Genomic DNA, 115,343 nt, shown 5'->3' with positions numbered 1-115,343 from the left:
CCCGCCCCGGGAGAGCTCGGCGTCGGACTCGGCAAAACCGCCGCCGAACCGCTGACGGGCCGCCGCCGGACCTATGTTGTCGATGATCTCTCCGTAGTTGTCGTACAGGTCCACGGTGTAGCGTCGGGCACCGAAAAAGTAGCCTTCCGCGTCCGGGGTGGCGTAGCGGGTGATGTTCAGAATCCCCACGTCCACCAGGGCCACCACCACGCGGGTGTTGGCGGGAACGGGACCGTCTTCGGCCGAAACGGAGATGGATGCCTTCACGGTCTTGTTGGGCTGGGTGCGCTCAGGCGCGTCAATGGACACATCCAGGTGGGCCCCCTTGCGCTTGAGGGGCAGGTGAACCATGCCGAAGGCACGGGAGGGCACAGGGGTGGCGGTCATGTCCCCCGGACGGATGACCATCACCGAGGCGTAGAGATCGTGGCGATTCCAGGAGGCATTGGTGGGAATGGAGACCACCGTGCCCTCGGACTTCACGGGAACGTAGGTGGTGTACAGGGACTTTTCAGAGCTCTCCACGGTGACCAGGGCCAGGCCGTCCTGGGGCGGGGTGATGCGCAGCTCTGCCGTCTCCCCGGGGACATAAGAAGCCTTGCCGAAGCCCAGGCTCACCTGGTCCGGCTTCTGGGCGCTGCCGGTGTCCGCGTTGCCCCACCACGACCAGGAGGTCTTGAACCCATAGGCGGTGCGGGTGGTGCCGTCGGTGATCTCCACACGATAGCGGCCCCAGCTCAGGGGCAGGCTCACGGTGGTGGTCTCCCCCTTGCGGGTGGTAAGGGACTTGGTGAACACCGTCACCGGGCTCTCGTCCCAGTCCCAGTGCCAGCCCCGGCTGTCGGAGTGACGCCAGTACCAGTTGCGATCCTGCCGGATCAGGGAGAGTTGGATATCCCTGGCCTCCTGCCACTCCCCGGCGGAGTCCGCGACCCCGACCTTGATGTCCACGGTGGTGTCGGAATCCGGGTTGCCGCTGAACTGGGGCTCAATGCCCAGAAAACGCTTTCCGTTGAGAATGGTCAGCCGGGTGGAGCGGGTCACGGGGCGTCCACCGGTCTCGTACACACTGACGTTGGCGTGGACCTCCACCGGAGACGTCTGTTTGGTCCACAGATTGCCCACGCTCAGCCACGTTTTGCCCTTCTCATCCAGGCTGTGGGTGCGAAAATCACGGCGGCGTACCATCAGTTTCTCGGATTTGTCCCCGAAAAAGAAGGTGGGCAGGTGATCAAAGGGGTGGCGATCCACCTTGGCCGTCATAAAGCCGTCCACCTTGTTGCCGGAGGCAGGGGCACCGTAGAGGTACTTGGAGGCCACGGGCAGCTTGACGTACGAAGGCGAGGCATAGAGCCGCTTGCCCTCCTGGGGCCCGTCAAACAGGGTGAGGTCCAGGCGCTCGGGGAGGAACTCCTCCACCTTGACCTGGTACCGGCAGGCGTTGCCCCCGGCATAGGCCAGCTTGAGCGTGTAGGTACCGGTCTGGCTTGAATCCGAGGTCTGGTAATCAAAACCATAGAGCCCGGTCTCCTTAGGCTGAAGCTTGCCCGAGGTGAGCCGGCTGCCGTCGGGCTTGTAAAAAGCATAGCTCAGGGGCAGCCCTTCCGGGAGCTTGCCGTCAAAGTCCCGCACCAGCACCTTGACCTCAATGTTGTCGCCGGGGCGGTAGAGGTCCCGGGGACCCCAGGGGTAAATCTGGTATTCGCTGTGGACGGTCACGGCGTTTTTGAGCCCCGAGAGGTCCAGGGCATTTCGGCCGAGGCGAAGGACCGAAAACTGGTCCCCCAAGGTGGCCAGAAGCTGATGCTGACTGGACTTGGCGCGAAACGAGACACGCCCGAGCTCGTCGGACTCACCGGCGTCGACGACCTTGCCCTCCCGGTTGATGATCTTCACCTGCACGTTTGCCATGGGATTGCCCGTGGCAATGTTCTGGGTATAGACATCAAACCGGCCCTTGTACTCGCGGATATGGAGCCCGATGTCGGTCTGCATGAAAAGGGCGTGCTCGTACTGATAGTTGTACTCACCCGGCTGGGACATCACCGCCACGTAGGCCCCGGGGGCGCTCAGGGCATCGATGCCGCTCAGATCGATGTTGTAGTCGGTGCGCTGGTTCTTTCGGGGGTTCAAGGCAAACCGGCCGGTATGCACCAGGGAGCCGTACGTCTTGAGCTTCTTGAGGTTGTAATAGTCGGCCCAGCCGTTTTTGCCGAAACGCTCCATCATCTTCGGCAGGCTCTTGGCGTTGATGCGGAAAAAATCGATGGTCACCTCATCCACGTTCAGGGTGGTGACCGGAAGCTGTCTGGGGCTGGAGCTGCTGATGATGTGGGCGCTGGAGGTGAAGTTCACCCCAGGGGTCAGGGCCTTGGTGGTGACCGTCTTGTACTCGGAAAATTCCAGCTTCTGACCGTTGATGTCCTTTATCCTGTTGGAGACATTGACGATGTACCTGGCCTTCGGGGTCACAAAGGGAAAAATCACCTTGGTGCGGTCCTCATTCACCACCCAGTGGTCGGACCTCCCCCCTTTCAGGTAGATCTGTTTGTCTTCCAGGAGGTCCCGGTCCACCGGTGCCGTGAAACTCACCGCAATGGCCGGTGCGTTTTCGTAAAGGATCTCCTTGATGGACGCCACGGCAAAACCGGCTCCGTTGTAGTCTTTTTTGGCCTTCTCAAGATCAAAGGCCGAAGCGGTCTGGACCAGCAGCATGAGACTGATCAGCAGGGTCAGGGTTGCTCGGAGTATGGGAACGCTCCTGTCAAAAAAATTCCGTCTCACGGTAGGCTCACCTCATGTCACATTTTATCGTATAGTTACCTAAAAATTTCATTTCAATATTATTTTCAGCGCAAAATAACCACCCCTTGATCACCTTGTCAATCATTTTTCTACATCTCAATAACAAGGTAATTCCACGGGTTCTTCCTTTACTCTATTTGCATCAAACGACAGTTTCGGAGGTGATACCGAAAGACCGGATACAGCCGTTGCCCCACCCCGCCATGCCCCTAAAAAACCGGCCATGGAACCACAATGCCACCCTGGAAAACCATGGCGACGCCACTCCAGAGTTGACACAGGGCGCAAGGGGAGTATATTTCTACTTGGCAATATGGGAATATAAAGATATATCCATCCCGACTCATTACGCAAAGGAGTAAAAATGAACGCATTGGACCAGGTTATCACCGAAATGGACTTTGATTTTCTCGGCTCAGGAGAGCACGCCATGAGCGTGGCAGGGGCCCGGAAGGCTCTCGGCAACGATCACTTTGTCTTCCTCGACATCCGCACAGACCGAGAGATCGCCTACACCGCTTTCCCCTTTGCCGTTCACATCCCCCTGCATGAGCTGCCCAACCGTCTGGACGAGCTGCCCCGGGACAAATGCATCATTGCCTTCTGCTCTTCGATCTTCCGCGGGGCTGTGGCCTACACCTACCTGTCGGCCAAGGGATTTGACGAGGTCAAGGGCCTCACCGCACCCATGGAGGATCTGGTCACCATCTTCAAACCCGGCCCTTTGGCCACCCTGTAAGCCATCCCGGAGACGTCCCATGGATCACCTCACACTCACCGTCGCCCTCCTCTCCTTTGGCCTGAGTTTCCTCTTTGCCCTGGGGGGCGTCGGGTCGGCCCTGGTCCTCATCCCCACCCTCACCTGGCTGGGAATCCCCTTTGCCCAGGTACGGCCCACGGCCCTGTTCGTCAACACCGTGAGTATGCTCGGGGCCACGGTCTCCAATATCCGGGAAAAACGACTGGACATCAGGCTGGGTGTCCCCATCATCGCGGCATCCGTTCTCCTGGCTCCGATGGGGGCCTGGGTCAGCCACCGCGTTCCCACCCGGGCGGTCCTCTTCGCCTTTATCGGGTTCCTCGCCTTTTCCGGGTCCATGATGCTCTTTTTCAAAGGGGCGAAGTATGCAAACCAGTACAGGGAGGACCGACCGGTTGTGGGCCCCATGCTTGTGGGAGCAATCGCGGGATTCTTCTCCGGCCTTCTGGGGGTGGGCGGCGGCGGGCTCATTTCGCCACTGATGATCGTCCAGGGCTTCAACCCGAAACGGGTCGCAGCGGTGACGGCCTTTGCCGTGCCCTTCTCCTCGTTTTCCGCTTTTCTTGCCTACGCGGCCCTGGGGTCGGTCTCCCCGCGTCTCCTGGCCATTGCAGGGCTCGCTGCCTGGGCGGGCGGGTACATGGGGACCCGGGTGATGCAGCAAAACATGAAAGCCTCTTCCGTAAAAAAATGCCTGGGTATGGTGCTTCTCCTCCTGGCGGTGAAGCTCTCCATGAAACTCTGGTAAACACCATCGCTTAGGCACGCCCGCGACCCATGGCCGTTAAAATGCGATTTGCTTTCTACCCCGAATTAAGATAAATCTTGTCTTAATCCCGTGTGTTCATTTCCTTGGATATTCCCCTTTGTGTCTCAGGCAGGGGCACACCTTTCCTCGCCTGTTCTGCATCGTCCGCTATGGATGAGTCCCCACGCATGGCCGGTGATTCAACGCCTTCAACCGTCGAGGTGATCATGGCGATCAAGATCAACAGGATGCTCTCGTCCAGATTTTCCCAGTGGCTTCTTTACAAATTCATCCGAATGTACTCCCTGAGTTTCAGGCTTGAGGTCCAAAACGAGGATGCCTGGCTCGATGCCTACCTGAACAAAGACAAGCGTATCCTCCTGTGCGTCCATCACCAGCAGTTTTTCGCAGCCATCCGGTATTTCCAAAAGTACAGGGAGTACTGCCCCGGCCTGATGATCAGCCAGAGCAAAGACGGGGAGCTCATCGCGGCCGTGGCCAACCGGACCGGCTGGACCACGGTGCGGGGATCGTCATCAAAGGGGGGAGGAGACGCCCTGAAGGGAATGATCGACCACCTGGGCACCCACAGACTCGCCGCCCACATCATCGACGGCCCCCGGGGCCCCTTCGGAAAAGTCAAACCCGGTGCCATCCGCCTTGCCCATGGGCAAGAGACGGTCATTGTGCCCTTCTACATCCAGGCAGACCGCGCCTGGTATGCCAAGAGCTGGGACAGGTTCCTGCTGCCCAAGCCCTTTTCCAAAGTCATCCTGCGGTTCGGCGAGGAACTGACCTTCCCGGAAACTGACAGCGAAGGCGTCTTTGAAGACCACCGACTGGCCCTGGAAGGCGTCATGTTCTCAGACAACGAGCGCCTGAAGCGAGAATGCCTGGCGGCTTGATGGGAAAACGCCTCCGGCGTCCCTGCCGGGGGTCAAAGGTTTGACAATTTTATGGACTGGGTTTGACAAACAGGTTTTAAAAAGTCGGAACGACCCAACGCAATCTACCTCTGGCTGTCAGAATAACCTGAACAGTTTATTCTGTGGCATCCTGTAGGGTGTGCTTGCGCACCATATTGTTAGAAAGCCGACGTCTTTTGAAATTTCTATGCTGCGTGAAGGTCACCCTACATGGGTTTTCATGACCGTTACGGTTCTTCGGCGGTGCGCAAGCGCACCCTACCTCACATCATACACCGTAGAGCACATTTGCAACCGGCTTTCGAGGTGGCACACCTCGCTGCCGGAGTTGTTCCGGTTTAAGCCAGTGCCCCACCTGGCCGCCGGAGGCATCCTTTTTGTCTATCTGATGTTTACACCCACGTAGGCATTACGCCAGCAGCTCACTGAAGCATCTCTCGGCCCGCCGGTACCCCAGTTCAATCATCTCCGCCGCCCGGTACACCTCCAGGGTGCCGCAGGCGTTTTTAGGAATCACCACCAGCCTGTCCGGCGGATACGCGGCCAGTTTCTGCCGCGCGATGGTGCCCTGCATGGCGTCAAAGGCCTGGTGGGCGATGTCGTAAACGCCCCAGTCCCGGCCCGCACTATCCTTTCCATTGTTCTTGAACCGGTGGATAAACCGATTGATCTTACGACGGATTGTCGGGGACTCCTCCGCAGCCTGCACCGGGTCCGTCTCCTCGTGTTGGTGCTCCTCTGCCGGCCCCCCTAAATTAACGGCCAGGGTGATGTCGGTTGAATCTCCGAAGGTGGGGGCGATGGGCACGGGATTCAGGACGCCGCCGTCGATGAGTTCCACCCCGTTCAGGTGAACCGGCGTCAGGAAAAAGGGGATGGAACACGAGGCCCGAATGGCGTCAAACAGGCTCCCGGAGGTTAGCCACACCTCCTTTTCGTTCAACATGTCCGTGGCCACGGCCGTAAAGGGAATGGGCAGGTCCTCGATGCACTGATCGCCCACCAGCCCCACCAGGGTGCTCATCACCTTGTCCCCCTTGACCAGGCCGCTCTTTCCCCAGGAGAGGTCCATGAGCGCCACCAGGTCCATGCGCGTAATGGAGCGCACCCAGGTCTCAAACTCGTCCAGGTGCCCCGCAGCATAAATGCCGCCCACCATGGCTCCCACAGAACACCCAGAGATGGAGGCGATGTGAAACCCGTGTTCCTCCAGCCAGTGGATAACCCCGATGTGAGCCAGCCCTCGTGCCCCCCCGCTCCCCAGCACAAGGGAGACCGTTTTTCCCCTTTTGTTGTTTGTGTTGCCACTCATGCGTTGTCCCCTTCCGGCCCTCGGGCCTGTGTGCCCTCGTTGCAATGCTCGCGCGACCATGCCTGTATCTTTTCCGCCTCCTCCCGGGGGATGCCCAGGGAGAGAAGAAACTCCAGATGAGCCATGGGGGCCCGCGCCTCGAACTCGGCATGCCACACCGTCATGGCCGCCTCGTCCATGCCCGCGGCCTCCAGCATGGCCACCCACATCTGCTTGTCCACCACAGGGGTGGGCGCATCCCCGGTCATGGCCTTGAGCATCCCGATGACGGCATGCTGCCGGTGCCTGAGGGAGAGAATTTCCGCCTCCAGCTCCCTGGCATGCTTTTCCAGGATCTTCACGGCTGGGGCCTGGCCGCTGTCCAGAATCGCCTGCACATCGGACAGGGCCATGCCCGCCCCCCGAAACATGGTGATCCTTGCCAGGCGGTCGTACTCTGCCCCGGTGTACACCCGGTATCCGGCCGGGGTGCGCTCAGGAGCCCGCAGCAACCCGATGCGGTCGTAGTAAAGCAGGGTACTCCGGGACAATCCGAAGGCCCGGCCCAGCTGAGAAATCGTGTAGGTTTTCACGGTCCATCTCCCGGATGAATAACGAAAAAATGCCTTCTATGGCTAAAGTCGGTTCACAAAGCGTGCCTCCGGCGGCCCTGCCGGGGGCCAAACTTTTGAAAAGTTTGACAAACAGGTTTTGCTTGGGTTTCACGAAAATCTTCGCGGAAGCTCTTCCCCTGAGGAACGAAGGGGAATGGCTTTCGCAACCAGGGGGCCAGGGGTGGCGAAGCCACTTAGGCTAAAAACCCCCTGGCCGCCGGAAGCAGGCTTTTCCATGCACTTTAGCCATAGAAGGCAGTGCGTTTAAATCAACAATGAGCAAGTAGCGACAACGTATCCTGTGCCGTCGAAGCTTGTGAGCCAGCCCGCATAAACCATCAGCGTTTGTGTCGGGCGCAGCCCGAGCCGAAGGCCCTTGCACGTTGCCCTGAGGAACGAAGGGCAACGTGCAAGGGCAATAAGCTTTCGAGGTGTTTTCGCAACAGTGGCTTCGCCACCCTCGCCGCCGGAGGCATGCTTTTTCCACTCACGTTAACCATAGAAGGCGTACTTGTTTTTCCTGGTTTAGTCCTTAACTGCAGCGTTTCCGCACATCGGCGATCTCTGCCTCGGACATCCCCAGCCACGCGAGGAACTGGTCGTGGACCTCGGGATGGCGGGTTTCAAACACCTTGTGCCATGCCATCATCTGCTCCTCGGACAACCCGATCTCCTGAAACATGGCCACCCACTGCTCTTTGCTGACGTTTTTTTCCATGATTTTTCTCCTTACCGTTCATGTGTTTTTGAATGCGTCACGGCCATGACAGAAAAGGGTATAGACTGTGAAGCCATAAACGGGTCAACCGGAAAATGCTTTGAGCATCCAGACATCGCAGCCACCGTGGATGGTGCCTTCAAGGGGGGCACCGAGGTGCTCGAAGCCAAGGGTTTCGTAAAGGGAAATGGCCGCAGTCATGGCGGCCAGGGTGTCCAGGTAGCAGCGTCGGTAGCCTGCGGACTCGGCAAAGGCAAGGCAGCGTTCGGCAAGGGTCCTGCCAGCGCCCAGGCCCCGGGTCTCGGGAAGGAGAAAGAGCTTGCGCAGCTCGCAGGTCTCCCGGCTTCCCTGGAACGGGGCAACGCCGCACCCTCCCACCACCCGGTCCCCCACCCGCGCAACAAGATAAAGGCTCCCGTCCTGCGGGGCGTAGTGGCGGCTCATGGCGCTCACTTCCGGGTCCGAAGGGCCGAAGCCCTCCCCCACGGCCCCGAACTCGGCGCCGGTTTGTCTGATGATCTCACAGATGGCACCGTCCCACTCAGGACGGATCTCTTCGATGGTATATGACATGATGCTTCCCACTCCATGACGGCGTCACTGCTGCGAGTTGCAGAAACGCAAATTGCGTAAAAAAGGCCCGAAAAGGCCGCCTCTCTCTTTCTTGAGATAGCGCCTTACGGGCCACACGTCCACCCATTCGCATCATGTATTCGGAATACCCCCACGCCTTTTGCCATGTCCATGTTGCGTGAAGCTCACCCGGGCATGGGCTTTCACGCCCGTTTCGATTTCTCGGCGGTGCGCAAGCGCACCCTACTCTTGAATCAAGCCCCTTCGGGATTACCGTGGCCTGTAGGGTGCGGCTCCCGCACCGATTTGCGTGACGCGAACCGCCAACGCGCATCGTACGGTAAACGGTGCGCACGGCGTACCCTACGCTTGACTCGAGCCCCTTCGGGGTTGCCGCGGCCTGTAGGGTGCGGCCCCCGCACCGACTTACGTGACGCGAACCGCCAACGCGCATCGTACGGTAAACGGTTCGCACGGCGTACCCTGCGCTTGAATCCAGCCCCTTCGGGGTTGCCGTGGACTGTAGGGTACGACGCCCGTAACGATTTACCCTCCGATAAGGGCCAGGTTGCTGGTCAACGCGCTCACGTCCAGGGTGTAGGCCCCCGATCCTTTGCGGGCGTCCACCCGGATGGTGTAGGTGCCGGTGACGGCGGGTGAAAAGGTCACGGTCTCCTGCCTGCTTGACCACTTGGCGGACGAGGCCACTTCGGTGCCGTCGGGGTCCAGGAGGCTCAGGTTGTAGTCGTGGCTGGGAAACACCAGCAGGATGGGATGCCAGGCCTCGATGATCAGGGTCACGGCGATGGGCTGAGAGGTATCATAGACATCAAAGGTCCACTCGTCCCGTTTGTCCGTGCCCGAGGCAAACCAATTCCTTCCGCTCAGGGTATCGGTGACGCCGAGGTGGTAAGGGGCGCCTTCAAGGGGCGGGGCAGGGTAGCCGTCCATGGTCTTGCTGATGGTCTGAAGGCCGTCCAGGCGTCCTGCGCCCACCTCATTGTCTTTCCCGGCCGGTCCCCAGAGCTGGGCGTTGGCCGCCAGCACCGCCTTCATCCCTTGCGGGGTCAGGGCCGGATCCCCCTGAAGGAGCAGGGCCGCTGTTCCCGCCACAAAGGGAGTGGCCATGCTGGTGCCGCTGTGGGCGATATACCCTGCCGGAGAGTTGGCCAGGGGGGCCATGATATTCACCCCGGGAGCGGCGATATCCGGCTTGACGCGCTGGTCCGCCGTGGGCCCCCGGCTGGAAAAGTCCGCCAGGAAAAAGCCGCCCTCACCCGGATCGCCCATGGCCCCCACGGTGATCACCTCTTCGGCTGCACCCGGTGACCCGATGGTGGCAGAAGCCGGCCCGCTGTTGCCGGCGGCCACCACGGTGACAAGCCCTGCGGATACGGCGGCGTTTGCGGCAAGGCAGGTGGCGTCGGTGCCGTCGGAGCTCCCTGTGCTTCCCAGGCTCAGGCTGATGATACCGATGCCCAGCTCCTGTTTCCGCTCAATGCACCACTCAATCCCGGCAATGACCGTACTCATGCTGCCGCTGCCGCGGCTGTCCAGCACCTTGACGCCCACCAGCTCTGCTGCCGGGGCAATCCCTGTGTTGGCCCCGTTTTCATCGCCTGCCCCTGCGATGATACCCGCGCAATGGGTGCCGTGGCCGTTGTCGTCGTAGGCGGGGGCCCCGGTGTCGTCCCCCACCAGGTCGCAGAAGGCTGTCACGCGATCGCCAAAGGCGGCGTGCCCTGCGTCGATCCCCGTATCGATCACCGCCACGGTGACGCCCTGGCCATCCAGGCCGTACATCTGCCGGGCGGCGGTGACCCCGCTCCACTGGGCTGCCGTATCCATAAACGCATGGACCGGCGCGTCGTACTCAATGCGAGCCACAGAGGCGAGCCCTGAAAGGGCTTGGATATCCACACGGCTCACATCCAGGACCAGGGCCGGAATGCGGGTGTAGCGATACCGGGGCACAGTGCCGCCAACGGCATCCAGAAGAACGTCCTGGGCACGGGACAACGCCGCCGTATCCAGGTCCCCGGCCATGGCCCTCAGGCCGGGGGTTTCCTTCAGGACCACGATGACGGGCAGCACCTCATGGCCAGCCAGGGTCTCCAGCCTCCCCCGAAGCTCCAAAGTAAGCGGGCCTCCCGCTGCAAAAGACGAAGCAACTGCACCCAAACCGCACAGAACAAACAGCACAAACGATACAATCTGCAAAGCCGAACGATGTCTCATACACAAACCTCCGTGTCGTGGTCCCGTCATCCGACGAGGGATGGGGGAGGGTTCATATGAAATGTCGGTATTCAGCACATGGCAATCTATTTCGTCTGGTGCCGACGGCAATCCCCGTTGATCGGATAAGGTATCAAAACCGCACCGCACCTCCCTGGATATCGTCGTAAAGGTCCCGGGTCAGGGGGCGGTACCCCTCACCCGGATAGTAGAAGTAGAGGGGGTCGTCGATACGGTGGGGGGCAAACCCCTCTTTTCTCAGGGAGACCTTCTGCTGCTTGAAGGAGACGCTCACATCGCACTGCTCCCGAAGCCTCAAGAACCAGGGCCGGGCATAGGCAGGCAGGTTCTCGGCCACGTAGGCGCTCAAGGCCGCAAAATCGATCTCGCAGCCGGGAAGCAGGGTAAGGGCTGCCATTCCGGCCCGGCCCTCGGCACCCTTCACCTCCACCCCGTAGACATTGGCATCTTCGATATTCCCAAACCGAAAGAGAAGGTCACCCACCTCGTTGGTGGAGACCACCTCCCCCTTCCACTTAAAGGTATCCCCCAGGCGGTCCACGAAGGAGACGTAACTCTTTTCATGGAGCTTCATCAGGTCCCCGCTCAAAAAATAGCGGTCCCCGGGGGCAAAGACATTGCTGAGGATCTTCTCGTCTGTGGCGGCTTTGTTGTTTTTGTACCCGGAAAACCGGTTGAGGCCATTGATCTTCGGCAGGAACATCCCGGTCTCTCCCACCATGCATTTCTGGGCAAACCCGTTGGCGTCCAGGTAGATCTCCCCGGTCTCCACATCACAGCGGGCCAGCTCCCCCATGCGCACCACCCCGGCAAAGGAGAGCTGGCCCTGGTGAAGATGCCTTTTCGGTTCACAAGGCCTCCCACCCCTTCGGTGGCACCGTAGACCTCCAAGACCTTCTCGATGCCAAAGCGCTCCTGAAACGCCTCCCAGTACTCTGCCCGCATGCCGTTGCCCAGAATCACGCGCAGGGGGTTCTCCTTGTCGTCGTCCCGGGGCGGCTGGTTGTAAAGGTAGCGGCACAGCTCCCCCACGTAGATAAAATGGGATGCATTGAACCGCCTTACGTCGTCCCAGAACCGGCGGGCGGAGAACTTGCGGGCCAGGGCCAGGGTTCCGCCCCACATCAGGGAGTGGGGCCAGGCAATGTTGATGCCGCTGTTGTGGTAGAGGGGCAGGCAGAGGTACTGCACATCCCCGGGGACGACGTTCATGGCAAATCCCCCCGCCGCGTACCCCATCTGAAACCACTTGCGGTGGGTAAGCACCGTGGCCTTGGGCATACCCGTAGTGCCGGAGGTGTAGATGTACTCCAGGGTGTCCGCAGCTACCACCGGCCATGGGGGCTCGGGGTTGGCCCCGGGCTGCTCGGCGAGCAGGGGCGCAAGGTCCTCCATGCCGGGAGGGGTGGCCACATCCTGCCCCTCTTTCTCTACAAACACGGGGCCTGAAAGCGACACCTCCTCGGCAACAGCATCAAAGGCCTCTGCCAGTTCGATGCCCACAATCACCGCCTTGGCCTCCACGATCTCCAGGGCATGGGCCAGGACCCGCCCCCGGATGTTCGTGTTGACAAGGGCGGGTACCACCCCGACCTTGGCCAGGCCCGCGTGGATGACAAGATACTCCGGCCGGTTCCCCATGAGCAGGGCCACGGTGTCTCCTTTGGCAAAGCCCCGGGAGAGAAACAGCCGGGCATATCGGTTGGCCAGTTCATTGGCCTGTCCGTAGGTCATCACCCGGTCTTCAAAGCAGATCAGGGCCTGGTGGGGACGTTTTTTCGCCTGACGCTCCAGAACCGCCCCCACGTTTTTTCGGCTTGAAGGCGAAAGGAAAAAGGGCCCCAGGGCCCCTTTGACCATGGACACACATTGCTTAACCTGACTCATAACGTTCCTTCATCTGCTGCGTGATTTATGTTTCTGAGACGGGCGGCGTCTCGTCGTCTTCACTTTCGCGGGTCTCCTGGATGTTCTGGGTGGCGGATCGGATGATCTGGGGCACCAGGCGCTCGCTGAACCCGGCCACAAAGGACCAGAAGAGAAGCTTGGCGATGTCCGGCCCGCTTTGCGGAAAGGTAGAGTTCAGCCACAGGGCAAAGCTGCCCACCAGGTCGTCGTGGTTGATGGCGCTGTGGGTGTATCGGGGAAACATGGAGCCTTCCAGTATCCCGGAGAGAAACAGGATCATGAGTACCAGGGCGAACACGCCCCCGTTGATGGGGATCAGGAGGATGGAAAACCAGGAGTTGGACAGCTCCCGCAGCTCATCGAGGCCCAGGGATGGCAACCGCTGCTGGATACTGACAAAACCGCCGATAAGCCCTGCCATGAACACGTAGCTCACCAGGTATGTCCGCTTGGCCTCCGACGGGTTGACCGCATAAAAAAAGATGGCCAGAAAGACCAGGCACCCCGCCGTCACCACCACCAGCTTCCGGGTCACCGACTGCAGACATTTTTGCCGTTGCACTTCGCTCATGGCCCCCTCCCACATGGAAAACCATCCGGATTCGTTTATCTCAAAGCAGGCGCGGCCCCTTTGGCCCGCTGTCCGGCACCGGGCACGCCCTTAAAAACCGCAAGACCACAATCGTCAATCACCATAACAACAATAATCTTTGTTTACCATTGTGTTGTAAAAGAACCCTGCCCCCCTTTTCCCTTGACACCACGCCGGGCAAGGGCGTATAACCCGATCTGTTTTTGGCGGGGCGTAGCGCAGCCTGGTAGCGCACTTGACTGGGGGTCAAGGGGTCGGAAGTTCGAATCTTCTCGCCCCGACCAAAACAACAGCTTAAAAAACAAAAGGATCTGATCGACACCGATCAGATCCTTTTTTTGTTTGTACGAGCGTAACGCGTCGGTTATGCCCCAGACGAGCAACCTGCCCAGCTATCCCTGATTACGGGCCCTTGAGACAAATCTCATGGCTTCAAGCTCTTTGTAGAGTTCCTTTTTAAATTTGGACTTCGACCCTTTCAGGGTCAGGACACCCATGATCTTGTGGTCGCTCAGACGGGTGAATTTCACGGTCCCGTGGGAATCCTTCAGCATGGTCTCCACCAGGTACTCGGCGTCCACGGCATCGGAGACGATGTACCTTTCGATACGAACCGTCTTCATCTCTTTGCGGTCCAGGCCGGTTCGGGGGAACCCTGCGCCTTTTCGCTCTTCAACGGTCTTGGTCCCGCGCGGAGGAGCCACGAGGTTCAACCCGGCGCCCAGCAGGTGGCTCTCGACTTTGGCGGCGAACTCCAGCTGGTTGATGTAGTTGTTAAACGGCATGACCACAAATCGCACGTTGTCACCGACACTGGGGATGTACTTGTAGACAGGCTTGGGCGGTTCGGGTGTCCGCCACGATTTGATCATTCCGCAACCGCTCAGCATAACAAGAAGAGACACTGCAATCGTCACCCTCATCAAAGGGTTCATCCGGGTCTTTGTGATGTGAAACATAGTCATTCCTTCAACTCCAATGGGTTCATACGGTCTTTTCAGAAACATCGATGAAACGTGCCGACGCCGGGGCGGCAACGCCTGCGGGCGGCGTCATGTGACCGGGACCTTGCGGGGCAAAGGGCCCGGATTCGGCAATCCCCTGAAATCAAGGGCGGCGGAACACGGTAAACAGTGTACTATCCTTATGGGGAGCCGCCCCTTTTGTCAGACTCAGCACGTGCCGACCTCGGACCCGGGCATCAAGCAGCCGGATTCGATGTTGATAACCACTGGGGCCTGGTGTATTTTTGATAGACGGCATGTGCGCTTTATGCCCCCTTTCGTATGACCCCGGTTCTGCCCCCGCCCTGTTGTTGTGTGGCCCCCTTCCGGCTTTGCACCCCCTTCGTCGCACCGCTTTTATCCCCTTTGCCTTCCCAGGCAACGGCAACGCGCCGTGACCGAAAAAACATGATTCCCGGACATCTTCCGCCCGGGAATCCGATATGTCTTTATCCGTACATAAGGAATGGAGTCATGAAACATCACATCATATTATGGGTGCTGGGCCTGTTTATCATGGGCATCACGGCGACCACGGTCCATGCCGAAGGGTGGGCCATCAAAGCCAACTATACGGAGAGTTGCAGCTGCAACCCCACCTGCCCCTGTCTGTTCGGCTCTCCGTCGACACGGGGCTACTGCGAGGGCAACAACCTCATTGAAATCAAGGAGGGTCACTACGGGGACGTCAACCTTGACGGCGTATCCGTGGTCACGGCCTTCAGCCTGGGCAAATGGCTGAGGGTGTATGTGGATGAGTCCGCCTCCATGGAGCAGGCCAAAGCCGTGGTCGAGCTCCTGAAGCTGGACCAGACCTTCGGTATCATCTACTCCGGCGGCTCGAAAATCCTCTCCGAGGAGAGGGCTCCCATCTCCGTGGAACGCACCGACACCAAAGTCACCTTTTCCGTGCCCGCCTCCAAGGTGGAGATCGAAAAGATGAAGGGCTTAAACGGCGAGCCCATCAGCATCAAAAACCTTCCCGTGCCCTTCATGGAGGACCACACCCAGTACAAAGCCGTCACCCTGACCCACAAAAGCAAAGGCAAAGAGTTCAAGCACACCGGTACCACAATTGATGCCTCGGGAACCTTGTAGTAAGGGCTATGCCCCAAAATAATAATACATAACGATATTTCGCCTCAAATGCGTTACGTCTCGACGCAACGATCAAAAAAAAAGGAGCGGCCTCCGGCGGCCCTGCCGGGGGCCAAACCCTTGGTCACCGAAATTTGCCATGGTACGCCCCACGTTTATTGTACGCGGCGTCGACGAGCTGCAACCTGTATTGCATGGGTATCAACGGCAGATCATCATGGATGGTTTACGTGACGCCGGTGCGGCCCGCATCCTATTCACAGAGGGTTAGCCTCCGAAGGTCACCTCGCTCCACATGGATTTGTTTCAGGGCTGCAGGTCCTTTAACAGGTCACAAACAGCGTCGTAGCCCGCCGTCTAAATGCCGTAGCTCCGGGCGTCCCCCAGGCGCTGGCCAGGTACAGGCCCTCAACAGGGCAGGTATTCTTCAGACGGCTGCCGCCGCTGTTGCCGAGGAGCTGGCTGTACCCGAGAAAAGCGCCCTGGGCATTGCCTGTAAACCGAAGATTCGTCAGGGGCGTTGCCGCCTCCTTCTCCCGAATCATGGCAGACAGCCCCGGGATGACCTGTTTTTCCGCCCGTTGTATCAACACGTCCCTGACATGATTTTTCCGTTTCTTGTAGGCAGAGGCCTGGGTGTGGTCCGTCCTGTACTCCACCTCAAAAGCCCGCCACGGCTCGTAGCTGCTGCGCGCAAAGATTGATACAATGCTGGTGCCGGGAGGCGCGTACCCTTGGTAGGCGTTGTTGTAAACGGTCACCCCGTAGGGCATTCGCTCAGGGTCGCAGGCATTGATGGCCTGAAGGTTTGCCGCATCGTCGCAGGAGTCAAACACAAAGGTCTCGTAAGCAGGGATATCCTGAACCACGTCCCGGTCTGAGCCCCAGCCAGATATTCACCATGGACATGGAGGGCTTCAGGGCTCCGAGCTTTTCCCGGTAATCCTGGGGGACCTTCCCCGCAGGCAGCAGCTTAAACATGGTCTCCGGAACGCAGGCATTGGAGATCACGGCTTTTGCCGCCTCTTTGCGTTTAGCCCCACCTGTTTGACACACCACACCGGAAACCTCCTCCCCCTCCATCAGGACATCCGTGACCTCGGCTCCGGTCACCACCTTTCCACCGTGTTCCCTGATCACATCCACAAAAGCGTTGGAAAAATCCTGGGAACGCCGTTTGTAATACCAGCTCCCGCAGGTGATCAGGCCGCCGGTGCTGAACAGGTAAAAGCTTGCCGGCAAGGTCTTCGGGGTTTTCCCGTAATACGAAATAAACCCTCCCAGCAATGTCTTGAGCCAGGGGTCTCCCGTGCATTCATCAAGGAATTCCGACAGGGATATCTTGCTTAAAGGATCTTTTTCCAGCCCAGCCATGCCCTCTTTCAAAAACGCCTGAAGCAGTTGCATCATCTTGCCGAAAAGGCCGATCTGGCATCATCGGGGAACCGGGCCACAAAGGACGCGATGATCTCTTTGACATAGTTCGTCGGGTCGTTGGGGAGCAGGTTTTTCGCCTCCTGCCTGGGATACGAAAGGTCCAGGCGCCCGGGGGTGACAAACCGGGCCAGTTCGGGCAGCAGCACAGGCTCGATCCTGTTTTTTACCCCGGAGGCTTCCAGCAAAAAATCCACGGGAGGGCCTGCGGCCACCGTGGCATGCAGCGAAACATCAAAGGTAAACGCCCCCCTTGAAAAGGTCGTGGCGTAGCCGCCGGGTTTGTCATACCTTTCAAAAACAGTCACGGGAAAGCCGTTTTGCGAGGCAGGCGCCCGCCATCAGGCCTCCGAGGCCAGCCCCAATTGTACAAAGTACAAACCTCTCTTTGTCCGGTACCTTGGATGCCAGCTCCGTTAATGTTGCCATAGCCATCTCCTTTGCACCGTGACGACCGTCCCTTCCTTCATTTCAGACAATGACGGGATGCAAAAACACGGGAAAGAACCGAGCCGGAACGTGCGTTCGGGTTATGAAGCCACAGGGGCACAGGCCCCGCCAGGGCCTCCGTTTAAAATATATTGAAAATTTGATATATTATACACCATCGGATTCCGGTATCGCAACGAAACGCAAGGGGACACAGTCGGGCCTCTTCACCTGCACGGGCACGCATGAGAAGTGCGCATTTCAGCCCTCTTTATTCAGCCACCACGCCTTTTCCCTGTCGACTTCATTCATAATCGCGGTTTCTCAAGACATATCCCGGAGAGAAAGATCACGACCCTGGGGGAAAGGGCACCCTTTGCCATCATGATGTGCCCGCCCCCGCACCACCAACCTTCTTTCAGGAGGCATGTCATGGACATGTTGACCATTGAAAACCTGGCATTCAGCGGTGGAGGCATCAAGGGACTGGCCTATATGGGGGCCATCCATGAGCTTCTGCAGAATTCGGACAAAATCGATATTTCCCAGGTCAAAAGGACCGCGGGAACATCCGCTGGTTCCATTCTCGCGGCGTTGTATGCCGTCTACAACGGCAACTACGACGCCATGAAAACCCTGATGGACGAAGACTTTTCCAAGTTTGAAGACTTTACCCCCTTCGGCAGGGAGGTGGAGGCGTTGATCGGCGATTTCAGGGGATGGGACTGGTACAAGTTCCTCCTCTTCCCCTGGGCCGTGGGCAAGGGAATCAAAACCATCGAGGACGCCTCGGCAGTTTACAAGGACCTGTTCAGTAAATTTGACGCCACCAAAACGGGAATCTGGGCAGGCAACGCCTTCAAGCAGTGGCTGGAAGATGCCATTGATGCGGCCCTTCAAGAGGCGGGCCTGAGCATCACCAGCAAAGAGCTGACCTTTGCGAAAATCCATGAAACAGACTACTTCAGAATCGATCCCTTTGTCATCGGGACCAACCTGAACTCCGGTTACCCGGTGGTCTTCTCGTATCAGGACACCCCCGACATCCTCCTGGCCGATGCGGTCCGGGTCTCCATGTCCATTCCCATCTTCTTCGAGCCCGTGGAGATGACCTTTCCCTTTGACGGGGGTCAGGCCAGGTGCCTTTTCGTGGACGGCGGGGTGGTCTGGAATTACCCCATTGAACTCTTCGATCAGGAGCAGTTCATGCCGGACTACAGGCCCGGCCCCTACGGCAACTTAGACGCCAACCCCGCCACCCTGGGGTTGAAGCTTGACAGCGACGCGGCCATCGCCATTCTTCAGGATCCGGGGAAAATGGCCACGGACGTGGGCCAGCCCCCACCGACCAACGGCCTTGAGTTTGCCGGGTACATGCTGAACGACCTGATGAACAGCCAGAATTTTGCCATGCTCCTCTTCTCCAGAAACGAGCAGAGGACCATCAACGTCAGCGGCTGCGGCATCCCCGCCACCGACTTCAAGCTCAGCAAAGCCGATGAGCAGAAACTGTTCAACAGCGGCGTGGCCGGGGTGCAGAACTTTATTGGCCGGGCTTTTGGAAAGAAAGGGACCCAGGCCGCGCAACCCGGAATGAAAAAAGCCAACTAACCCGGCAAAAGAGAGACACATACACACAGGGGCAGGCCCGTTATGGCTGAGACAGCCAAAAGGGCCTGCCCCTTTTTATTAAAAGCCATGACACAGAATCATGGCAACGCGCGGTGTGTTGCGACCTCAGGCGGCCCGGCCCCCTCGCCCGAATGAGAGCAAAAAAAGCACACCTGCCAGCCATGGTGTGGTACGTTTTTTCAACTCGTTTTTTGCCCTCAGAATGAAGATGGAGTCGTTATCCATGGAAACCCAGAAAATATTCGCCGTGATTGCCCAGAAAGTGGCGGAGGCCATTGAGGCGGTGGTCAACATTGATGTCACCGTCATGGACAGCAACATGGTGCGCATTGCCGGAACGGGCATCTACAAAGACCGCATCGGACTCAAGATTGAAGAGCAGACAGCCTTTGGCTACGCCCTGAAGACCGGTCGGCACTATGTGGTGGAGACCGCCCGCGAGAGCGAAATCTGCGCGGTGTGCGAAAGACGGGTGCGGTGCAGCGAAAAGGCCGAGGTGTGCATGCCCCTCAAACGGGGAGATGTGCCCATCGGGGTCATCGGGGTCATTGCCTTTACCGACGAGCAGCGGAACAAAATCGTCCGGAACAAGGCCCAGTACATCAACTTCATCCAGAAGATGGCCGAACTCCTGGAAGCCAAACTCTCGGAAGAGAGGATGTCCAGGGAGAACCAGCTCCTGGCCCTCCGGCTCAAGACCATCCTCAACACCATGCAGGAGGCCCTGGTGGTGTTCAACCGTTCCGGGGAGATCCTCTACAGGAACGACCCCCTGAACCAGCTCCTCACCGAATTGTCCATCTCCGATTCAGGGGGATTCCTGACGGGCCTGTGGGATGAACTGAAGGAGAAAGCCCTCAACCGGGAGGTGGTGGAGAACAGGAAAATCCGCGTGCGGTTCCACGGCCAGGTCACCACCCTGGTGGCCTCGGTCTACACCATGGACGCGGAGGGCAGCGAGTTCATCGTCAAGCTGCACGAGTTCATCCGCTTCGAAAAAAAGATGATCCGGTACACCCAGCAGAACCAGGTCAACGTGGACTTCGACAGCATCCTCACCGTGTCCGAAAGCCTCCTGGACACCAAGGCCACGGCAGCCAAAGCCGCCGAATCCGACTCCAACGTCCTCATCTACGGGGAGAGCGGCACCGGCAAGGAGCTCTTTGCCCGGGCCATCCACAACAGGAGCAAGAGGCGGGACAACGCCTTTATCGCCATCAACTGCGGGGCCATCCCCGACGAACTCCTGGAAAGCGAGCTCTTCGGCCACGAAAAAGGGGCCTTCACCGGCGCCATCAACACCCGCATCGGCAAATTCGAAGGGGCGGACGAAGGGACTCTCTTTTTAGACGAGATCAGCGAGATGCCCTACGCCCTCCAAGTGAAACTCCTCAGGGTACTCCAGGAAAAAGAGATCTGCCGGGTGGGCAGCAACGAGACCCGGAAAATAGACATCCGCATCATCGCAGCCACCAACGCCGACCTGAGGGAACGCATCGAAGAAAGCACCTTCCGGGAAGACCTCTACTACCGGCTCAACATCATCCCCATCCACATCCCCCCCTTAAGAGAACGGGTCCAGGACATCATCTACCTCTCCCAGTTCTATATCGGGCAGTACAACCTCCGGTTCGACAAGTCGGTGAAGCGGCTCTCCAGAAACGCGGAAGCGCTCTTCACGGCCCACGCCTGGCCCGGCAATGTCCGGGAGCTGCAGAACATCCTGGAGTACGCCGTCAACTTTGAAACGGGAGACGAAATCCACGAGGACCTCATCAAGCGACGGCTCGCAGGCGGCAACAACAGGCTGAAAGGTGCGGCCCCCGCAGCGGGCCTGCCCCTTGCCCACCCAGGCGCCACCCTCTCCTCGGACATGGACCGTGTGGAAAAAGAGCTGATCCAGAAAACCATCGACGCCCACAGCGATTTAAAACACAAAGAGATCGTCAAAAACGCCTGCAAAGACCTCAACATCAGCCGCACCACCCTTTACCGAAGGCTCCGCAAACACGCCATCACCATCCCCAGGGTCGAAAATGCGCCATCCCTTCGTTCCTCAGGGGCGTCACATGTGCTGACGGGCTCCGCCCGTGCGGAAGGCGAGGGCAAGGGGCACGAACCCGGCTCGCCCGAAGAGTGAGAAGATCAAACAGCAAACGCTGATTTACATGTTCAACATATCGGCAGGATCTCATTCGTTCCCAGGCTCTGCCTCCACCAGTGAAACCGCTCAGCACAGCGTGTGGCTGGGTAAGAGGTCTCTCGGCAAGTACCTCTTCTCATGCCGGCGGTCAGGGGCAGCGGGGGTGAACAGATCTATTTTTGTTTCAATACCGACACAGTTTCACATCTGACACAGATTTTTGTATCAGATGTGAAACTAACCTGTGTGTATCCTTCCTGTGGTGCCTGAACGTACGGCGTGCCGCCCCCCTTCACCACCCCTTGCAAATCCCTCTTTTTGACAAACACTTACCATTCCCCATCCCGTGCAAACCATCAAGAAACCAACGAGACCGTTTCGCTTTTTTCAAACATGGCATGCTCCTTGCCCTTAGTCATGGGACGAAAACAAAAAACCGTGAACGATCAAGTACGACACGTACGAACCATAGAAAGGAGTCAGACCATGGCCACCGATTATTCCGAGCTGGTTGGAATCTTAAAGCGGGAAGTTGTCCCGGCAACAGGGTGCACCGAGCCCATTGCCGTGGCATACGCAGCCTCTGTGGCGGGGGCTAAAATCAAGGACCTCTCCATGATCAAGTCCGTTGAGGTCTGCGTGGATGCCGCCCTGTTCAAAAACGGCCTTCGCGTAGGCATCCCGGGCATCAAAAAGCGCGGGCTGGAAATCGCCCGCCTCGCCGCTATCGCAACCCCCGACAAAGAATTGCGGGTCCTGGAGACCATCGCCCCGGAGCAAAACCAAAAGGCCGAAGCCCTGGTGGAAAAAGAGCTGATCTCCGTCTGCATCAAGGGAAATTGCAGCAGGCTCTTTGTGGAGATCTTTGTCACCCTCACCGACGGCAGGCAGATCAAGGTCATGGCCGTGGACCGCCACAACAACATCGTCAAGGTGGAAGAGGGGATCAACCTCTCCCATGAAGAGCCCGGCGCCGTGGACGAGCAGGCCCACAAAAAGCTGATCCAGGCATACGACCTCAAAGACCTTCTGGATTTTTCCAACACCGTGCCCCTGGATGAGATCCGTTTTCTCCAGGAAGGGGTGGACAAGAACATGATGCTGGCCAAAGAGGGGCTCTCCTATGAGGGAGGCATCGGCCAGGCATACAAGAAAATCGTGGAGGAAGGGATCCTGAACGACCAGATGGTCACCAAGGCGGAGATGCTCTGCGCAGCAGCCTCGGAAGCCCGCATGTCCGGTTCCACCCTGCCTGCCATGAGCAGCGCGGGAAGCGGCAACCACGGCATCACCGTGTTCCTGACCATTGCCGGGGTGGCCGAAGCCACCGAGGCCTCCCCGGAAGCCATGCTCCGGGCCCTGGCCTTCAGCAACCTCATCACCGTCTATATCAAGTCCTTTACCGGCACCCTGTCGGCCATGTGCGGATGCGGTGTGGCCGCAGGCATCGGGGCCTGTGCCGGGGTCTCTTACATGATGGGCGGCAGTGAAGCCCAGATCTTCAAGAGCATGCTCAACATGGTGGGCAGCATCACGGGCCTGATCTGCGACGGCGGTAAAGAGGGATGTGCCTACAAGCTGGCCCTTTCAGCCAGCTGGGCCGTCAAGGCAGCCCTTCTGGCCCAGAAAGGGGTCGCTGTCCATGAGGACAACGGCATCCTGGCCTTCAGCTTCCGCCAGCTCTTTGAAAACCTCGGCTACCTGTGCAACACAGGCCTGGCCGGTGCCAACAACTCCATCCTCGATATCATGGAAAGGCAGTACAAAAAGGTGGGGTAAATAAGGGAACCGGTGCCTGATAAAAACGGGGGAAAAGCAACCCGGCAAAGGGAGCTCTTCCCTCCCCGGTCACGGCGACCATCCATCCGGCCCGCGTTCCCTTTCACGCAACATAAAAACTATTTTTACCGGTCCCCGTTTTTTCACGGGACATGGCCGGAATCGCGCTATATGGTCACCCTGGCCAACGCAAAGCCCCCCGGCACCCCTGCCGGGGACCCCATATGCAAGGGAGTTGACAAACACGTGTAAAAAACGGAGGGCAGGCACACTTCGGGCCCATGGCCTGGGAGCCGCCCCCCAAAAAATAAAGGCTTTGGCATAAAAAGCACGGCGCTCGGCGGCAGGCAGGTTGGAGACACTGCAGCCGACATGGGCTCGCCTGGGAATCGTTTCACCGTTGAGACACCCCGGAACGCCCGCACGCAAGCGGCTTTTTTATCCGGGCCCAATATGTTCAACCAGGAGGGATGATAGGATGTCATTGGAAAACAGGTTTGGAGAATTTGCTCTGATTATCAAGCTCATCGGCGGGATCGCCGCCGGTATCATCATCGGCCTTGTGGCAAACGAAGCCGTCATCGAGGTTGTCACCACCATCAAATACGTCATCGGGCAGCTGATCTACTACACGGTCCCGCTGATCATCATCGCGTTCATTGCGCCGTCCATCGTCAAGCTCGGAAGCAACGCCAACAAAATGCTCGGCACAGGGGTCCTGCTGGCCTACCTTTCCGCAGCCGGAGCGGCCACCATGGCTGCCATGGCGGGCTATCTCATCATCCCGCACCTCTCCATCGCCACCAGCGTGGAGGGACTCCGGGAACTGCCCAAGGTGGTATTCCAGCTCAACATCCCCCCTGTCATGTCGGTGATGACCGCCCTGGTCACCGCCATCATGCTGGGCAGCGCCACCATCTGGACCAAGGCAGAGACCTTTGCCAAGCTCATGAACGAATTTGAAGAGATCATGATGCAGGTTGTCCATCGCGTGGTCATCCCCATTCTCCCGATCTTTATTGCCGCCACCTTTGCCTGCCTTGCCTACGAAGGCAGCCTCACCAGGCAGCTCCCCGTCTTCCTGAAGGTCATCGCCATCGTGCTGGTGGGGCAGTTTGTATGGCTCACCATCCTCTACCTCATTGCGGGCATGATCTCCGGGACAACTCAATTGCTTCACCACTCCCCGGCCTACCTCACGGCCGTGGGTACCATGTCCAGCGCCGCCACCCTTCCCGTGTCCCTCTCCTGCGCTTCCAAGTCCAGCGCGCTCAGCAAGGACACCGTGGAGTTCATGGTCCCCATGGGCGCCACCATTCACCTGTGCGGCTCCGTGCTCACCGAAACCTTTTTTGCCATGACCATCTCCATGATGCTCTACGGACATCTCCCCTCCGTCAGCGTCATGGCCCTGTTCATCCTGCTCTTCGGCATCTTTGCCATCGGCGCCCCCGGCGTCCCCGGAGGAACCGTCATGGCCTCCCTGGGCATCGTGGTGGGAGTCCTCCAGTTCGACCCCGCGGGTGTGGCCCTTCTGGTGGCGGTCTTTGCCCTCCAGGACAGCTTCGGCACCGCCTGCAACGTCACCGGTGACGGCGCCCTCACCCTGATGCTCGAAGGCCTGTTCAACCGCAACGGCGAGCTCCAGCAGGAGCACGCCTGCGAAGCAGGACTCAGCACAGAACTCAAATAGCCCCACGGGTTGCCTCCGGCCAAGCTGCCGGGGGCAACACTAAAGGAACGATTCAGCCCAAAGAACAGCCCCCGGCGGCCCCGCCGGGGGCCAACCTTTTGAAAAATTCAGCAAACAGGTTTTGTTTTTTGAGGATTCGTGCCTGAAGAGCATAGCCCCTCTCCTTCTTTAAAATTCCATGATTACCGGAACGTTTTTACGGAGCTTTTTTCAAAAAGCGACCCGCCGGAGGCAACGGAGTTTTTAAATGCGTTGGCCCTGACCTGTTGCCGGTTTCGTCTTGACATCCGAGCCCTTCAGTCATACTAAATAAAATTTTGATTTGACTGGACGGATCCATCAAACAGGGGATGTCGCTTCTCATCAACCACGCGACAGATCAAGGGCCCCGCATCAAGGCCCTTTGCCGAAGGCCCGGCTCACCGGGAGGAGGGCAGCCGCTGGCTTGGGAGCCGTCTCCATATGATAACCAGGAGGAAGACGAACATGGCACGATTGAAAAAACTGCTGACCGTCATGGTCATGGCAGGGGTTTGCATGGCAATGGTTTCCACGGCATCCGCCGCGGACAAGAACTGGGCAAAGATCAAAAAATCCGGCGTTCTCACCATCGGCACCAGCCCCGACTACCCCCCCTTTGAAAGCGTGGACCCCGCCACCAACAAAATCGTGGGTTTTGACATCGACCTCATCGACGCCGTTGCCGCCGAGCTGGGCCTTAAAACCAAGTTCCAGGCCATGGGCTTTGACTCCATCATCATTGCCGTGAAAAACGGACAGGTGAACCTGGGTATGTCCAGCTTCTCCGTCACCGAAGAGCGTAAGCAGAGCGTTGACTTCACCATCCCCTACTACAAAAACGGCTCCACGGTTCTCACCAAGGCCGACTCCCCCGTGAAAACCGAAGAAGACCTGGTGGGCAAGCGTGTTGCCGCCCAGATCGGCTCCACCAGCGCCGAAGCGGCCAAGAAGATCAAGGGCTGCGACGCCCAGATCGTGGACGACGCCAACATCGCTGTAATGATGATGAAAAACGGCGTGGTTCAGGGCGCTGTCCTGGACGTGGCCATTGCCGAAAACTACGCCAAAAAACCCGAGTTCACCGTCTTTGAAAAGCCCCTGAGCTACGAAGAGACCGCCGCCATCGTGCGTAAGAACTCCCCTGAGTTCCTGGACGCCCTCAACAAGGCCATCGAAAAGCTCGAAGCCGACGGCACCATCGCCAAGCTCCGCAAGAAGTGGGGCGTATAGAGGATCGAAGGCCCTCAGCTTTGATTGTAAAACGACGCCACCCCAGCCGGAAAACCGGTTGGGGTGTTGTCCTTCACAGCATGCACCACAACAGACCGCGACCATGATCACGTAAGGCCCCCTGGAAAACCATGCGGTTTTCCATTGCAGCGCTGTGCCTCACTGGTTTGTTCAAAAACCGTTTGCCCCCGGCAGGCCCGCCGGCGGCAACCCATAGAAGGATCATCACAGTGATCGATTTTGCGCTGGTTTGGCAGCACAAGTTATTTTTGCTTAAAGGAGCCGCGGTCACCATTCAGCTGACCTCCGGTGCCCTGATCATCGGCATCATCCTCGGCTCCCTTGCCGGCATGGGCCGCATCTCCAGAAACCGCCTGATCCGAGCCGTGTCAGGTGTCTATGTCTACGTCCTGCGCGGCACCCCCATGCTGTTGCAGATCTTTTTCATCTACTTCGGTCTGCCCCAGCTCTACCTGGCCATCACCGGGGACCCGATCATGTTTTCGCCCATCAAGGCGGGCATCACGGCCCTGGGCATCAACTCAGGCGCCTACGTGGCGGAGATCGTCCGTGCGGGCATCCAGGCCGTTCCCAGCGGCCAGATGGAGGCCGCCCGCTCACTGGGCATGCCCCACGGCCGGGCCATGTGGGACGTCATCCTGCCCCAGGCCTTTCGCAAAATCATTCCCCCGTTGTGCAACGAGTTCATCGTCCTTTTAAAGGACTCCTCCCTGACTGGATCGGGGGCTGGTGAGCGACGCACTCGGCGCCACGGGCGCCCGGTACTACGACTACGTCCAGTTCCTCTTCGGCGCCGGTGTGGTCTACCTCTTTTTGACCTTCATCATCTCCCAGGCCCTGGCCGCCCTGGAGAGAAAACTCGGCGTCATGGACAAGTAACACCTCGCCTTCCCGGTTTTCTGCGAAGAAAGGCCCCCCACAGCGGCTTTCGCTGCTCCGCCCACGGTCATGACGGCCCGGCGGAGCGGCAGCGCCCAACACACCGCACCTCCCCTGCCCATCAAAAAAATGCCATCTCCGAAAACCGCTTGCCAGGATTCCGGCAGGAACGTTATCCATACAGGAAAGAGGTCACGGGTCGTTTTTTCGGACCATCACCCGTCGTCTCCTGCGGCACGCGCCGCACCACACATTTTTAGGCAAAGAGACCATGATGCAGCACGAATACAGCCAGGCCAGAACAGCCAAGGACAGGAACTACGACGGCAGGTTCTTCTTCGGGGTGAAAACCACGGGGATCTTCTGCAGGCCTTCGTGCCCGTCTCCTGTGGCCAAAGAGGAGAACGTCCGCTACTTCACCACCCTCTTCGAGGCGTTGGATCAGGGGTTCCGGCCCTGCTACCGATGCAGGCCGGACCTTGAAACAGACTACACCAACGGAAACATCCGGGGGACATTCCTGGTGAGAGGCCCTGAAAAAAATCTACGGAGGGTTTCTCCACGACCACAGCTTAGGGGAGCTGGCAGAAGAGGTGGGGGTATCGGACCGCCACCTGCGGCAGCTCTTTCAGGACAACCTGGGTGCCCGGCCCGGGGCCGTGGCCAGGTACCACAAGGCTCTGTTCTCCAAGAAACTCCTGGTCTACTCCCGCCAAAGCATCACCGACATCGCCTATGCCTCAGGCTTCGGCTCCATCCGACAGTTCAACGAGGTATTCAAAAAGACCTTTGGGAAAACACCCACGCAGCTGCGCCGGGAAGAGGGACCCGGGGAAGAAAATCCCGGCGCCGACACCCTGCTGAAGCTCCCCTACCGGCAGCCCTTTGATTTTAAGCAAATCCTCTCCTTTCTGGCCCCGCGGGCCATCCGGGGGGTGGAGGTGGTCACCGAAACAAGCTACAGCCGCACCTTTCGAGTGGGCTCAGCCCGAGGGTACGTCACGGTCACCGATGCCCCGGAGACATCGGCCCTTGCGCTTCACATCGCCTGTGACGACATCCGATGCTGCATGGAGATCCACAACCGCGTCCGCAGGATGTTCGACCTGGACACCGACTTTTCACGGATCAACCACCTCCTTGCAGCGGACACCACCCTGTCCCGCGGCATGACAAACGGCCACGTGCCCCGCCTGCCCGTGGCCTTTGATCCCTTTGAGTTTGTTGTCCGCGCCATCCTCGGCCAGCAGATCACGGTAAAGGCCGCCACCACCCTGGCCGGACGCATCGCTGAAAAAGCGGAACAAAACACCGGCCCTGAGTACCCGGACGGCCTGGACCGCTACTTTCCCGATGCCGAAGAGCTCGTTGGCCTCGACCTTTCCGGTATCGGCCTCACCCAGACCCGCCAGGCCACCTTGCAAACCGCGGTGCGGGCCATTCTGGACGAAGCCGTCAAGCTCACCCCCAACCAACCCTTTGACGCCTTTCACCGGGACTTTTCCATCCTGAAAGGCATCGGCGACTGGACCGTTCACTACGTGGCCATGCGGGGCCTGGGTATGAAAGACTGCTTTCCGGCCACGGACCTAGGGGTCATCAAGGCCCTGACCCGGGACGAAAAACCGACCAAAAAAGCAATCCAGGCCATGGCCGAAGCGTGGCGCCCCTACCGGAGCTATGCGACCCTGTGCCTGTGGCATATGGACAAAGGAGACGAGGCATGACCTATTACACCCGATTCCAGGCAACCCTCTGCGAAGTGATCATCGCAGGGGACGACCAGGGTATTTCCCATCTTCACCTCTGCACAGGGGAAGGCAAACGGGTCTTTGAGATCTCACCGGAGTGGGTTCGAAACGACGCCTTCTTTGACGACGCCGTGGGGCAGGTGCGGGAGTACATGGAAGGAAAAAGGGATCACTTTGACCTGAAGCTCAACCCCTCGGGAACGGAGTTCCAGAAACAAGTATGGAAGGCACTCACGGCCATTCCCTTCGGAGAGCTCAGGACCTACGGAGACATTGCAAAAAAACTGGGCAACGAAAAGGCCTGCCGTGCCGTGGGCATGGCCAACAGCAAGAACCCCATTCCCCTTATCGTACCCTGCCACCGGGTGGTGGGGGCAGGCGGCAAGCTCACGGGCTTTGCCCATGGCCTGACCATCAAGGAGCAGCTCATCCGGCTGGAAAAAGAGAAGGACCCAACATAACGAAGAGCCCCCGGCAGGACGCCGGAGGCTTTTATGAATGCATCAGTAACAAAAAGGACACACCACCATGTATGCCGTCATCTTTGAAGTGACCCCCAAGGCCGAAGGCAAAGCCGAGTACCTGAAAATCGCCGCGGAAATCCGGGGCTTCCTTGAGAGCCGACCAGGCTTTATCTCCATTGAACGCTTCGCCAGCCTCAACGAGGAGGGAAAATTGCTGAGCCTCTCCTTCTGGGAATCCGAGGCCGCCATCGAGGCATGGCGCACCATGCTGGACCACCGAACCGCACAGAGAACCGGCAAGGCCTCCCTTTTCACCTCCTACCGCATCCGCGTGGCCAACGTGGTGCGGGACTACACCCACGACAAGCGGGGCCAAGCTCCTGCGGACTCCAACAGCGCTCTTCTTTAAACAGCGAGCACACTGATCTATGGCCAGCAAGAGCCAGCAAAAGGAACCACACCATGACCATCACCCTCGCCTTTGACGTATACGGCACCCTCATCGACACCCACGGTGTGGTTGAGCACCTCAAAGAACGCATCGGGGAAAAGGCTGCGGCTTTTTCCCGTACCTGGCGCGAAAAACAGCTGGAATACTCGTTCAGGCGGGGGTTAATGCAGCACTATGCTCCGTTTTCCGTATGCACCGCCCAGGCACTGGACTACACCTGCGTCGTCCATGGAATACCGTTCAACAGCGAACAAAAAAAAGACCTTCTGGAAATCTATCGCACCCTCCCCGCCTTTCCGGATGTTCTTGAAGGGCTTGCCCGTCTGAAGGCAACGGATTGCAACCTCTTTGCCTTTTCCAACGGCACCGCAGACGCGGTGGAGCGCCCTTTAACGCTGCGGTATCTGGAGCGTTTTTGATGGCATTGTGAGCGTCGATGAGATCAAATCGTTCAAACCCAACCCCGGTGTCTATGCCCACTTCCTGAGACAATCCGGAGCCGAAAGGCACGAAGCCTGGCTCATTTCAAGCAATCCCTTTGATGTGATCGGTGCCCTTTCAGCCGGTATGCGCGCTGCCTGGGTCAATCGATCCAAAGAAGCCCCCTTTGACCCCTGGGGCATTGAGCCATCGGCCACCATCCATGATTTAACCGAACTTCGCGACGCCCTGATATGCGTAACCCCCTGACAGGATAGAGGCCCCATTCCCATGGGGCGCTCACACGCCGTCGGGAAAAACCCCCGTCATCAGTCAACCGCGTCTGTGTGTCGGGAGTTTGCCTCTACTCCGAGGCCCCGGTACGCACGTCCATGGTGATGGGAATGAATTGCCCTGGTCGCGATACGGCAACGTTCACCACCACCCGCATCATCCCGGCATCCACGTCGCTTGCGCCCACGGTGATGTTGAAGGCATCGTCCGGGTCTGCCCCGGCCAGCCCCCCCTCTTTCCAGAGGTCCATGAGAAAATGCCTGATCAGGGGCGTCACCTTCCCCCAGGTCGCCGTGTGTCTGTGTTCGCAGGCGCATCCCTTGAGGGCTTCCGTGATGGAGGCCTCAATCATCATCACCGTCCGCCGCACGTTCACATAGCGCCAGTCCGGGCTCCCCAGATCAGGGTCCCTTCACCGGGAAAGGCGCGGATGGCGTTGACAGACAGGCCATCCGGGGGAATGGCAAGGAACTCCTGGCGATCACCGGAAACGGTGACAGCCGGGCTGCAGACGCTGTTCAGGCTGATGTTGGCAGGGGCCTGCCAGACGCCCCGTGAATTGTCCGTCATGGCGTAGGCGCCGGCAACGGCGCCCGACGGTGGCAGCAGGTTGGCACGCGCCTTCATGGCTTTGAACAGGGTGTTGAAAAGCGGGCTTTCTGCCACCAGGGCATTGTTGATGCCGGTTTTTTCCGCGTGGGTGAGTAAGGGAGAGGTCATCTTACTGATGACAGACGCCATGGCGCCTGACTCGGCGGCGGAGGCCTCCCCCCGGCCTTGGGAAAGCTCCTCGGTCAGAAGCCGCTGAAGAAGCGAAAGAGGAGTAAGGTTTTCAAAGCCCAGATTCCGTTCCTGCACCACCGAGGTGTTCAGCCATGGGTAATAGGCTGCTCCGAGGCCCAAATCCGCAGAGCCGATGCCGTCCCGAAACGCCGTGATGCAATCTGCAGAAGAGTTTGGTGAAGGCCGGTCTCCTCCCCGGACATCCAGGATGGCAATGGCTGTGACCGCTGCGCACCGCCGCAGGGCGGCCTGCTGCACGGCGCTGCACCCTGCCCCATCCAGAAGCACGGCCTCGGGGATCACCACCAGGGTGGGGCCATCCTCCCCCGACAGGGCGCCAATCCCCCGGATCAAGCCCTCGGTTTCCACGGCATCGCTGTAGTCCCCCACGGACACGATGCTGCAGGGTCCGCCCCCGTTCTGGAAAAAAAGTTCCAGGCTGCGGTACAGGATGTAGCGCTCGGAGCTCTCGGTCAGGGAAAAGGATTTGCCATTTAGAACCACATCCGAGGCATCGGGTGAGCCCGTCTCCTTTTCCTCAAGGGAAAAGCCGAGGACCGGCGCACCACCGAACAAGGCCACGTACTCGGCCATGTTACTCACCGAAACCGGTTCCATCACATTTTCAGGCATTTTTTCCGTGTGCCCGATAAAAACCGGCACGGCCGTGGGCACCGCCGTCACCGACCCGGGAAGCCCTTCGGCCCATGCACAGACAAAAGACAAGAAAACCAGGGCACATGCCAGCCCCATGACGCGTGAACGCCCCTTCATCATCATCCCCCCCATCAAGGCCCTGCGCCAACCAACCCGCGCCATGCGCAAGCCCTTATCTATCTATCCATTCCGTATCATCACGCAAGGCACGGCTCACCGTGCCCCGCGACTCATCACAGGGTAAACCGCCCCACAAGGCCACTCAACTGATCGGCCAGGCCGGAGAGTTCCCGGGCCTTGGTGCGGATCTGAAGGCTCCCCTCATTCATCTCCCGGGCTGCCCGGCTCACCTCCGAGATGCTTTGGGCCACGCCTTCGGCAGCGGCCGAGGCCTGTCCCACGTTCTCACTTACGGCCTGGCCGCCGGAAGCAGCCTGGGCAGCGCTCTGCGAAATTTCACGGGTGGTGGCGGACTGCTCTTCAATGGAGGCAGCCACAGTGGTCACCACCTGATTGATATCGTGAATCACCGTGACAATGGATTCAATGGCGTCTACGGACTCTGACGTCACGGTCTGGATCCCGGAGATCTTTCCCCTGATCTCCCCGGTGGCATCCGCCGTCTGCCGGGCAAGGGCCTTGATCTCTTCGGCAACCACCGCAAACCCTTTTCCGGCCTCACCGGCCCGGGCCGCCTCGATGGTGGCGTTGAGGGCCAGCAGGTTCGTCTGCTCAGAAATCTCAGAGATGGTTTCCGTCACCTGATTGATCTCCTTTGCCGCGCTTCCCAGCTCCGTGACTTTTTCCGACACCATACGGGCCTCGTCCACGGCCCCCCGGGTGATCTCGCTTCCCTTTGCCGTATTTCCGGCAATCTCCTCAATGGTTGCCGCTATTCCCTCAGAGGCAGCGGGCGGACGATCCCGGACCGTCACGGTGGTCTGCTCCGTGGACGCGGATACCTCGTTCATGTTGTCGGTCATCTCATCGGCTGCCGTTGAGACCGTGCCGGAGGCTTCCGCGGTATGGTCCGAGTTCGATGTAATCTGTTCCGAAACGGCAGACAGCTCCGACGAGGAAGACATCAGCATCCCCACCCCGGTGCGGACGTCCCCGAACATGGATTTGAGATTGGCCGACATGCTGTTAAGGGATGCCACCAGAACCCCGATCTCATCTTTGCCCCGGATGTCCAGGGTCTGCCGCAGGTCCCCCTGGGCCATCTTGTCTGCAAACGCCGCGGCCTGTGCCAGAGAAGAGACAATGGGACCGGCAATGAGAAGGGCAACCCCCACGCACATCACCAGTACAACCCCCATGGAGACCCATACGGTACGGGCCGTGAGGGCACTGTGCTCCCTCATGGTTGTCAGGGAATGGTCCAGCTCTTCCACATGCTGTGCCACGAGTTTGTCGATCATCCCCGTGAGCTCTTCGGCAAAGGGGTCAAACTTTTCCATCATGGGATTGCCCTGCTCCGGCCCCCCGTCGATATAGGCCTGGGCCATGGAGCGTCCCATGGCGTAATACCGGTCCAGGCTCACCCGCATCGCCTTTAACAGGGCCACGGTATCGGCTTCGCCGTACTTTTTGTGCTCATCAATGGCAAAGGCGATACGCTTGACTGCATCGTCGTAGTAGGTTTTGGCCTCATCGTACCCGTCATCGTATCCTTTGGCTGCCCGGGTGGCTGAAATGTCCGTGAGCCAGCCCTGGATCTGCTCGATATCCCTGTTGATGTTTCATTAATTAAGGTGGGGAAGAACTTCCCCTTCTGCAGATGCCAATTCCTCCACCGTCGCCTGGGTGAACCGTGTGATACACAAGCCCGAAATGGCAAACAGCACCCACACAATCCCGAAGCCTGCAAAAAGCTTCACCCGCACCGACACATCATTGAGTTTAAACGCCATCTCTATCTTTCCTCATAAAGGATCACAAAGGGTGGGCCATAAAAGCCATTATTCAGCCGCTTTGAGCGGACTGCCTGATGAACGGCCCCGATAAATAAATCAACCCCGCCGTACACGCGACAAGGGGTATCTCTCGTCAGTTCCATGCAAACACACGCTTGGGTTCACATCCCACGAAAATGAGAAATACTATCCCCTCATCCATCGACAAAACAAAAACCGCCTTGAATATTTCTTTCATTTTTTTTTGCAATAAAAAACCGCACGACCCAATCAGAGAAAGGGCGTGCGGCAGGCAAGGCGCGGAGGGTTGGCAAATCGAACAGAAAACCGTGAGTTGGGGTTGCTCTTTCAGCAATACCCACTCTTCCCCGCAGAAGCCGGGAAACATCACCTCACATCATTTTGCAGGCGTCATTTTTGTCAACTGTCCGGGAGGTCGGAAAAAGGGGACTGAAACGGGGTCAGTGAGTAAAGGGCAGGGACGGGTCACGCCATCCGGGGAGCGTCAGCGCATGACCGGCCGGCTCAGCCGAAGAGGCAACTGAGGCGCTAAATCTGCTCTTTGATCTCCTTGACCATCCCCATGTCCACGTGCTCTCCAAAGGCAAGGGTGGCGGAATGAAGGGCCAGGGCCACGAGAATCCCCGTAAAGGTGATCCCCGTCAGGGCAATGAGAACGGAAAGGGCCCTGGACCCCTTCCGACTGGGACGCATGTCCCCGTATCCCACGGTTGTGGCCGTGATAAATGTCCAGTAGAGCGTGTCGAACCGGCCCCATTTTTCAAGGCGGCCCACCCACTGACCCAGCATCACGATCACAAGGAGCAAGAACCCCATCAGGGGGGCTGCAAAGTACAGGGCCCAGAGCAGAAACCGAATGAACGTCAGGGTAAAGCCCATAATCAGGAACCTTCGGTGTCCGCGCGATCGGCCAGGCGGATCTTCCGGACGACGTCAGGTACCAAGATGTAATCTTTGATCAACCCCAAAAACAACCGGGCATCTCCACCACAGCAAGGCAGGTGCGGCTCAGCTGTATCGCAGGTAGTTCTCGATCTTGAGCCGGAGTCTCTCGGCCAGGGTGGCGTTGGCTGCCCCCAGGGTCTCAAGGATCATTTCGGCCTCCTGCCTGTAGGCTGTGATCTTCTCCCGATCCCAGTGGGCGGGCGGGGGCTGGAGGTTGGTGATGCGGTCGGCGAGCTTGACCATCCAGACCTCTTCGGGCTGTTGCCGAATGCGGGCGAGGCTGTCGGCCATCTGCTCCTGCTTGCTGCCAAGGGTTTTGTCCTTGGAAAGAGCCATTACCCCTTGGGCCACCTCAAGCCCGAAACCCTCGGCCACGGTCTCAAAGGAGGTGTCCGTGTCTTCCAGGGTGTCGTGCAGCAGGGCGCAAAGCACGGCAAGATCCGGCTTTTCGGTGCAGGCGGGATCCTCTGTGATGGCGGCCATCACCTCCATGGAGACGGTCCCGACATGATTGATGTACGCGATCTCGGTACCGGGCATGGTCTGCCCGTTGTGAGCCCTGGAGGCAAAATTCCAGGCGGCAAGGACAAGGTCCTGATTCCAAACAGTCATGGGTAAGATCCTTTAAAAAACCGGTTAATTCGGCAAGAGACACTCAAAGCCGCTGCCCGCCATGGAGGGGACAAACTCCGTCACATCATAACGCGCCACGCCCTCTTTGCAGAAGGGGTCTTCGGCCAGCACCGCGTCCAGGGCCTCCCTGGTAGGCATGTCCGCAAGGATCACCCCACCGGTGCGGGGCACCTTGCGACCGGAGGCGATAAAATGTCCTTTTTCGTACTGCTCCTTCAGGTAAACGACATGGGCCTCAAGGTTCGCATCCACTTTATCCATTTCGCATACATAGGTCAGGGAAACAATATACATGCGTCGTCCTTTTCATCTTGATGGAGTCATGCAACGGGGATGGCCTGGATCTGCCGCCCCTTTGATCCGAAGCGCCCACGAGGGCCCATGGATCACAACGGCCCAAGGGAACCACAGCCACGGAAAAGCTTCAAGGATTTCCTTGCGCAAGCACCGGGGCTCCCCAACCGGGCGAGCCCCACTTCGCACGGAGACACTACAGGCGAAACTGCCCCACGGCGGTCTCCAGCTCTTCGGAGAGGCCGTTGAGGGTGAAGGCCTCCGAGGCCACCTTGGAACTTCCCTCGCCGAGGCCTGTGGTCTCCCGGTTCAGCTCGGTGATGTCATGGGCCACGCTGCCCACGGCAACAGAGGTGTCCGCGATGTTGGCCGCCACCTCCTGAATCCCCAGGGAAGCCTGCCCGATGTTCTCGGAAATCTCGCGGGTGGTGACGGACTGCTCTTCCACGGCGGCGGAGATCCCCCCCACCACCTCGTTGATGCCGTGGACCACCTCGTTGATGCCCGTCACCTCGCTGACCGCGTCCCGGGTGGCGTCCTGGATCATGCTGACCTGGGTACGGATATCACCTGTGGCCTCGGCGGTCTGACGGGCCAGCTCCTTGATCTCGTTGGCCACCACGGCAAAACCCCGGCCCGCGTCACCGGCCCGCGCCGCCTCGATGGTGGCGTTCAGGGCCAGCAGGTTGGTCTGCTCGGAGATCTCGGTGATGGCCTCGGTGACGTGACCGATTTCCCTTGCCGCCTCGCCCAGGGAGGCGATTCGGGTGGCCGAGGACTCGGCCTGGTCCACGGCCTGAGCGGTGATTTCCGTGGCCTTACCCGTACTCCCGGCGATCTCCCCGATGGTCTCCATCATCTGCTCGGCGGACTCGGCCACAATGCCCACGTTGGTGGAGGCCTCTTCAATGGCGGCTGCCACGGTGTTCATGTTGCCGCTCATCTGCTCTGCGGAGGCCGCCACGGACTGGGATTTTCCCACGATGGACGAGAGGTTCACGTTCATGCTTCCAGACAGGGTGCTCAACTCACCGGAGGAGACAAACAGGGTTTTCGAGTTGTCCACCACCCCCTGGAGCATGGCCTTCATCTCCCCGGCCATGGTGTCGAGGCTGCCACCGATGCGCCCGAGTTCATCGCCTCCGTCAATGCCGGAGGTGGCGTTCAAGTCACCGGAGCCAAGGCGGCGAGCGAACTTCTCCACCCGGGCAAGGCGGGTCAGCAGGCCGAAGGTCATGCGGATGCCCAGGAGCATGACCAGCAGCCCCACGGCCACCCCGCCGATCTGGAGGGTGTAGAGCAGGGAGAGCTTTTTCTCGGAGGCCTTCTGCATCAGGAGCACAGCCTTGTTCATCTCCCCCAGAAGGGAAAGGTTGTTGGCCTGGACCCAGGCCAGGCTGTCGGCGGCACCGGACCCGTCCGAAACAACGGTCTCAAGGTGTCCGTAAAAAGACCTCCACAAACCGGATACCGTGTTGAGTTGATCCCGCACCTCTCCTTCGGCTGCGGGGCAGTGCCGGTAAGCCGTGGTCTTCAGATTCAGGGTCAGGGGGGCGTTTCCGGAGTCGGTGAGGGCCTTCAGGGTCAGGTCGAAGACCTTGGCCGTGTTGCGGATGGTGGCGGCCGAAGAAGCATCGGGAAACGCGGTGTAATGAAGGATCTCCTTGGTCATCTTCTGGGTCAGCATGCGCTGCCTGCCCGCCAGGTTGATGACCAGGCCGTCATCCTTCATGCGGCCCGATACCACCACAGTGGAACAGAACATAAACACAACAATCACCGAAAATCCTACCATCAAAAGCGTCTGCCTGACCTTGATACTCATCTCTTCACACTCCGCTGCAACTCAATTCCCATGACCGGCCCTGTCTCACCCGTTGCGACACACGGCACATCCAGCCCAGTGGGATCCCGGAGTGTCTCTCCGGCCCAAAGGCATGCCCACACTACATAACAACAACTGTGCCAGCCCGACACCTGAAGCGCCTTAAAAAAAAGCCGAAGTATACTGTTCGACGGCCCAGGGCCCCTGAGAGTGCGGTTACGTCCCAGGGCAACCATCTGTTTACATAGCCTCATCCAAACCTGGCCTATCCCGGGCCCCACCGGACAGCGCCCCCCAAAAAAGCGAGCCGCAAGACACAACACAGGTCCCTTCCATTCCAAAACGCCTGCGGCACACAAAAAAAACTGTCCCACCCACCTACCTTTCAGCCAGATCTGTCCCACACCCCTTTTGACACACACCGGTGCCGCTCCTCCCGCCCCTTGAAATTCCATGTGATCTTGAACAACGTGGGACTCATTTTTTCCTGTCTTTCCCCCCGGTAACATACTATATACCAAGGTCAGGCAGAGGCCATGGACGCTGGGTCCCCCGGCCGGACCACGCGACGCCCCATCCATTCTTTCGAGGAAAGCGATATGGGAATCAAAACACAGGAATCGTTCAACTTCTATTCACACCTGGCAGGTGCCATCGCCTCCCTGGTGGGGACGGTCTACCTTTTGCGCATCGCCAGCCACTCGGCGTCCATGACAATCACGGCCCTTGTCTACGCCCTCTCCCTGGTCTTTCTCTTTTCGGCCAGTTCCCTGTACCACGCCTTTAAAAAACAGGAGAACGAGCTCTCCTTCTGGCGAAAAATGGATCGCCTGGCCATTTTCTTCATGATCGCAGGCACCTACACCCCCATCAGCTATTTCTGTCTTGAGGGCAACACCCGCTGGGTCATGATCGCCTTTCAATGGAGCGTGGTGGGCTTCGGCCTCATCTCCCAGCTTTTCTTCCCCAGGGCCCCGAGGGTCCTTTATGCCCTAATCTACAGCGCCATGGGCTGGTCGGCGGTCTTCCCCATCAAACAGGTGCTGGCCAACCTCTCGGCCGGGCAGACGGTGCTGCTCTTCACGGGCGGCGCCTCCTTTACGGCCGGTGCCCTCATCTACGCCATCAAAAGGCCCCGGCTTGTCCCGGGGATCTTCAGCTTCCACGAACTCTTCCACATCATGGTCCTTTTAGGGGGCGTCCTCCACTACGCCCTGATCTACCGGGTCTATGCAACCTCCCTGGCATGACACGGCCCCGGACAACGAATGTGACTGCACACTGAAAAACGAGATTGGACAACAAGACGCTTTGATTGAACCACGGAAAGAACAGGTACCATGCCGGGAATGGGAGTCTCTCGCCCTTACGGAGATGCTCCGCTTTTATGACGACTACGACGCCTTTGCCCGGGAAGGCGAATCCAAACCACGGCATATCGGCGCCCCGGTCTTCCTCCGCCACCCGGAGGCTCAGACCGGTATCCTGCTGCTCCACGGCTTCATGGCCGCCCCGGAAGAGGTCCACCAATGGGCTGAATTCCTTTACGGGCTCGGGTACACCGTCTACGCCCCCAGGCTTGCGGGCCACGGCACCTCCCCTGCCGACCTTGCCGGGCGCACCTGCGACGACTGGATGGACTCCGCGGACCGAGGCCACGCCATCCTTAAAACGTGCTGCACGCGCATCGTGGTGGCCGGATTTTCCACCGGCGCCGGGCTGGCCCTGGCCCAGGCCCTCTTCAAGCCCGAGGCCTTTGAGGCCGTCATCTCCGTCAGTGCCCCCTTAAAATTCAAGAGCCTCTCCGTCTCCGGCGTGGAGGCCTTAAACGACTCCGGCAACTGACTCTGCGTCCTGCAGGTTGACCCGTGGTTCACCAAGGAGTTCGTTACCAACCACGCGGACAACCCCCACATCAACTACCTGAAGAGCCCCATCGCAGGCCTCGTCCAGGTGAAAGCCCTGATGAAGAGGGTCTGGAAAGGCCTGCCTGACCTCTGCCCTCCCGCCCTCATCGTCCAGGGCAAAGGCGACCCCAAGGTGAGCGACAAAAGCGGCAGAAAACTCTTTGCCCGCATCGGCCACGAAAACAAAACCTACCGGGAGATCCCCTTTCACCAGCACGGTATCGTCCGCGGCCCCATCGCCGCAGAGCTCTTTGCCGAAGTGGAACGTTTTCTGAAAAGCCTGGAAACACCCTGACCCGAACGACCAGAGGGACCGCAGAGCAAAGGCTGCGGTCCCTCCCTTCATGACCGCCCCCTGTCAATCCGGCGGAAAGCCCCATTCCATCCCTCCACGAGTCCAGCCGTCTCCCCGCCCCAGACAGTCTCCCAGACATCGTATTCTGTTCACAGAAACGCTCAAACCGTGCTTTAATATAAACCTGTTATCCCGGACTCCGGTCTCATCCACCTGCTCAGCCACAGCAACCGAGGTTTCCATGGGCATTGCAACAGACATCATCCTCATCGTGGTCGCGGCCTTCTGCTGTGGCCTTCTCATGCAGCGTATCGGTCAACCCCTGATTCTCGGGTACATTGCCGCCGGCATCGCCCTGGGTCCCCACACCGGCCTCACCACCGTTGCCAACATCCACGACATCGAACTCCTGGCCGAAATCGGCGTGGCCCTGCTGCTCTTTGCCCTGGGCCTGGAGTTCTCCAGCAAGGACCTTAAGCCGGTCAAAAAAATCGCCATCATAGGCACCCCCCTGCAGATGGGGCTCACCACCGCCCTGGGCTTTGTCATCGGCAAGGCACTGGGCTGGGGCTGGCTTCCGGCCCTCTGGCTCGGTGCCCTCATCTCCCTGTCCAGCACCATGGTCATCTTAAAGACCCTCATGAACCAGGGCTGGATGGGCACCCTCTCCAGCAAGGTCATGGTGGGCATGCTCATCATCCAGGACCTGGCCGTGGTGCCCTTTATGATCATCCTGCCCCAGCTCAGCACACCAGGCATGGGCCTGGTATAACCGGGCTGACGGCCAAGGCAACGATTTTTCTTGTTGCCATGATTTTCCTGGGCACCCGCCTTTTGCCCCGACTGCTGGCCCACATCGCCCGCCTGGGTTCCCGTAGTTTTTTACTGGCCATCGCTGCTATCTGGGCATCGGGTACCTCACCTACCTGGTTGGCCTCTCCTTCGCCTTCGGCGCCTTTGTGGCGGCACGGTCCCGGTGACTGGATGACCACGACGAGGCCTTAAGCGACATCATCCCCTTAAGGGACCTCTTCGGGCTCCTCTTCTTCGCCTCGGTGGGCATGCTCCTGGACCTTACCTTCCTTAAAGACCACCTCGGGGCGGTGCTGCTCTTGGTCACCGTCATCAGCCTGGGCAAGGGCCTCATCTTTATGGGGGTCACCCGCCTCTTCGGCTACGGCAACGTGGTGCCCCTGGCCGTGGGCCTGGGCCTGTTTCAGGTGGGAGAGTTCTCCTTTGTCCTGGCACGGGTGGGGGTAGCCACGTCCTCCATCAGCCATGACCTCTACAGCCTGCTCCTCACCACGGCGGTGCTCACCATGGTCCTTACCCCCATTGTCTCGGGCCTGACCCCACGGCTCTACACCTTGAAAAAACGATGGTTCCGCCATGAACCCCTGGAAACCGTCAACGTCCCGGAAGAGGGATTCCAGGACCACGTGGTCATCGCCGGGGGCGGACGCGTGGGGCGCCACATTGCCTCGGCCCTCAAGGCCATGGGCCTTCCCTTTGTCATCATCGAACTCGATCAGCGGCGGGTGGAGCTGGCCAGGCAGGACAACCTGCCCGTGGTCTTCGGCGACGCCTGCCACGAGATTGTGCTGGAAGCGGCCGACATCCTGAGGGCCCGCCTCCTGCTCATCACCCTCCCCGGCCCGGTGGAGGCTCGCTCCGTGGTGACCCATGCCCGGAACATGGCCGAAGACATCACCATCATCACCCGGGCCTCGGGCAGGGAGTTCATCGAAATATTCAAGGATATGAACGTCTCCGAGGTGATCCTGCCGGAGTTCGAGGCCGGCCAGGAGATGACCCGTAAAGCCCTTCTCCACCTCCGCGTCCCCCCCACGGAGATCCAGCACCAGACCGAGACCCTCCGGCAGAAAATCTTCGCCCCCATGCTGGGAGACCACGAACAGATGACCACCCTGGGCCAGCTCTCCAGGGCAGAGCAGCAGTTCGACCTGCAGTGGGTCCGCCTCGAGCCCTCGGGCGCCCTGGTGGGCAGCACCCTGGGCGAGGCACGCATCCGCACGGAAACCGGGGTGTCCGTGGTGGGTGTTCTCCGGGGTGAAACCCTCATCCCCAATCCCGACGCAGACCTGAGGCTCTCGGCCTGCGACCTGGTGGCCATCATCGGCACCGACGAGGCCCGCAGCCTCTTTCAGGCCCTGGCCGGTATCAACACGCCCGATCTCGATACCGAGGTGCTGGAGTAAGGGCTCACCCACACACGGACAACTGCCATGAAATGCCCCAAGTGCCATCACGACCAGGTCGCAGGATCAGAGTGCGAGGTATGCGGCGTCGTTTTTGAAAAATACCAAAGGATACAGGAACGTCTCAACGACCCCATCCACAGCATCTCGGATCGCAAGCCCGTCCGGCTGCCCGTGACCCGGCTTCCCAGATGGGTACGGGTAACCTTAAGCCTCACCGTTGTCTGGGCCTTTATCACCGGTGGCATGTACCTCGCCATCCGGTCGGCCCCCATGCAGCCCCGGCCAGGGGGCCCCACCGGCATCGCCCGGCAGTTCAACGCGGTCCGCCCCCACGGCAACCCTGTCCAAGAAAGCCGGCTGGCAACGGTGTTCATCGAAACGCCCTGGGGCTCGGGCTCTGGGTTCTTTATTGACTCTTCCTGCCGGATCCTCACCAACAAGCATGTTCTCACCGTAAGCGAAAAAGAGGTCGAGGAGATACGCGAGGAACTGCGTGTGCTTGCCCATGTCATCCGCAGCAGGCAGGAGAGCAAAAAGCACGACACCACCGTCCAAAGACACCTGAATGACAGGGCCACTCCGGCACTGCGCTTCGCCGAACTCAAAACCCGTCTTGCAGCCATCGAAGAAAGCCGGGCCAACCCCAGCTACACGGTCATCCTCTACGACGATTCCACCTACACGGCCACCGACGTCACCTTCAGCGACACCCATGACCTGGCCCTCCTGCGGCTGGACCAGAAAGAGTGCCCCTGCATGAAAAAAGGGCAATCAGGTACCCTGAAGGTCGGCCAGTCGGTCTTCACCATCGGCAACCCCTTGGGGCTTTCCCACACCGTGACCTCCGGCATTTTCTCCGGGAAACGAAGCCATAAAGGCCACACCTACATCCAGACCGACGCTCCCATCAACCCCGACAACAGCGGGGGCCCCCTCATTGATCAAACAGGCTGCGTGGTGGGCATCAACACCATGATCCTCGCCGGTTCCGAAGGCATCGGCTTAGCCATCCCCATTGAGGCTGCCCTGGATGAATTCCAGGAACTTATCCCTTAAGGCTCCCTTTCCATTTTGCCTAGGATGTGGCATGGTAACGCCCCCGATAATCGGAGTCATTCTTTCCGGAAGCCCACCGACAGGAAGCGTCCGGGAATGCCTTTGGGGCCGCTGTTCCACGCACCGCAAAACCGACCGCGCATCGCCGCAACAACCCCGTCCCAAAGGCACCACCCCAACCGTGAGGAGTCTGCCTTGGGAACCCATGTCATCGAAGAGGCCAATCAGTGCCTTGTCTGTAAAAAACCCCGCTGTACCACGGGGTGCCCCGTTTCTACACCCATCCGCGACATGATCGAGCTTTTCCGTAAGGGGATGCCTATCGCCTGGGCAAACGCGTGGCCATCATCGGCGCCGGAAACGTGGCCATGGACGTCGCCCGCACGGCCTTGAGAAAAGGGGCCCAGGAGGTCACCGTGGTCTACCGGCGCGGCGAAGCCGAAATGCCCGCCACCCCCTTTGAGTACGACTACGCCAAAGTGGAAGGGGTCTTTGCCTTCGGGGACGTGGTCACCGGCGCCAAGGCCGTGGTGGAAGCCGTGGCCTTCTCCAAACGGGCCGTGGCTGCCATGGAAACGTATATGGACGGCAAGGTTGAGACACCTTAGCCCGGATATTTCACGGGTCGGGTGCACCCATAGTCAAGGCATCAGAGCTGCAGGAACAGATTCACTGTTCACGGGTCCCCAATTCTCTCTCACACCACGCCATCACTTCATGGAAGGGTTCGGTCTCCAGGGCGGCAAACCCTTTTTCTCCCCGGGTACGGGACAGGGAGGGAGACGGGATGCCGCAGAGAAACTTGGCGATGAGGCGCGGATCACGGTTGGCAAGCCCGGCAACAAAGGACCCGGCCACCTGATCAAGGCGAAGGGCCGATAAATCCCGGGTATGGGGGGCAGGCGGGATGGGGCGGTGATTTCCAAGGCAGACCGAACAACTCCCGCAGGGGCGCTCCAGGGGCTCTCCAAAGTAGGCAGAAAGGGCCTGGGGCAGACAGGCGGTGCCGTCGGCAAGGTCGAGGACCTCATGAATCCGCGCCACCTCGGAGACCTCTTTCCGGCTGAAGAGGTCGTGGAGTCGCTCTGCCAGGCCGGGCACGTCCACCTGTTGCTGGAGAATCTCAAAGACATCCACGGCCCGGCCCTGCTTCAGGGTAATCATCCCCTGCTCTTCAAACCAGGAGAGGGCGCTCAGGATCCGCTCCCGGGGAGATCCGGTGGTCTGGCAGACCGCCTGCATGTCCGGATAGCTCCACACCTTCTTGTCGTCGGACAGGGAGAAGAGCGTCTCCACAAAGGCACGGCGGTCGCCTTGAAACACATCGATGATGGCCCCTTTGGGGCGCTCGTACTTAAAGGCGTAATTCTCGAAAAAAACCCGCACGGGCTTGATCACCCCAAAAAGCTCCAGGTACACAAGCAGGGTCTTTAAGGGCAGGGGACGCATGTCCAGCTGCCGGGAGAGCTCGGACTGCCTCACCTCCCAGTGCTTCTCGGAGTGGGAGGCGATTTCGGATACCAGCTCGAAAATGCTCTCTTTGGACGGGGTATCCCCGTAGACAAAGTTCTCCAGGGTGTAAATCCCCTCCCGGGAGCCGATGAGGGTGCAGGCGGAGAGCTCGCCGTCGCGGCCCGCCCGGCCAATCTCCTGGCTGTACCCTTCGATGGATTTGGGCGGGTCAAAGTGGATCACCTTGCGGATGTCGCTCTTGTCGATGCCCATGCCAAAGGCGATGGTGGCGGCCACCGTGGGCAAAGAGCCCTCCATGAACCGGTTCTGAATGGACGCCCGCACGTCCGGTGCCAGCCCCGCATGATAGGCTTCACAGGGGAACCCGTTTTCCGTCAGGAAGGCCGCCGCAGACTCCGCCCCTTTCTGGAGGGTGGTGTAAACGATGGCCGGCCCACGGGGCTCATCCCCCATGGCCGCCAGGAGCGCCCCGCGCTTTTCGGCGTATGTGGCCGCCGGGAGCACCCGCAGGTGCAGGTTGGGCCGGAAAAAACCGGTGCGAACCACGCTCTCTTCACCCATGCCGAACTTCTCGCAGATATCCCGGGCCACCTTGGGCGTTGCCGTGGCCGTAAGCAAAAGCACCTGGGGAATATTGTAAAAGGACTTGTACTCGGGGATCTTCAGGTAATCGGGCCGAAAATTGTGGCCCCACTCGGAGATGCAGTGGGCCTCGTCCACCACAAGGAGCGATAGGTTCATGCGCTTGAGCTGCTCCCTGAAAATCTCGTTTCGAAGGCGCTCCACCGACACCATAAGGATCTTGAGGGTCCCGTCCATGGCCTCCCCCAAAATTTTCCGGGACGCCTCGCGGGTCAGGGTAGAGTCCAGGCGGGCCGCCGGGATGCCCTTGGCCTTGAGAAAATCTTCCTGATCCTTCATCAGGGCGATGAGGGGCGAAATCACCACGGTAAGCCCGGGCAATGCCAGGGCCGGAAGCTGATAGCACAGGGACTTGCCCGCCCCCGTGGGAAACACAGCCAGGGCCGATCCCCCGCCCAGGATCCTCTCCACCACCGACTCCTGCCCCTGCCGAAACCCTGAAAAACCAAACCGATTAAGCAGCTCTGCTGTGTTCATGATCTCCTTTCCTCATCAAACGTGGTCACGATTCAGGTCAAAAAGCGACCCGTCGGAGGCAACTGAATCCTTACACAGGCATGGAATGTGCCCCTTATGCCCCGTCATGCAACCAGAAACCCATGGGTGTTGTCAACAGGTGTGATCTTCAGACAGGACAGATTAACCTGCCGTCCAAAACACACCGATTTCCTTCCACAAAAAAGCCCCCTGGCTTTTTCCGAAGAACACGAAAAAAACCAGGGGGCTACCAAAGGTTTATGGTCCAGCTTTTATCAAAAAGCTGGCCGCCGGAGGCCTTTTACCTTTAGCCTTTTGCCCTCTTGCCTTTACCCTTTCACCATTCTCACACCTTAAACCGCGCCACCATCCCTGTCAGGGCATCGGAGAGCCGCGTCAACTCACCGGCATGGGTGCTGAGCAAGGTGCTGCTGGAGGCGAGTTCGGCGCCGGTGGCGTTCACCACCCTGATCTCCTGGGCGATGTTCTCGGCCACCATGGAGCTTTCGGCCACGTTGGAGTTCACTTCATCGATACCCTGGGCAGCCTGGGCCACGTTGCCGGCGATCTCCCGGGTGGTGACGGCCTGCTCTTCCACGGCAGCGGCAATGGTTGCCACCACGTCGTTGACCTCCACGATCACATCCGTGATGGACCGGATCTCCACCACGGTCTCTTCGGTGGCCCCCTGGATCCCGGCCACCTGGCGCTTGATCTCCTGGGTGGCGTCGGCGGTCTGGGCAGCCAGGGCCTTGATCTCGTTGGCGACAACAGCAAAACCTTTTCCGGCTTCACCGGCACGGGCCGCCTCGATGGTGGCGTTCAGGGCCAGCAGGTTGGTCTGCTCGGAGATCTCGGTGATGGCCTCGGTCACCTTGCCGATCTCCTGGGCCGACCCGCCCAGGTGATCCACCTTGCCGCTCGCCGAGATAGGCCTTGTCCACGGCCTCGTGGGTCATGGTGCTGGCCTTTTCGGAGTTGGCGGCGATGTCCTGGACCGTGACGCTCATCTCTTCGGAGGCTGCGGCCACCATGCCGACGTTGCCTGCGGCCTGCTCGCTTGCGGCGGCCACCGAGGTCATGCTGCCGCTCATCTCACCGGCTGCCGCGGCAACGGTCCTGGACTTGGAAGAGGCCTCATCCGCATTCTGGGAAAGCTGGGTGGAGACGGCCGAGAGTTCGTTTGCGGCACCGTTGAGCCCCCGGGCGTTTTCCGTGACGTCCCGAACGATGCCCTGAAGGTTCTCGATGAAGACGTTGATCCAGTGGGCCAAAACGCCGATCTCGTCATGTTTCTTGATCACCAGGCGTGTGGTGAGGTCCCCCTCCCCTTCGGCTATGCCCTGAAGCCCTTCAATGGCTTCCCCCAGGGTGCGGGAAATGCCGAAAGCAATGGTCAGGGTCACGGGAAGGATCATTAAAAGGAAAAAGGCACCGGCGAGCCCGGCCACCCATGCCCCCTTTCGGGCCACATTGCCCGACACAAGGGATTCGATACGCGCTTTCTCCTCATCAATGTTGTCGATGTAGACACCGGTCCCCACCCAGAGGCCGGTACCCGGGATCATCTCTGCATACCCAAGCTTCGGCTGGATTCCCTTGCCGGGCTTCTTGTACTGATACCGTACAAACCCGCCGCCACCTTTGGCCGCATTGTGAAGATCGCGGACGTAATACACCCCCACCGAATCCTTGACGCCGGAGAGTTCTTTTCCCGCAAGGGATAGGTTGGTCGCCACACACACCACGGTCGTCTTGTCGTAAACAAAAAAATAGCCCGACTTATCCTCACCAAACCTGAGGGAGGCGATGCGGTCTTCCACCACGGCACGCACCTCCGCAGGGTCGGTCGTGCCCTTTAACGCCTTGCCCAGCATCTCCCCCACGGTATGGGACGCCACCTTCAGCGTCTCCTTCTGCCTTTCCAGCATCATCGACTCAGCCGCATCGATCCCCACCTCTTTTGCCAAACGTCCCGTTTCAAACACGCCGAACAACATACCGACAAACAACACCATGACCATCCCGACAACAACAAACAGACGTGCTTTGATTGATACGTTTTTGAGCATTCCTTCTCCTTTGCAGCCATGCAATTCGGGGCTCTCCAGAAACTATGAGCCCTTGCCCTTTCGCCGTTGAAAGGGCCCTGTCTCAACATCCGTGGAACAGACGAAACGTACGCATTTTTTTTAGCAACCAACACCCCGTCCCAGCCAAAAACAGGCCGCACAGGGGACACCCTCCTCTGTCAAAAAAAAATTTAGTCACATACCCTCTGGTCACCAGACCAAACATCGTTCCACACACTCCTGTTATCGCCGATTGCGCCCCGCGATTTAGCTCAATTTCAGCTCTGGGCTGCCCGTGCGGCAAAACCCAAGGGGCAAATCACCGATTTTCTGAGACAGTCCCACTTAAAAAAAACAGCAGCGATGCCATCGGTGATTAGGTGATTAGGTGATAGGTGATAGGTGATAGGTGATAGGTGATAGGGAATCACCCTTGATACGGGATTCCATGCAACATCCATCTCAAGCCTGAAAGCAAAACGCATCATCCGTATATTTCGCGAGCCATGAAATATCCGGGATAAGAGGCTCAGCCCCTGCCGCCCGGAACGTTCCCCGTGATCCCTGTCCGGCTTGCGTTGCCTTCCTCCCGACATCCGTTGCGCACAAAAAAATGCCTTTACCACAGACGAGACATCTTCCCGTCACAGGTAAAGGCATTTGTTACTATTCAGCTTATGCCTCCGGCGGCCCTGCCGGGGCTAAACGTTTGCCTGATTTTATAAAGGCGGGTTTAACAAACAGGTTTTAAAACATCTTTTTGAGTGAATGTTTACTTTAAAGGCGGATGTGATTTGACCCGAGGAACGAGGGGCAAGACCCGGTAAAACTTGCTGCTTTCAAGGTGGCACACCTTGCCGCCGGAGGCAGCGTTTTTTTTATCTATTTACCCTACTTCATAAACATCCGGGGAAAGCCCATGAGCACCTTGCCAAGGCCTTTGGCCCGCTCTTTCCAGGTGGGGGCGTACAGGGTCTGGGCCACGCCCTTGATGGTGGCGTAAACCCTGGGGCTGAAGGGGTGCCACCACAGGTTTTTCTTCACAAGGGGCATCACGTCCTGAACAACCACCTGGGATTCGGTCATCTCAGCAAAGCCGATGGCGCCGTGGGAACGGCCGATGCCGGACTCCTTAAAGCCGCCCCAGGGGGTTTCGGCCAGGCCGTGGCTCATAAGGTGATCGTTGACGGTGACGGCACCGGCCATGATGCGCCGTGCAAGCTCGGCCCCTTTCTTCCACTTTTTCGTCCACACCGAGCCGGTGAGCCCTAAATCGGAATCGTTGGCAAGGATCACGGCGTCGTCCATGCTGGCCACCTTCATCACCCCCAGCACCGGGCCAAAGGTCTCTTCGGCCATGACCAGCATATCGTGGGTCACCTCGGTGAGCACCGTGGGCGGATAAAAATGTCCCTGCATGGGGTCTTTGGGGGGCCTGGACCGGGCATAGACCACCGCGCCCTTGGCCACGGCGTCATCCACGTGGCGCTTCACCGTCTCCAGCTGCCGTTCGGTGGCAATGGCCCCCACGTCCGTGGTGTGGTTGCGATCGTACCCAATCCGCAGTGACTCCACCTTGGCCTTAAGGCGCTTCATAAAGGGCTCGTACACGGCGACATGCACATAGATCCGCTCCACGCCCCCGCAGGATTGCCCGGCGTTCTGAAGGCCCGCCCACACCGCCCCGTTCACTGCGCGGTCCAGGTCGGCGTCTTCGCACACCAGCATGGCATCGTTACCCCCAAGCTCCAGGGAGACAGGGGTAAGGGTCTCGGCCGCCTTGGCCATGAGGATCTTCCCCACGGGAACCGAGCCGGTGAAGAAGAGTTTGTCGACACCGGACTCCAGAAAGGCGTCCCCTGCCATGCGACCGGGCATGTTGATAAAGCTGAAAAGCCCTTCGGGCAGGTCCGCGGCCGCAAGGCACTCTTTCAGGGCCAGGCCCACGGCCTGGGTCTCCGAAGCGGTCTTGAGCACCACGGCGTTGCCCGCAAGCAGCCCCATGACCACCTCTGAAAAGGGAATGCTGAAGGGGTAGTTCCACGGCGAGATGATCCCGATCACCCCAAAGGGCACCCGGTGGATCCTGCTCCACTTGTTCAGAAAAAAGATCCCGGCACAGTCTCCTGCGGGCTGGAAGCCCTTGGCCTTGCCGCCGTAATATGTCAGGGCCATCATGGCGGGCACGATCTCGGAAACCAGGGCGTCGATACGGGTTTTCCCCACATCCCGGGCCACGGTCTCGGCCAGCTCGTCCAGATGGGCCATCATATACTCCCGCACCGGCATCATCCGCCGGACCCGCTCCTTCACCGGCATGCCCGCCCAAGTCTTTTGAGCAAGCCTTCCCGCCGCAATGGCCTCTTTGAGGTCTTCTGTGGAATGCAGGGGAGAGTGCCCGAGAAGCTCCCCTGTAACGGCGTCGCAGCAAGGGGTCGCGTCATTGTCCGGTAGAACCTGTGCCTCCATGGAACTGCTCATCTGTGCCTCCTTTCCGGCCCTGAAAAAACGGGGAGCCGTTGTGTTGGACCAACCGTTCGTGCCTTGATTCCCAAGCCTCTCAGTCGGCCAGCCGGCCGACAACTCCCCCAACCATAGCCTCCAACGACAACCCTGTCAATACACACCAGAAAATGTGGTTCACGAAAGCAAAACAGGTTCCCGGTGCCAGCACAACCAGGGCACGGGCCATGCCCGTCATGCAAAACCGGACACCTCCAAAGCCACATTACCGTTCCCGCCCGCCACAGGTGCCAGGTGCCACCGGGTCTCGGCAATGCGCGCCAGAAAACGATTGTCATGGCTCACCACAAGAAGGCCGCACGAGCACAAAGCCAGGGCCTCCTCCAGGCATCTCACCGAGGGCAGGTCCAGATGGTTGGTGGGTTCGTCCATGACAATGAGATGGGGATGCTTGGCAATGCCCATGGCGATGGCAAGTTTCCTCAGCTCTCCCGGGCTCGGCTGCCGGGTATCCATGAGCCTTGCAGGTGGCGACCCCAGCCTGCGGACAAGGGTCATGATCCGCCCCAGCTCCTCTTCGGGCAACGAGCGGACCTTGCGGACAAGTCCACGGGCCTCGTCCGGGTCTGTCTCCTGGGGCAGAAAGAACACCCGCTCTTCCGCTATGCGGATTCGGGCGAGGACATAGCGAATCAGGGAGCTTTTGCCCGTGCCGTTGTTCCCGGTAATCCCCACCCGGCTTGATGGCCCCATAACGAGGTCGGGAAAACTCAGGCGCTTGTCCGGAGACAGGGCCATTGTCCCCTTGGTGATGTGAAACAAAAAGTCACGCTTCGACCGGCTGTCCGGCAGCCGTACGCCGGTGTCATACCGCTTGATGACCCGGATGTTCCGGTGCGTCTCATCGGCCTGGCGTATCCTTCCCGCAAGGCGTTTCAAGGCCCGGCCATCGGCCCCGTCCTTTCCTGAAATGCGGCAGAGATCGATCTTGGCTTTTGCGTCGTGATCCTTTGAAGCAACGCCTCGTTTGGACCGCCTGGCGTGGGAGCTGGAGGCACGGTCCCTTCTTCGGGCCGCCTCCTGCTTCAGTTTTTTCAGGGCCCGACCAGCTGTTTCGCGCTCTTTTTCCGCGGATTGCTCCTCCAGTTCGGCCTGCTCCCGGCCCCGGGAATACGAGCCGGGCCGCAGGCACACAGCAGGGGGATCCATAAAGAGGCACCGATCACACAACGAGTCCAAAAGCTCCCGGTCGTGGCTCACCAGGAGCCCGATGCCCTGAAAGGCCTTCAGCGAGTTGTAAAGAAGCCCCCTTGCCCTCGCGTCCAGATGGTTTGTGGGCTCGTCCACCGCCAGCAAATGAGGCTGTCTCCAGAGGGCCGTGCCCACCTGGGCCCGCTTTCGCTCCCCATGACTCAGGCTCTCCAACCGGTAGGGCCAGTCGTAGCCGATCTCCAGCTCCGAAACGAGGCGGCCTGCAGCCTTGTCCCCGGAAACGAGCATCTCTTCCAGCAGGTCAGGCATTCGGTCCGTGTCCTGGCGGCAGTAAACCGCATGCTCCGGTGCCGTGACACGGCCGGAATCCGGTCTGAGGTCTCCTGCAGCGAGCTTTAAAAGGGTGGTTTTCCCGGTGCCGTTGCCCCCCACCACACCGGTCCACCCCCTGGGAACCGTCACGGAAAGATGATCAAAGACAAGCGAGCACGACGCTGGATAGGAAAAGGTTATCGCATCAAAAACAACGGTTGAATGGCCCATGGTTCCCTCTTCATCATTATTATGGCCATGTTCCGTCACCGTCGGGCAAGGGGAGTGCGCTCTGTTGTCGGATGGGTGTACCCGTGGATGATACGCCCTTGAGAAACAAGGGTGCACATGTGGGAGGGAAAACCGACGGGTCCGAGGCGATACGTCAAACCAAATGAGCCGAGGGGAACGGAACATGGGAATGGTGATGGCATGACAGCCCGAAAGCGGTCGCCCTTGTGTACCGATTCACATGATCTGGTCTGGATCCCTTGGCTAGTTTCTCATCGGTTCGTTCCTTTGGTGGAGTAAAGGGGGCCCGACGTGGATACATCGGGTAAAGGTGTCTTATTCTTATACAGGAAGGGAGGTTTCATCAATATCTTTCTGTCCTGCCCACAGCCCCACACTACAAAAAGAAAAAGCCATCCCCTCTTGCACCTTCACCGGCAATTCCCGCGTGCCAAATATCCCCCAATGTCGTATGACGAACAGAGGAACACGCCGCAACATGCCGGGGCGTCGTTCAGACCTGGAAAACAAGGAGGGCTTTGCCATGAACCACCCCGACATCGACACCTACAAACAGGACCTGGCCGTGTTTCGCATCCGGGATTTGAACGCCCCCTGGCGGGAAATCCTGGACAAAGGGACGCGCAAGACCCTGCCCCGGCACCACGAGCTGAGCAACGCCGACGACAACACCTTTTTCTTCCTCGACAGGGGCACCCTGCACCTCTCCTGCATCGCCGAAGACGGCCAGGAACGGGTGGTGATGATCATGGAAGAAGGAGTCCTCTTCGGCGAGATCACCTTCATGCACAAATCCAGCGTCCACGTCCACAGCCTGCGCACCTTAACGGAATGCGAAATCGTTATCTTTCCCGACTCGCTGCTGGACGACCTCGCCTTCTGCCGGGAGTACCCCCACCTGGTTCTTAACCTCGTCAGGTCCCTGGGCGTCAAGGGCGGGGCCTTCTTCAGCCAGATCTACGACTCCAACCTCCTGGACGCCCGGGGTCAGATCTGCCGCATGCTCTCCCACATCTGGCGGGAGCAGGGAGAAAAAGAGACCGTTAACCCCGACCTCTCCCAGGTGGACATGGCCAACATCCTGGGCATCCACCGGAGCAGCGTCTGCCGCGTCATCCACGAGCTTCGGGACGAAGGGGTCATCGGCCGATTTTCCAAGACCCGCCTGGAGGTCCTGGACCCCGTCAGGCTCATGGAACACGGCAAGATCCTCTGCCTCATCGCCTCCGAATAAGGGCTATGCCCTAACATAGTAGGGCATAACGATACTCCGCCTCAAATTCGTTATGTACCAAAGCAACGATCAAAAAATCATGCTAAGGACTTAGGGGATGATGCCGTCATGTGTCATTTATTCTTGGCATGGCCCTAAGACCTTTCAACGCACCCCGTCCCCCTGCCGGAAAGCCTCTCCGGACTGCAGCAGCACCCTGCCCTTCCCGGCTGTCCGACCCGCCCCTCTTTAATCAAAATTATTGATGATATAATTCAACGAATTTTCAAAAAGTGTCTCATGTGAAGCAGAATTTTTCCCGCCGATGCCCTACTCTTTTCCCATCAGGAAACACGTACACGGCCAGGGCGGATTCGCCCGGACCGATTCACGGCGACCCTGTCGCCTTCGATACGGACCCTCAATCGTGCCGAGGAGAAACCCATGGCTTTCAACCGCGACAAGATCAAAAACGTCGTCTTCATTATGCTGGACACCCTGCAGTTCAACTACCTGGGGTGCTACGGCAACGAGAAGATAAAAACCCCGAACATGGACCGCTTCGCGCGTCAGTCCGTGCTCTTTGAAAACGCCTACAGCGAAGGGCTCCCCACCGTGCCCGTGCGGCGCGCCCTCATGACGGGAAGGTTTACCCTGCCCTACGGCGGCTGGCAGCCCCTCTCCGGCGACGACACCACCCTCACCGACATCATGTGGGGCAAGAACATGCAGACCGCCCTCATCTACGACACCGCCCCTCGAGCAGTACCAGTTCGGCTACTCCCGCGGTTTCGATTTCGTGGACTTCTCTGCCCTGGCCAGGAGCTGGACCACACCTCCTTTGCCGACGTGCCCCTGGACCCCGCCATGAAGCCCGAGGATTTCACCTCCGCCTCCATGGTGTGGGACAAGGAAGGCAACCTCATCGACGACGACAGCCAGCAGCTCTTAGACGAGATCGGCTGCTTTCTCCGCCAGCAGCAGCACCGCCGCAGCGACGCCGACAGCTACGTGGCCAAGGTCGTCAACCGCACCGTCAACTGGCTCAAGGAACGCCGGGACAAGGAGCGCCCCTTCTTCCTCTGGGTGGACTCCTTTGATCCCCACGAGCCCTGGGATCCCCCATCAATCTGGAAAGGCGAGCCCTGCCCCTACGACCCAGACTACGAGGGCAACCCCATCCTCCTGGCCCCCTGGACCCCGGTGGAAGGCCGCATCACCGAGCGCGAGTGCGAGCACATCCGCGCCCTGTATATGGAGAAGGTCACCCTGGTGGATGAATGGATCGGCAAAGTCCTTGACAGCATCCGCCAGCAGGGCCTCTGGGACGAAACCATGGTGGTCCTCATGTCCGACCACGGCCAGCCCATGGGCAACGGTGAACACGGCCACGGCATCGTGCGCAAATCCCGCCCCTGGCCCTACGAAGAACTGGTCCACGTGCCCCTCATGATGCACATCCCCGGCGTCGGAGGCGGCCAGCGCATCAAAAGCTTCGTCCAGAACGTGGACGTCACCGCCACCATCATGGACGTCATGGGACAGCTCGACACCGAAAGCGGCGTCAGCGACCACGGCATGAACATGTACGGTGCCGAGGACTTCCAGGGCGAAAGCCTCCTGCCCCTCATGCAGGGCGAGGTCGATAAAATCCGCGATTTCGCCATCGCAGGCTACTACGGCATGTCCTGGTCCATCATCACCGACGACTACAGCTACGTTCACTGGCTGGTGGACGAAGAGGAGAAAAACAGCGTCGACTGCGTGGCCGGCTCCGAAAAGACCATGGACGAGGAGATGTGGACCTGCACCGCAGGGGCCAAAGTCGAAGTGCCCGAGCACAACGAACTCTTCGACCGCAAGGCCGACCCCTTCCAGCTCAACAACATCGCCGCCGACAACCCCGAAAAGGCCGAAGAGCTGCTCCAAAAGCTGAAACTCTTCATCGGCGAGCTGCGCACGACCTAAGCAAAAAAAAACATGCCTCCGGCGGGCAGGGGATTTTTCCTTAAAGTGGCTTCGCCACCCCCTGGACCCCAGGTTTGCAAATGCTCCGGGCTTCGCCCGTAGACAAAAAACGCCCTGCCGGAGGCACCTCCAGAACATAACAACCATGCATTCATTTGCAGGAGACCATCATGTTTACCACCCTTGACGACAACACCTACAAAGGCGCCATCTCAGACACCGAAGCCGGGGTCCTCATCTGCTTTAAAGAGCAGTGCCCCCATTGCAAGAACATGGAAAAAGTCCTGGAGAAATTCGCCAAGAAAAACGAGGGAGTCACCTTCTTTAACATGGATTCCGAGGCAAACCCCGAGGCGCAGAAACAACTCGGAGCCGAGCGCGCTCCCACCATCTACGTCATCAAAGGCGGCGCCATCGTCGCCACCAAAGCGGGCCTCATGAACCCCAAAGAGATGACGGCTTTTTACAAAAACGCCTAAGTCGATCCCGCCTGTTGAAGCGTGTGAAGCTGTTTGCGCAAGCCACAGTTACGAGTACGGACGCAGCCCTTCAGCGAATTTGCCGGGACTTCGAACCTTTCGATTAACCGGGGGACATGAGGTGGCAAAACCACCCCAAGGCTTACTGCCCGCCGGAGGCAGTCAGGTTAAAGCTGATAACCAACGAGTTACGATAACGAATTCTAATCCTTCAAGGCTTGTCGTATCGCTCGTACAAACCACCAGCATATGCTTCGGGCGAAGCCCGAGCCGAAGGCCGTTGCGATTTGGCCCGAGGAACGAGGGACAAATCGCAACGGCAATCAGCTTTCGAGGTGGCCCCACCTCGCCGCCGGAGGCAAGGCTTTTGCCTCTAAATCAACACATGGAAAAAACATCGGGAGGACGTGCACAGCCTCCCGGCATTCAAACGGACGTCCGAATAAAAACGCCGCAAAAAGTAAGGCCAGGGTTCCGTGACCCGGGGCCTGCCCTTTGGCGGCACCCGCAATCCCCCCACATGATCGCGACGTGTGGACCCCTGCATCACCCGAGAGGGCCGCACCGGAGAATCAGGACCCTGCATTCCCGGGCTGCCCCCTTCGGAGGGTGCGCACCTAATTTGGAGAGATACAGATGAAACCGGAAAAACACGTCGACCTGGTCATTGTCGGGGGCGGTCCCGCAGGCATGACAGCCGCCATCTACGCGGCCCAGGCCAATTTAAACACCGTGATCCTGGAAGAGAGCGTCACCGGAGGGCTCGTGAACTCGACCCACACGGTGCTGAATGTTCCCTCTTACCCGAAAATCCACGGCATGGAGTTGATGGAGAAGATGCGCGCCCATGTGGACAGCCTCTCCGTGCCCGTGGAAGAGATTTGCGACATCGAATCCCTCTGCCTTGAAGGGGAGACCAAAACCGTCGAGACCGACGAGGAGGTCTACCACAGCAGGGCGGTGATCCTGGCAACCGGGCGCAGGCCCGTTCCCCTGGACCTTCCCGTGGAGTGCGACGAGGTGCACTACTGCGCCATCTGCGACGGCGGCGCTTACAAAGGCAAACGGGTCCTCGTGCTGGGCGGAGGCAACAGCGCCTTTGACGAAAGCCTCTACCTGCTGCAGATCGGCGTCTCCCACCTCACCCTCATGGAGTCCGAAGACCGTTTCTTCGCAGCCGACACCACCCAGCGACAGCTCCTGGCCGACGAGCGGGTGGACGCCCGCACCGGCACCAGGCTGGTGGACCTCTGCATCGAAGGGGGCCGCCTCACCGGCGCGGTCATCGAACACCTCGCCACAGGAAAGCGGGAGACCCTGCCCGCAGACGGCATCTTTGTCTTCCTCGGCCAGTCCCCGAACAACGATCTGTTCAAAGATCAGGTCGCCGTAAGCGACAAAGGCTACATCCTGGCCGGAGCCGACATGGAGACCAACATCCCCGGTGTGTACGGTGTCGGGGACATCAATGAGAAGGTTTTCAGGCAGATAACCACCGCCATGGGTGACGCAACGGTTGCAGCTCTTTCCGTTGAACGCTATATTCGCAACCTCAAAGGGAACGTATCATGACCGCACTGCTGACATCACAGAAAACCCGAGGCTGGGCCTTGAGCCTCCTGTTTGCCGCCATCGGGGCCTTTTTGCTCTACAGCCCGGAGACCCCCAAGGTCACCACCTACTGGTTCATCACCATCTTTGCCATCTCCGGCTTTGCCTTCGAGATCATGCCCCTGTTCACCACAGCGGTCCTTTTGCTGATGCTGTACATCGTCACCGGCATCGCCTCCCCGGACCTTGCCTTTGTGGGCTGGACCACACCCATTCCCTGGATCATCCTCTGCGGCATGCTCATCGGCGCGCTCATGGAACGCACCAAGCTCTCCGACCGCATCGCCCTTTTGACCATCTCCCATATCGGCTCCACGCCCCTGCGACTCTACGGTGCCTTTATCATCGCAGGCTACGGCCTGGGGGCAATCATCCCCGACGTCATCACCGTGGTGATCCTCTTCATGGCCATCGCCTCGGGCATGTGCAACAAAATGGGGATGGAAAAAGGCTCCAAGGCGGCCACCACCCTGATCATGGCCGCTTTTTTCGGGGCCACCGTCCCCGCCACCAACTTTTTGCCCAACAACGTCGGCATCGTGGGCCTGCTCATGGTCAAAGACATGGGCGTGCCCATTGAATGGCTCAGCTTCTTCAAGGACAACCTGGGATACAGCCTCCTCAACGCCGCCGGCTGCATCGGGATCCTGCACGTCTTCGGAAGCCGCGAGCTGGGCAGGTACATCGAACAATGCCGCATCCACGCCAGTGAAGAGATCCAGGCCATGGGTGCCATGAGCAAGGACGAAACCAAGACCCTGGTCCTCACCCTCCTTGCTGTGACCGCCTTTGCCACGGAAAAATTCCACGGTATCCCGGGCTACTACGCCTTCTGCGCCATCGTTCTTCTGGGGTTCACCCCCGTGTTCAGCCTCCTCAAGGCCGAAGACGTCAAAGGCGTCCAGTTCTCCATCCTCTTTTTCATCATCGCCTGCATGGCCGTGGGCATCGTGGCCGGAAGCCTCGGTATCCCCGCGTGGATGGCCGGCAAGGTCGTGCCCTACTTAAAAAGCATGGAGAGCCTGGCCGGAACCTCTCTCTTCGCCTACCTCGTGGGCATCCTCGCCAACTTTGCCCTCACCCCTGTGGCCGCGGCCAGCTCCCTGAGCATTCCCATGGCCGAAATCGCCTCCAACCTGGGGCTGGACACCCAGCCCCTGCTCTACAGCTTCTTCTACGGCCTCGACCAGTTCCTCTTCCCCTACGAACTGGCCCCGGCCCTCATCATGTTCGCCACCGGGTACGTACGCATAAAATACCTCATGCAGATCATGGCCACCCGCATGGTCCTGTCCGGTATCGCCGTGGTCATCGTGGCCACCACCTACTGGCAGTGGATCGGGTATTAAAACAGCAGGCCTCCGGCGGCGAGGTGAGCCACCTCGAAAGCTGATTACCCCTGCTGTTTTCCCTTCGTTCCTCAGGGAAAACAGCAGGGGCGTTCGCCGCGGGCTGCGCCCGCCTCATAAGCTGATGGTTGACCCAAACGTTGTCACAAGCCTTGAAAAGACCGGATACATTTGCGTCAACTGAACGGTATCGACTTTAACTTCCGTGCATCCAACAATGAGGGTGTCGTAACCATTGTAGCGAAAACACCTTCGGTTGTTTTCCCTTCAGCGTGCAGACCGAAGGGCGCTTCCCCTCGTTCCCAAGCCCTGCCTCCATGCTCGATGCCACGCACCCAATAAATTGGCCCCCTCACCGCTTCCCATAACCGGAAGTTTGGGGGTGGGGAGCGGGGGAGGCCCTTTTCAAAGGGCCTCCCCCAGTTTTTCACATCATTATTTATCAAGGACATCCCATGCCCACGGCATTTCTTTTTCTGCTTCTCGTCGTCGCCCACATCATCTGGGGCGGCGGGTTCATTGTCATCAAGCTGCTCATCGGCTCCTTTACCCTTCCCCAGATCCTGCTGGCCCGGGTGTTCCTGGCGGCTGGGCCGATCCTACGCCTCGCTCTGGGGCAAGATCCCCAAGCCCGAATACAGAAAGGGGGACTGGAAATTCCTGGTGCTGCTGGCCCTGTGCGAGCCCTTTCTCCTCTTCACCTTCGAAACCCTGGGTCTTACCTACACCACAGCCTCCCAGGCAGGCATGATCGTAGCCTGCGCCCCCCTTGCCGCCGCCCTGGGCGCTCTCTTCTTCTACAAAGAAAAGATCAATACCCGATGCGCCCTGGGTATCTGCGCGGCCGTGGCAGGCGTCGTGGTGGTTTCGGCCTTCGGCGAGGCCGACGCCACGGCCTCCCATCCCCTGCTGGGCAACCTCTTTATCTTCTGCGGGGTGCTCTCCTCCACGGCCTATGCCCTCACCGTCAAGCACCTGGCCGAACGCTACTCATTCCTCTTCCTCTCAGCCGTCCAGGTCTTCGGGGCCACCCTCCTCTTTCTCCCCGGCGCCCTGGCAGGCCCCATGCCCGCGGCCATCTCCTGGACAGCCCTGGGAGCCATGGTTTACCTGGGCGTGGGCATCACCTTTTTTGTCTACGTGGTCATCAACTACGCCCTCACCCGCATCAAAGCAGCCCACGTTATCCTCTTTGCCAACCTCATCCCCGTCTCCACCCTGGTCCTGGCCTACCTCATTTTAGGGGAACGGCTTCTCACGGCCCAATACGCGGGCGCGGCCCTGGTCATCTGCGGCGTGCTCCTGGCCGGAGCGCCGGAAAGTTCGGGAACAGGGGAAGAGCCGGTGGGCATCCGGGAAACGAGGGGTGAGGTGTAGGATGGGCAAAGGCACACCCGTGTCCGCTGAGGTTGCGACGGCCCTGACGCCGTGCCCATCGTGTGTGGAGATGCTCTCTGTCATGAAATTGAAAAGGTGCAGGTTAACCGTGCAACGATGGGCACGCTCCGCTTTGCCCATCCTACGTGTGACACACGACCACCGGAGGCGATAACCCGAAGGGGTGTAGGATGGGCAAAGGCACAGCCGTATCCGCTGAGGTTGCGACGGCCCTGGCGCCGTGCCCATCGTGTGTGGCGATGCTCTCTGTCATGGGGTTGGAGGTGTGGGTTGTCCCTACCATGGGCACGAGCGTCGCTTTGCCCATCCTACGTGTGACACACGGCCATCTGAGGCGATAACCCGAGGTGGTGTAGGATGGGCAAAGGCACAGCCGTATCCGCTGGGGTTGTGACGGCCCTGGCGCCGTGCCCATCGTGTGTGGCGATGGCCTCTGTCATGGGGTTGGGAAGGTGCGGGTTAACCGTGCAACGATGGGCACGCTCCGCTTTGCCCATCCTACGTGTAACACACGGCCATCTGAGGCGATAACCCGAGATGGTGTAGGGTGGACAAAGGCACAGCCGTATCCGCTGAGGTTACGACGGCCCTGGCGCCGTGCCCATCGCGTGTGACGATGCTCTCTGGCATGGGGTTGGGAAGATGTGGGTTAACCGTGCAATCGATGGGCACGCTCCGCTTTGCCCATCCTACGTGTGACACACCGCCACCGGAGGCGAGAACACAAGGGGATGTAGGATGGGCAAAGGCACAGCCGTATTCGCTGAGGTTACGACGGCCCTGGCGCCGTGCCCATCGCGTGTGACGATGCTCTCTGGCATGGGGTTGGGAAGATGTGGGTTAACCGTGAAGATGGGCACGCTCCGCTTTGCCCATCCTACGTGTGACACACGGCCACCGGAGGCGATAACCCGGGGTAGTGTAGGATGGGCAAAGGCACTGCCGTATCCGCTGAGATTGCGACGGCCCTGGCGCCGTGCCCATCGTGTGTGGCGATGCTTTCTGCCATGGGACTGGGATGGTGCGGGTTAACCATGCAACGATGGGCACGCTCCGCTTTGCCCATCCTACGTGTGACACACGGACATCTGAGGCGATAACCCGAGGTGGTGTAGGATAGGCAAAGGCACAGCCATGTCCGCTGAGGTTGCGACGGCCCTGGAGCCGTGCCCATCGCGTGTGGCGATGGCCTCTGTCATGGGGTTGGGAAAGTGCGGGTTAACCGTGGACAGATGGGCACGCTGCGCTTTGCCCATCCTACGTGTGACACACAGCCATCTGAGGCGATAAGCCGAGGTGGTGTAGGAGGGGCAAAGGCACAGCCGTATCCGCTGAGGTTGTTACGGCCCTGGTTCCGTGGCCATCGTGTGCGGCGATGCTTTCTGCCATGGGACTGGGATGGTGCGGGTTAACCGTGGACAGATGGGCACGCTGCGCTTTGCCCACCCGAACAAAGCCTCTCCCCACTTTTCCCGTGCCCCTCGGCCCAAAACATGAGATACTCGTGGACTGAAATTTGCAACGTATCAAGGGTAACCCTGGGTGCGTGCCCCGCCTGAAACCGCCGCAACGCCCCAACGTCGTGAAAAACCCCACATCATGTGCAAGGCAGGAACCTCCATGGCAAAAACCATCTTTGGAAAAATGCTACCCTTTCTCATTTTTCTCATGATCTGGCAGGCAATGGCCCTGATGATCCAGGCCAACCGACACGTGGCCTTTCCCACCCCCTGGGAGGTGGGCCAAACCCTGGCGGCCCTGGTGTCCGGCGCTCCCCTGTCCGAGGCGCCCCTGATACGCCACATAGGGGACAGCCTCCTGCGCTGGCTCGCTGGCTTCGGTATCGCCGCGGTGTGCGGCACCTTTTACGGCCTGCTGGCGGGGTGGTCCAGGGGCTTTCGCAATGCCACCCTTCCCATTCTCCACGTCCTGCAACTGATCCCGGGCCTGGCCTGGATCCCCGTGGCTATCCTCTGCTTCGGCATCGGCGAGGCCGCCACCGTCTCCATGATCGCCATCACCGCCTTTACCCCCATTGCCTTAAACGTCCTGTCCGGGGTGCAGCAGCTCGACGAAACCTATCTGCGAGCGGCGCGCATGATGGGGGCAAGGGGAAAGACCCTGCTCCTTCGCGTGCTGCTGCCCGGGGCCCTTCCGGCCACCATCAGCGGCCTTCGCATCGGCCTGGGCAACGGGTGGCGGGTCCTGGTGGCGGCTGAAATGGTGGTGGGCACGGGAACGGGCCTGGGCTACGCCATCATCGAAGCCCGATGGACCCTGGATTACGCCTCGGCCTTCTCCTGCATCGGCATCATCTGCCTCATCGGGCTCCTGGTGGAACGCCTCCTGTTCAAGCCCCTTGAAGAGAGGACCATCGCCAAATGGTACCTCACGGGGGACGACGCATGATCTCCTGCACCGACCTTCATAAAGCATACGGCACAAACGGTGCCTCGGGCCCGGCCATTTTATCCGATGTCTCCCTCTCCCTGGGCCATGGGGAGTTCACCTGCATCCTGGGCCCCAGCGGGTGCGGAAAAACCACGCTCCTCAACCTCATTGCAGGATTTGTCCGGCCCACCTCCGGGACCCTTTTGTTTCGGGGGGAACCCATCACGGAACCCGGGCCGGAGCGGGGCGTGGTCTTCCAGGAGGCCACCCTCTTTCCCTGGCTCACGGTGCTGAAAAACGTGGCATTCGGTCTGGAGCAACAAGGCAAGCCGGATAAAACCTGCACCGAAGAGGCCCTGCACCACCTGGAGCTCGTGGGCATGGCCGACCACGCCAGGGCCTACCCCCACACCCTGTCCGGCGGCATGAAGCAGCGGGTGGCCATCGCCCGGGTCCTGGCCCTTGCCCCCGACGTCCTGCTCATGGACGAGCCCTTCAGCGCCCTGGACGCCAACACCCGGGAGAGACTCCAGGACGAGCTGCTCCGACTCTGGCAGCGCTTCGGCCAGACCGTGGTCTACGTCACCCACAGCGTGGAAGAGGCCGCCTTCCTGGCAGACCGGGTCATCGTCATGGGGCCCTCCCCCCGCAACATCCGGGCAGACAAACCCATTGGCCTTCCCCGCCCCCGTACCCGGTATTCACACGACATGGAGGCGGTGGTCCGCGACCTGAGACGCGAACTCAACGCCCTGCCCTGCTGCATCGGCCCCACCCGCATCGATGCCTGAAGAAAGCAGGCCTTCGGACTTCGCCCGTGGACAATGATGCGTCCTGTTTTTCGTGGGAAACAGACGCCTTGAGGTTATGGTAAAATCAAGTTGTAACCATTCAGCTTGCCTCCGGCGGATCGCTTTTTTGAAAAAAAGCTCCGCAAAAAACGTTTCTAATACGAACATGTCGGAATTGTTTCGGCGGAGCCTATGAATGATTACTTGAGACCTGTTTATCAAACTTTTTAAAAGTTTGGCCCCCGGCAGGGCCGCCGGAGGCATTTTTTTCTTTTTGAACTCACGTTAACCGTCGTTAAGGAACCATACGCATGAAATTCACAGCTCTTTTTCCACGCCACACCGCACCGCGCCATCGAGGCCCTATCCCCCTCCTGTTTACCGCCCTGGTCCTTGGCCTGTCGGTCGCCTTTGCCGCCTGCACCCAGAAACCGGAGACGGCCTCAGAGCCCATCCGTTTTGCCTTCCAGAACCGCATCGGCAGCGCCCTGCCCGTCATTGCGGTGGAAAAAGGATTTTTCGCCGATGAGGGCCTTGACGTGACACCCCTTCGCTTCAACAACGGCCCGGCCTGTGCCGAGGCCCTCTACTCCGGCTCCGCAGACTTCGGCACCATGGGAGACACCACGGCCATCATCAGCGCCTCCCGGTCCGAGAACCTCACCATCATCGCCAGCCACTGCACCGGGGAGCATCGCCACCGTCTCATCGTCCTCAAGGACTCACCCTACACCACCCTGGCCGATCTCTCGGGCAAGCGCGTGGGCATCAAAAAAGGGACCTCCACCTACGGGGGATTTCTTGCGGCTTTAAGCGCCGCAGGGACCCCGGCAGGAACCATCACCGTAACGGACCTGTCGCCCTCCACCCTGCCCGAGGCCCTGGCCGCAGGTTCCATCGATGCCTTTGCCGCCAGTGAGCCCACCCCCTCCATGGGAGAGCTCAAGGGGGGAAGGGAGCTTATGACCTTCGGGGGCCTTGGCAACCGCTACCCCATCATGCTCCTGGCCCAAAAAGAGTTCCTTGCCAATCGCCGGGCCGACACCTTTGCGTTCATAAAGGCCCTCAAGACCGCCGAGGCCTTTGTGCAGGCCCACTCGGAGGAGACAGCCGAGATCATGGCCCGGGCCACGGGGCTTCCCCGGGAGGTGATGCAGTCGGCCATGGCCCGCCACACCTACGCCCTCTCCCTGGACGCCTCCATCGTAGGCAGCCTCTCGGATACCGCCGCCTTTTTAAAGGCCCAGGGCAAGGTCCAGGCGGTCCCCGATTTATCCACCGCCTGTACAGACCGCTTCCTGAACTGAAAATAGGAAGCATGCAACCGACCTGCCGGGGGCAGGGCCCTGCCCCGCCCCCCCAAAGCGCTCGCCATCACCTGCACAACAAACCCTCTGCATATCAGTGCATTACACACCCCCACCCTCCGTTTACTGATTTCTATAAAAAGCCCATTTTACTTACTGCCTTATTTTTTTTGTTTAAAAAGAAAAACAAGCGTTGACCAGGGGTTCACTCGTATGGTTTATATCTAACTAGGACACGGAACAGTGTGCCTGATAACATCTTATGTTTCCTGGTTTTAAAAATCCCAGGATACCTCTCGGTTCATACATACTTTTTTCCCGAGCGCCCCCGACGCCCAACTTGTCGGGGAAGACGCTGGAAAAAGCCAAACCTGTTGTGAAGCAGGGACGGAAAGCCACGGGTCTTCCCCAAACGAAGACAGCCGGGTTGCCCATGGATGACGCCCAAAGGCCGCCTTCGCAGCCCAAGCCTTGTCACCCGTGCGACCGCTCCATGGAGCCCTTCCCACCCCCCTCCTGCCACACTGGCCCAAGCACCCGGTTTGCTTTTTCACCCCCGCAGGAAACACATGCAGTCAGGATGGCTGAACCGCCCCTGATCCGTTTTTTTGTCAACCGCAAGATGACAAGGAGAAAAAGCAGACATGACATGGTTTCGCAAGGTCGCCCTTGTTGCAGTGAGCCTCATCGCCCTGACCTGCACGGCCCAAGCCGCAGAGCTGACCCACTGGCCCGGGGCTCAACGCCACAAGCTGATCCGTCTCATCGAACGCAACGCCTTTCAGGACAAATTTGCTGTCTTTGCCTGCGACAACACCCTCTGGTACCGAAACCTGGACGCATCCCTGCTGGCCTACCTGGAAACCAAAGGACTCATGACCCCGGAGTCCATGGATCCTGCCCTTGAAATCGTCCCCCTGCTTCCGGGAGACACCCTCACCTCTTATGCCCGACGGCTTTTTGAGATCGACCCCAAGGTGGGGTCTCCCTGGCTCGCCCGGATCTTTTCCGGGTTTACCTTGGAAGAGCTCAAGGGCCACGTGGACGATCTCTTCGCCCTGAACGGGGCGTCCATTCCCGCCAAGTACCGGCAAAGCGGCGTGCTTACCGAGATAGAGGTGGAGGCCCCGCGTATCTACCCCGGCATGCGGGAACTCATCAACGCCATGCAGGAGAACGACATCGAGGTCTTCCTGATCTCCTCCGCCCTGGAAGAGCTTGTCCGCATGGTGGCCTGCGACCCCCGGTACGGGCTCAACATCAAACCCGAAAACGTCATCGGCGTCAGCACCCTGCTCAAGGACCGTGCCACCGGCAACATCACCACGGCCCGCCTGCAGATCCAGAGAGGTCATTTTCTGGATGAGAGCTACCCCAAAGCGCGGCACATGGCCATGGAGCTTACCCCCACCCTGTGGAGCCCTTACACCATCACCTCCGGCAAGGTCTGGGCCATCGAGGACTATATCCACCCGGGGCGCCCCAATTCCAGCAGCCTGGGGCTTCCCCACTATTACCCCACGCCTTCTTCAAGGCCGAAGAGTTCGGGGGTATTAAGCTCTGGGTCAACCGCAGGGAAGACCTCTGGGAAGCCACCCAGGCGGCCCGAACCCTCCGCGCCCGGCAGCAGCAGGAGGCCTGGCAGTACCCCTCCGCCAACAAGCGCTGGCTCATGGTCCGCCCCGACGACATCGGCATTTAACAACATGACCATTTAGGCTTTTTTTCGGGGAACCGAGCACCTTTTCCGGGCACCATACCCCATGCCGTCCCCACACGGCATGCCCCCCCGATGGTGCCTTTCATCCAGGTGCCGGCTCCCCGCTCCGCCCCACCTTGAGCAAGACCCGGGGCGGAGCCTCTCCCATGAAAAAACCCCCTGAAGCATTTTGCTTCAGGGGGTTTTTCACGTGATGGCATCACCCCGGGGGGGAAAAAAACGGGTAGATGCCCACGATCAATCAACAGGGTCGAGCAGCCTTTCTTACGCCGCGTCCACCTTAAAGGCCGCGATGGAGCTGATCATGGCAAGTGCCGTCTCCTCCATCTCGTCCATGCGGGCGGCGGTTGCAAGACTGGCCTCCGAGGTGTCGGAGCTGATGGTCCCGATGGCTTCCATGGATTGCGTGATCTTCTCCGACTCCCTGGCCTGGTCCTCGGACGTACGGGAGATGCCGCCGATGAGTTCGGCGAGCTCGCCGGATACCTCCCGGATCTCCTCCAGCTTGGCGTGGGCGTCGTCGGCTCGCTTTGAGCCCTCAACAACCCTCTGGATACTGGCGTCCATACTGGCACCGGCCTCGGTGATCTCCCCCTGGATGTTCTTTACCAGGGTGTCGATCTGCTTGGTGGAGTTGGTGGAACGCTCCGCGAGGCGCTGGACCTCTTCGGCGACCACGGCAAAGCCCCGGCCCGCGTCCCCTGCCATGGCTGCCTGGATGGAGGCGTTCAAAGCCAGGATCGAGGTCCTGTCGGCGATGTCACCGATGATCTGCACGATGTTGCCGATCTCCTGGGAGCTCTCCCCGAGGCGCTTAATGGCCCGGGCTGTCTCCTGGACGTTCTCCCGGATAGCTGACATGGAGGCGTTGGTCTTGCTCACCGCGTCGGCCCCTTCACGGGCGCTTGCCGTGGACTGCTCCGATACCGAGGCCGAATGCACGGCCCGTTCCGCAACCTGGCGAATGGCGTCTGCCATGCCTCGGATGTCGTCGATGGCCGAGGCGATCTGCTCGGCCTGGAAGGTACTGGTTTGGGCCAGCTTTTCCGTGGATTCATGAACCTCGCCGGAGGTGTCGTTCACGCGGCCCGCTGCGGCCTTGACCTCCCGGACCACCTGGCCGATCTGCTCGGCCATGAGGTTAAAGGAGTCGGCAATGGCGCCTGTCATGTCTTCGGTCACCTCCGCCCGCACGGTCAGGTCCCCTTCGGTGAGGCCGCTGATTTCGGTAAGGAGCTTCATGACGCTGCCCTGGATGGCGTCACGCTCTTCACGGCTCTGGATCAGGGAGAGGGTGTTGTCCAGCATGGCGTTGAGACTCTCGGCCATGATGCCGAGTTCGTCCCGGCTCATGACCTCGGCACGGGCGTCAAAGTTACCGATACCGATCTCACTGAAAAGGGACATGATGTTGTTGACCGGCCTGACGACAATGCGCCGCGCCACCAGCCAGACAACGGCCAGGCAGAGAATAAGAGCCACCACTGCGCCCACGGAGATCTTGGCGATAAGGGCGTTGATGGGGGCTACGATCTCCTCTTTTTCAACGGCCAGGCCCACCACCATGCCGGTGGTGGGAAGAAGGGAGAACACATAGTAGATCTCTTTGCCGTCCGAGGCCCGTGTCTCCTCAAGCATTCCGCCCTTGTGCTCCTTGAAGAACCGGAAAAATGCGTCGGAGTAGCCGGGCTCCTTGTAAACGGATGAGCCCACCTTGGCCTGTCCGAAGAGCTCCCCGGCCAGGATCGTCCCCTTTTCGCCCACGAGGAAGGGTCGGGCCGTGGCATAAGGCTTGAGCCGCTTCAGGTCGGCCTGGGCGTTGATCATGGACATGTCCACGGAGACCACCCCTTTGAACTCCCTGTCCCGGATGATGGGATGGACGATGGAGACCGTGGGAACCCCTCGGGTCAGGTAGACATCCGAGTAGTACATCAGGTCTGTCACGTTTCGGCCCCGCAGCATCTCAAGGGCGTTTTTCTTAGGCACCTGGTACCACCCCTTGGCGGTCTGGATACTCTTACTGGGCACGATCTCATCGCGTTTGAGCCCGTCTTTCCAGTGATAAAACGGGAGAAACCGACCGTCGATGGTATGCACGGTGTCGCCGCGGTACGCCTCATCCTGGCCGTCGGCGTCGGGTTCGTAGTTGATGGCAATACCAAAGCAGCCGGGGAAAGCCTCCATGCCGGCCTTGATCTGCTCAATGGTCCCTTCGCGGTCTCCGAACATCCCCGATGCCTGGGAGATGGCCGTTGTCCGCACCATCTGCGCCGTGGCCGAGATATCCGCCTCGGTGGACTGGCCCACGTTCTTGACCGAGGCAATCATCAGCTCTTGGCTGTTGGCAATCAGGTTTTCGCGGTAAGAGTTGATAATGGTCGTCAACAGGACCGCCATCACCAACACGATCATCGATACGATGCCAAAAGACAGCTTGGTGCCGACCTTGAGGCTCTGAAAAAACGATTTTATGCGTTCCAATGCGCCACTCCTTCCTCGTGGCGACGGCCCATGCACGACGGACCGTCGAAAAAACCCCGCGTAACCAGGGGAGATTCAAACCGAACCCGATGGATCAGAGCAGCGCCTTGACCGCATTCAGGTACTCACCATTATCAAAGGGCTTGGTCATGTACCCGTCGGCACCCTGCTTCGTCCCCCAGAACCGGTCGCTGTCCTGGGTTTTGCTGGTGAGCATGATGATCTTGATATCCTGGGTGTCCGGGGCTGTTTTCAGCTGCCGGCACACCTGGAACCCGTTCTTCTTCGGCAGGATCACGTCCAGGACAATGAGATCGGGGTGCTCACCGGTGGCCTTTTCTAGGGCCTCTTCGCCATCCACAGCCGTGATGACATCGTACCCCGCCTCGGTCAGGGGGGTGGTCATAAGGATCATGTTCGTCGGGCTGTCCTCGACAACCAGAATTTTATGTTTCGCCATTGTTTCACTCCAGAATTACTCAAAAACCCATGCAGCGCCGGTGCAGGCGCCCCGCTTACCGGGGCGCCCCGGACACATCGTCCGTACCTGCGGCCCTACCGCTTCACAAATTGATCGATGCCCTCTTCCTTCCACACCTTCAGCGTCTTCTCGTCCTTGGGGTTGATCTTGACCCCGATGGCGTTGACGGGAACATCATGTTTCTTCTGCACGTCGATCCAGTTTTTCTTCACGGCGTTGTCGATGGTCATGATTGCACTCCTTCTTGGTCTATGGATTGATGGACGACGCCCCTTGGCCCTACGGCCATGCCGTCGCCATGTGCCCGGCTTTTTCAGACAAACTCTGCCAGCAGATCCTCGATCCCTTGCCGGGTAAAGGTCTCGGGCCCTTCGGGGCCCACCACGGAGACAGCCACATGCTTCAGGGCCCTGGCAAGGCCGCTGCCTGCGGTCTCCTTGAGTTCCGCACACCCCACCGCGTCGATGGACGATAGGATCTCCTCTCCGGAGAGAAACCGCTCGAAATAAAAGGCCTGGGTGGCCAGACGGCTCATGCGGGTCGAAGAATTCTCCGAGGCGATGAGGTGTTGGGCCCGCAGCTGCATCCGGGCCTTCCACAACTCCTCCTCGGAGACGGGGTCATCCCCTGCGGCAAGCTGCCACAGCTCCACCAGCACAAGGCACAGGACCCGGATGAGATACTCCGGTGCCGTGCTCCCTTCGATGACCAGCATACCGCCGTCGGCATAGGCGTGGTATTCCGAGCCGATGCGGTACACCAGGCCCCGCTCCTCCCTCAACCGGGCATAGAGCCGGGAGCTCGATCCGCCGCCGATGATGCTGTTGAGCAGGTGCACCCCGTAGCGCCCCTCGTCCCCGTAGGGCAGGCAGTCAAGGCCGATGGCAAAGTAGGCCTGGGAGACAGGCACGTCCTCCACCACCACCCCGGAAGCAAACGAGGGGCTGGGGCTATGGGTCTTCTCCCCGGTCCCCATCATCCGCCAGAAGGCGTCCCGCACCTGGGAGAGAAAATCCCCGTGGTGAAGGTTGCCTGCGGCCGCCACGATCATGCGGTCGGGAAGGTAGTACCGGTGGACAAAATAGATCAAATCCTCCCGGGTCATGCCCCGGACCACCTCCGGAGAACCGGCCACGGAGCGCCCCAGGGGATGTCGGCCCCAGACATGGGATTTCAGGGCGTCGTGGGCCCTGCTTGAGGGGATGTCGGACTCCCCGTCGATCTCCCGGAGGATCGAGTGTTTTTCCCGCTCCAGGGCCTCTTCAGGAAACACCGAGTTAAGAAGGATGTCCCCCATGAGATCCAGGGCGTAGGTGGTGTAATCGTCCAGGACCGTGGCCGAATAACAGGTGTAATCCCGGGTGGTGAAGGCCCCCATCTGCCCGCCGGACTCGTCCATCATCAGGGCAATATCCCGGGCACTGCGGCTTCCCGTGCCCTGGAACATCATATGCTCGGCCAGGTGGGCCAGGCCGTGACACCCTTCGGGCTCATCCCGGGGTCCGACATCGATCATGATCCCCACGGACACAGACCGCGTCTCGGGCATGGACTCGGTGACCACGCGGATACCGTTTTCAAGTGTCGTGGCTGAATACACCGCTCAACTCCCCTCCCAGGATGTGTTCAAGATGGGGCACCACAAGGAGCCCCTCCTCCCATCGGTACATGCCCTTGACCGCCGGAAGAAGGGATGCTTCCAGATACGCCCCCGCAGAGAGGGGCTCGGTACGGGGAGCGCTGCCAAGGAGCCTTGCCCCGGGAGCGATGCGCACAAGGGCCCGCTTCCAGTTCTCAGGTTCTCCTGAAAGGCCCGCCTTTCGCACCACCAGCATGCGCGTGCCGCCGTACCCGGCCTCATCGGGGGCAAAGCCCAGGAGGGTCTCCAGGGAGAGAACCGGCAGGGCAAGGCCCCGCCAGTCCCCGAGCCCGCCGACATAGGCCGGGGCAAAGGGCACCTCGGAAAACCCAAGGGATCCCAGAATATCTTCCACCTGGGAGATGCCGAACAGAAACCACACCGGCTCCCCCTGGGCAAAAGCCCCAACGGCCGGGGCCAGGATCAGGGAACCCGATGAGGCGGATTTGTACTCTCTTACGTCCATGTTTTTCTCTTTTTACGATGGTGCGCAGCATGACCGCGCAACGATTCTCACAGACCTTCGTCCTCAGGATAATCAGCTGCCACGGAATCGGCCGCCAGCTCTGAGACCACCTCAACCATCATGCGTTTGACCACACGGTGGACCACCTTTTCCAGCAAGGCGGGGGAGATGGCCTCAGCCAGGGCATCGTCTGTAACAGGGGTTTCGCGTGCGTCCACCGCAATCTCGATGTCAGGAACAAGAAGTTCTTCGGCTTCCGGGGCATCGAACGATTCCACCGAAAGCTCGATATCAGGAACAAGGAGTTCTTCGGCTTCAGGAGCATCACATGCTTCCACCGCAAGCCCGATATCAGGAACAAGGAGTTCTTCGGCCTCAGGGGCTTCGAACGATTCCACCGAAAGCTCTATGTCAGGAAGAAGGAGTTCTTCCGCTTCCGGGGCATCACACGCTTCCACCGCAAGCTCGATATCAGGAACAAGGAGTGCTTCGGCCTCAGGGGCATCGAACGATTCCACCGAAAGCTCGTTATCAGGAACAAGAAGTTCTTCGGCCTCAGGGGCATCGAACGCTCCCACCGAAAGCTCGATATCAGGAACAGGGAATTCTTCTGCTTCCGGGGCATCACACGCTTCCACCGTTAGCTCGATATCAGAAACAGGGAGTTCTTCGGCCTCAAGGGCATCAAATGCTTCCACTGCAAGCCCGATATCAGGAACAAGGAGTTCTTCGGCCTCAGGGGCATCACACGCTTCCACCGAAAGCTCGATATCTGGAACAAGGAGTTCTTCGGCCTCAGGGGCATCGAACGATTCCACCGAAAGCGCGATATCTGGAACAAGGAGTTCTTCGGCCTCAGGGGCTTCACACGCTTCCACCGCAAGCTCGATATCTGGAACAAGGAGTTCTTCGGCCTCAGGGGCATCGAACGCTTCCACCGCAAGCTCGATATCAGGAACAGGGAGTTCTTCGGCCCCAGGGGCTTCGAACGATTCCACCGAAAGCTCGATATCAGGAACAGGGAGTTCTTCGGCCTCAAAGGCATCAAATGCTTCCACTGCAAGCTCGATGTCAGAAACAAGAAGTTCTTCCGCTTCAGGGGCATCACACGCGTCCACCGAAAGCTCGATATCAGGAACAGGGAGTTCTTCGGCCTCAAAGGCATCAAATGCTTCCACCGCCGGTTCGATGCCAAAAGCCGAAAGATCGTCTGCCGCCGGGATCCGGCTTCGGGAAACAGCTGCCCTGCCCACGGCTTCCGGGCGAATCAGGGGAACCCAGCCATCCGGGCCGTGCAGGGCCTCCGGGAAGAGGTCCTTTGCCGGGCCGTTAAACACCGGAGGCATCTCCGCCATATCCTTATCAGCCCCTTCCAACACCTTGCCCACCCCGTCCACAGACAGGGCCACGGCCCCGTCTTCCAGGCGAAGGATCACGGTTTTGGCACCGGAGGTGTCGCCATGGGGAAAACCGGCCGCCCCCAGGAGCAGGGACGCGCTGTACAGGGGCACAGTCTCCCCTTGAAAGGCAACCGATCCCATCTGTACGGTAGCCTGCCTGCGGCCGTGCTCCGGGCGGCCCTGTTCCACGGAGACAACAGAGCCCATGTCCACGCCCAGGGTCAGGGGCCCCACAGTAAACGATAAATAGGTATGCATCTGGACCCCTTTCCGGGTCATGAGGGTGGGCATTGCCCATTCACCGCATGGCCAGCCGTTCAATCAGGTTGAGAAACTGCCGGTTGTCGAAGGGCTTCACAACGTACCCGTCGGCCCCTAAGGCCCTTGCCTTTTCCCGGTACTTGGCCGTGGACCGAGAGGTGAGCATGACCACCGGAACCGTGCGGCAGGACGGGTGGGACCGCCTTGCGCTCAAAAATTCGTACCCGTTCATCCTGGGCATCTCCACGTCCAGGACAATCACATCGGGGGTAAGGAGAGAGAGTGTCTCCAGGGCCTCCACCCCGTCCCTGGCAAAAGTGGTTTTCCAGCCCCGGCTCTCCAGAAGCCGTGCCACCACCTGGCGGACGCTGACGGAATCATCCACAATGAGGACCTCCAGGGGCGTGTCGGCCTCGGAGTCCGTCACCGGTGCAGCAGGTCGGGCGTCACCCAACTCACCGTCCAGCAGCTCCCGGACGTTGAGGATGGGCACCAGGCTCCCGTCCCCCATCACCGTGGCCCCGGAGATCCCCTTGACGTATTGCAGGTGGCTGCCGAGGCTCTTGATAACAATCTCCTGCTGCCCCACGAGGCTGTCCACGGCCAGGGCCGCCGTCCTCTCGGGGGACTCGATCTTGAGCACAAGGGGCCGGTCTCCCACGCCCTCGCGACTCGCCGTGTCGTCGGCCATGCCCAGGACCCGGGAGAGACGATAGAGCGGAAAGACCTCATCATCCACCCGAACCGACTCCATGGGCTCGCGCACCATGTTTTCCGGGTAGACCCTCAGCATGTCGCTGATCTCATTCAAAGGAACGGCAAAGGTGCGACCCGCCGCCGTACACAGCACAGCTCGGGTGACGGCAAGGGTCAGGGGAATACGCACCAGAAGCACCGTGCCCTGTCCCGGACCGGGGGAAGAGATGCGCACCGAGCCTTTGAGCTCTTCGATATTGGTTTTCACCACATCCATGCCCACCCCGCGGCCGGAGATCTCCGTCACCTCGCCCCGGGTGCTGAACCCGGGGGCAAAGACCAGGGAGACCAGCTCCTCGTCGCTCAAAGATGCGGCATCCACACCGGCCATGGATTCTGCTCTGCGGCGGATGGCCGCAAGGTTCAACCCGGCCCCGTCATCCCGGATCCGAATCAGCACCTGGTTCCCCTCCCGGGAAGCGGATACCGCGATGATACCGGTGTCGGGTTTGCCCGCCTTACGGCGTGATTCCGGGTCTTCAATACCGTGATCCACGGCGTTACGAAGGATATGGAGCAGGGGGTCGGCCAGTTTTTCCCAGATCACACGGTCCAGCTCGATGCCCTCGCCGCGGATGGTCAGGCGCACCTGTTTTGCCAGCCTGTCGGCCACCTCCCGCACCGCCCGCCGCATCCGGGTCGTGATCACGGACATGGGGGCCATGCGGATGTGCATCAACTTTCCCTGGAGCTCGCTCAGCAGGACCCGCTGCCGGGTGACGTACCCTTCGAAGTCGCTGTGAAGGGTCTGCATGACGCTGTAGATCTCCCCGATGTCCACCGCGGATTCGGCCAGATCCCGGAGCATAAGGTTGAATTCGGAGTAGCGGTCCAGCTCCAGGCTGTCGAAGTCGCCGAAGGGGTCCCCGTCACCGGCCTCGGCCAGGGCCGCACCCGGTTTTGCGATGGCCTTGACCTCGTAGCCCACCTGCAGGCTGCGGGAGGTCTCCCGCAGGCGCGCCCGGGACAGGTCCAGTTCGGAGACTGTCCCCATGAAGGCGTCGAGCTTCCGGTCAAAGGCGCTCAAGGCGATGATCTGTTCGGAGGCGAGGTTGACCAGGTCGTCGAGCTTTTCCATGCCCACGCGAAAGGTCCCCGACAATGCGGGGCCCGGTGCGCCTGCAGCCTCCCGGTCCATGGCCGCCTCATCCTCAACGGACAGGGCGTCAAAAATCCCCACGCTCTCTCCGGGTTCACCGTGGGGCCCATCCCCCGCCCCAGGGGCAGGTGCCCCGGGGGAGGCGCCCCGGATGCGGGAAAAATCGGTTTCAAGAGCGGACATTTCGTGGTCGGTCACCCGGGACGGGTCAGTCAGGAAAAGGGCCATGATGTCCGTTGCCCTCAACAGCACGGCCACGGCCTCGGGCGTGATCTCTTCGGCCTCGTCGTAGAGCCAGTCCAAAAGGTCTTCCACCCGGTGCGCCCAGGCAGGCAGCCCGGTCATGCCCACAAGGCTTGAGGCCCCTTTGATGGTGTGCACGGCCCGGCGAACCTGGCGAATCTTCTCTTTTTCGTCCGCCCCCATGATCATGGGTTCCGCCACCTGGGCCTCTAAGGCCTCCAGGTTCCGGTTGATGGACTCCACGTGCTCTTCCACCTCGTCGTTGAACACGGCGAGAATCTCCGGGGCCACCCCGCTGGGGGCGTCGCCGCTCTCCGGCAAAGCCCCCGGCGAACCGTCCGGTTCCTGTTCGGGAAAGGGATCGGGACACACCGGAGGGGCATCAAAGAGAAAGGGATCCACCGACGCCACGTCTTCGTCCTCGGGCATGGGCATTCCGTCAAGGCCCTCGGTACCCGAGGGGACATCGCCTAAGAGCAACTCGGCCTCGGCATCCCCTTCAACGCACAGGGTGGGCTCCTGATCAGGCTCCGGCACCCCAACCCCGGGGACAGAGACGTCCCCGGGGCCGGGGTCTTCGCCGAGTTCTTCCAGAAACAAGGCCACGGCCTCTTTGTCCCCTGTTTCGGGCAACCCCCGGAGGCGCCTGAACACCGCCACCGATCGGGCCACCATGGAGATCTCATGGGCACGGTCCGTAATCCGTCCCAGGGCAAAGGCGTCAAAGTGGTCCACGGCTTCTGCCATGGCGTCGAGGAAAGGGGCATCCACCGGCAAGGCCCCTTCCATGGCCTCCTCCAGTGCCTCTTCCACGGGCGCGGCCGCATGGCTCAGGCCCACAAGTCCCACAAGGGACGCCGCCCCGTGGATGATATGGACCAACCGGTGGAGTTCCTGAACCTCCTCCACACGGCGGGGCTCGGCGGACAGCGCCTCGATTCCGCTGCGAAGCAACGGAATGTAAGTTGTCACTTCATCAATAAATCCATTGACAATGCTGCTGTTTTGAGATCCCACGATACGATTCGTCCCCCATATTGACTGTCGTAACGGCTCGAAAGCTCCGTGTTGAGCCTCCGCCCGTGTCCGCTCACGCCTTTCGAAAGCTGTTCATCCGGTCCGAGGTCAGCAGTGCCTTCACATCAAGAAGGTAGAGCAGCGAGTCACCGGTGGCGGCAACCCCTGCGAGATAGGGCGTGATATCCCCCCTGGTAAACGGGTTGGAAGAGACCTTCCATGCCCCTTCGGCCAGGGAGACCATCCCCTCCAGCCGGTCCACTCGAACCCCCACCTTAAGGTGATGGGCATGCAGCACAACCATGCTGCCCCCTCCCGGAGAGACCGAAGGGCCCCTGCCGAAAAAAGCCTTCAAGTCGACCATGGAGACCACGTCTCCGCGAATGTTGCTGATGCCCGACACCCAGCCGGGAAGGTTCGGCAGAGGTGTCACCTTGGGGAGTCTCCCCACTTCCAGGGCGCAGCCCAGAGGAACCGCAAAATGCACCCCATCCATCCGGAAGCGGATGTAAGGCTCGGAGTCGGCCTGGCCAGCCTCCGGCTCCCGGAAAGGTCCTGTCTTTTCGGAAGGGAAGGAACCCTCCGGTTCCTCCGCCCCCATCTCAGCCAGCAGCTCATCCAGGGGGGGCGATGTGTCGCTTCCCGCATCCGGTCCGAGCCCGTCGGTCTCTCGTTTGTCCATTTGTAACATCCCGTTTTTCAGAACAGGGCCGGAGCACGGTCCACGCCCTACATGTGCTTGACTATGGTCTGCAACAACTCGTCGGGGTTAAAAGGCTTGGTCAGGTACGCAGCGCTTCCTGCGATTTTTCCCTTCATGCGGCTCATGAACCCGTCCCGGCTGGTCAGCATCACAACGGGGATGGCCTTGAGGTCGCGCTTGTTCTTAATGATGGAGAGAATCTCGTATCCGTTCATCTTGGGCAGGATGATGTCCAGCAGGATCAGGTCGGGTCGCTCTTCGCTGAGTTTGCTCAGGGCCTCCAGGCCGTCCACGGCCTCGATGATGCGATACCCCTTCATGTTCAGGGTGGCGCCGATGACCTTGCGCGTGGTGGCGCTGTCCTCAACCACCAGGATCGTCTTGCCGTCCCCCACGGTCTCGGACTGGGGAGAGGCCTTCTCCCCCGTTTCATCCGAGACCTGCTGGGCGGCCATCCAGGTGAGGTAGAGTTTCAGCTGGTCTGAAAAAAAAGGCTGTTCCCCTGCCAGGGCCACGGTGTCGTTGAAGAGCTCTAAGGTGCGGTCCGTGTCCTTGATATTGAAATGACACATGGCCATGTAATACGACGCATAAAGGTTCCGGTTCGCTTCCCTTGCCAGGACCCTGGCAAAGCGCTTCACCGAGGTGTCCACGACATCGGAATCGCAGCTGCTGTTGCCCGGGGAGAGGCTGGTACGGGTAATGAGAAGCTGCATCCCGCAGTCCGTGCAGAGTACCGCCTTCATGTTCAGGGGAGCCCAGCAAAAGGGACAGCGCTTCACCCGGTCATCGGTAACGGCGCCACGGGCCCTTTCGAACCGCTCTTTTTCCTCTGCGATCTCCTTGTCTTCCGGAGCCAGGAACAGGGCCCGTTCAATGGCCCCCTGGATGGTCTTGAGGGTGCCGATGGTCCGGGAATACCACAGCCAGGCCCCGGCCAGGTGTTTGTTGCGGTTCAACAGCGCCACAAGGAGCTGCTGTCCCCGCTTCAGCCGAAACCCCTCAATGTGGGCCACGGCCTCTTCAAGGGACCGGGCTTCATCGGCCCTCTGGTCTTTGGCCTCATCGTTGATCCGCTTGCCCTCAAGAAGCAGCTGCATCATGGAGGTGTGGATACGCCGGGGCCGGTCACAAAATTTGATTATTTCAATTTCAGGGGTTTCCCAGGAGATCAGCTCCAGGGCGGCGGCGTGGCCCGTCAGCTCCCACACGGCGGCGTCCACTACGGCCCCGTCCCTGAAGTAAAGGTACCCCACCCGACCCCCGGACCTCAGCTTCAGGGACCATGTTTCCTGATTCATCTCAATCATGGTCACCATGCTGTCCAGGGAAAAACCCCTTACATAGTCATGCGAAGTACCAACCAAAATCACCACCTTGCTCAGCACCTGGACAGATGCATCCTGTTGTTGTTCTTCAACGCCTCAAAGCATGCAGCAGCCCCCCCGCAACAAAACCGCGCAATGCTACGCGGAAGATGAAAGCAGAAAACGGGCCAGATTCTTTCCCTTGTCATCTTTTCTAAACACCAGAAAAACTCCTTTATACGCAACCAGATAAATTTACATGTTTTTTCTCATTGACTACATAAAAAGCCCAGCCTGTCTCCCTCGCTGGCTTAAAACGACATGCCTTTGATGACTCATGAAAACCATGGTATTGCATGCCGAAATTACACTAAAGTGAACAACTGTCCGAAAAACAAAACGCAGTCATGCACAATGAAAAGGGCATCCGGGCTTTGTCTATTTTCTACAGCAAAAAGCCTCGAAAACCGCGCCTGTGTTCCCTGTTTTTTATGCCAACAGATTCAACAATTAGGTAAGACAGATCCCGAGTGGGGAACTCGTCCATGGAGTTCACTATGCCGAACAAATCGCTCCCCGGCCCCGGCCAAGACAGGAAAAACAGGGCCATGGATCTGCCAGGGTTCAACCGGGGGTAAGGGGAAATAACAGTGGGTTTGAAAAAGACAAAAAACCCCATGCCGACGGAACGACATGGGGTCAAAAGGAAGGCAAATGAATGTTACGGGGCTCAGTGGGTCAGGATCTTGCTGAGGAAGAGCTTGGTGCGTTCGTTTTCAGGGTGGGTGAAAAAGGCATCCGGGGTGTTGGTCTCCACCACCACGCCTTTGTCCATGAAGACCACCTCACTGCCCACCTCCCGGGCAAAGCCCATCTCATGGGTCACCACCACCATGGTCATTCCCTCCCTGGCCAGGTTCATCATGACCTCCAGCACTTCGTTGATCATCTCCGGGTCCAGGGCGCTGGTGGGTTCATCGAAGAGCATGATCCGCGGCTTCATGGCCAGGCCCCTGGCAATGGCCACCCGCTGCTGCTGGCCACCGGAGAGCTGGGAGGGGTAAGCGTCGGCCTTGTCGTGGATCCCCACCTTGGCCAGGAGCTCCATGGCGATCTCACGGGCCTCCTTGTCCCCCATCTTCCGGACCTTTTTCGGTGCCAGGGTGATGTTGTCCAGCACCGACATATGGGGATAGAGGTTGAACTGCTGAAACACGAACCCCACCTCGGTGCGAAGCCGGGTCAGGTCTGCCTTGGGGTCGTGAACCGCGATACCGTCCACCACAATGGAGCCGGAGTCGATGGGTTCCAGGCGGTTGATGCACCGGATGAGGGTGCTTTTGCCCGAACCGCTGGGCCCGCACACCACGGTGACATCCCCGGACCCCACGTGAAAATCGACATCCTTGAGAACATGCAGGTCCCCGTACCACTTATTTACATTATCAAACTGAATCATCCGGCCATGCTCCCGATGGATTGCGCGCGCCGCCCCGTATCCGGGACGGGCGGTTGATTCTGGTGTGGCGCCCCTTTAAAAACCCCCAGCGGCCCTTCAGGCCGCGTTACGGAACCTTTACGCCGTGCGCAGGGAATTTCCAGTGGTCGCGTCATGTTTCAAGGCAACGATTGTTCACGACAATGAAACAAAAGTCAATCGTGAAGGCAAGGCACATCCCGCGGGTGCCTTTGTCCCTCACCCCATCACCGGTCCCCGTGACCGACCACAGGAAGATTCTGTCAATCCTCCTTTTATGCTATAGAAAAACAGATTCTCCCGGGGACTTCCCTTTCCGCGCCCGTTGCCGGGCCCGGCCGGTCGGAACCCCGCCCGACGTCCACCTTATGAAGTGACAGGTACCATATGAAACGTCGAGCGTCCCTTAAAAATCGGTTTTTTGCAGGGGCCTCCGCCATCCTGCTCCTTTTTTGCAGCGTGGTCTCCCTGGTGGAGTACGCCTGGCTCTCGGACCAGGTGGAGGAACAGGCCGCCCACAACGCCGCACGCCACCTGGCAACGGCCTCGGCCATCCGCACCTACGCCAAGGATGTCCTGCGCCCGGTCATGGAAAGCGAGCTCTCTGCCAACCGCTTTGTCATCGAATCCATGTCCACCTCCTACATCTCCCGGGAGATCATGAAGAATCTCAACGAAAGGTTCCCGGAGTTCACCTACAAACGGGCCGCGGACAACCCCCGCAACCCCCTGAACCGGGCAGACACCTTTGAAGAGGAGCGCATTGCCTGGTTCGACACCCACCGCGAGGAGACCGGCTGGGAGGGCATGATCACCCGGTCGGACGGCACCCACTACGTCAAGATGGAACCCATCACCGTAGAAGACTCCTGCCTGAGGTGCCACGGGGTTCCCGAAGACGCTCCGAAAGAGCTCAGGGAGCGTTACGGAGACGCGGCCAGCTACGGATACGCCGTGGGGGACGTGGTGGCAGCCGACACCCTGTACATCCCCATGACCCACTATCGCATCCAGATCAAGGAGAAGGCGTGGGGTGTCTTTATCGTGGGGTTTGCCGCCCTCTTCTGCCTCATGGGCCTGTTTCGCCTCCTCTTTAACCGCACGGTGCACAACCGCCTCTCCCACCTGCTGGAGACCTTCACCCGGTTGTCGGGCACCTCCGGCGACACCCCCAGCGACCCCATCCCGGCCGGTGACGAGGTGGACCGCCTGGCCCTGGCCTTTGAAGAGGCCGCCGAGAACCTGGAGGCAGCCCACAACGACCTCACCCGATCCGAGAGCAAATACAGGCGCCTTTTTGAACACAGCCCCAACGCCATCCTTCTCTTCGGGGCCGACGACCGCCTCACCGACATCAACCGGGCAGGCCTTTCCCTGTTCAAGCTCGACTCCATGGCCGAGGCCTTTCTCATGGAAGCCTTCCACACCCTCTTCTGGGACGGCAGAGACGCCGCTACCGTGGGCGCCCAGGTCAAGGAAGGGCTCGTCCTCTACGAAAAAGAGCTCTCCATGGTGGATCGTTTCGGGGTGCGCATCGACGCCCTGGTCACTGCCACCGGCCTCTTTGACGAGGCTTCGGGCACCTACCTCGGCATGGAGATGGTCTTAAGGGACATCACCCGGCAAAAGCAGATCAACGCCCACCTGGCCCAGACCGAAAAGCTCGCCTCCATCGGCCAGCTCGCCGCAGGGTTTGCCCATGAGATCAACAACCCCCTGGGGGTCATCAGCTGCTATGCGGACCTTATAGACAAACAGGTGAAGGGCAACGCCCAGCTCAAAGAGGACGTGGGGGTGATCACCAAGCACGCCTCCCTGTGCACCCACGTGGTGGAGTCCCTCCTCAACTTCGCCCGGGTCAACAAACCGGAGTTCCTCATGCACGACCTCCACGGCATCCTGGACGATATCCTCTCCATCCTGCGCCACCGTATGGAAAAGGTCGGGGTAACCGCCCAGACCCGCTACCTGGCCACCGGGGTGGAGCTGCCCCTGGACCCGGAAAAAATCCGGCAGCTCTTCATGAACCTTGTCATCAACGCCATTCAGGCCATGGACAAAGGGGGCGAGCTGACTGTGGCAACGCGCCTTGTCGACGCCAGCCACCTGGAGGTCACCGTGGCCGACACCGGCGTGGGCATCAGCCCCTCGGACCGCACGCGCATCTTCGAGCCTTTCTTCACCACCAAGGCCAAGGGCGTGGGAACGGGCCTGGGCCTGTCGGTGAGCTATGGCATCGTGCGGCAGCACGGCGGGACCATCGACGTGGAAAGCACCCCCGGGGAGGGGACCTGCTTTGCGGTCACCCTGCCCTTACGAAAAGACCCGGAGACAAAAGGGAAAAGCAACAGTGAACCCACATGAAACCATCCTGATCGTGGACGATGAAACCGACCTGACCCGGGGCCTTGCACGCACCCTTCAGATGGCCCTGCCCGTGACGGTGCGCACCGCCGCAAGCGGTGAAGAGGCCCTGGCCATCCTGAAACTGGAATCCGTGGACCTTATCCTCACCGATATCAGCATGCCGGAGATGAGCGGCATGGAACTCCTGGAACAGATCCTTGCAGACGATGCCACCCAGACCGTTATCCTCATGACGGCTTACGGCACCATCGACGTGGCGGTCTCAGCCATGAAAAAAGGGGCCTGGGACTTCCTTCAGAAGCCCTTTGCCTCGGACACCCTCGTGCGCATCGTCACCAAGGGCCTGGAGCGCCACCGGCTCCTCAGGGAGAACCGGGAACTCACGGCCCGCCTCGCCGAAACCTCGGGCAGCCCCCTCGTGGGCAACAGCGTCCCCATCCGCCAGACTCTGGACACCCTGGCCATGCTGGGACAAAGCGACGTCACCGTCCTGATCCGGGGAGAGACCGGCACGGGCAAGGACCTGGCCGCCCGCATCATCCACGAGGCCAGCGACCGCAAAGCCAAACCCTTTGTCACCGTCAACTGCCCGGCCCTGCCCGAGGGGCTTCTGGAGAGCGAGCTCTTCGGCCACAAAAAAGGGGCCTTCACCAACGCGGACACCGACAAAGTCGGCCTCTTCGACCAGGCCCGGGGAGGCACGCTCTTCCTGGACGAAATCGGCGACCTCACCCCCGGCCTCCAGACCAAGCTTCTCAGGGTTCTCCAGAACCGGGAAATCCGCCCCCTGGGCGACCCCGAGAGCCACACCGTGGACGTGCGCATCCTGGCCGCCACCAACCAGGCCCTGGAGGCCAAAATCGACGACGCCTCGTTTCGGGCCGACCTATTCTACCGCCTCAACGTGGCAACCGTCACCATGCCCCCGCTGCGGGACATACGCGACGACATCCCCCTTCTCGTGGAGCACTTCCTCTCCAAGGCCTCCCGGGACCTGAAACTCCCCAGGAAACAGCTCTCCCCCGTGCTCATGGCCTCGGTGTGCAGCCGCCCCTGGCCGGGCAACACCCGGGAGCTCGAAAACACCCTCACCGGCTGGGTTGCCCTCACCCAGGGCGACACCATCGACCTGTGCGAAGTACCGGACACACCGCCCCATGGAGACTCCCCCACGGATTCCTTTGCCGTGCCCTACCTGGACCAGAAGGAGAAAATCATCGAATCCTTCACCCGGGACTACCTCCACCGCCTCTTTACCGAAACCGGCGGCAACGTGGCCCTCTCAGCCCGCAAAAGCGGCATCAAGCGCCAGTCCCTCCAGAAGATCATCCAGCGCTATGCCATCGACGTGGAGTCGTACAGAAGGTAGGGGAAAGGATAAAGACAGAAAAAAACGACGCCCCTTGGGATCCATACAGGCAAAACACCTCGAAATCAGGGCACAAGTGTGCGTTCTCTATGGCCCCATCGCCTGACCATCCAGGCCATCTTTTCCCTGCCCCCCCAGCACGGCAGGTGCCCCCCCAAGGCGGCACCCTATCATCTCACCCGCCGGGGGCGCCCCCGTTCCTTGCCCTCCAACGCTCTTCATCAAATGTGCTGATGAATTCCATTCATTGACCTTGCTTCCCCACACCCAACAACATCCATAAGCAATTTTTATCGGTTTCATTCCGAGAACTTATGCATTCCGCTGCATCTTCTGGCATTCCCCTTGCTCCTTTACCGGGCATGATATTGTTTGCCGGGCGCTGCCCTCCATGCAGGGGGCAGGAGGCCTGCTTCACCCGGGCACACCTTTTACGAGGGACGCTGTTCCACCACCATTTGGGAGGAGAAGAGAGATATGACAACGGAAAACAAGGACAACATCGTCTACGACAGTGGCAAAGGGCGCCTGTCGGACTTATGAAGAAGAACATGACTGGCGACGGCTGGGCCTCGATCCTGCTCTTTGCGGGCATGATCATTTACTTCCCCAAGGGAGACGCCGCGGTCAAGGCCAAGATCACCGAGGCCAACGCCACCTTGACCCAGGAGAGTGAACGGGCGCCGTTCAAGACCATTGAGTGGTACTCGGCCGTGGACGCCAAGAAAAAGCTCAAGGCCACCTCCAGCCCCGTGGGCAAGGCCATCAAGAAATTCACCAGCAAGCCCCATAAATGGAGCGGCAACCCCATCTCCGCCTTTTACCTGAGCGCCGAAGACGCCAAGGCCCTGTCGGCCAAGGGGATGGTGAAGTACGACGCGGGCAAGGCCAAAGTGTCTGAAGCCCTTGAAGCGGCCACCGCAGCCCAGGCCGCGGCCGCTGCCGCAAACTTCGGCGACACCGCCCTCAATGCCGATGCCGGCAAGAAAATCGATGACTGGCGCAGCGCCCACGCCAAGCTGGGCAGCCTCAAGAAGAAGGCCAACGTCAAACCCTACAACCTGCTGCCCGGCCTCATCGGCTTCATGATCTTCCTGGCACTCTTCTTCGGCGTGGGCATCGCCTTCATGGGAGACTCCTTTGCCAGGTTCGCCAAGGCCTTCTGCTTTGTCTTCGCCGTGGCGGTGCTGGCTTACGTGGCCGCGGCCAACGCCACCATGAAGCACTACGGCATCGGCTACGCAGCCTGGGCCATCCTCTTCGGCATGATCATCAGCAACACCGTGGGCACCCCCGAGTGGGTGAAACCCGGGGTCCAGACCGAGTACTACATCAAAACCGGCCTGGTACTCCTTGGGGCGGAGGTACTTTTCAACAAGATCCTCTCCATCGGTATCCCGGGCATCTTCGTGGCCTGGGTGGTGACCCCCGTCGTGTTGATCACCACCTACTGGTTCGGCCAGAAGATCCTGAAGATCGAATCCAAGACCATGAACATGACCATCTCCGCGGACATGAGCGTCTGCGGGGTCTCGGCAGCCATCGCCACGGCCTCGGCCTGCCGGGCCAAAAAAGAGGAGCTGACCCTGGCCGTTGGCCTCTCCCTGATCTTTACCTCCATCATGATGATCATCATGCCCGCCGTTATCAAGGCCACCGGCATGGACTACATCCTGGGCGGCGCCTGGATGGGCGGTACCATCGACGCCACGGGCGCCGTGGCCGCGGCCGGCGCCTTCCTCTCGGAGCGGGCCCTTTACGTGGCCGCCACCATCAAGATGATCCAGAACGTGCTCATCGGCGTCATCGCCTTTGGGGTGGCCATTTACTTCGTGGCTGAAGAAGAAGCCGCCAGCGGCCGCAAGGTGGGGCTCATCGAAATCTGGAACCGATTCCCCAAATTCGTCATCGGGTTCATCATCGCCTCCATCGCGTTCTCGACCCTCTACACCTCCATCGGCAAGGACCTGGCCTACGTCATCATCGACCACGGCGCCATCCGGGGCTTCTCCAAAATCGGTCGGGGCTGGTTCTTCTGCCTGGCCTTTGCCAGCATCGGCCTGGCCACCAACTTCCGGGAGCTGAAGTCCTACTTCAAAGGAGGCAAGCCCTTGATCCTCTATGTCTGCGGCCAGAGCCTCAACCTTTGCCTGACCCTGATCATGGCCTACATCATGTTCTTCCTGGTCTTCCCGGAGATCACCGCCAAGATCTAACGGAATAAGGAGAAAACCATGGACCCTAACAGCCCATTGTCCAAACGGATCGGAGGTCTTCTGGCAAGCATCGCCGGATGCCTTCTCATGATCTACGTCATCGGCCCCTGGCTGGACAGCCTCTCCGCCATCAAGCCCCTGGCCGATTTCATTGAAGAGCGCGACATCAACGCCAACGCCTACTATTACACCGAGGTGGCTGAGTTCTCCGATGCCGAGCTCAACATGAAAAACACCATGACCTACATGCCCAAATAGGTCTTTTCCGCCCGCGACAGTACGGCAGGGAAGGCCCAAATAAAAAACGCCCGCGTAGCACGCGGGCGTTTTTTTGTTTTTCCTATTTTTCCTATAGGGGGGCACCTTAATTGAAGCCGGGGTTACTCCTTGGCTTCCAGGGTGTTGATGGGACCGGAAAAGAGGATGGGGGCCACCTCCAGATTTTCCGCGTTCATCATGGATGCGATGCGCTGAAGGGAAGAGAGCAGAAGGGTCTGCTCCCAGGATTCGAGCTTATTGAACCTCGCCACAAACTGCTCGTGGAGCAGGGACGGCTTGTTCTGGATAATCTCAAGGGCTTTGTCGGTGGCTGCCACCAGCACCCGCCGTTTGTCGGTCTCCCCTTTTTTCCGTTTCAGGACGCCGTTCTTCTCAAGGCGTTCCACGATATTGGTCACCGTGGCCTGGCTGAGGCTCACCTTTTTGGCCAGGCTCCCGATGGAAATCTCCCCCTCCCTGGCGATCACCTGGATCACCACAAGCTGGGGCCCGGTCAGGCCGTATTTCTTTACAAGCTGCTTTGAGTGCAGGTCCGTGGCCCGTATGATCTGCCGCAGGGAGATCAACAGGTCGTAGCAGATATCATGGTCATCAACCATCGGTTACGCCTCTCCATAATAAAAGTGATCATTCCACACAAAATCCCTTCTATCAGCTCTCATGGGGCTTGTACAGAACCCACCTCTTTTTCCCTGCGTTTTTGGTTTCACGCATGGCCATATCCGCCTGTTTAAAAAGAACAACCTTAAAATCGATGCCTCCGGCGGCGAGGTGTGCCACCTCGAAAGCAGGTTGCCAATGTGCTTTCCCCTTCGTTCTTCAGGGAAAATCACATTCGCTATTGATTCAGATGAAACGGAGTCTGTTTTTAAACCCTGTTTATTAGACCCGCCGTTATAAGATCAGTCAAAAGTTTAGCCCCCGGCAGGGCCGCCGAACGGGTTCGATAGCTTACAAAATAGGGAAGGAGATTTGGAACTCGGAATGAGGGGGGATTTCTGGTAGGGTGCCATGGGAGTCGAGGGGCAAAGGGTGCCTGAAGATACGCCGTTAGGAGGATCCGGTCGAATGGGAAGATTCGCCCGGGAAACGTATCGCGCCCCCTGTTTCACCACATCAACAGGCGGTCGGCAACATCCTTTGCCCCTCGGTCTCCTGTGGAGGGACTGGCACACACGACGGCAAGGCATCGCGGTGTCATAAAATCGAATCCAAGCCTCAGGCCAGCATGGCCTTGGCAAGCTTGCTTGCGGACCCGGCATCAGCGGCGTAGGCATCGGCCCCGATCTCATCGGCAAAGGCCTGGTCCACCGGCGCACCGCCCACCATGATCTTCACCCCGTCGCGCAGGCCGGAGGCGGTGATCTGCTCCACCGTGGACTTCATCATGGGCATGGTGGTGGTCAGCAGGGCCGAGAGGCCAACAATGTCCGGCTGCTTCTCCCGGATCTCGTCCAGAAAGGTATCGATCTCCACATCCACGCCCAGGTCGGTGACGTCAAAACCGGCACTCTCCATCATCATGACCACCAGGTTTTTCCCGATGTCGTGCAGGTCGCCTTTCACCGTGCCGATGACCACCTTTCCGACCGAGGCGTTTTCGTCCTCGGAGAGCAGGGGTTTTAAAATCTCCACGGCAGTCCCCATGGCCATGGCCGACATGAGCACCTCGGGGATGAACATCTCTCCGGTCTCCATGCGGCCCCCCACCACGTCCATGCCGGCAATCAGGCCGTCGGACAAAATCACCCCGGCCTCCAGGCCTTGATCCAGCGCAGCCTGCACATGCCCCACAAGGGCTTCATCGTCTCCGGCAATGAGGGTTTCGGTAATGGTTTTCAGGTCAGCCATAATCAGTCTCCTTACGTTTTCCGTAGCACCAGTCTAAAAAAATCGGCCCGCCTCCCTGGGGCCAGGCCGGGCTCATCAGTCACAGCAAAGTCAACCCAGCCGTTTATCCACAAAGGCGGAGAGTTCGCGTTCGAGTTCAGGCTCCAGGGTGGACTCGGGGCAGGCGGCAAGCCGCTCTTTGTAAAGACGGTTGGCCCGCACCAGCGCGTCTTCGCCCCCCTGTTTGTCCCACTTTTCGTGGTTGTTCCAGTCCGAAACCGTGGGCCGCCAGGCCGTCCGGCAGTTCTTCATGGTGGTGGGGTGCATAAGAAAAGAGCCCTGGGGCCCGATGGTGTCGATGAGTTCTGCCGAAAGATCGGTGTGGATCCCGCCCACCCCGTCCATGAACCGGAGCACCCGGCTGATCATCTCCTCGTCCATAATGAACTTCTCAAAGGAGTTGGTCATGATGGAGTCCAGAACGCCCAGGCACTCGTTGATGACATGGGCCCCGCCGAGCATGCACTGCATGAGGTTCTGCATGGTCTCAAAGCCCGCCTGGGCGTCCGGCACCTTGGCGTCGTTGAGCCCTGCCATGGTGCGGGTGGGCAGGTGATACAGCTCCAGGGCCATCTGCAGGTTGACGATATTGATGAGGTGGGACTCCGGGGAGCCTGTGACGTACTGGGCGGTCATCATGTTGGGCACGGCTGTGGCCGGTGCGTAGATCACCCCGGCCCCGGGGGTGACCATCTGGCTCAGGACCAGGCCCGAGAGGATCTCGGCGTTCTGAAGCACGGCGGCCCCCAGGAGGCTCATGGGGGCGGAGATCCCGGCCAGGGCACAGGAGAGGACCGTCACGGGCTGATTGTACCGGGCATAGGTCATGATGGTTTCAATGGGCTCGGTGTCGAAGGCCAGGGGGCTCAAGGGGTTGACGCTGGCGTAGATGCTGGGGTGATCGGCAAGGAACCCCTTGCCCACGGCCACCTCGTACATCGCAAACATCTCTTCGATTTCCCGGGCGGGCTGCACGTTGCGCTTCAAGGGCTTGGTGGTGTGCTTGAGGGTCTCGAAAAAGATGCGCAAAGGGCGCTCTTCAGGGGGCACGTCGTTGGGCTCCACGGGGATGGCCCCGGAAATGGTGCATACAGGACTCTGGTGAGCCAGCTTGAAAAAGTCGATGAGGTCCGCCATGGTGGAGGCCCTTCGCCCGCGCTCCATGTCGTGGGTAAAGACGCAGCCGTTGCTCGGCTCCACATGGGTCCGGGTCTGTCCCTCGCCAAGGGTCACCACGGTCTCTTTGTCCCGGCCCCACAGGGAAATGGACGAAGGAGCGCTCTCCAGGGATTTTTCCAGCAGGGAGCGGGGAATCTTCACCCGGTGCCCGTCCACCTCGGCCCCGTTCTGCTTGAAAAGGGCCAGGGCTTCGTCCGACTTGAACTCGACCCCGGTGGTCTCAAGTACCTGGACGGTTGCTTCGTGAATGCGGGCCAGCTCATCTGTGCCCACCACATTGATACGGTTTGCCAATGCCATGTCCTTGTAGTCTCCTGTCACGCCGCGGTATTACGGGATATCAAGGCGAAGGGGCGCGCCTCCCCTCCGCCTTCTTGCTGTCAAAGGATTTCATCCGGCCAGCTGCATGGCCCTGCACAGGGAGTGCAGGGCTCTTGCATGCCGTCCGAAAGGGACCGCGCTATGCGGCCTGTTTTTCCACCGCCTCTTCCATGGATTCCGGAGGAGGCTGAAGAGCCGAGACACACCGCGTCTCATACCGGTGAAGGTCCTTGATAAAAAAGTAACCGGCCCCCAGCATGATAAAGAGCAGAGGGAAGGAGGTGAGAACCGCCACCGCCTGCAGGGGCTTGAGGCCGCCGATGAACATCAGGCTGATGGCCGCCACGCCGTTGATCACGGACCAGAACATACGGTTCCAGCGGGCAGGCTCCTTGTCCATGGGAAGCTCCTTGGTGCTCACCGTGGCCAGAACGTAGGAGGCAGAGTCCAGGGTGGTGGCGCAGAAGATGAACATCAGCATAATGAACAGAGGCAGCATGAGCTGGCCCAGGGGAAGGGCCGCGATGAGAGAGGCAATGGTCTTGGCCGGACCGCTGGCCGCCATCATGGCGGTCATGGACTCGGCGCCGTTGAGCTCGATGTACAGGGAGTAGCCGCCGAACACGCCGAAGAAGACGGCGCAGCCCAGGGGGCCCCAGACAAGAACCGCAACGGCCATTTCACGCAGGGTGCGGCCCTTGGAGATCTTGGCAAGGAAGACGCTCACAAAGGGAGACGCCCCGAGCCACCAGGCCCAGAAGAAAATGGTCCAGCCCTGGGGCCAGCCGCTCTGCCCGGCGGTGTCGGTCCACATGGACATGCGGATGACGTTGTCGAAAATCATGCCGAGGCTGTTGACAAAGGTGTTGAGGATCCAGCTGGTGGGGCCCACCAGGAGCACGGCCGTCATGAGGACAAAGGCCAGAACCAGGTTGAAGTTACTGAGCCGTTTGATGCCCTTCTCCAGGCCGAAGTAACAGCTGCAGCAGAACATGACGGTCCAGATGCCCACGACGATGATATCCAGGGTCAGGCTGGTCTCCACGCCGGTGAATTTTGCGATGGTGGCCGACAGCATGGGGGTACCCAGGCCCAGAACCGTCACCACGTTGCCCAGGATGGCGAACATGATGAGAAGGTCCACAAACAGTTTGAACCCGGGGCTCTTCACGTGCCCTTCAAAGGCGGCGCCGATGCTGAGGCGCTTGGTTTTGCGCTGGTAATACGAGTAAGCAATGGGCACCCCGAAGACCGCTGTAAGGGCCCAGGGCACAAAGCCCCAGTGGAAGATACCGTAGCAGGCCGCCCACTCCTTGGCCTCCTTGGATCCCACCTCCAGGCCGAAGGGAGGACCCTGCATGTAATAAATGGGCTCGATAAAAGACCAGTAGATGAGGCCGGTGCCGATGCCGCAGCAGAAGAGCATGGCCACCCAGCTGATGTTGCCGAACTCGGGTTTGGCATCCTGGCCGCCCAGCCTCACATGGCGGTAGGGGCCGAAGATCAGCCAGAGGAAAAAAATCACCGCGGCCACGGCAAAGAGCATAAAGGTCCAGCCCAGGTTACCTGTGAAATATTTCCGGATGTTGGTCAGCACCACCAGCGCCTTGTCTTGAAACATGACGATGGGAATACAGGTGACCAGGGTCACCACCAGCGCTGAAAAAAACAGGACCGGTTCGATTTGTACGGGTTTGTCCGTCGAGTTACTCAATGTGTCACTCCTCCTTGATTGGTTGGACTTCTCTGGGACTCCGTGAAAAACCCCGCGGCTGAGCCCTGTGGCTACGGCATGATTCCGGGCTCGCCGCCTCGCCTGGGCGTCGCTCCCTTTGCCTGACCGCTGTGTTCTTCCCGAATGCCCTCCCTACTCCCCCGCAACGCCTTTCCCGGATATTTCATGAGAAAACGGCCGAGACAAAAAATTGAATGTCATTCAAGGTTTTCTGCTCGATTTTCTCACCCTTCGGGCGAGCCGAGTGCGCGCGTGCCGGACATCGCGCCTCCCCCTTCAGCTCTGTGCGGGCATACGTTCGGTGACGAGAAGATACCGTCAAAACGCGGCATCCTCGCCCCATATGGCCTTGGGTCAGTGGATGGATCCCCCCTGCGGACTGAAAACCGCCCCAGGCCTCCCCCCAAAAACAAAAATGCCTGTGCGGTACACCACCACACAGGCATTCAATTCGCTTCAGGGTTGTCAGCGCAGAAACCGTCATACGGTCACTGCACTCCGGGCTCGGTTCAAAAAGAGAGGACCGATACACCTGGGCCACACCGTCGGCCGGCTCAATGCAGAGCATGCAATGGGCCGGATGGGACTGTGGGCTTTGTGGTTGGTTGTGCATCATGGTCTCTTCCATATCGTTCCCGTTGGTAACGCGTCCCGTCCCGCCCCGACTTGGTGCGGCGGGCAAAGGGGACAGGGGCAGGCCATAAAACAGGAAAAACACCACCCCGGCCCCTTCTCCGGGCGCCGTGCCCTGGCCGAGCCAGACAAGGTGCACCCTCCTTCATGCGGCGGAAGCCCTTTCAAGGCTTCTGTGGGGGACGGCGGGTTTCGGTTCCGTCCCCACCACCGCCGCGGGTACTCACCTCCCGGCCATGCACGGCGACTCTTTTTTGGGTACGCGATTCATTGCGTATGCATCAGGAAATTGCATGGAGCGTGCCACCGAAGGCTTCAAGGGTAGTCATTTGAAGGGCAATAAAGTTAGAAAAGCTTGCCAGCATTGGCTTTCACTCATCTAGAAAATTTCAGTGGAAGCCCCCCGTCCTCCCCCACGGTCTCCGGCCCTGCCATGTGCCCTGCCAGAGGCGCCTGACAATTCTTCAAATCTTTCGAAAGAATGCAAAACCAGGTTCACCCGATAAACGCATGCCCGGAAAATGCACACATCCCGGCATCCGGACACAGGTGGGGTTACCGGCATGAAGGCATGACAGCATAGGTTCCGGTTGGCATCTGAAGGAAAGGCAATGAAGACATCAAAGGCATGAAGTAGGAAGAACGCGGGTGCCAATTCAAGGCAATAAAAAACTCCCCCTTTGCCGAGCAAAAAAGGGGGAGTGGTTTCTTCTGGCCGCCCCTTGTGCGGGAAAGGGCGCCTGCAGTCCGGGCTGCCTAATCGTCGGGCAGGATTTTCTTGCGCTGGTAACGAAAGGTGTGGTGATTAAGGTTTAGCAGGCGAGCGGCCTTGGACTCGTTGCCCTTGGCCATCTTCAGGGCCTCTTTGAAATAAAAGGTCTCCATGGCGGTCCTCACCTCCTGGATATCGATGCCCGTGGGGGGCAGGGGCGCAAAGCCGGTTGGACCGGATTCCATGATCTCTCCCCGCCGGACGTCCTCAAGGCCCAGGTCCTCCACGGTGAGTTTCTCTCCCCTTGCGGTGAGCACCCCCCGCTCCATCATGTTCTTGAGTTCCCGGACGTTGCCGCTCCAGCTGTAGATAAGGAGCCTGTCTTCGGCCTCCTCGGTCATGCCGGTGATGGTTTTTCCGAACTTCTCGGCAAAGGTGTGCATGAAGTTCCGGGCGAGGATCAGGGTGTCTTCCCGCCGCTCGTTCAGGGAGGGGACGTTGATCTTGATGACCCCCAGGCGGAAGAAGAGGTCCTTGCGGAAGGTCTCCTCGGTGATCATCTTGTCCAGGTCCCGGTTGGTGGCCGAGACAATGCGGGTCTTCACCTTGCGCTTCACCGTACTCCCCACCTTGTAAAACTCGCCCTCTTCAAGGAACCGAAGGAGCTTGGCCTGGGTGTCGAGGCCCATGTCCCCCACCTCATCCAGAAAAAGGGTCCCGCCTTCGGCGGCCTCGATGAGCCCGGTCTTGCCCGTGGTGCTGGCCCCGCTGAAGGCGCCCTTTTCATACCCGAAGAGCTCGCTTTCGATGAGTTCCTTGTGAATGGCCGCGCAGTTCACCGTCACAAAAGGCCCCTTGAAGTTGGGGCTCCGGTAGTGGATGGTGCTGGCAATGAGCTCCTTGCCCGTGCCGGTTTCCCCCAGGATCAGCACCGGTGTGTCCGGGCTCTTGGCCACCATGGTGATGAACTCCATGATGTCGTGGATGGCGTTGCTCTCTCCGATGAAGCAGGGCATGTTCTCGGTGAGCTGCCGCTCCTGCAGGGCCCTCACCTCTTTTCGCAGGCGAATGGTCTCCAGGGCGTTTTCAATGGTGTTCTCAAGTCCCTCCATGTGGATGGGCTTGATGATGTAGTCGTAGGCCCCTTTTTTCATGCAGGTGATCACGGAGTTGATGTCCTCGTAGGCCGTGATCATGATCACCAGCACATCCGGATGGATCTCCTTGATCCGGCCCAGGGCCTCGACCCCGTCCATGCCGGGGAGCCCGATATCCAGGAGAATCAGGTCCGGGGCCTCGGCCGTCACCCCCTCAATGGCCGACTCCGCGTCGGCAAACCCCGTGAGGGTATACCGGTCGGAGAGGGCCAGGGTGATTCCCTCCCGGATTGTCTCCTCATCATCTACGATAAATACTTTGTAATCGATCGTCATCATACTCTGCATTGTCCCCATCCCGGGCATTTAATGATCCGGGCTATATAGTGATATCGGTGCACCCACCGCTACAGTCCATGCCGTACATTCCCGGATCCGCCGCGGTCGCCCTCCAGGGGAAGGGCCACCACAAACCGGGCCCCGCCGCCTTCGCCCTCTTCCACCCGGATGCTGCCGCCGTGATCTGTGACGATGCGGTGGCAGAGGCTCAGGCCGATGCCGGTGCTGTTGTTCTTGGTGGTAAAAAACGGTTCGAACACCCGGTCCCGAACCTCACGGGGCACCCCGGGCCCGGAGTCCTCCACCTGGAGGATGATCTCACCGCCCTCCAGGTAAGTGGAGACGCGGATACGCTTCTCCCAGGGCCACGCCTTCAGGGCGCTGGCCGCATTGGTGATGAGGTTGAGCACCACCTCCTCAATAAGCTGGGGCTCGGCGTAACACCTGGGCAGGGCCTCGTCCAGCCGCTGCTCCACATGGATGTTGCTCTTGGTGAGCATCATCATGGACAGGGCCAGGGCCTCCCGCACCGGCTTGTTGATCCGGGTCAGCACGATCTTGGGTTCACACGGCTTGGAAAAATTCATGACCCGCCGGATCACCGACTCAATCTTTCCCGAAGCCGAGCGCACCTGACGGAACACCGGCTCCAGCTCTGCAATGGATCGACCGGCGGCCACCCTCTTTTCCAGGGTGCTCATGTAGATATTAATGCCCGACAGGGGGTTCCGGATCTCATGGGCGATGCCTGCGGCCACGTGGCCCAGGGAGGCCATCTTGTCCTGAACCACCAAAAGGTGTTCGAGCTCCTTGGCCCGAGTGATGTCCATGGTGTTGATGAGCATGGCCGACTCCCCCTGGAACTCGATGGGGTTGGCCCGGCAAGTCACCCAGGTCTGCCGCCCTTCCCCCATGTCTCCGGCCGTGGGGGTAAGCCGGAACTCCGCCTCGTGGAGGCCCGGTTCCCCGTTCATGACAGCCTCGGAAAAACGGTTCACGGCCTCCAGGTCGTCGGGGTGAATCGCCTCGTCCCTGCGGGTCCCGAAGGGAGCCAGCGCCCCCATGATCCGCTCCTGCTCGGGGTTGTTGTACACCACCTCCCCGGCCTGGACGATGGTGATGCCCGTCAGGGCGCTCTCCACCAGGTCGCGGAACCTTTTTTCGCTCTGCTTCAGGGCCTCCTCGGATCGCCGCCTCTGCACCATGCGCCACATCCCCGCCATGAGCAGGGTCACCTGGCGCTGGTCCGCGTCGTCATACGGAACGGGCTTGTTGCCCACCCCGGCCACGACCACCACCTCTCCGCGCTTCAACACCGGAATGTTCATGTACCGAAAAATGGGACCGACGCCGGTGGGCACACCCTTCATGGCCGGATTGCTGGCCGGATAATCGTTGGTGGTCACCGGCACCCGCCTGGCCAGGGCCTCGCCCCAGAACCCTCGAAACTCTTCGGGAAAGCCTTCCGGGGTGCAGGTGGCGGTCCACCCCTTGCCTGCGGCGGAATACGGAGAGTCATGGACAAACAGCCAGCCGGTGCTGTCGGCAAAGGCCAGGTACCCGAACCGACTCCGGGTCAGCTTCACCGCCTCTTTCACGGCAAAGGCCATGATCTCATCCATGGAGGCGTCGGTCATCTGGTTGAGGCGAAGCAGGGCCTCCAGCCTTTTTTCATTGACGCGCAGCTCTTCGGTCCGCTGGGCCACCTGCATCTTCAGGGTGCGGTTGATGGCAATAACGGCGGCCATCACCACCGCCACCACGATGAGCATGGAGCTGATCACCGTCCAGAAGGTGGGGTTCCGGTAAAAGGGGATCTGTTCCAGCCGGACCCATTTGTTGTAGATGTCGGCCCGCTCCTCCTCGGTGATGAGGGCCAGCCCTTTTTCCATGATGCTCCGGAAAAGGGGCCAGTCGTTGCGGGTGGCCGTGCCCAGCTCCACCTTGAAGTCGATGGTGCCGGCCAGCCTCAGGTTGGTGATCTGCTGGTCCTCGATGACGAACAGGGCGTTGGGCACCTCCATGATCATGGCATCGAGCTCCCCGAAGGAGACCATGCGCATCCCTTCGCGGCCGCTGGCGACGGGAACCAGGTTGAGGTCCGGGTAGGTGCCCTTGATATAGTGGTACACGGCGTATCCGGCGGGCACGCCGATGGTCATGTTCTGCATCCGGCCCAGGGTCAGCACGCCCGGCACGCTCTTTTTGACGATGATGGTGTTGGAGAGGGTAAAAAGGGTCGGGGACCAGTCCAGAAACTCCCCCCGTTCGCGGGTATGATGGGCGGCGCTGATGATGTCCACCTCCCGGTGGCGCGCCAGGGTCAGGACATTCTCCCAGGAGTCGATGCGGATCACCTTGAATCGAAATCCCAGGCGCTCCTCCACAAGGTGCATGTAATCGGCAACGAGCCCACGATAGCGCCCGTTTTCATCGAAAAACTCAAGGGGTTCCCAGTTGGGGGAAGGGGCCAGGCGGATCTTGCCGTCATGGGCTGTGAGCCATTCACGCTCCTCAGGGGTCAACGGATCCACGGCCACAGGGGTGGCTGCCGACGCCGCGGCCGAAAAAGCGAAAAGCAGCAAAAGAGCTGCCAAAAGGAACTTCACGTCAGGCCGTCGCACCATGCCCCCCTCTTTTTTGTGTTCATTCGAACCATCCCGACCCACGCCCTGCGATGAGCCGAGTCCATAGAAAGGGATGTTTCCGCTGATCTTTCCCTGTTGTCAGGGGTATCACAAACCCGCCGGAAAAACCAACCCCCCACCGCGCCGCCACCCGTTCCCACGGGGTGGCACCACGATAAAGCCGCTGCAGCGCGGCGTCCGTCCCGCCATACCACGGGAAAAAAACGCGGCGGAACCAGGGCCGCGCGCAGCCGGCTTATCAAAGGGGCGCTTCGCATGCGCCCCGAAATCATTACGCCTTGATCCTGCCTGCACGCACGCCTTTAAGGTAGTTCATGCAGAATTTGTCCCCGCCTTTCAGGGCGACGCCCGTGGTCAAGGTGGCCATCAGTTCACTGTCCAGGGGGTCCATAATGGCTGAATCAAGGCCCCGGGCCATCATCATGGCCAGAAAGCTGCGGTTCACCATCCGCCTCTGGGGAAGACCGAAGGAGATGTTGGAGAGCCCGCCGGTGGTGTGTACCCCGGGGAGTTCAGTCATGATGCGTTCCACCGCCTCCATAGCCATGGTCCCGTTGCCTGTTGCCACGCTCAGGGGCTGGATCAACGGATCAATGAAGATGTCGTCCCGCTCCACCCCGATGGACGCAAGGGACTCCACCAGGCGCCTTGCTCGGTCAAAAACCTCATCCACGGAAGTGGGCATGCCGGAATCGTCCATGCAAAGGGCCACCACCCGGCACGCTTTTCCTTTGAAAAAAGCCATCATGGGCTCGAACCGGTCCGTCTCCAGGCTGATGGAGTTGATCATGGGCTTTTGAGTTGCAAGACCGTAAGCCATCTCCAGGATCGCGGGGTCCGGGCTGTCCAGGCACAGGGGAAGGGAAGTCGCCTCCTGAACCACCCCGAGAAGCCAGCGCATGTCCTCTTCTTCACACCCGATGCGGGCCCCGGCATTGACATCAATGTACGTGGCCCCGGCGGCCGCCTGCTTTTTTACATCCTCTGCGATGTAGTCGGCATCCCGTTCGGCCACAGCCGCCTTCACGCTTTTCAGGGTGGTGTTGATCCGCTCTCCGATGACAGTAAACATAGGCTCGTCGCTCCCATTGTGCCGAGGCACCCCGCAGAGGGGCACAGGGCTCTCTTTCTTCGGTTACCGGTTGAATTCCAAGGGCGTCGGCATCGGTGTCAAAAAGGCGATACCGGTCCCCGATATCGAGGCATGTCAACCGGCCGTGGAAACCTGACGGAGACTGGGGGGCTGCATGGGGGCGCTTCAGGCAGTGGTTGGACGTTCAGGGGACGTGCCTGAAAGCGCCTGCGGCAAATAATAATGGCGGTGGCTCATGCGCCGTATCCGGACAGGGTAGAAGCCGTCTCTTCCGGGGGGAATGGGGCTGCATCCGTTATCTGCCGGGGCCGCCGCCTTGGCTCATTCACCGTCGCCCATGCGTGCCCTCACCCTCCGGTGGAACCGGCCGGTGATTCACCCCTCGTGTTGCACAAGCCGTACCAAGGGAGGCCCCAAACACAAAGTCCCCGTGCAGCAACCCATGGGTGCCCGCCGGCCTGCCACCGGGCGGGTCCGGGGCCTGGAAAAATTGCGAAGAATTGGCAAAATCCCCACATTCCCTGAAGCTGGAAGCTGTGTCTCCCGCTCTATTTAACTATATATAGTCTTAAACCCGCACTCCGTCTTCCTACACCTAAATAATATACGCCTGTGTCTTTAGCGAACGCTCCGCAAGCCGACCATTTTCTTCTTTCAATAACATACAATTTCAGATATATAGAAATATACCACACCATTAGACACTATCCCGCATTACTTACCTTGAGCACCGCATACTGCACCTGCGAAATACCTTTTTTTTGCTTTTTCACCGAGCACCCCGACAAGATGGACGATGTCGGCGCAAAACAACGGAGGGAGACACCATGGGTGTTCCCATCCGTCACCACAACGCCCCATGGTGCCATGCACCAAAGGAGAGCCAGTCATGTTGCCCAGGTGCCCTGGAAGGGACCAGACCCTGATGTCTGTCCCCGAGCTGTTTCCCTGTCCCCACTGCGGACAGGAGCTCGAAATCTGGAGAGATGAATCAAAAGGACGGTGCGCCGCCTGCACCGACCGCATCAGCAGGCAGCGGACGCCCTGGCCTACGCCGTCAACATCTCGAGCCGCGACCGTCGCATCCCCGTGGGGGAGGAGGTCTCCATGGCCGTCTGCGAAGCGGCGGACCCGTCGGGGGAGCCCATCTATTACGAGCGGTTTGAAACCGTGGTGCCCCTCTCCGCCATCGAGCACCACAGCAGGTACAAAACGGCCTGCGAAGCCTGCCGCCAATACGGCACCAACCTCGCCTGTCCCCCGTTCAGCCCGACGTTTATCCACTACACGCAAGGCAAAAAAAGCGCCCGGGTCATCTGCCTTCGCCTGCCCCTGGAATACTTCTCCGGAGAACTCCTGCAGGACCGTTACCGCCTCTGTTTCAAGCAGGTCCGCGGTTTTCTGGTGGATGAGCTCTACGCCTCACGGGAAGAGGGCTACACCATTGCCGGTGCCGGCCCCTGCATGGCATGCGATCGCTGCGTCGCTGAAGAGGGGGTCACCATATGCGCCAAGCCCGATCAACGCATCTTCAGCCTTGAATCCCTGGGGGTGAATCTCATGGACCTGGCCCGGCGATGCTTCGGCATCGATCTGGAGTGGAGCAACGAAAGCCACACCGCCCACTTCGTCTGCGCCATGGGTGCGGTTTTCTTCCATGGAGACGCCGCATAACCCTGCCCTTTCACCCAATCAGGGCCAACGCATTCAGGTTTTGCCTCCGGCGGCCCTGCCGGGGGCCAACCATTTGAAACGTTGAGCAAACAGGTTCCATTTTTTTGGACGCGTCGCAACCGGCCACAGCCCCTCTCATTTTTTCGTTTTTACCGGAACTTTTTTTCAAAAAGCGACCCGCCGGAGGCAATGGAACTTTGAATGCGTTGGCCCTGAATATCCCCCCCTTTCACCTTCCCCGGACATCCTCAAAATGGTAGCATTGTCTTTCGCATTGATGTATATCGCAGTACGTCATTGGCAAATCCAATAATTCCCATAGAGCAGACACCTGCCGATAAACCGCCCTTTTCGAAAGGACAGCCCATCATGCTCACACGCCTCCTTTTCTGCCTGGCCCTTCTCCTGCCCCTCTCGTCGGCCCACGCCGGGCCCTGGCAACAGACCCTTTCCGACGCCCGGGGGCAGACCGTTTACTTCAACGCCTGGGGCGGCAGCCAGGAGATCAACACCTATATCCGATGGGCCGGTGCCGAGGTGAAAAAGCGCTACGGCATTCGCCTTGTCCATGTGAAGGTCACAGACATCTCCGACGTGGTGGGCCGCATCCTGGCTGAAAAAGTCGCAGGCAAAACCCGGGACGGTTCCGTTGACATGATCTGGATCAACGGCGAGAACTTCAAGGCCATGAAGGAGGCCGGGCTCCTCCACGGCCCCTTTGTCAAGGAGCTGCCCAACGACGCCCTGCTGGACCGGGAAAGGCTCCAGGTGGACAGGGATTTCACCGTTCCGGTGGATGGACTGGAGGCACCCTGGGGCGTGGGACAGCTCAACCTCATCTTCGATGCGCAGCGCACCCCGGAGCCCCCCACAAACGCAGCGGCCCTCCTGGCCTACGCCAAGAGCCATCCGGGACGCGTGGCCTACCCCATGCCCCCGGAGTTTCACGGTTCCTCTTTTCTCAAACAGGTGCTCCTGGACCTGACCGACGACCCGGCCCCCCTGTACAGCCCCGCCTCCGAAGCCGACGTGGACCGAATCACATCGCCCCTGTGGCGATGGCTCGACGCCCTGCACCCCGTTGCCTGGCGCAGGGCAGGTGCCTTTCCCACGGGCAGCTCCCACATGGTGCAGCTCCTGGACGACGGAGAGATCGACCTGGCCATCAGCTTCAACCCCCAGGACGCCCGTACCAAAGCCGGGCAGGGCCTCCTCCCCGCCGGGGCCCGGTCCCTGGTCTTTGACATCGGCGCCCTCACCAACAGCCACTTTCTGGCCATCCCTTACAACAGCGACGCCAGGGCCGCATCCAAGGTGGTCATCAACTTTCTCCTGTCCCCCGAAGCCCAGGCCAGAAAAGCGGACACCGACATCTGGGGAGACCCCACGGTCCTTGCCATGGACAGATTGACCGCCGAAGAGCGAGCCCTCTTCAAAACCGCCCCCACGCTCTGCAAAAGCGTGGCCGAGCCCCACCCCTCCTGGATGACGGCCCTTGAGAAGGAGTGGAAAAGACGGTACGGGCAGTGATGCCCAAAGGGACGTCGATGATGCTGCGTGTTTTCCCAACCCTTGTTGCCCTCTTCTGCCTGGCCCCCCTGGCCTGCGGTGTGGCCGGCGTGGTGCTTCCCGCCCTGGGCGCGGCACCAGCCACAGGAGCCCTGCGCCCGGGCGCAGGGGCTTTTCGCCTGCTCCTGGCCGAACCGGGCCTGGGGACAAGCATGGGCCTCACCGTGCTGACAGGCGTCGGCGCCCCGATCCTCTCCCTGGTCCTTTCCCTTCTTGTGGTCACCTTCACCCGGGGCACCGGCTGGTGGGCGTGGATCCGGCGGGTGCTGCCCCCTGTGCTGGCCCTGCCCCATGTGGCCTTTGCCGTGGGCTTTGCCTTCCTCATCTCCCCCAGCGGCTGGCTGGTGCGCTTCATCTCTCCGGTGCTCACCGGCTGGCACCGTCCCCCGGACTGGCAGATCATCCAGGACCCCTTGGGCCTTACCCTCACCCTGGCCCTGGCCTTCAAGGAGACCCCCTTTCTCATCCTCATGTGCATGGCGGCCCTCTCCCAGATCGACACGGACCGTCAGCTCCGGCTCGGGCGCAGCTTCGGCTACCCGCCCCACCGGGTCTGGCAAAAGCTCCTCATCCCCCAGCTATACCCCCTGATCCGCCTGCCCTTTTTTGCTGCCATGGCCTACAGCCTCTCGGTGGTGGACATGGCCCTGCTCCTTGGCCCCAACAGGCCCCCCACCCTGGCGGTCCAGGTATTTCACTGGTTTCAGGAGCCGGAGCTCGCCCTCATGCCCCGGGCCGCGGCAGGGGCCCTGCTCCTCTTCGGTCTGACCCTGGGGCTCATGGGATGCTGGATGACCATGGAGCGCCTCCTGGCTCCCCTGCTCAAAAAAAACCAGATCAACGGAAGGCGCGGTCGCCCAAGCCGTTTTTTGTCGAGGGTCGCCCGCCTCAGCATCCCGGCAGGGGCCCTGGTCACCCTCTCCGTTTTTGCCGGGCTTTGCCTCTGGAGCATCGCTCGAAGGTGGCGGTTCCCCGATGCCCTGCCCTCCCGCATGACCTTTTCGAACTGGACGGCGGAGCTGCCCTTTGCTTCGGAGCCCATGGGCGTGTCCTTTGCCATGGCCGCCGTGGTGAGCGCATCGGCCGTTTTTCTCGTGGTGTGGAGCATCAGGCACGCTCCCAGAGGCGCCTGCCCCTGGGCCTCATCGCCCTGCCCATCCTGCTCCCCCAGCTCCCCATGGTCTTCGGGATCCAGGTGGCAGCCCTCAAGGCGGGCCTCTCCGGGTCCCTTGCCCTGGTGATGTGGGGGCACCTCCTCTTTGTCTTTCCCTACACCTGGCTCTGCCTCAACGGCACTTACCTTGCCTTTGACCAGCGCTACGTCACCGCAGGTCTCTCCATGGGCCGGTCGCCCCTGGCCTGCTTTTTCAGGATCAAGCTGCCCATGCTCCTTCGCCCCGTTCTCTTCTCCTGGGCCGTGGGCTTTTCCGTCTCCATCGCCCAGTTCCTCCCCACCCTGATGCTCGGGGGCGGCCGGGTCTCCACCATCACCACCGAAGCCGTGGCCATCGGCAGCGGAGTGGACAGGCGCCTTGCCGCGGTCTACGCCCTGATCCAGCTCGCCCTGCCCACCCTGGCCTATGCTGCGGCCCTTATCGTTCCACGACTCAAGCGAGGCACCCCATGACCCACACACTGGCCGTCTCCGGCCTCACCATCCATCACGGCACCGAGGCCCTCTGCCACACCTTGAGCTTCACCGTGGCCCCCCGGGAGGTGGTCACCCTCATGGGCCCGTCGGGCTGCGGAAAATCCACCATCCTCAGCTGGATCTCAGGGGCCCTGGCCCCGGCCTTCAAGGCCACGGGCGAGCTTTCCCTGGGCGGGCGGTCCCTCTCGGGCCTGCCCGTTGAAAAACGGGGCATCGCCATCCTCTTTCAGGACGACCTCCTCTTTCCCCACATGACCGTCCTGGAAAACCTCCTGTTCGCCCTGCCAGGGGGAAAACCGGGCCAAAGGAGGGCCAAGGCCCTGCAGGTCCTCACCGACCTGGGCCTTGCCGAGCTCGCCCACAGGCACCCGACGGCCCTCTCCGGCGGACAAAAAGCACGAATCAGCCTCATGCGTGCCCTCATAAGCCGCCCCGACGCCCTGCTCACGAACCTTTTAGCTGGACAAGCCCTTGAGAAAAAGCTTCCGGGCCTTTGTCTTCGACCAGATCACCGCCATGGGAATCCCGGCCCTGCTCGTTACCCACGACGAAGACGACATCCCCGAAGGCGGCCGGCTCATTCGATTGGAAACGCAGGATAAACGTTAAAAAGCGCCTCCGGCGGCCAGGTGGGGGCACCTGGAAACCCTAAGGCGAATGCATGGAGGCCGCTGTTATGCGAAAGCTCACAGGGCATTCGCGTGGTGTGTGACATGTGGCAACCGTTTTTGCAGGAGAGGCCCATTTTATTCTTCTGGAAACGTAACTATTCAGCTTGCCTTCGGCGGGTCGCTTTTTTGAAAAAAAGCGCCGTAAAAACCGATACACGGGGGCGAACATATCAAAATAATTTCGGCGGAGCCTTGGAATGATGGCGTGAGACCTGTTTGTCAAACTTTTTAAAAGGTTGTACAGGGCCGCCGGAGGCTGGCTTTTTGCTCCGGCGTTAACCATAGTAGGCAGTTGTTGAACAGATTTTGGCCATTGAAGGGTCGTGAAAACAAATAAGGAGAACATATGCTGGATAAATGGAGTGCGGGGTGGGTGAAACGCCCCCTGGAGGGATTGGCCGCCCCGTTAAAGGCCCGGGGGGTGCATGCGGATAAGGTGACGATGGCGGGATTCGGCATGGGGATGCTGGCGGTGCCGGCCCTTGCCATGGGATGGTACGGCGTGGCCCTTGTGTTTATTGTTGCCAACCGCATCGCAGACGGCATCGACGGAATCCTGGCCCGGGACGCGGGCCCTTCGGATGCGGGAGGGTTCCTGGACATTGTCCTGGATTTTATCTTCTACTCCGCCGTGGTGGTGGGGTTTGCCCTGGCCGATCCCGGCCGCAACGCCCTGCCCGCATCCGTGCTCATTTTCAGCTTTGTGGGGACCGGCTCCAGCTTTCTGGCCTATGCGGCCATGGCCCACAAGCAGGGACGTGACCCCAGCGGAAAAGCCCTCCACTACCTGGAAGGGCTCACCGAAGGGACCGAGACCATCGCCTTTTACGTGGCCGCCTGCCTGTTTCCGGCGGCTTTTCCCGTTCTTGCCCTTGCCTTTGCGGCGGCCTGCGGCATCACCACGGTGACCCGTGTTTCAAGGGCCTACCAAGACCTCTCATGACCCGGAAGCTCCGGCGCAGCAGGCGATGTCCAGCACCTCCCTCACCTTGCTGGTGAGCCCTTCGATGGTGAAGGGCTTCTGGATAAAATGGATCCCATCTTCCAGAACGCCGTGGTGGGCGATGACGTCGTCTGAGTACCCGGACATGTAAAGAACGCGTATCCCGCTGTAGAGCTGGGATACCCGGGTGTAGAGTTCCCGGCCGTTCATGCCCGGCATCACCACATCGGTGAGGAGCAGATCGACTGCCCCTTCGTGGTTCTTCAGTACGGCCAGGGCCTCCTCACCGCCTGCGGCGTCAAAGACGCGATAGCCCAGGCGGGTCAGAACACTCACCGTCATGTTCCGCACCACCTCGTTGTCCTCGGCCACCAGCACCGTCTCATGGCCCGAGGCCACGGCCTTCTCCTCCGTCACCTCGGGTATCTCGGCCACGGACTCCTCCTCCCGGAGGAAATAGAGGGAGAACACCGCACCTTCCCCCTGGCGGGTATCCATGCGCACCGCCCCTCCGTGCTGGGTAATGATTCCGTACACCGTGGAGAGCCCCAGCCCGGTCCCCCCCTTGCCCTTTGTGGAGAAAAAGGGTTCAAAGGCGTGCTCGGCCGTGGTGGGGTCCATGCCGTGCCCCGTGTCCCGCACCTCCACCAGCACATACTCCCCCGGGGAGAGATCCAGGTGAAGCCGGGGGGCATCGGCCTCCTGAACGGCCATGCGCACGGTAATGGAGAGTTCCCCGCCGTCGGGCATGGCATCCTGGGCATTGACGGCCAGGTTCATGAGGATCTGCTCCACCTGGCCCATGTCGGCACGCACCGGACACGAGGTCTCCGCAAGGGAAACGGTGAGGGCAATATCCTCCCGGAGGGTCTGCCGCAACAGGGGCTGCATCCCGGAGACAATGGACCTGAGGTCCAGGGGGTCCAGCCTGAGCACCTGCTTTCGGCTGAAGGCCAAAAGTTGCCGCACCAGGTTGCGCGAGCGCTCGGCAGCGTTTTTGATCTCCAGGGAATAGCCGTAACACTCCTCCCCTTCGGGAAGCTCGTCCAACAGGAGTTCCGCATACCCCAGGATAGGGGAGAGCATGTTGTTAAAGTCATGGGCGACGCCTGCTGCCAGCCGACCCACGGATTCGATCTTCTGCACCTGCTGAAGCTGGGACTGCAGTTTTCTCTGCTCGGTCTGGTCGATGAAATAGGCCATGTAGGTGCCTTCCCCCAGGGCCACGGCCTCGATGATGCCGTGGATAATCGCTCCGTTTTTATGGTGCAGCGGGGTCTCGGACCGGACATGTTCCTCCCGTTTCAGGCGCTCGAAGTTGGGCGCTCGCTTGCCGGTGGCGTCGGCACCGACGATATCGCTTACCTTCAGGGTCGCCAACTCGCTTCGGGAGTAGCCCACCATCCTGCAGGCGGCCTCGTTGGCCTCCACAAAGCCCCCCTCTTCGCCAAAAATAAAAATCCCCACCGGCGAGTTATCGATATACGCCCGATACCGCCTCTCGCTGGCCCTCAAGGCCTCTTCGGCACGGCGCCGCTCCGTGATGTCCCGGCCGATGGACTGAAATTCTCGAAGCTCCCCGTCATCGGAAAAAATGGCGCGATCCGTCCACTCCTGCCACCCCCTTCGGCCGGTGGGGTTGATCACCTCATGTTCGTAGGTGTCCATGGGATTTTCAGGGGTCAGCTCATGGAAATGATCCCGCACGGCGTCCCGCACCGCCGGAGGAAGAAAGGCAAAAAAGTTCTGCCCCAAAAGCTCTTCCCGGGCCATGCCGAACATGCGGCAGTAACTCTCGTTGACGTCCGTCAACCGGCCGTCGGGCAGAAACCGGCACACCATGGCCGGCATGTCCTCCACCAGGATCCGGTAGCGCCGGTTGCTCCAGCGGAGGCCCTCGATGGCATGTTTCTGCTGGGTGATGTCCGTGACAAACCCCTCCAGGGCCACCACCACCCCGCCGATGCGCACCACACTGCCCCTCTCCCAGACCCACTTTTCGGTGCCGTCCCTGGTCAGGAGGCGGTACTCCATCTCAAAGGAGTCGCTGCCCGAAATACCTTCGTCCACGGTCTCCTTGACCATGGCCCGGTCCTCGGGGTGGACAAGGGTGTTGTAGGCCACCGCCCGATTCCCCACCATCTCCTCCGGGTGGTAGCCGGTCAGTTCATGTCCCCCCCGGCTCACGAGCACCATGGTCCACTCCCCATCGTACTTGCACCGGTAAGCCATGCCCGGCAGGTTCTTCAGCAGGGTGTCCATGACGCGCCGCGATTCCCCCAGGCCAGCCTCGGTCTCGGCCCGGTCCAGGTCCCGGTTCAACCCCTCAATGGCGCGGGAGATCTCTCCTTCCACCTCCTGCACCAGGCATGCCTCCTCGTCTCCAGCAGCCTCCTGGGAAGGCGGGGGCGCGCTCATGATTTCCCAGGAGCTCGCCCGCCCCTGGCCAGACGGGTCACGATGCTCCCCTGCTGGCTGCACGCGCTGCCAAAAGAGCAGTTCGCACAGATTCCACAGGCCTCTGCCTGGCAACACCCCCCTTCCGGCGTCAGAAGGTCCCTGCCGCACCGGGGAAGCCAGCCAGCCTCCAGTTTTCGGCCCAGGGCCTCCCCCTTATCCTCCATGCCGGACTGAGCCCAGGTGCGTTGCCTCCTGTCCGTGCCGAACAGGACAATCCAGACCGATTCGTACCCTCCCGTATCCACAAGGGACCGGCACACGTTTCCGATCAACACCTCGGGGCTCTTAATCCCCGACGTCACGGCAAGGGACCGCCGGACAGCCCGATGCACACCGTGGACATGCTCCAGACGTGCACAGGCCTGACGCAATGAATCAACGACACGGCGGTCTCCCCCATGGGCCGCAATGGCGTCCTCTATGGCAGTAATTTCCTGTGACACATGGGTGCTGGAACAGACAAAGGCATCGTGGATCCCCGCAGACTTGTGTTTGTTTTGCATGGGTAGCAATCCTCAAAGAGCGTGCCCGCACACGGATTGGAGGGGCGATGGACTTCAGCTGGCCACATCAGGCGGCGATACGAATCAAACAAAGGTGGGTAATGGAGGCCCGGCGCTCTCTCCGCAAAAGGAAGGGGACATCTTTAAAGAAACAAAGGCGGATCACAGCCGGAAACCAATGAGTCATTATACTTAAAATCCATGGGGAGGTCAAAAGCACACCCGGGAAAAAGCCCTGTTGCTTTCGGCCTGTGCCTTACCCCTTGACGGTGAGCACCCCCACGGCAAAAAGGACCAGGGCGGCCCCGGCCATCTGGACAGGGGTCAGGGCCTCTCCGATGAACACCCAGGAGATGAGCCCTGCAAAGATCGGCTCGGTGGTGGCCGTGATGGAGGCATTGACGGAACTGATCCCCCTCATGCCCGCCACATAAAGAAGAAAGGGGGCCACGGTTCCGATCACCACCACGTAGAGGCCCCAGAAGAGAAACGCAGGATCCGCGCACATGCCCACAAAGGAGAGGGGCGCAGACGCAAGGTTCCAGGTCACCGCCGCCACCAAAAAGGCGTGAAAGGTCACGGCCCTGGGATCGTAGCGCCCCACCAGCCCTTCCCCCAACAGGGTGTACACGGCAAAACTCACGGCCGAGGCCAGCCCGCTGCCCAGCCCCAGCAGGTCCAGCTCGGACAGGTCGAAATCATAGGCACCCGAAACGAAGTAGCACCCGAGGACGGTGACGGCAATGGCCGCCGCCGAGAGCAGGGTGGGCTTCTTGGACCCAAAGGTCAGGGACCAGAAAAAGATAAAGACCGGTGCCATGTACTGCATGAGAATCGCAACGGCCACATGGATACGGCTGATGGCAAACAGGTAGGTAAACTGCACCATGGCCATGCCCAGGAACCCCAGGGCCAGGATGCGCGGCAGGTCTCGCTTTTCCACGCGAAACAGGTCCGGCCGGGTCATGGCGATCCACAGGCCGATGAGCACCGCAGCCAGGGTGGCCCGCATCTGGACCAGGCCTGCAGGGGTCACCCCCATGAGAAACAGGTGTTTGGCCGCCGTCCCGGAGGAGGCCCACCCCAGGGCCGCCGTCAGGATCATCAGGGTCCCTCGGGCCTTCTGCGCAGGGGTCGTGGTGGGGGTGTCCGTCTCAGGTATCGCCATCGTTTCCTCTTATCTCCATACCGCAGGGTTCAAATCGCAACAAAAACGCCTGGTTTCTCAGGATAACGCATCCAGGCAACGACATTCGCCCATTTACCGAAGGTGCGTGCCGCCGCATGAGTTTTTGCACAAGCATCGATTATGGTGTATCATATTTTCATAAGTTTGTTCATCTGTGACGCCGCCCTCCCCACAGGGCGAGCCTTCCCGGCCTAACGCCAACCGCGTCACCGTTCCTACATAACAGATCTGGAGTGATCATGAATCGTGTCGCTATTTCCCTTGTCGTCATCACCGCATTGTCAGCAGCGCTTTACTTTGGGGCCAAACAGGCTCAGCGTTGGAAAAGCTCGTCGGTTCAGCAGGCCGTCGAACAGGAACAGGAGCGATGGATGGTTGATGTGGAGAAGCTCAAAGGGGAGGTTAAGGACCTGCGCGAAGAGCTTCACAGCGATACCACCATGGAGACCCATGAACAGAAGGTAAGCGAGGTTCTGGGGACCCCCGAGGGTATCGCCCCGTCCGCTTCCGGCGAGGCCGCCGGCTGTTCGGATTCGGAGAAACGGCTGATCTCCTTTTTTGATTACCTGGGGAAAAAATACCCCTCGGATCAAGCGCCCCAGGCCCGTTTTCAGAGCGCCCTCACCCGCCTGGCGAGCAACCCGCCGGAGATCGTGGAAAAAGACCTGGACACCCTGGCCCTTTTCCGAAACATCGCCCACCTCTACCGCACCCTGGGGGCCAAAGACATCATGGCCTTCAAAGGGTTTCTGGACAAAGAGCCCGATGCGGTGGAAGCGTTTCTCCCCGACCTCTACAAGGTCATGACGGACAGCACCTGCCACCAGGTGGTCCCCGCCGCCTGCACCCCGGAAGTGGAAACCCTCTACGCCACCTACTTTCTCCACACCCTGTCCGGCCGGAGCTACCTCCTCCGGCGGAGTTCCAGGTACCGGATCCTGGCCACATACTACGCCGTGCGTGTGCTTCACCGGGCCGACCAGTCCGGCACCAACATCTACGGCGTGGATGTCCCCCAGGCCTTGGAAGGGCTCCAGAGCGATATCGCTCTTTACAAAGGCCTTGCCAGGCAAAAAGAGTACCTGGCCACCCTTGAGGAGATCAGCGCCAGCTACCGCAACCGGTAGAGCAACCCATACCCGGGAAAACGGTCACACCCACAGATGCCGATTCCCCCCTTATGCAACATTCCAGCGGACCTGAGAAATCATGAGAGAGCTCCTGCGATATGAAACCAGGGGAATCCTGGTATCCAAATCCCTTGTGACCGTCTCCGACGGCGTCACCCTTACCCTGTTTGATTTTAAAACCGACTCGTGGGAGAATAAGCCGGTCCTCCTCTTTGTGGCGGGCTGGCTCTCGGCCCTGTCCGGATGGCATGAGGTGCTAGAGGAGATCACGCCCCACTACCGTGTCATCTACATGGAGTCCCGCGAAAAAAGAAGCGCGCGTCTCCCCGCAGGCCCCCTTCCCCGCTTTGACATCGACCGGCTCGCCGACGACATCGGCGAGGTGGCGGCAGAGCTCGTCCCTTCCGGCACGCCCCTGTATGTGGCGGGAAGTTCCCTGGGTTCCACAGCCCTGGTCCGAGCCATGTCCGGCGGGAGGGTCTCCCCCAAAGGGGCCTTTCTCATCTCCCCGGTCACCGCCTTTGCCTTCCCCGCCTGGGGCAACTTCATCATCCGCTTCCTGCCCCCCTGCTTTTTCACCGTTATCCGCTACCTTATCGTCTGGTACCTGGTCAACTTCCGGGTGGACAAAAAAAAGGAGCCCGAACAGGCCCAAAAATACACCCGCACCGTCATGGACGCCGAACCCATCCGCCTGAAGGCCAACGCCGGTGCCCTGAACGGCTACACCATATGGGACGACTTGCCCGGGGTCGCCACACCGGTGGTGGTCATCGGTGCGGCCTCCGACAAGTTGCATGGGGTCGAGGAGATCACGAAGATGGCGGGCAGCATGCCCGAAGCAAGGGTGGAGGTGATGGAGAGCAACAAAGAGACCCACAGCGGACGCGCCGGGCGGTTCATCGCCGAGGGTATGGGAACAGGCCCGGAAGAAGAGGCAAGGGCCACGGCACCATAAAAAAAGGGGGACCTTGTCAAGTCCCCCCTTTCGCGGCATATCATAATGTGTATCAGGCTGCCGGAACCAACCGCGTATCTTGTCCGTAACGCTCAGCGGACAACCGGTTGCCCCTCGGCATACCGAGCCCCATCACATTCAGGCGTCGTCCTTCTTGTCCCCTTCGATCTTCTCGTTTTCAGTCTCGGAAACGGATTTCTTGAAGTTTCGGATGCCCTTCCCGATTCCTGAGCCGATCTCGGGAAGTCGCCCGGCGCCAAAAATGATGAGAATGATGATGAGGATGATGGTAAGTTCCATCGGACCAAGTCCAAACATCTGTTCCCCCTTCATGCAAAGGTCTGTGTGGGTTTTAGTATACATCACAGTTGTTCACGCGACCACCGAACATACCACCGGCTTCGGCAGGGTGTCAATCTTTATAACTGAAAAGGGATTCAATACATTATGAGCACATTTACCCCTCAGGGCAGGCCCCTTCTCATCGGGAGCCTCCCCCTGTCCGACCACCTCCGGGCCACGAAGCTCGTCCTCGCCCACACCCCCGAGATCCCCCTGTGGGTCCAGCTCCCCTCAAACCCCAGGGAGGGAATGGTGGACCAGTTTCTCCCCGGGCTCCCCGGCCTCGTGGAAACCGAAGAGACCTCCTGGATCGACCCCACTTCCGAGGCCTTTGCCGAAGAGATGCTCGCCTTCTACGAAGCCTACCTCACCGTCAGCGAGGGGGGCGGCGACATCGAAGCCTCTCCCTTCGGCATCTCCAAAGAACGCGCCAAAGGATTCTTCACCCTGACGGAGATGGCGCCAACGCTTTCAGCCCTTGCCCTCAAAGGCCAGATCACCGGACCGGTCACCTTCGGCACCGCTGTCAAGGACCAGGACGACCGGGCCATTTTTTACGATGACCAGCTCCGGGACATCATGGTAAAGCACCTCACCATGAACGCCGCCTGGCAGGCCCGCATGCTCGGCAAATCCGGGGCCCTGCCCATCGTCTTCTTCGACGAACCGGCCCTGGCGGGCTTCGGCACCTCCGCCTACCTCACCATCACCGAAGAGCACGTCATCTCCGCCTTAAACGAAATGGCCGAGGCCGTCCACAAGGAAGGGGGGCTGGCCGGGGTCCATGTCTGCGCCAACACCCAGTGGACCCTCCTCTTCGACGCAGCCATCGACATCATCAGCTTCGACGCCTACAGCTACTTCGACAAGTTCATCCTCTTTGAGGCCCCCCTGAAAGCCTACCTGGACAGGGGCGGTATCATCGCCTGGGGCATCGTCCCCACTGGTGAAAAGGCAGACATCGAAAAGGAGACCGTGGAGAGCCTGTATGAAAAATGGGACGCCCAGATGCGCACCCTGGAAGCCAAAGGCTTTGACCGAAAGGCCCTCATAAACGCCACCCTCATCACCCCGAGCTGCGGCACCGGCTCCCTCTCCCTGGAGCTGGCCGAAAAGGTCCTTGCGTTGACCAAAGGCCTCTCGGACAAGGTGCGCGCCCAGGCATAAGGCGCCACAAGCCCTCAGGCTCCAAACCGTACGCGGCCCCTGCCCGGCAGGGGCCCCTGTTCCTCCCTTGGCCCGCCCTTCTTTTGACGGCCGTATAAAATCCTTCCCAAAAAGACAAACTCTCCCTTATAATGGGCGTTTGATGTCTCAATGGAGTAAAAAAATGCCCGTGCCAGGGGACACCGAACGGCCCCATGCGGCTCGGCGTATCCGCAGACCAACGACCGACGCTTCCACATAGAAGGGGCGACGTCACGATACAGGCAGATATCGGGACCAGGGTTCCACGGCAGTGAAAAGGCATGCCCCGGAGGCAGAACAGCGCTCCGTCTACGCCATGACCCACGACCCGACAAAACATTGATTGGAGGCACCGTTTCCTCCCCAAGCAAAGGAATCCCCCATGTCCTCTCCTGAAAATGCCGCCGTATTCACCGGTGCAAAAAAGTACGTCCTGGATGACGAGCTGGCCAAAATCGTCAACATCTCCATGGCCCTTGAGATGCCCCTGCTCCTCAAAGGGGAGCCCGGCACCGGCAAAACCATGCTGGCCCACGCCATCAGCGAAAGCCTGCGCATGCCGCTGATCACCCTCAACGTCAAGTCCAGCATGAAGCTGGTGGAGGCCCTCTACCAGTACGACACCCTGACGCGCCTGAACGACAGCCGCTTCGGCGACTCCACCCGCAACGTCTCGGACATCGAAGAGTACATCGCCATGGGCAAGATCGGCCAGGCCTTCACCGCCGACAAGCGCGTGGTGCTCCTCATCGACGAGATCGACAAGGCCGACACCGATTTCCAGGATGACATGCTCGATGTCCTGGACCAGATGCAGTTTGATATCATGGAGATCGACAAGACCATCTCGGCCAGGACGCGTCCGGTGATCCTCATCACCTCCAACTCCAAGAAGGACCTCTCCGATCCCTTCCTCGGGCGCTGCAACTTCCACCACATCGCCTTCCCCGACCCCAAGGTGATGCGCCGCATCCTCCGCGTCCACTTCCCGGATATCAGCGACGATCTGGTGGAAAATGCCACCACCACCTTCTACAAACTCCAGGGAGCTCGACGGTATCGAACCGACCGCCGGGAGCTCATCAACTGGATCCGTGCCCTCCAGGCCGACCCGGACTTCAAGGTCAAGCAACTGGCCAAAGGGGACATCCCCTTCCTCGGCGTGCTCTTCAAAAAGAGCCCGGACTACAGCCGGGCCGCCAATCAGGTGACGCGCAGGCGGATGTTTTAACATGGCATGAGCACCCCCTGATGACTTCGCAACAGCGATTTTCCATAAGGAACGAAGGGAAAATCGCTGCTGCAACCGGAACGTTTTTGCGGAGCTTTTTTTTAAAGCGACCCGCCGGAGGCACCATGTTCATCGACTTTTTTTACAAACTCAAGGAGATCGGGGTTCCGGTGAGCCCCACCTCCTTTTTACGGCTTCAGAAGGCTCTCTCGTCGGGGCTGGTGAACTCCGTGGACGATTTTTATACGGCCGCGCGCACCATCCTCATCAAGAGCGAGCGCTACTTTGATATCTACGATCAGGTCTTTGCCTGGTATTTCAAGGGAGTGGAAATCCCGGAGGACCAAGGGCTGGAGCTGGACGAGGTGGCCCGGGCCATGCTGGACGAGTGGCTCCAGAACCCCAAGGAGATGGCCGAGGCCCTGGGGATGGACGAAAACGAGCTCTCCAAATACACCCCGGAAGAGCTCATCGACTATTTCAAAAAACGCCTGGAAGACCAGAAAGAGCGCCACGACGGGGGCAACAAGTGGATCGGCACCGGGGGCTACTCACCCGTGGGCCACTCCGGGTACCACCCCGGCGGCATGCGGGTGGGAGGCGAATCGCGGAGCAAAAGCGCAGTAAAGGTGGCAGGGGAGCGCCGCTACAAGGACTACTCCGGGTACGGCCCCCTGACCCAGGCCCACATCGGCGAAGCCCTGAAACGCCTGAGGAACCTGATCCCGGCCGGACCCAAAGACCAGATCAACGTGGACGAGAGCATCTACCAGACCATGAAAAACGGGGGGGAGATCGAGCTTGTCTTCGACCAGAGCCTGCGGGACCGCCTCAAGATTATCCTCATGATCGACAACGGCGGCTGGTCCATGGAACCCTACGTCAATGTGGTCCAGACCCTCTTTGACTACGCCCGGGCCCAGTTCAAGGACTTGAAGACCTACTTCTTCCACAACACCATCTACGACAGCGTCTGGCTCGATGCCAGCCGCTACCGGAAACCCAAATCCATCGACGAGTTTGCCACCATCGACCCGGACACCCGGCTCATCATCCTGGGGGATGCCTCCATGGCCCCCTACGAACTCCTCTCACGGGACGGATCCATCTATGTGCAGGACCGAAGCGGCAAGCCCAGTATCGAGCGGCTGAGGTTCCTCTCCGAAACCTTTCCCCACTGCGTCTGGCTCAACCCGGTCCAGGCCCACATGTGGGGCTATACCCGCACCATCCAGGCCATCGGACAGATCTTTCCCATGTACGAACTCTCCCTGGACGGCCTCGAAGGCGCCGTCACCCACCTCATGGAAAAATAAAAAAAGCATGCCTCCGGCGGGCAGGGGCTGAGCCCCAGGATCGCAAATGCTTCGGGGCTCGTTCCTCGCCCTACGCATTTGCTGACGGGCTACGCCCGTTTGTAAATGTGACGGGTTAGAGGATCGGTAATGATTCAGTTCAAAAAAGCCTCCGGCGGCCCTGCCGGGGGCCAAACTTTTGAAAAGTTTGACAAACAGGTCTTAATAAAGTCATTCCAGGCTTCGCAGAAAGACATTCGTTATTTCTGCACCCGCCCTTTGTTTTGATCGCCCCGAAGGGCGATCAAAACAAAGGCAGGTGTATTTGGAAAGTTTTTTGCGGAGCTTTTTTTCAAAAAAGCGACCCGCCGGAGGCAAGCTGAATAGTTACTATTATTTTAGGGATAGCCCTTATCGGTGTTTGGTCACGCCTATTTTCGGGCAGAGGTCGGCAACGGGGCAGGTGGAGCGGAAGTCGGGCGACCAAGCACCTGGCCGAAGGCCACGAGGATTTCGTTGTAGAGATTAATATTGGGATTTTTTTACGCAGAGCCATCTCGGTCTGGTCGGCGTTCTTGGTCTTGACGTAGCCGATGCGGTTGCTGATGCGGTGGACGTGGGTGTCCACGCAGATGGCCTCCATCTTGTAGCCTTCCACCAGAACAAGGTTGGCGGTTTTTCGCCCCACCCCGGGCAGGGTGAGGAGCTCGTCAAGGTCGTCGGGGACCACGCCGTTGTATTTGTTCAGGATCATGGTGGAGATCTCCATGATTCGCTTGGACTTGGTGGGGTAAAACCCTACGGGATAGATGAGTTTGGCCACCTCCTCCTCGCCCAGGGCCAGGAGGGTCTCCGGTGTGTTGGCCACGGCAAAAAGGCGCCGGGCCGCAGGGGCCGTCACCTCATCTTTGGTGCGACGGAAACAGCTGGACCTGCACCTGCACCTCAGCCACTCGCCCACCATAAAGGTAATCACCGGTGCGTTCCACGCCTTGTAGGCGTCTTTCAAACGATCTACAAACTCATTGATATCCAAAGCCATGGGCCTTTCCTGCCTTTTGTTCGGGTCCTTGCCTGTCATTTTTTTTCATGGGCCAACCTTCCCGCCGTCACCCCACAAAGGCAACACTCGGGGTCGGGTTCCCACCATACACACAAACCGCCCTGCCTGCCAGTTGTCCCGGTAAAAATCCTTTTTTTGACCTGAGTCAAGGCCTTTGCGTGCCGGACCGGTATGATGAGCCTTCGCCCGACAAAACGGACCCAAAGCCCAAGGGAGGGATCATGGCAGACATCATGCCCAGTTTCATCACCGAGGTCACGCGCCGCTCCGGCACCGTGCCCACCCGCTGTTACAACTGCAGCGCCTGCAGCGGCGGGTGCCAGTTTGCCCACATCATGGACAGAAAGCCCCATGAGATCATCCGTCTCGTGCAGCTCGGCCTGAAAGAAGAGGCCCTGACCGCCTCCGGGCCCTGGATCTGCGTGGGGTGCAACACCTGCAGCATGGAGTGCCCCAACGGCATCGACATCCCCGCGGTCATGGACACCCTCCGGGAGATGGCCATTGCCCGAGACAAGGTCCCCGACGAAGAGATCTACCATTTTCACCGGGAGATGCTGGGCTCGGTCAAGCGCCACGGCCGCACCCACAAACTGGAGATCATGATGCGCTACAAGCTGGCCACCCGGGATTTTTTCAGCGAC

General features: G+C 59.9%; 96 protein-coding genes, 1 tRNA gene, 3 pseudogenes and 1 riboswitch (2 of these 101 running past the window's edge). Of the genes and pseudogenes, 50 read left to right on the top strand and 50 right to left on the bottom strand.

Annotated elements, in window-relative coordinates:
- Positions 1-2,784, bottom strand: the 5' portion of a protein-coding gene (locus ACOYW2_RS28650; protein ID WP_482768813.1) for an alpha-2-macroglobulin family protein. It extends 2,127 nt beyond the left edge of the window; the window shows 2,784 of its 4,911 coding nt (coding positions 1-2,784); its start codon is at positions 2,782-2,784; its stop codon lies off the left edge, out of view.
- Between the two features lie 385 nt (positions 2,785-3,169).
- On the opposite strand from ACOYW2_RS28650, the gene ACOYW2_RS28645 reads away from it, so the two are divergent.
- The 3 genes from ACOYW2_RS28645 (at position 3,170) to ACOYW2_RS28635 (ending at position 5,218) form a co-directional block, all read left to right on the top strand.
- The gene (locus ACOYW2_RS28645; RefSeq protein ID WP_482414583.1) at positions 3,170-3,544 is read left to right on the top strand and encodes a rhodanese-like domain-containing protein; all 375 of its coding nucleotides are present in this window, start codon (positions 3,170-3,172) and stop codon (positions 3,542-3,544) included.
- A 19-nt stretch (positions 3,545-3,563) separates the two neighbouring features.
- Positions 3,564-4,313 carry a sulfite exporter TauE/SafE family protein gene (locus ACOYW2_RS28640; RefSeq protein WP_482768812.1) on the top strand — a complete coding sequence of 250 codons (750 nt, stop codon included), beginning with the start codon at positions 3,564-3,566 and terminating at the stop codon, positions 4,311-4,313.
- A 188-nt stretch (positions 4,314-4,501) separates the two neighbouring features.
- The gene (locus tag ACOYW2_RS28635; RefSeq protein ID WP_482768811.1) at positions 4,502-5,218 is read left to right on the top strand and encodes a lysophospholipid acyltransferase family protein; all 717 of its coding nucleotides are present in this window, start codon (positions 4,502-4,504) and stop codon (positions 5,216-5,218) included.
- Positions 5,219-5,648: 430 nt separating this feature from the next.
- Here the strand turns inward: ACOYW2_RS28635 and ACOYW2_RS28630 are convergent, their stop codons facing one another.
- The 8 genes from ACOYW2_RS28630 to ACOYW2_RS28595 all read right to left on the bottom strand — a co-directional run bounded on the left by ACOYW2_RS28630 (position 5,649) and on the right by ACOYW2_RS28595 (position 13,173).
- Positions 5,649-6,551, bottom strand: a complete 903-nt coding sequence (locus ACOYW2_RS28630) for a patatin-like phospholipase family protein (RefSeq protein ID WP_482768810.1) — start codon at positions 6,549-6,551, stop codon at positions 5,649-5,651.
- The gene (locus tag ACOYW2_RS28625) at positions 6,548-7,123 is read right to left on the bottom strand and encodes a MerR family transcriptional regulator (RefSeq protein WP_482768809.1); all 576 of its coding nucleotides are present in this window, start codon (positions 7,121-7,123) and stop codon (positions 6,548-6,550) included. Before ACOYW2_RS28625 ends, ACOYW2_RS28630 begins: the two co-directional genes overlap by 4 nt.
- Before the next feature lie 553 nt (positions 7,124-7,676).
- Complete coding sequence (locus ACOYW2_RS28620) at positions 7,677-7,862, bottom strand: MerR family transcriptional regulator (protein WP_180137313.1); 186 nt, start codon at positions 7,860-7,862, stop codon at positions 7,677-7,679.
- Positions 7,863-7,946: 84 nt separating this feature from the next.
- Complete coding sequence (locus tag ACOYW2_RS28615; RefSeq protein WP_482768808.1) at positions 7,947-8,435, bottom strand: GNAT family N-acetyltransferase; 489 nt, start codon at positions 8,433-8,435, stop codon at positions 7,947-7,949.
- A 546-nt stretch (positions 8,436-8,981) separates the two neighbouring features.
- Positions 8,982-10,571 (bottom strand): S8 family peptidase, encoded by a 1,590-nt coding sequence (locus ACOYW2_RS28610; protein WP_482768807.1) that lies wholly within the window; start codon positions 10,569-10,571, stop codon positions 8,982-8,984.
- Between the two features lie 235 nt (positions 10,572-10,806).
- Complete coding sequence (locus tag ACOYW2_RS28605) at positions 10,807-11,397, bottom strand: hypothetical protein (protein ID WP_482768806.1); 591 nt, start codon at positions 11,395-11,397, stop codon at positions 10,807-10,809.
- The gene (locus tag ACOYW2_RS28600) at positions 11,280-12,581 is read right to left on the bottom strand and encodes an AMP-binding protein (RefSeq protein ID WP_482768805.1); all 1,302 of its coding nucleotides are present in this window, start codon (positions 12,579-12,581) and stop codon (positions 11,280-11,282) included. The genes ACOYW2_RS28605 and ACOYW2_RS28600 overlap by 118 nt, the downstream gene beginning before the upstream one ends.
- A gap of 25 nt (positions 12,582-12,606) precedes the next feature.
- On the bottom strand, positions 12,607-13,173 hold the full coding sequence (locus ACOYW2_RS28595) for a hypothetical protein (RefSeq protein WP_482414575.1): 567 nt from the start codon (positions 13,171-13,173) through the stop codon (positions 12,607-12,609).
- A 228-nt stretch (positions 13,174-13,401) separates the two neighbouring features.
- On the opposite strand from ACOYW2_RS28595, the gene ACOYW2_RS28590 reads away from it, so the two are divergent.
- A tRNA-Pro gene (locus tag ACOYW2_RS28590) sits at positions 13,402-13,478 on the top strand.
- 108 nt (positions 13,479-13,586) lie between these two features.
- Here the strand turns inward: ACOYW2_RS28590 and ACOYW2_RS28585 are convergent.
- Entirely contained in the window at positions 13,587-14,066 is a 480-nt protein-coding gene (locus ACOYW2_RS28585) for a hypothetical protein (RefSeq protein ID WP_482768804.1), read from the bottom strand.
- A 606-nt stretch (positions 14,067-14,672) separates the two neighbouring features.
- Between ACOYW2_RS28585 and ACOYW2_RS28580 the strand changes: the two genes are divergently transcribed.
- Positions 14,673-15,296, top strand: coding sequence for a DUF1326 domain-containing protein (locus ACOYW2_RS28580; protein ID WP_482421010.1), 624 nt, complete (start codon positions 14,673-14,675; stop codon positions 15,294-15,296).
- Positions 15,297-15,619: 323 nt separating this feature from the next.
- Here ACOYW2_RS28580 and ACOYW2_RS28575 read toward each other — a convergent pair whose 3' ends face one another.
- The 3 genes and pseudogenes from ACOYW2_RS28575 to ACOYW2_RS28565 all read right to left on the bottom strand — a co-directional run.
- A complete protein-coding gene (locus ACOYW2_RS28575) occupies positions 15,620-16,132 on the bottom strand; it encodes a hypothetical protein (protein WP_482768803.1) in 513 nt (170 codons plus the stop codon).
- Positions 16,125-16,706, bottom strand: coding sequence for a phytoene desaturase family protein (locus ACOYW2_RS28570; protein WP_482768802.1), 582 nt, complete (start codon positions 16,704-16,706; stop codon positions 16,125-16,127). The genes ACOYW2_RS28575 and ACOYW2_RS28570 overlap by 8 nt, the downstream gene beginning before the upstream one ends.
- Positions 16,703-17,044 (bottom strand): annotated as a pseudogene (locus ACOYW2_RS28565) (hypothetical protein); the annotation flags it as partial. The pseudogene ACOYW2_RS28565 and the gene ACOYW2_RS28570, both read right to left, overlap by 4 nt.
- A 547-nt stretch (positions 17,045-17,591) precedes the next feature.
- On the opposite strand from ACOYW2_RS28565, the gene ACOYW2_RS28560 reads away from it, so the two are divergent.
- From ACOYW2_RS28560 to ACOYW2_RS28505, 12 genes and pseudogenes are all read left to right on the top strand, one after another.
- The gene (locus tag ACOYW2_RS28560) at positions 17,592-18,770 is read left to right on the top strand and encodes a patatin-like phospholipase family protein (RefSeq protein ID WP_482768801.1); all 1,179 of its coding nucleotides are present in this window, start codon (positions 17,592-17,594) and stop codon (positions 18,768-18,770) included.
- Between the two features lie 244 nt (positions 18,771-19,014).
- The gene (locus tag ACOYW2_RS28555; protein ID WP_482768800.1) at positions 19,015-20,931 is read left to right on the top strand and encodes a sigma 54-interacting transcriptional regulator; all 1,917 of its coding nucleotides are present in this window, start codon (positions 19,015-19,017) and stop codon (positions 20,929-20,931) included.
- Positions 20,932-21,420: 489 nt separating this feature from the next.
- The gene (locus tag ACOYW2_RS28550) at positions 21,421-22,713 is read left to right on the top strand and encodes an L-cysteine desulfidase family protein (protein ID WP_482421003.1); all 1,293 of its coding nucleotides are present in this window, start codon (positions 21,421-21,423) and stop codon (positions 22,711-22,713) included.
- Between the two features lie 478 nt (positions 22,714-23,191).
- Complete coding sequence (locus ACOYW2_RS28545) at positions 23,192-24,406, top strand: cation:dicarboxylate symporter family transporter (RefSeq protein ID WP_482768799.1); 1,215 nt, start codon at positions 23,192-23,194, stop codon at positions 24,404-24,406.
- A 486-nt stretch (positions 24,407-24,892) separates the two neighbouring features.
- Entirely contained in the window at positions 24,893-25,657 is a 765-nt protein-coding gene (locus ACOYW2_RS28540) for a transporter substrate-binding domain-containing protein (RefSeq protein ID WP_482421001.1), read from the top strand.
- A gap of 269 nt (positions 25,658-25,926) precedes the next feature.
- Positions 25,927-26,817 (top strand): amino acid ABC transporter permease, encoded by an 891-nt coding sequence (locus ACOYW2_RS28535; RefSeq protein ID WP_482768798.1) that lies wholly within the window; start codon positions 25,927-25,929, stop codon positions 26,815-26,817.
- Positions 26,818-26,828: 11 nt separating this feature from the next.
- A pseudogene (locus tag ACOYW2_RS28530) lies at positions 26,829-27,023 on the top strand (Ada metal-binding domain-containing protein); the annotation flags it as partial.
- A 127-nt stretch (positions 27,024-27,150) separates the two neighbouring features.
- Positions 27,151-28,284: an AlkA N-terminal domain-containing protein gene (locus tag ACOYW2_RS28525; RefSeq protein WP_482768797.1), complete on the top strand. Its 1,134-nt coding sequence runs from the start codon at positions 27,151-27,153 to the stop codon at positions 28,282-28,284.
- Positions 28,281-28,769, top strand: a complete 489-nt coding sequence (locus ACOYW2_RS28520) for a methylated-DNA--[protein]-cysteine S-methyltransferase (protein WP_482768796.1) — start codon at positions 28,281-28,283, stop codon at positions 28,767-28,769. The genes ACOYW2_RS28525 and ACOYW2_RS28520 overlap by 4 nt, the downstream gene beginning before the upstream one ends.
- Before the next feature lie 67 nt (positions 28,770-28,836).
- On the top strand, positions 28,837-29,181 hold the full coding sequence (locus ACOYW2_RS28515) for an antibiotic biosynthesis monooxygenase family protein (RefSeq protein WP_482414563.1): 345 nt from the start codon (positions 28,837-28,839) through the stop codon (positions 29,179-29,181).
- A 53-nt stretch (positions 29,182-29,234) separates the two neighbouring features.
- Positions 29,235-29,642 carry an HAD-IA family hydrolase gene (locus ACOYW2_RS28510; RefSeq protein WP_482768795.1) on the top strand — a complete coding sequence of 136 codons (408 nt, stop codon included), beginning with the start codon at positions 29,235-29,237 and terminating at the stop codon, positions 29,640-29,642.
- Between the two features lie 7 nt (positions 29,643-29,649).
- Positions 29,650-29,913: an HAD family hydrolase gene (locus ACOYW2_RS28505; RefSeq protein ID WP_482768794.1), complete on the top strand. Its 264-nt coding sequence runs from the start codon at positions 29,650-29,652 to the stop codon at positions 29,911-29,913.
- Positions 29,914-30,007: 94 nt separating this feature from the next.
- Here the strand turns inward: ACOYW2_RS28505 and ACOYW2_RS28500 are convergent, their stop codons facing one another.
- The 9 genes from ACOYW2_RS28500 to ACOYW2_RS28460 form a co-directional block, all read right to left on the bottom strand.
- Positions 30,008-30,292, bottom strand: a complete 285-nt coding sequence (locus ACOYW2_RS28500; RefSeq protein WP_482768793.1) for a hypothetical protein — start codon at positions 30,290-30,292, stop codon at positions 30,008-30,010.
- A gap of 17 nt (positions 30,293-30,309) precedes the next feature.
- The gene (locus ACOYW2_RS28495; protein WP_482768792.1) at positions 30,310-31,539 is read right to left on the bottom strand and encodes a hypothetical protein; all 1,230 of its coding nucleotides are present in this window, start codon (positions 31,537-31,539) and stop codon (positions 30,310-30,312) included.
- A 71-nt stretch (positions 31,540-31,610) separates the two neighbouring features.
- Positions 31,611-32,945: a methyl-accepting chemotaxis protein gene (locus ACOYW2_RS28490; RefSeq protein WP_482768791.1), complete on the bottom strand. Its 1,335-nt coding sequence runs from the start codon at positions 32,943-32,945 to the stop codon at positions 31,611-31,613.
- A gap of 177 nt (positions 32,946-33,122) precedes the next feature.
- Positions 33,123-33,290, bottom strand: a complete 168-nt coding sequence (locus ACOYW2_RS28485; protein WP_482420992.1) for a hypothetical protein — start codon at positions 33,288-33,290, stop codon at positions 33,123-33,125.
- A 197-nt stretch (positions 33,291-33,487) separates the two neighbouring features.
- Entirely contained in the window at positions 33,488-33,655 is a 168-nt protein-coding gene (locus tag ACOYW2_RS28480; RefSeq protein ID WP_482768790.1) for a hypothetical protein, read from the bottom strand.
- 187 nt (positions 33,656-33,842) lie between these two features.
- Positions 33,843-34,193: a potassium channel family protein gene (locus ACOYW2_RS28475; RefSeq protein ID WP_482768789.1), complete on the bottom strand. Its 351-nt coding sequence runs from the start codon at positions 34,191-34,193 to the stop codon at positions 33,843-33,845.
- Between the two features lie 129 nt (positions 34,194-34,322).
- Complete coding sequence (locus ACOYW2_RS28470; RefSeq protein ID WP_482768788.1) at positions 34,323-34,871, bottom strand: HD domain-containing protein; 549 nt, start codon at positions 34,869-34,871, stop codon at positions 34,323-34,325.
- Between the two features lie 24 nt (positions 34,872-34,895).
- Positions 34,896-35,186, bottom strand: coding sequence for a YciI family protein (locus tag ACOYW2_RS28465; RefSeq protein ID WP_482414556.1), 291 nt, complete (start codon positions 35,184-35,186; stop codon positions 34,896-34,898).
- Positions 35,187-35,382: 196 nt separating this feature from the next.
- On the bottom strand, positions 35,383-37,011 hold the full coding sequence (locus ACOYW2_RS28460) for a methyl-accepting chemotaxis protein (RefSeq protein ID WP_482768787.1): 1,629 nt from the start codon (positions 37,009-37,011) through the stop codon (positions 35,383-35,385).
- Between the two features lie 599 nt (positions 37,012-37,610).
- On the opposite strand from ACOYW2_RS28460, the gene trhA reads away from it, so the two are divergent.
- The 7 genes and pseudogenes from trhA (at position 37,611) to ACOYW2_RS28425 (ending at position 43,099) form a co-directional block, all read left to right on the top strand.
- Positions 37,611-38,261: a PAQR family membrane homeostasis protein TrhA gene (gene trhA / locus ACOYW2_RS28455; protein WP_482414554.1), complete on the top strand. Its 651-nt coding sequence runs from the start codon at positions 37,611-37,613 to the stop codon at positions 38,259-38,261.
- Positions 38,242-39,213, top strand: a pseudogene (locus ACOYW2_RS28450) (alpha/beta hydrolase). Before trhA ends, ACOYW2_RS28450 begins: the two are co-directional and overlap by 20 nt.
- Before the next feature lie 241 nt (positions 39,214-39,454).
- Positions 39,455-39,985, top strand: coding sequence for a cation:proton antiporter domain-containing protein (locus ACOYW2_RS28445; RefSeq protein WP_482768786.1), 531 nt, complete (start codon positions 39,455-39,457; stop codon positions 39,983-39,985).
- Between the two features lie 289 nt (positions 39,986-40,274).
- The gene (locus ACOYW2_RS28440) at positions 40,275-41,432 is read left to right on the top strand and encodes an NAD-binding protein (RefSeq protein WP_482768785.1); all 1,158 of its coding nucleotides are present in this window, start codon (positions 40,275-40,277) and stop codon (positions 41,430-41,432) included.
- A 27-nt stretch (positions 41,433-41,459) separates the two neighbouring features.
- The gene (locus ACOYW2_RS28435; RefSeq protein WP_482768784.1) at positions 41,460-42,491 is read left to right on the top strand and encodes a S1C family serine protease; all 1,032 of its coding nucleotides are present in this window, start codon (positions 41,460-41,462) and stop codon (positions 42,489-42,491) included.
- A 24-nt stretch (positions 42,492-42,515) separates the two neighbouring features.
- Positions 42,516-42,884: a hypothetical protein gene (locus ACOYW2_RS28430; protein ID WP_482768783.1), complete on the top strand. Its 369-nt coding sequence runs from the start codon at positions 42,516-42,518 to the stop codon at positions 42,882-42,884.
- Positions 42,830-43,099 (top strand): NAD(P)-binding domain-containing protein, encoded by a 270-nt coding sequence (locus ACOYW2_RS28425; RefSeq protein WP_482768782.1) that lies wholly within the window; start codon positions 42,830-42,832, stop codon positions 43,097-43,099. Before ACOYW2_RS28430 ends, ACOYW2_RS28425 begins: the two co-directional genes overlap by 55 nt.
- Before the next feature lie 61 nt (positions 43,100-43,160).
- On the opposite strand, the gene ACOYW2_RS28420 is transcribed toward ACOYW2_RS28425, so the two are convergent.
- The 5 genes from ACOYW2_RS28420 to ACOYW2_RS28400 all read right to left on the bottom strand — a co-directional run bounded on the left by ACOYW2_RS28420 (position 43,161) and on the right by ACOYW2_RS28400 (position 51,373).
- Positions 43,161-45,083: a RecQ family ATP-dependent DNA helicase gene (locus ACOYW2_RS28420; RefSeq protein ID WP_482768781.1), complete on the bottom strand. Its 1,923-nt coding sequence runs from the start codon at positions 45,081-45,083 to the stop codon at positions 43,161-43,163.
- Between the two features lie 346 nt (positions 45,084-45,429).
- The gene (locus ACOYW2_RS28415) at positions 45,430-45,957 is read right to left on the bottom strand and encodes a methyl-accepting chemotaxis protein (protein WP_482768780.1); all 528 of its coding nucleotides are present in this window, start codon (positions 45,955-45,957) and stop codon (positions 45,430-45,432) included.
- Complete coding sequence (locus ACOYW2_RS28410) at positions 45,875-47,155, bottom strand: cache domain-containing protein (RefSeq protein WP_482768779.1); 1,281 nt, start codon at positions 47,153-47,155, stop codon at positions 45,875-45,877. The genes ACOYW2_RS28415 and ACOYW2_RS28410 overlap by 83 nt, the downstream gene beginning before the upstream one ends.
- Positions 47,156-48,046: 891 nt before the next feature.
- Positions 48,047-49,636: an aldehyde dehydrogenase family protein gene (locus ACOYW2_RS28405; protein WP_482768778.1), complete on the bottom strand. Its 1,590-nt coding sequence runs from the start codon at positions 49,634-49,636 to the stop codon at positions 48,047-48,049.
- Between the two features lie 216 nt (positions 49,637-49,852).
- A complete protein-coding gene (locus ACOYW2_RS28400) occupies positions 49,853-51,373 on the bottom strand; it encodes an ATP-binding cassette domain-containing protein (RefSeq protein WP_482768777.1) in 1,521 nt (506 codons plus the stop codon).
- 544 nt (positions 51,374-51,917) lie between these two features.
- On the opposite strand from ACOYW2_RS28400, the gene ACOYW2_RS28395 reads away from it, so the two are divergent.
- The 10 genes from ACOYW2_RS28395 to ACOYW2_RS28350 all read left to right on the top strand — a co-directional run bounded on the left by ACOYW2_RS28395 (position 51,918) and on the right by ACOYW2_RS28350 (position 65,619).
- Positions 51,918-52,628, top strand: a complete 711-nt coding sequence (locus ACOYW2_RS28395) for a Crp/Fnr family transcriptional regulator (RefSeq protein ID WP_482768776.1) — start codon at positions 51,918-51,920, stop codon at positions 52,626-52,628.
- A gap of 423 nt (positions 52,629-53,051) precedes the next feature.
- Positions 53,052-54,575 carry a sulfatase gene (locus tag ACOYW2_RS28390; RefSeq protein ID WP_482768775.1) on the top strand — a complete coding sequence of 508 codons (1,524 nt, stop codon included), beginning with the start codon at positions 53,052-53,054 and terminating at the stop codon, positions 54,573-54,575.
- Between the two features lie 170 nt (positions 54,576-54,745).
- The gene (locus ACOYW2_RS28385) at positions 54,746-55,054 is read left to right on the top strand and encodes a thioredoxin family protein (RefSeq protein WP_482768774.1); all 309 of its coding nucleotides are present in this window, start codon (positions 54,746-54,748) and stop codon (positions 55,052-55,054) included.
- A gap of 636 nt (positions 55,055-55,690) precedes the next feature.
- Positions 55,691-56,626: an NAD(P)/FAD-dependent oxidoreductase gene (locus tag ACOYW2_RS28380; protein ID WP_482768773.1), complete on the top strand. Its 936-nt coding sequence runs from the start codon at positions 55,691-55,693 to the stop codon at positions 56,624-56,626.
- Positions 56,623-58,014 carry an SLC13 family permease gene (locus ACOYW2_RS28375; RefSeq protein ID WP_482768772.1) on the top strand — a complete coding sequence of 464 codons (1,392 nt, stop codon included), beginning with the start codon at positions 56,623-56,625 and terminating at the stop codon, positions 58,012-58,014. The genes ACOYW2_RS28380 and ACOYW2_RS28375 overlap by 4 nt, the downstream gene beginning before the upstream one ends.
- Positions 58,015-58,533: 519 nt before the next feature.
- Positions 58,534-59,391 carry a DMT family transporter gene (locus ACOYW2_RS28370; protein WP_482768771.1) on the top strand — a complete coding sequence of 286 codons (858 nt, stop codon included), beginning with the start codon at positions 58,534-58,536 and terminating at the stop codon, positions 59,389-59,391.
- Between the two features lie 1,641 nt (positions 59,392-61,032).
- Positions 61,033-61,821, top strand: a complete 789-nt coding sequence (locus ACOYW2_RS28365; RefSeq protein WP_482414544.1) for an ABC transporter permease — start codon at positions 61,033-61,035, stop codon at positions 61,819-61,821.
- Positions 61,818-62,594 carry an ABC transporter ATP-binding protein gene (locus ACOYW2_RS28360; protein ID WP_482768770.1) on the top strand — a complete coding sequence of 259 codons (777 nt, stop codon included), beginning with the start codon at positions 61,818-61,820 and terminating at the stop codon, positions 62,592-62,594. Before ACOYW2_RS28365 ends, ACOYW2_RS28360 begins: the two co-directional genes overlap by 4 nt.
- Positions 62,595-62,905: 311 nt before the next feature.
- Entirely contained in the window at positions 62,906-63,901 is a 996-nt protein-coding gene (locus ACOYW2_RS28355) for an ABC transporter substrate-binding protein (RefSeq protein ID WP_482768769.1), read from the top strand.
- Between the two features lie 354 nt (positions 63,902-64,255).
- Positions 64,256-64,336, top strand: a riboswitch (cyclic di-GMP riboswitch).
- Positions 64,337-64,545: 209 nt separating this feature from the next.
- Complete coding sequence (locus tag ACOYW2_RS28350) at positions 64,546-65,619, top strand: HAD family hydrolase (protein WP_482768768.1); 1,074 nt, start codon at positions 64,546-64,548, stop codon at positions 65,617-65,619.
- A gap of 266 nt (positions 65,620-65,885) precedes the next feature.
- Here ACOYW2_RS28350 and ACOYW2_RS28345 read toward each other — a convergent pair whose 3' ends face one another.
- The 10 genes from ACOYW2_RS28345 to ACOYW2_RS28300 all read right to left on the bottom strand — a co-directional run bounded on the left by ACOYW2_RS28345 (position 65,886) and on the right by ACOYW2_RS28300 (position 78,936).
- A complete protein-coding gene (locus ACOYW2_RS28345) occupies positions 65,886-68,105 on the bottom strand; it encodes a methyl-accepting chemotaxis protein (RefSeq protein ID WP_482768767.1) in 2,220 nt (739 codons plus the stop codon).
- Positions 68,106-68,199: 94 nt separating this feature from the next.
- Positions 68,200-68,565 carry a response regulator transcription factor gene (locus tag ACOYW2_RS28340; protein ID WP_482414539.1) on the bottom strand — a complete coding sequence of 122 codons (366 nt, stop codon included), beginning with the start codon at positions 68,563-68,565 and terminating at the stop codon, positions 68,200-68,202.
- A gap of 95 nt (positions 68,566-68,660) precedes the next feature.
- The gene (locus tag ACOYW2_RS28335; RefSeq protein ID WP_180137367.1) at positions 68,661-68,816 is read right to left on the bottom strand and encodes a hypothetical protein; all 156 of its coding nucleotides are present in this window, start codon (positions 68,814-68,816) and stop codon (positions 68,661-68,663) included.
- A gap of 83 nt (positions 68,817-68,899) precedes the next feature.
- Positions 68,900-70,186 (bottom strand): M16 family metallopeptidase, encoded by a 1,287-nt coding sequence (locus ACOYW2_RS28330; RefSeq protein WP_482420962.1) that lies wholly within the window; start codon positions 70,184-70,186, stop codon positions 68,900-68,902.
- Positions 70,164-70,691: a chemotaxis protein CheW gene (locus ACOYW2_RS28325; protein WP_482414537.1), complete on the bottom strand. Its 528-nt coding sequence runs from the start codon at positions 70,689-70,691 to the stop codon at positions 70,164-70,166. Before ACOYW2_RS28325 ends, ACOYW2_RS28330 begins: the two co-directional genes overlap by 23 nt.
- Positions 70,692-70,738: 47 nt before the next feature.
- Positions 70,739-72,349: a chemotaxis protein CheW gene (locus ACOYW2_RS28320; protein WP_482768766.1), complete on the bottom strand. Its 1,611-nt coding sequence runs from the start codon at positions 72,347-72,349 to the stop codon at positions 70,739-70,741.
- Between the two features lie 40 nt (positions 72,350-72,389).
- Positions 72,390-75,467 carry a hybrid sensor histidine kinase/response regulator gene (locus ACOYW2_RS28315; protein ID WP_482768765.1) on the bottom strand — a complete coding sequence of 1,026 codons (3,078 nt, stop codon included), beginning with the start codon at positions 75,465-75,467 and terminating at the stop codon, positions 72,390-72,392.
- A gap of 73 nt (positions 75,468-75,540) precedes the next feature.
- The gene (locus tag ACOYW2_RS28310; protein ID WP_482768764.1) at positions 75,541-76,149 is read right to left on the bottom strand and encodes a chemotaxis protein CheW; all 609 of its coding nucleotides are present in this window, start codon (positions 76,147-76,149) and stop codon (positions 75,541-75,543) included.
- A 47-nt stretch (positions 76,150-76,196) separates the two neighbouring features.
- Positions 76,197-77,543: a response regulator gene (locus tag ACOYW2_RS28305; protein ID WP_482771098.1), complete on the bottom strand. Its 1,347-nt coding sequence runs from the start codon at positions 77,541-77,543 to the stop codon at positions 76,197-76,199.
- A 664-nt stretch (positions 77,544-78,207) separates the two neighbouring features.
- Positions 78,208-78,936: an amino acid ABC transporter ATP-binding protein gene (locus tag ACOYW2_RS28300; RefSeq protein ID WP_180137374.1), complete on the bottom strand. Its 729-nt coding sequence runs from the start codon at positions 78,934-78,936 to the stop codon at positions 78,208-78,210.
- A 405-nt stretch (positions 78,937-79,341) separates the two neighbouring features.
- On the opposite strand from ACOYW2_RS28300, the gene ACOYW2_RS28295 reads away from it, so the two are divergent.
- From ACOYW2_RS28295 to ACOYW2_RS28280, 4 genes are all read left to right on the top strand, one after another.
- Complete coding sequence (locus tag ACOYW2_RS28295) at positions 79,342-81,318, top strand: c-type heme family protein (RefSeq protein ID WP_482768763.1); 1,977 nt, start codon at positions 79,342-79,344, stop codon at positions 81,316-81,318.
- Entirely contained in the window at positions 81,305-82,690 is a 1,386-nt protein-coding gene (locus ACOYW2_RS28290) for a sigma-54-dependent transcriptional regulator (RefSeq protein WP_482768762.1), read from the top strand. The genes ACOYW2_RS28295 and ACOYW2_RS28290 overlap by 14 nt, the downstream gene beginning before the upstream one ends.
- Positions 82,691-83,241: 551 nt before the next feature.
- On the top strand, positions 83,242-84,906 hold the full coding sequence (locus tag ACOYW2_RS28285) for a YeiH family protein (protein ID WP_482768761.1): 1,665 nt from the start codon (positions 83,242-83,244) through the stop codon (positions 84,904-84,906).
- Positions 84,907-84,924: 18 nt separating this feature from the next.
- Positions 84,925-85,164, top strand: coding sequence for a hypothetical protein (locus tag ACOYW2_RS28280; protein ID WP_180137378.1), 240 nt, complete (start codon positions 84,925-84,927; stop codon positions 85,162-85,164).
- Positions 85,165-85,286: 122 nt separating this feature from the next.
- Here the strand turns inward: ACOYW2_RS28280 and ACOYW2_RS28275 are convergent, their stop codons facing one another.
- From ACOYW2_RS28275 to ACOYW2_RS28240, 8 genes are all read right to left on the bottom strand, one after another.
- Complete coding sequence (locus tag ACOYW2_RS28275; RefSeq protein WP_180137379.1) at positions 85,287-85,784, bottom strand: MarR family winged helix-turn-helix transcriptional regulator; 498 nt, start codon at positions 85,782-85,784, stop codon at positions 85,287-85,289.
- A 619-nt stretch (positions 85,785-86,403) separates the two neighbouring features.
- Complete coding sequence (locus ACOYW2_RS28270) at positions 86,404-87,036, bottom strand: corrinoid protein (protein WP_482414528.1); 633 nt, start codon at positions 87,034-87,036, stop codon at positions 86,404-86,406.
- A gap of 90 nt (positions 87,037-87,126) precedes the next feature.
- A complete protein-coding gene (locus ACOYW2_RS28265) occupies positions 87,127-88,554 on the bottom strand; it encodes a trimethylamine methyltransferase family protein (RefSeq protein ID WP_482768760.1) in 1,428 nt (475 codons plus the stop codon).
- 160 nt (positions 88,555-88,714) lie between these two features.
- Positions 88,715-90,289: a BCCT family transporter gene (locus ACOYW2_RS28260; RefSeq protein ID WP_482768759.1), complete on the bottom strand. Its 1,575-nt coding sequence runs from the start codon at positions 90,287-90,289 to the stop codon at positions 88,715-88,717.
- A 184-nt stretch (positions 90,290-90,473) separates the two neighbouring features.
- Positions 90,474-90,938, bottom strand: a complete 465-nt coding sequence (locus ACOYW2_RS28255) for a hypothetical protein (protein WP_482768758.1) — start codon at positions 90,936-90,938, stop codon at positions 90,474-90,476.
- A 761-nt stretch (positions 90,939-91,699) separates the two neighbouring features.
- On the bottom strand, positions 91,700-93,091 hold the full coding sequence (locus ACOYW2_RS28250; protein WP_482414525.1) for a sigma-54-dependent transcriptional regulator: 1,392 nt from the start codon (positions 93,089-93,091) through the stop codon (positions 91,700-91,702).
- Between the two features lie 68 nt (positions 93,092-93,159).
- Positions 93,160-95,718: an ATP-binding protein gene (locus ACOYW2_RS28245; RefSeq protein ID WP_482768757.1), complete on the bottom strand. Its 2,559-nt coding sequence runs from the start codon at positions 95,716-95,718 to the stop codon at positions 93,160-93,162.
- 292 nt (positions 95,719-96,010) lie between these two features.
- Positions 96,011-96,811 (bottom strand): dihydropteroate synthase, encoded by an 801-nt coding sequence (locus tag ACOYW2_RS28240; RefSeq protein ID WP_482414523.1) that lies wholly within the window; start codon positions 96,809-96,811, stop codon positions 96,011-96,013.
- 1,023 nt (positions 96,812-97,834) lie between these two features.
- Between ACOYW2_RS28240 and ACOYW2_RS28235 the strand changes: the two genes are divergently transcribed.
- The 6 genes from ACOYW2_RS28235 to ACOYW2_RS28210 all read left to right on the top strand — a co-directional run bounded on the left by ACOYW2_RS28235 (position 97,835) and on the right by ACOYW2_RS28210 (position 103,340).
- Entirely contained in the window at positions 97,835-98,506 is a 672-nt protein-coding gene (locus ACOYW2_RS28235) for a DUF2284 domain-containing protein (RefSeq protein WP_482768756.1), read from the top strand.
- Positions 98,507-98,875: 369 nt separating this feature from the next.
- Positions 98,876-100,036 carry an ABC transporter substrate-binding protein gene (locus ACOYW2_RS28230; RefSeq protein WP_482768755.1) on the top strand — a complete coding sequence of 387 codons (1,161 nt, stop codon included), beginning with the start codon at positions 98,876-98,878 and terminating at the stop codon, positions 100,034-100,036.
- Entirely contained in the window at positions 100,012-101,316 is a 1,305-nt protein-coding gene (locus tag ACOYW2_RS28225; RefSeq protein WP_482768754.1) for an ABC transporter permease family protein, read from the top strand. The genes ACOYW2_RS28230 and ACOYW2_RS28225 overlap by 25 nt, the downstream gene beginning before the upstream one ends.
- Complete coding sequence (locus ACOYW2_RS28220; protein WP_482420948.1) at positions 101,271-101,702, top strand: hypothetical protein; 432 nt, start codon at positions 101,271-101,273, stop codon at positions 101,700-101,702. The genes ACOYW2_RS28225 and ACOYW2_RS28220 overlap by 46 nt, the downstream gene beginning before the upstream one ends.
- Positions 101,699-102,328, top strand: coding sequence for an ATP-binding cassette domain-containing protein (locus ACOYW2_RS28215; protein WP_482768753.1), 630 nt, complete (start codon positions 101,699-101,701; stop codon positions 102,326-102,328). Before ACOYW2_RS28220 ends, ACOYW2_RS28215 begins: the two co-directional genes overlap by 4 nt.
- A 415-nt stretch (positions 102,329-102,743) precedes the next feature.
- The gene (locus ACOYW2_RS28210) at positions 102,744-103,340 is read left to right on the top strand and encodes a CDP-alcohol phosphatidyltransferase family protein (RefSeq protein WP_482768752.1); all 597 of its coding nucleotides are present in this window, start codon (positions 102,744-102,746) and stop codon (positions 103,338-103,340) included.
- On the opposite strand, the gene ACOYW2_RS28205 is transcribed toward ACOYW2_RS28210, so the two are convergent.
- From ACOYW2_RS28205 to ACOYW2_RS28195, 3 genes are all read right to left on the bottom strand, one after another.
- Positions 103,335-105,758 (bottom strand): hybrid sensor histidine kinase/response regulator, encoded by a 2,424-nt coding sequence (locus ACOYW2_RS28205; protein ID WP_482768751.1) that lies wholly within the window; start codon positions 105,756-105,758, stop codon positions 103,335-103,337. The genes ACOYW2_RS28210 and ACOYW2_RS28205 overlap by 6 nt on opposite strands.
- A complete protein-coding gene (locus ACOYW2_RS28200) occupies positions 105,755-106,303 on the bottom strand; it encodes a hypothetical protein (protein WP_482768750.1) in 549 nt (182 codons plus the stop codon). The genes ACOYW2_RS28205 and ACOYW2_RS28200 overlap by 4 nt, the downstream gene beginning before the upstream one ends.
- Before the next feature lie 256 nt (positions 106,304-106,559).
- Positions 106,560-107,471 carry an EamA family transporter gene (locus ACOYW2_RS28195; protein ID WP_482414516.1) on the bottom strand — a complete coding sequence of 304 codons (912 nt, stop codon included), beginning with the start codon at positions 107,469-107,471 and terminating at the stop codon, positions 106,560-106,562.
- A gap of 260 nt (positions 107,472-107,731) precedes the next feature.
- Here ACOYW2_RS28195 and ACOYW2_RS28190 point away from each other — a divergent pair, with 260 nt between their 5' ends.
- Positions 107,732-108,619: a hypothetical protein gene (locus tag ACOYW2_RS28190; RefSeq protein ID WP_482420942.1), complete on the top strand. Its 888-nt coding sequence runs from the start codon at positions 107,732-107,734 to the stop codon at positions 108,617-108,619.
- An 82-nt stretch (positions 108,620-108,701) separates the two neighbouring features.
- The gene (locus ACOYW2_RS28185) at positions 108,702-109,580 is read left to right on the top strand and encodes an alpha/beta fold hydrolase (protein ID WP_482414514.1); all 879 of its coding nucleotides are present in this window, start codon (positions 108,702-108,704) and stop codon (positions 109,578-109,580) included.
- 138 nt (positions 109,581-109,718) lie between these two features.
- Here ACOYW2_RS28185 and tatA read toward each other — a convergent pair whose 3' ends face one another.
- Positions 109,719-109,898 (bottom strand): twin-arginine translocase TatA/TatE family subunit, encoded by a 180-nt coding sequence (tatA, locus tag ACOYW2_RS28180; protein WP_092209519.1) that lies wholly within the window; start codon positions 109,896-109,898, stop codon positions 109,719-109,721.
- A gap of 129 nt (positions 109,899-110,027) precedes the next feature.
- Between tatA and ACOYW2_RS28175 the strand changes: the two genes are divergently transcribed.
- The 3 genes from ACOYW2_RS28175 (at position 110,028) to ACOYW2_RS28165 (ending at position 113,657) form a co-directional block, all read left to right on the top strand.
- Entirely contained in the window at positions 110,028-111,089 is a 1,062-nt protein-coding gene (locus ACOYW2_RS28175; RefSeq protein ID WP_482768749.1) for a uroporphyrinogen decarboxylase/cobalamine-independent methonine synthase family protein, read from the top strand.
- 403 nt (positions 111,090-111,492) lie between these two features.
- Positions 111,493-112,341 (top strand): AAA family ATPase, encoded by an 849-nt coding sequence (locus tag ACOYW2_RS28170; protein ID WP_482768748.1) that lies wholly within the window; start codon positions 111,493-111,495, stop codon positions 112,339-112,341.
- A 125-nt stretch (positions 112,342-112,466) separates the two neighbouring features.
- Positions 112,467-113,657: a vWA domain-containing protein gene (locus ACOYW2_RS28165; protein WP_482768747.1), complete on the top strand. Its 1,191-nt coding sequence runs from the start codon at positions 112,467-112,469 to the stop codon at positions 113,655-113,657.
- Between the two features lie 331 nt (positions 113,658-113,988).
- On the opposite strand, the gene ACOYW2_RS28160 is transcribed toward ACOYW2_RS28165, so the two are convergent.
- Entirely contained in the window at positions 113,989-114,678 is a 690-nt protein-coding gene (locus ACOYW2_RS28160; protein WP_482420936.1) for an endonuclease III domain-containing protein, read from the bottom strand.
- Between the two features lie 242 nt (positions 114,679-114,920).
- On the opposite strand from ACOYW2_RS28160, the gene ACOYW2_RS28155 reads away from it, so the two are divergent.
- Positions 114,921-115,343 carry the start of a heterodisulfide reductase-related iron-sulfur binding cluster gene (locus tag ACOYW2_RS28155; protein WP_482768746.1) on the top strand. It continues 993 nt past the right edge of the window, so 423 of the gene's 1,416 nt are visible here — the first part of the coding sequence; the start codon lies at positions 114,921-114,923; its stop codon lies beyond the right edge, outside the window.

The sequence above is a fragment of the Desulfoluna sp. CLI2B genome, from assembly GCF_056847375.1.
Note: the sequence above shows the minus strand (reverse complement) of the source record. Positions and strands in the feature narration are given on the sequence as shown.

Excerpts from the sequence above, each read along its gene's own strand:
- ACOYW2_RS28645 (WP_482414583.1), top strand. The coding sequence starts at position 3,170 with ATGAACGCATTGGACCAGGTTATCACCGAAATGGACTTTGATTTTCTC.
- ACOYW2_RS28640 (WP_482768812.1), top strand. The coding sequence starts at position 3,564 with ATGGATCACCTCACACTCACCGTCGCCCTCCTCTCCTTTGGCCTGAGT.
- ACOYW2_RS28635 (WP_482768811.1), top strand. The coding sequence starts at position 4,502 with ATGGCCGGTGATTCAACGCCTTCAACCGTCGAGGTGATCATGGCGATC.
- ACOYW2_RS28630 (WP_482768810.1), bottom strand. The coding sequence starts at position 6,551 with ATGAGTGGCAACACAAACAACAAAAGGGGAAAAACGGTCTCCCTTGTG.
- ACOYW2_RS28620 (WP_180137313.1), bottom strand. The coding sequence starts at position 7,862 with ATGGAAAAAAACGTCAGCAAAGAGCAGTGGGTGGCCATGTTTCAGGAG.
- ACOYW2_RS28615 (WP_482768808.1), bottom strand. The coding sequence starts at position 8,435 with ATGTCATATACCATCGAAGAGATCCGTCCTGAGTGGGACGGTGCCATC.
- ACOYW2_RS28605 (WP_482768806.1), bottom strand. The coding sequence starts at position 11,397 with ATGTTCCTGCCGAAGATCAATGGCCTCAACCGGTTTTCCGGGTACAAA.
- ACOYW2_RS28600 (WP_482768805.1), bottom strand. The coding sequence starts at position 12,581 with ATGAGTCAGGTTAAGCAATGTGTGTCCATGGTCAAAGGGGCCCTGGGG.
- ACOYW2_RS28595 (WP_482414575.1), bottom strand. The coding sequence starts at position 13,173 with ATGAGCGAAGTGCAACGGCAAAAATGTCTGCAGTCGGTGACCCGGAAG.
- ACOYW2_RS28585 (WP_482768804.1), bottom strand. The coding sequence starts at position 14,066 with ATGATCAAATCGTGGCGGACACCCGAACCGCCCAAGCCTGTCTACAAG.
- ACOYW2_RS28580 (WP_482421010.1), top strand. The coding sequence starts at position 14,673 with ATGAAACATCACATCATATTATGGGTGCTGGGCCTGTTTATCATGGGC.
- ACOYW2_RS28570 (WP_482768802.1), bottom strand. The coding sequence starts at position 16,706 with ATGATGCAACTGCTTCAGGCGTTTTTGAAAGAGGGCATGGCTGGGCTG.
- ACOYW2_RS28560 (WP_482768801.1), top strand. The coding sequence starts at position 17,592 with ATGGACATGTTGACCATTGAAAACCTGGCATTCAGCGGTGGAGGCATC.
- ACOYW2_RS28555 (WP_482768800.1), top strand. The coding sequence starts at position 19,015 with ATGGAAACCCAGAAAATATTCGCCGTGATTGCCCAGAAAGTGGCGGAG.
- ACOYW2_RS28550 (WP_482421003.1), top strand. The coding sequence starts at position 21,421 with ATGGCCACCGATTATTCCGAGCTGGTTGGAATCTTAAAGCGGGAAGTT.
- ACOYW2_RS28545 (WP_482768799.1), top strand. The coding sequence starts at position 23,192 with ATGTCATTGGAAAACAGGTTTGGAGAATTTGCTCTGATTATCAAGCTC.
- ACOYW2_RS28540 (WP_482421001.1), top strand. The coding sequence starts at position 24,893 with ATGGCACGATTGAAAAAACTGCTGACCGTCATGGTCATGGCAGGGGTT.
- ACOYW2_RS28520 (WP_482768796.1), top strand. The coding sequence starts at position 28,281 with ATGACCTATTACACCCGATTCCAGGCAACCCTCTGCGAAGTGATCATC.
- ACOYW2_RS28515 (WP_482414563.1), top strand. The coding sequence starts at position 28,837 with ATGTATGCCGTCATCTTTGAAGTGACCCCCAAGGCCGAAGGCAAAGCC.
- ACOYW2_RS28510 (WP_482768795.1), top strand. The coding sequence starts at position 29,235 with ATGACCATCACCCTCGCCTTTGACGTATACGGCACCCTCATCGACACC.
- ACOYW2_RS28500 (WP_482768793.1), bottom strand. The coding sequence starts at position 30,292 with ATGATGATTGAGGCCTCCATCACGGAAGCCCTCAAGGGATGCGCCTGC.
- ACOYW2_RS28495 (WP_482768792.1), bottom strand. The coding sequence starts at position 31,539 with ATGGCGCGGGTTGGTTGGCGCAGGGCCTTGATGGGGGGGATGATGATG.
- ACOYW2_RS28485 (WP_482420992.1), bottom strand. The coding sequence starts at position 33,290 with ATGGCGTTTAAACTCAATGATGTGTCGGTGCGGGTGAAGCTTTTTGCA.
- ACOYW2_RS28475 (WP_482768789.1), bottom strand. The coding sequence starts at position 34,193 with ATGGGCTTTACCCTGACGTTCATTCGGTTTCTGCTCTGGGCCCTGTAC.
- ACOYW2_RS28470 (WP_482768788.1), bottom strand. The coding sequence starts at position 34,871 with ATGACTGTTTGGAATCAGGACCTTGTCCTTGCCGCCTGGAATTTTGCC.
- ACOYW2_RS28465 (WP_482414556.1), bottom strand. The coding sequence starts at position 35,186 with ATGTATATTGTTTCCCTGACCTATGTATGCGAAATGGATAAAGTGGAT.
- ACOYW2_RS28460 (WP_482768787.1), bottom strand. The coding sequence starts at position 37,011 with ATGAGTATCAAGGTCAGGCAGACGCTTTTGATGGTAGGATTTTCGGTG.
- trhA (WP_482414554.1), top strand. The coding sequence starts at position 37,611 with ATGGGAATCAAAACACAGGAATCGTTCAACTTCTATTCACACCTGGCA.
- ACOYW2_RS28445 (WP_482768786.1), top strand. The coding sequence starts at position 39,455 with ATGGGCATTGCAACAGACATCATCCTCATCGTGGTCGCGGCCTTCTGC.
- ACOYW2_RS28440 (WP_482768785.1), top strand. The coding sequence starts at position 40,275 with ATGCTCCTGGACCTTACCTTCCTTAAAGACCACCTCGGGGCGGTGCTG.
- ACOYW2_RS28435 (WP_482768784.1), top strand. The coding sequence starts at position 41,460 with ATGAAATGCCCCAAGTGCCATCACGACCAGGTCGCAGGATCAGAGTGC.
- ACOYW2_RS28430 (WP_482768783.1), top strand. The coding sequence starts at position 42,516 with ATGTGGCATGGTAACGCCCCCGATAATCGGAGTCATTCTTTCCGGAAG.
- ACOYW2_RS28420 (WP_482768781.1), bottom strand. The coding sequence starts at position 45,083 with ATGAACACAGCAGAGCTGCTTAATCGGTTTGGTTTTTCAGGGTTTCGG.
- ACOYW2_RS28410 (WP_482768779.1), bottom strand. The coding sequence starts at position 47,155 with ATGCTCAAAAACGTATCAATCAAAGCACGTCTGTTTGTTGTTGTCGGG.
- ACOYW2_RS28405 (WP_482768778.1), bottom strand. The coding sequence starts at position 49,636 with ATGAGCAGTTCCATGGAGGCACAGGTTCTACCGGACAATGACGCGACC.
- ACOYW2_RS28400 (WP_482768777.1), bottom strand. The coding sequence starts at position 51,373 with ATGGGCCATTCAACCGTTGTTTTTGATGCGATAACCTTTTCCTATCCA.
- ACOYW2_RS28395 (WP_482768776.1), top strand. The coding sequence starts at position 51,918 with ATGAACCACCCCGACATCGACACCTACAAACAGGACCTGGCCGTGTTT.
- ACOYW2_RS28390 (WP_482768775.1), top strand. The coding sequence starts at position 53,052 with ATGGCTTTCAACCGCGACAAGATCAAAAACGTCGTCTTCATTATGCTG.
- ACOYW2_RS28385 (WP_482768774.1), top strand. The coding sequence starts at position 54,746 with ATGTTTACCACCCTTGACGACAACACCTACAAAGGCGCCATCTCAGAC.
- ACOYW2_RS28380 (WP_482768773.1), top strand. The coding sequence starts at position 55,691 with ATGAAACCGGAAAAACACGTCGACCTGGTCATTGTCGGGGGCGGTCCC.
- ACOYW2_RS28375 (WP_482768772.1), top strand. The coding sequence starts at position 56,623 with ATGACCGCACTGCTGACATCACAGAAAACCCGAGGCTGGGCCTTGAGC.
- ACOYW2_RS28365 (WP_482414544.1), top strand. The coding sequence starts at position 61,033 with ATGGCAAAAACCATCTTTGGAAAAATGCTACCCTTTCTCATTTTTCTC.
- ACOYW2_RS28360 (WP_482768770.1), top strand. The coding sequence starts at position 61,818 with ATGATCTCCTGCACCGACCTTCATAAAGCATACGGCACAAACGGTGCC.
- ACOYW2_RS28355 (WP_482768769.1), top strand. The coding sequence starts at position 62,906 with ATGAAATTCACAGCTCTTTTTCCACGCCACACCGCACCGCGCCATCGA.
- ACOYW2_RS28350 (WP_482768768.1), top strand. The coding sequence starts at position 64,546 with ATGACATGGTTTCGCAAGGTCGCCCTTGTTGCAGTGAGCCTCATCGCC.
- ACOYW2_RS28340 (WP_482414539.1), bottom strand. The coding sequence starts at position 68,565 with ATGGCGAAACATAAAATTCTGGTTGTCGAGGACAGCCCGACGAACATG.
- ACOYW2_RS28335 (WP_180137367.1), bottom strand. The coding sequence starts at position 68,816 with ATGACCATCGACAACGCCGTGAAGAAAAACTGGATCGACGTGCAGAAG.
- ACOYW2_RS28325 (WP_482414537.1), bottom strand. The coding sequence starts at position 70,691 with ATGGACGTAAGAGAGTACAAATCCGCCTCATCGGGTTCCCTGATCCTG.
- ACOYW2_RS28320 (WP_482768766.1), bottom strand. The coding sequence starts at position 72,349 with ATGCATACCTATTTATCGTTTACTGTGGGGCCCCTGACCCTGGGCGTG.
- ACOYW2_RS28310 (WP_482768764.1), bottom strand. The coding sequence starts at position 76,149 with ATGGACAAACGAGAGACCGACGGGCTCGGACCGGATGCGGGAAGCGAC.
- ACOYW2_RS28300 (WP_180137374.1), bottom strand. The coding sequence starts at position 78,936 with ATGATTCAGTTTGATAATGTAAATAAGTGGTACGGGGACCTGCATGTT.
- ACOYW2_RS28295 (WP_482768763.1), top strand. The coding sequence starts at position 79,342 with ATGAAACGTCGAGCGTCCCTTAAAAATCGGTTTTTTGCAGGGGCCTCC.
- ACOYW2_RS28285 (WP_482768761.1), top strand. The coding sequence starts at position 83,242 with ATGACTGGCGACGGCTGGGCCTCGATCCTGCTCTTTGCGGGCATGATC.
- ACOYW2_RS28280 (WP_180137378.1), top strand. The coding sequence starts at position 84,925 with ATGGACCCTAACAGCCCATTGTCCAAACGGATCGGAGGTCTTCTGGCA.
- ACOYW2_RS28275 (WP_180137379.1), bottom strand. The coding sequence starts at position 85,784 with ATGGTTGATGACCATGATATCTGCTACGACCTGTTGATCTCCCTGCGG.
- ACOYW2_RS28270 (WP_482414528.1), bottom strand. The coding sequence starts at position 87,036 with ATGGCTGACCTGAAAACCATTACCGAAACCCTCATTGCCGGAGACGAT.
- ACOYW2_RS28265 (WP_482768760.1), bottom strand. The coding sequence starts at position 88,554 with ATGGCATTGGCAAACCGTATCAATGTGGTGGGCACAGATGAGCTGGCC.
- ACOYW2_RS28255 (WP_482768758.1), bottom strand. The coding sequence starts at position 90,938 with ATGGAAGAGACCATGATGCACAACCAACCACAAAGCCCACAGTCCCAT.
- ACOYW2_RS28250 (WP_482414525.1), bottom strand. The coding sequence starts at position 93,091 with ATGATGACGATCGATTACAAAGTATTTATCGTAGATGATGAGGAGACA.
- ACOYW2_RS28245 (WP_482768757.1), bottom strand. The coding sequence starts at position 95,718 with ATGGTGCGACGGCCTGACGTGAAGTTCCTTTTGGCAGCTCTTTTGCTG.
- ACOYW2_RS28240 (WP_482414523.1), bottom strand. The coding sequence starts at position 96,811 with ATGTTTACTGTCATCGGAGAGCGGATCAACACCACCCTGAAAAGCGTG.
- ACOYW2_RS28230 (WP_482768755.1), top strand. The coding sequence starts at position 98,876 with ATGCTCACACGCCTCCTTTTCTGCCTGGCCCTTCTCCTGCCCCTCTCG.
- ACOYW2_RS28215 (WP_482768753.1), top strand. The coding sequence starts at position 101,699 with ATGACCCACACACTGGCCGTCTCCGGCCTCACCATCCATCACGGCACC.
- ACOYW2_RS28210 (WP_482768752.1), top strand. The coding sequence starts at position 102,744 with ATGCTGGATAAATGGAGTGCGGGGTGGGTGAAACGCCCCCTGGAGGGA.
- ACOYW2_RS28205 (WP_482768751.1), bottom strand. The coding sequence starts at position 105,758 with ATGAGCGCGCCCCCGCCTTCCCAGGAGGCTGCTGGAGACGAGGAGGCA.
- ACOYW2_RS28200 (WP_482768750.1), bottom strand. The coding sequence starts at position 106,303 with ATGCAAAACAAACACAAGTCTGCGGGGATCCACGATGCCTTTGTCTGT.
- ACOYW2_RS28195 (WP_482414516.1), bottom strand. The coding sequence starts at position 107,471 with ATGGCGATACCTGAGACGGACACCCCCACCACGACCCCTGCGCAGAAG.
- ACOYW2_RS28190 (WP_482420942.1), top strand. The coding sequence starts at position 107,732 with ATGAATCGTGTCGCTATTTCCCTTGTCGTCATCACCGCATTGTCAGCA.
- ACOYW2_RS28185 (WP_482414514.1), top strand. The coding sequence starts at position 108,702 with ATGAGAGAGCTCCTGCGATATGAAACCAGGGGAATCCTGGTATCCAAA.
- tatA (WP_092209519.1), bottom strand. The coding sequence starts at position 109,898 with ATGTTTGGACTTGGTCCGATGGAACTTACCATCATCCTCATCATCATT.
- ACOYW2_RS28175 (WP_482768749.1), top strand. The coding sequence starts at position 110,028 with ATGAGCACATTTACCCCTCAGGGCAGGCCCCTTCTCATCGGGAGCCTC.
- ACOYW2_RS28170 (WP_482768748.1), top strand. The coding sequence starts at position 111,493 with ATGTCCTCTCCTGAAAATGCCGCCGTATTCACCGGTGCAAAAAAGTAC.
- ACOYW2_RS28165 (WP_482768747.1), top strand. The coding sequence starts at position 112,467 with ATGTTCATCGACTTTTTTTACAAACTCAAGGAGATCGGGGTTCCGGTG.
- ACOYW2_RS28160 (WP_482420936.1), bottom strand. The coding sequence starts at position 114,678 with ATGGCTTTGGATATCAATGAGTTTGTAGATCGTTTGAAAGACGCCTAC.